This is a genomic window from Paraburkholderia sp. J94 (genome assembly GCF_905220285.1).
In the GTDB taxonomy this organism is placed as follows: domain Bacteria; phylum Pseudomonadota; class Gammaproteobacteria; order Burkholderiales; family Burkholderiaceae; genus Paraburkholderia; species Paraburkholderia tropica_A.
Genome location: NZ_CAJMZH010000004.1, coordinates 57,672 through 171,896 on the forward strand (window position 1 = coordinate 57,672; position 114,225 = coordinate 171,896).

A 114,225-nucleotide genomic window follows, 5' to 3' on the forward strand; every position below is an offset into this window, starting at 1 on the left:
ACGGACGCCCGGCCGCCCGCGTGCGTACTCGCCCCGAACCCGGCATTAGGCTAAAATTTTCAGTCATGTTAGATCCCCGCGCACAAACCCTCCTCAAGACGCTGATCGAGCGCTACATCGCCGAAGGTCAGCCGGTCGGCTCGCGCACGCTGTCGCGATTCTCCGGGCTGGAACTGAGCCCGGCGACCATCCGCAACGTGATGTCGGACCTGGAGGAGCTGGGGCTCGTCTCGAGTCCGCACACCTCGGCTGGCCGCGTGCCCACGCCGCGCGGCTACCGTTTGTTCGTCGACACCATGCTCACGGTGGAGCCCTCCGCCGACGAGGACGCCCTCACGCGCGCGGTGAAAACCACGCTGCGCCCCGGCGAGCCGCAGAAAGTGGTGGCGGCGGCGGCCAGCGTGCTCTCGAACCTCTCGCAGTTCGCGGGCGTGGTGCTGACGCCGCGCCGCAGCCACGTGTTCAAGCAGATCGAGTTCATGCGCCTGTCGGACAAGCGCATCCTGCTGATCATCGTGACGCCCGAAGGCGACGTGCAGAACCGCATCATGGCGACGCAGCGCGACTTCGCGCCTTCCGAGCTGATCGAAGCCTCCAATTACATCAACGCGCATTTCGCGGGCCTCTCGTTCGACGAGGTGCGCCGCCGGCTGCGCGAGGAAATCGACGCGCTGCGCGGCGACATGACCACGCTGATGCACGCGGCCGTGACCGCGAGCACCGAGGAATCCGACACCGGCGAGACCGTGCTCATCTCCGGCGAGCGCAACCTGCTCGAAGTGGCCGATCTGTCCTCGGACATGGCGCGGCTGCGCAAGCTGTTCGACGTGTTCGACCAGAAGACCAGCCTGCTGCAACTGCTGGACGTCTCCAGCCACGCGCAGGGCGTGCAGATCTTCATTGGCGGCGAGTCGCAACTCGTGCCGATCGAGGAAATGAGCGTGGTGACCGCGCCGTACGAAGTGAACGGCAAGATCGTGGGCACGCTCGGCGTGATCGGCCCGACGCGCATGGCCTACAACCGCGTGATTCCGATCGTGGACATCACCGCGCGGCTGCTTTCGCTCACGCTCAGCCAGAACTAGGGCAAAACCCGGCGCCTTGCAGGTCATGATCGGCGAAAGCGGGGCGGCGCGCCATTAGCCGAATGGCTAACGTTGCAGCGCGAGCGTTGCGGCGCCGCTGCGTTGCCCAGCCCACACCCGCTGCAAGTTCATCGCACCCGCACCGCCTGGCCCACCGTAAGCCGCCCGCTATAATGATCCCTTGTGCAACCGTTGCTGCGCTGCTCGCGCGGCGTCCCTGATCGCCTATGCGTTTCGACCTCGAGCGGCCCCTGCAATCCGCTGTCGCGCATCGCGTTGCGGTGCTGCTCATCAATCTCGGCACGCCCGACGCGCCCACGCCGCGCGCCGTGCGCCGCTATCTCGCGCAGTTTCTCTCCGACCCGCGCGTGGTCGAGATCCCCGCGCCGATCTGGCAGGTGATCCTGCGCGCGCTGATCCTGCCGCTGCGCGGACGCTCGTCGGCGAAAAAATACGCGGCCGTCTGGACGCCCGAAGGCTCGCCGCTGCGCGTGCACACGCAGAAGCAGACCGACGCGCTGCGTCATCTGCTGCAAATCAACGACTACACCGTGATCGTCGATTACGCGATGCGTTACGGCACGCCCGATATTCCGGCGATGCTCAATCAGCTCAAGCTCGCGGGCGCCGAACGCATCCTGCTGGTGCCGATGTATCCGCAGTATTCGGCCTCGACCACGGCCACCGCCTTCGACGCCGCGTTTGCTGCACTGCGGCGTATGCGCAATCAGCCCGAGATCCGCACGCTGCGCGGCTATCACGACCATCCGGCCTATATCGCCGCGCTGGCTGCGCAGGTACATCACTACTGGAACGCGCACGGCAGGCCCGATTTCGCGGCCGGGGATCGTCTCGTGCTCAGCTTTCACGGCGTGCCGAGCCGCACGCTCGATCTCGGCGACCCGTATCACGAGCAATGCCAGCAGACCGCGTCGCTGCTGATGCACGCGCTGGAACTCACGTCGGTCGAGTGCCGCGTCACGTTCCAGTCGCGTTTCGGGCGCGCGCAGTGGCTCCAGCCTTACACGGCGCCCACGCTCAAGGAACTGGGCGAAGCGGGCGTGCGGCGCGCGGACGTGTTCTGTCCGGGTTTCACGGCCGACTGCCTGGAAACCATCGAGGAAATCGGCATGGAAGTGCGCGACGAATTCCTGCACGGCGGCGGCAAGGAGTTCCACCGTATTCCGTGCCTGAACGACTCGCGCGCGTGGATCGCGGCGCTTGGCGAAATCGTGGCGCAGAACCTGCAAGGCTGGCCCGTGCAGGCGGCGACCGCGCACACCGGCGCGGCGGGCGCAGTGGCGTGAGGCCGCTGAACTGCGCGCGGGTCGCTTAATCAGGACGCAACGTATGAACTACAAAATCTCGACCGAACCGGGCGCGCGCCTGCGCATCGATAAGTGGCTCTGGGCCGCGCGCTTTTTCAAGACGCGCTCGCTGGCCACGGACGCGGTCGGCAAAGGGCGCGTGCGTATCGGCGGCGAGGCGGTGAAGGCGTCGAAGGACGTGCGCGTGGGCGACCGCGTCGAATTCGAGATCGATCACGTGGTCTGGGAAGTGGATGTGCTGGGCATTTGCGACGTGCGCGGCCCGGCCAGCATCGCGCAGACGCTCTATGCGGAAACCGAAGCCGCGCGCGCCCGGCGCGCCGCGGAACAGGAGCGGCGCCGGCTCTTTCGCGAACCGGCAGCCGTGTTGCAGGGCAGGCCGACCAAGCGCGACCGCCGCACTATCGACAAACTTTCGCGTGAGGATTGAAAAGCGCTTCCATCGTGGCGTGGACGCCACCGTATTCGGTGGTGTTCTCGTTCACGGCGCCGGACATGCAGATGGTCGTGGTTCCGGCAATGAGTACCAGAGCGACCACCGATATGGCAAAGGTCAGTTTCACGGTACCCCCAGGGGATCGCGCCAAAACGGCCAGGCAGACCCGGTTTCGGGTCCAATCGGTGCGGTGCGTGACTCAGGGTATACGTGTGATGAGCAGCACCTGTTCCTGAGTGTAGGTCAGGCGCGCGGCGCACTCAATTTCATTTCTTCCGCACTGCGGTAATGATTGTAACGGGTGGTTTCTGCGGTTTGACCCTTGTATAAAAAACCGCTGAAAAGCCCTTGAAACAAGCGATCCGGCACCCATGTGCTGTCGCAATGTACGAAGCATCTGTCGCGCCGGCGCAACGGCGGCGGGAGCGGCGGAAAAACGGCCCGCGCGGGCCGGTGCTTTGTGTCCCTTTTTACTATTCAACGACGTTCAGCGACATGGAAAACACGCAAGAGAACCCGACGAGCCAGAACCCCACGCCCGCGGACGAGGCGTCCCAAGCCGCGGCGCAGCCGCAGGCCGAAGCCGGCCAGGCCGAGCAAGGCGGCGTGGACGCCGCGCTTGCCGAGGCGCAAGCGAAGGTCGCCGAGCTGCAGGACGCCTTCATCCGCGCCAAGGCCGAGACGGAAAACGTCCGCCGCCGCGCGCAGGAAGACGTCACCAAGGCGCACAAGTTCGCCATCGAAAACTTCGCCGAGCACCTGCTGCCGGTGGTCGACAGCCTCGAAGCCGCGCTCGCGCACGGCTCGGACGACCTCGCGAAGGTCAACGAAGGCGTCGAGCTCACGCTCAAGCAACTGAGCGGCGCGCTCGAGAAGGGCAAGGTCCTCGCGATCAACCCGGTCGGCGAGAAGTTCGATCCGCACCGCCATCAGGCTATCTCGATGGTGCCGTCGGAGCAGGAAGCCAACACCGTCGTCAGCGTGCTGCAAAAGGGCTATGTGATCGCCGACCGCGTGCTGCGTCCGGCGCTCGTCACGGTTTCACAGCCGAAGTAAGCGGGCGAAACAAGCGGTGTAAATGGCGCGCGCCGCGCAGCGTCGGCGCTCAGACTGAAGACGCGGCGTCGCGCAGCCGTAATCCGCATTAGCGCAGTGGCGCTTTCCAGCGGCCTTGCGGTCGTTTCGTAAGGCGTTAGAAAGCGAAGGTGGCGCTTTTTCCAAAACATCGCGAAAATGCGCCGCCGATTGAAAAAAATTAACGGACGCATAGCCCAAAGCTCTTGAAAAGCGCCAACTCGGCACTTATTTGGGCAGCAGTTCTGAATTGAAGTGGACGCCAGCCGCGATCACGCGGATTGCAACCTTGTTGAAACCGCGTCGAAAACCGCGCAAGCGGCGTCCGCGCAGCGATCAAAATTGGAGATTTGACAAAAATGGGCAAAATTATTGGTATTGACCTCGGCACCACGAACTCGTGCGTGGCGCTGATGGAAGGCAATCAGGTCAAGGTGATCGAGAATTCCGAAGGCGCCCGTACGACGCCGTCGATCATCGCCTACATGGACGACAACGAAGTCCTGGTCGGCGCGCCGGCCAAGCGCCAGTCGGTCACGAACCCGCGCAACACGCTTTACGCGGTCAAGCGCCTGATCGGCCGCCGCTTCGACGAGAAGGAAGTGCAGAAGGACATCAACCTGATGCCCTACAAGATCGTCAAGCACGACAACGGCGACGCATGGGTCGAAGCGCATGGCCAGAACCTGGCGCCGTCGCAGGTTTCCGCAGAAGTCCTGCGCAAGATGAAGAAGACCGCTGAAGACTACCTCGGCGAGCCGGTCACCGAAGCCGTGATCACGGTTCCCGCGTACTTCAACGACAGCCAGCGTCAGGCGACCAAGGACGCCGGCCGCATCGCCGGTCTGGAAGTCAAGCGCATCATCAACGAACCGACGGCAGCCGCGCTCGCGTTCGGTCTGGACAAGGCCGAAAAGGGCGACCGCAAGATCGCCGTGTTCGACCTCGGCGGCGGCACGTTCGACATCTCGATCATCGAAATCGCCGACGTTGACGGCGAAATGCAGTTCGAAGTGCTCTCGACGAACGGCGACACGTTCCTCGGCGGCGAAGACTTCGACCAGCGCATCATCGATTACATCATCGGCGAGTTCAAGAAGGAGCAGGGCGTCGACCTCTCGAAGGACGTGCTCGCGCTGCAACGCCTGAAGGAAGCCGCTGAAAAGGCCAAGATCGAACTCTCGTCGGGCCAGCAGACCGAAATCAACCTGCCGTACATCACGGCGGACGCCTCGGGTCCGAAGCACTTGAACCTGAAGATCACGCGCGCCAAGCTGGAAGCGCTGGTCGAAGACCTGATCGAGCGCACCATGGAGCCGTGCCGCGTCGCGATCAAGGACGCAGGCGTGAAGGTCGGCGACATCGACGACGTGATTCTCGTCGGCGGCCAGACGCGTATGCCGAAGGTGCAGGAAAAGGTGAAGGAGTTCTTCGGCAAGGATCCGCGCCGTGACGTGAACCCGGACGAAGCCGTGGCCGTGGGCGCCGCGATTCAAGGTCAGGTTCTGTCGGGCGACCGCAAGGACGTGCTGCTGCTCGACGTCACCCCGCTCTCGCTCGGTATCGAGACGCTCGGCGGCGTGATGACGAAGATGATCAACAAGAACACCACGATCCCGACCAAGCACGCTCAGGTCTACTCGACGGCGGACGACAGCCAGTCGGCCGTGACGATCAAGGTGTTCCAGGGCGAACGCGAAATGGCAGCGGGCAACAAGCTGCTGGGCGAGTTCAACCTCGAAGGCATTCCGCCCGCACCGCGCGGCGTGCCGCAGATCGAAGTGAGCTTCGACATCGACGCGAACGGCATTCTGCACGTGGGCGCGAAGGACAAGGCGACCGGCAAGGAAAACCGCATCACCATCAAGGCGAACTCGGGCCTGTCGGAAGCCGAAATCGAAAAGATGGTGAAGGACGCCGAAGCGAACGCGGAAGAAGATCACCGTCTGCGTGAGCTGGCCGACGCGCGCAACCAGGGCGACGCGCTGGTTCACAGCACGAAGAAGGCCGTGGCCGAGTACGGCGACAAGATCGACGCTTCCGAAAAGGAAAAGATCGAAGCCGCGCTGAAGGAACTCGAAGACACGCTGAAGGATTCGTCGGCTGACAAGGCCACGATCGAGGCGAAGGTCGAGACGCTGTCGACGGCATCGCAGAAGCTCGGCGAAAAGATGTACGCCGACATGCAGGCGCAGCAAGCCGGTGCGGCAGCGGGCGCAGGCGCCGAAGCCGGTGCCGAGCAGGCCGCGAAGAACGACGCCGACGACGTGGTCGACGCCGAGTTCAAGGAAGTCAAGAAGGACTAAGCCGGTTCGAACGGGCCGCCGCCCCCGGGTGGCGGCTTGAATGAATACCGGAGCACGGCCGCATCGGTTACGATGCGCGTCAGCATTGCAGCGCCTGGCGAGCCTTCCGGCTCTCCGGGCACATTTGTTTTATGGAGGCCGTTCTGTAACAGGGGCTGCGCGGGCGCGAAAAGCGCCGGCGCGGGGCGTGAAAGGAACGGCTAACGGGTCACGAGATCCAGCATTCAAGAGGAGCCGGCGTGCGCTGCAAAGCGTCAGGCCGGCGTTGAACCGATATGGCGAAACGGGATTACTACGAGGTTCTGGGCGTCGCGAAGAACGCGAGCGACGACGAAATCAAGAAGGCGTATCGCAAGCTCGCGATGAAGTATCACCCCGACCGCAATCCGGACAACAAGGATGCGGAAGAGCATTTCAAGGAGGTCAAAGAGGCCTACGAAATGCTGTCGGACTCGCAAAAGCGCGCGGCATACGACCAGTACGGCCATGCGGGCGTCGATCCCAACATGGGCGGCGCGGGCGCGCAGGGCTTCGGCGGTTTCGCCGACGCCTTCGGCGATATTTTCGGCGACATCTTCGGCCAGGCCGCCGGTCAGCGCGGCGGCCGCAGCGGCCCGCAGGTGTATCGCGGCGCGGACCTGCGCTACAGCATGGAAATCACGCTGGAGCAGGCGGCGCACGGCTACGAGACGCAAATCCGCGTGCCGGGCTGGAGCGGCTGCGAGGTCTGCCACGGCTCGGGCGCGAAGCCGGGCACCAAGCCCGAAACCTGCCCGACCTGCCACGGCTCTGGCCAGGTGCGCATGTCGCAGGGCTTCTTCAGCATCCAGCAGACCTGCCCGAAGTGCCACGGCACAGGTTCCTACATTCCCGAACCCTGCACGGCCTGCCACGGCGCGGGCAAGGTGAAGGAAACCAAGACGCTCGAAGTGAAGATTCCGGCGGGCATCGACGACGGCATGCGCATCCGCTCGGCCGGCAACGGCGAGCCGGGCATCAACGGCGGTCCGTCGGGCGACCTGTATGTGGAAATCCACATCAAGCAGCACGCGGTGTTCGAGCGTGACGGCGACGACCTGCATTGCCAGATGCCGATTCCGTTCACCACGGCGGCGCTCGGCGGCGAGATCGAAGTCCCCACGCTGGCGGGCCGCGCGACCTTCACGGTCCCGGAAGGCACGCAGTCGGGCAAGACGTTCCGTCTGCGCGGCAAGGGCATCAAGGGTCTGCGTTCGAGCATCGCGGGCGATCTGTACGTGCACGTGCAGGTCGAAACGCCGGTCAAGCTCACCGACAATCAGCGCGATCTGCTCCAGCAGTTCGAGAAGTCGCTCGTGGAAGGCGGTTCGCGCCACAGCCCGCAGAGCAAGAGCTGGTTCGACCGCGTGAAGAGTTTCTTCGACTGATGCGCGTTCGCCCGCGCATTGCGGTGTATCGATGCAGTAGCAGGTAGCAAGTCCATGGCAGTCAATCCTGGCGGCGCGGTCTTCGCGCTGCTCGACGACGGCGACTCGACGGCCACGCGCCGTTCGAGCCGTCTCTACACGGGGTTCGTGCGCGAAGTCGCGTGCGAACGCGCGGCGGATCTCGACGCGGCCTGCGCCCAGGTGCAGGCCGACCAGCGCGCGGGGCTCCACGCGCTCGTGATCGGCGACTACGAATTCGGGCGCGCGCTCGAATTCGCGAAGCACGACGCGGCGCTGTCGCCGGCCTCGTCCGCGTCCGACGAATCCCACGTTTCAGAAACGCAGCACGGCCACGCCGCGCTGCGTTTTTTATTGTTCGCGCACTGCGAAAAGCTCTCGCGCGAGGAAGCCGACGCCTGGCTCGCCGCGCGCGAAGGCAGCGAGTCGCCCGCGCCCGCCGGTATCGCGGCGGTGACGATGGGCGTCGATCGCGAGCGCTTCGAGCACGACATCCATGCCGTGCAGGACGCCTTGCGCATCGGCGACTCGTATCAGATCAACTACACGTACCGGCTCGATTTCGAGACGTTCGGCGCGCCGGTCGCGCTGTATCGCCGTCTGCGCGAGCGTCAGCGCGTGCGTTATGGCGCGCTGATCGCGCTGCCCGGCGACCGCTGGGTGCTCTCGTGCTCGCCGGAACTGTTCGTCGAAAAGCACGGCGAGACCTTGCGTGCGAAACCGATGAAGGGCACCGCCGCGCGTGACGCCGATACGGCGCGCGATGCCGCCGCCGCGCAATTCCTCGCGAACGATCCGAAGAATCGCGCCGAAAACGTGATGATCGTCGATCTCCTGCGCAACGATCTGTCGCGCGTGGCGCAGACGGGCTCGGTGCGCGTGCCGGCGTTGTTCAGCGTCGAGCCGTATGCGTCGGTCTGGCAGATGACCTCGACGGTCGAGGCGACCGTGCGCGCGGGCACCACGTTCGCCGACGCGATGCGCGCGCTGTTCCCATGCGGCTCGATCACGGGCGCGCCCAAGCATCGCACGATGGAGCTGATCGAGGCGCTGGAGCACGGGCCGCGCCGGCTGTACACGGGCACGATCGGCTGGCTCGACGCCGCGCCGGAAGGCGAGGCATGCGGCGACTTTTGTCTCTCGGTCGTGATCCGCACGCTGACGCTCGAAGCGGCGCAAGCCGAACAAACCGGCGATATCGCGCCGATGCGCCGCGGCCAGATGGGAGTGGGCGCGGGCATCGTGCTCGACAGCGTGGCCGCCGACGAATACGAGGAGTGCCGCTTGAAAGCGCGTTTCCTGACTCAGGCCGATCCCGGCCTCGAACTGTTCGAGACGATGTACGCGACGCGCGCAGAAGGCGTGCGTCACCTCGACCGTCATCTCGCACGGCTCGCGGCGAGCGCTGCGTGGCTCGGTTTTCCGTGCGACGTCGAGGCGCTGCGTGCGCGTCTGAGCGAGACCTGCGCGGCGTTCGGCGACGAACACGCGCCGCATCGCGTGCGCGTGGCGCTCGGCAAGCACGGCGAGTTCGCGCTGACGAGCGCGCCGCTTGCGCCGTTGGCGCAGGACACCGTCGGCGTGCTGCTCGCCCCGGATCACGGCTACGCGCCGGTCGCATCCGCCGACGCGCTGTTGCTGCGCAAATCCACGCGCCGCGCCGACTTCGACCGTGCGTGGCGCGAGGCGGAGGCGCAGGGCGGCTTCGACATGCTGTTCTTCAACGAACGCGGCGAACTGACCGAAGGCGGGCGCTCGAACGTGTTCGTGAAGCTCGAAGGCCAGTGGTTCACGCCGCCGCTCGCGTCGGGGCTGCTGCCGGGCGTGATGCGCGGCGCGCTGCTCGACGACGCGGCGTTCGGCGCACAGGAGCGCGTGCTCACGCGCGACGACGTGCTCAACGCCGAAGCGCTGCTGCTCACCAACGCGCTGCGTGGCGCAGTGCCCGCGCGCTTGATCCGCTGAACCGGACGGCGCAGCACAGGCGCGCGACAGATTTCGCGCGCCTCGGTTAGCCTGCTAGCTGCCTGGCCCCGGCGGGGCCGCGGAGGACGGCGGCATGGCAGCACCTTCCCTTTTGAGCATGCAGGACGAGAGCGCCGTGCTGCGCTTCTCGATCGCCACCACGCTGCTGATCGCCACGGGCGGCGTGCTGTTCGGCCTCTTTTCCGGCTCCTTCTCGATCATCTTCGACGGCGTCTACTCGCTCGTCGACGCCAGCATGAGCGCGCTCGCGCTCGCCGTCGTCCGCCTGATCACGTCGCACGCGGTCGACGTCGATCTGCCGCGCAAATGGCGCGAGCGCTTCACGATGGGTTTCTGGCATCTCGAACCGATGGTGCTCGCGCTGAACGGCACGCTGCTCGTCGCGGTCACGGTCTATGCGCTGATCAACGCGATCACGAGCCTGCTGGGCGGTGGCCACGCGCTGCGTTTCGGTCCGGCGCTGCTCTACGCGGCGCTGACTGTGAGTGTCTGCGCCACGATGGCCGTGCTGGAGTTGCGCGCGAACCGGCGCATCCGCTCGGACTTCCTGCGGCTCGATATCAAGTCGTGGATCATGTCGGGCGGCATCACGGCCGCGCTGCTGATCGCGTTCGGCGCGGGCTACGCGATCGAGGGCACGGCGTGGGCGCGCTACGCGCCGTATATCGATCCCGCGGCGCTGGCGTTCGTCTGCGTGGTCATCATGCCGATTCCGCTCGCGGAGATCCGCCAGGCTCTGCTCGATATGCTGCTCGTGGCGCCCGCCGACCTCAAGGCGCAAGTCGATGCGATCGCCGTGAAGTTCGTCGAGCGCTACGCGTTCCAGTACCACCGCGCCTATGTGGCGAAGGTCGGGCGCTCGCGCGAAATCGAGTTGTATTTCGTGGTGTCGCCCGAGATGCCCGCGAAGCGGCTGGCCGAATGGGATGCGATCCGCGATGAGATCGGCCGGGCCATCGGCGGCGACGAGGCGCACCGCTGGCTGACGATCCTGTTCACCTGCGACCCGGAATGGGCGGAATGAAGCGGGAGGATGAAGCGGAGGAGTGAGCGCGGGCCGCGTTGGTTCGCGTCGGCCCGCGCGTGCAGCGGAATCAGAAAACGTGTTCGGGACCGGGGAACGAGCCGTCCTTCACGGCCTTCACGTAGGCGCGCACGGCCGATTCGATATCGGGCTGGCCCGCCATGAAATCCTTCACGAAACGCGGACGCTTGCCGGGGAAAATGCCCAGCATGTCGTGCAGCACCAGCACCTGACCCGAGCACTCGACGCCCGCGCCGATGCCGATCGTCGGAATGCGCAACTGCTTCGTGACTTCCGTGCCGAGCGCCGCCGGCACCGCCTCGATCACCACGAGCTGCGCGCCTGCGTCCTGCAGCGCGAGCGCGTCGCGGATCAGCTGGGTCGCGCCCGCATCGCTCTTGCCCTGTACCTTGAAGCCGCCGAACGCGTGCACCGACTGCGGCGTGAGACCGATGTGCGCGCACACCGGCACCGCGCGCTCGACCAGCATCTTGACGGTGGGCGCGAGCCATTCGCCGCCTTCGATCTTCACCATCTGCGCGCCCGCGCGCATCAGCTTGACCGAGTTTGCGAAGGCGTCTTCCGGCGTGCCGAACGTGCCGAACGGCAGATCGGCGACGATCAGCGCCTTGGGCTGCGCGCGCGCGACCGAGGCCGTGTGATAGGCGATGTCGTCGATGGTGACGGGCAGCGTGGTCGTGTGGCCCTGGAGCACGTTGCCGAGCGAGTCGCCGATCAGCACGGAATCGACGCCCGCGCGGTCGCACAGCGCCGAGAAGCTCGCGTCGTAGCAGGTCAGCATGGCGATGCGCTCGCCCGCGTCGCGCATGGCCTGGAGTTTGGGCACGGTGACCGCGCTGCGGCTCGTTTCCTGCAGGTAAGTCATGGGCAATCCGTTAGGGAAATAGAGAAAGCAGAGAGGAACACGCCGCTTACAGCGACGTGCCCTTGACGAAGGATTCCTTGCGGCCGCGCATGGTTTCGATACGTTCGGCGATCAGCGCAAGGTCCGCATCGGAGTCGAGCGGGTGCAGATTTTCGACGCCGACGGTCAGCACCGGCGCACGGTCGTAATGATAGAAAAATTCGTTGTAGCTGTCGCAAAGGCCACGCAGGAACGCATCGGAAATGTGCTGTTCCGCCGCCACGGCGCGCTTCTGGATGCGCGCGTAGAGCGCTTCCGGGCTCGCCTGCAAGTAGACGACGAGGTCGGGCGCGGGCGCCTGCGCGGGCAGCCGTTCGGCCAGCGCGCGATAGAGCGGCAGCTCGTCTTCGGTGAGCGTGAGGCGCGCGAACACGTCGTTGCGCTCGGCGAGGAAGTTGGTCACGAACGGCGCACCGGCGGCGCGGTGCGCGGCCACTTCGTGCGAGAGGCGCTCGCGCTGGAGCGCCACCGAGAGCTGCGCGGCCAGCGCGTGCTGCGAGGCGTCGCGCCAGAAGCGTTCGAGAAAGGGATTGCCGGCGTGCGACTCGAACAGGGTCTGCATCGACCAGCGTTCGGCCAGACGCGTCGCGAGCGCGGTCTTGCCCGCGCCGATCGGCCCTTCGATGGCGATGTACTGGAGCGCCGGACGGGCCGCGCGCGCGGTGACGACGGGTAAAGGTGTGCTCATCCGCAGCGGCCCGTGCGCGTGCCGTCGGCGGGCGCCGTAGCGCCGCTTGATGCACCGGTTGATCCACCGCTTGATGCACCGTTCGACGCGCTGTTCGCCGTGTCGGGCGCGGCCTGCGGCGGCACGCCGAGACACTGGCACAGCGGCTTCATCTTCTCGATACGCTGGTCGGCCACGCCCGGCAGGAAGTCGCTCACGCGGCCCTGGCCGGGGATATCGAGTTCGGGATCGACCTCGGCGAGCGGCGCGAGCACGAACGCGCGCACGGTCATGCGCGGGTGCGGCACCACGAGATCGGGTTCGTCGATGATCTCGCCGCCGTAAAGCAGGATGTCGATGTCGAGCGTGCGCGGCGCGTTGCGAAAGGGGCGTTCGCGGCCGAAATGATGCTCGACGCGATGACACAGGCCGAGCAGCTCGCGCACGGCGAGCCGCGTGTCGAGCTTCACGACGCAGTTGAAATAGTCGTCACCGCCCGCGTCGATGGGCGCGGTGCGGTACAGACTCGATTTCGCGAGCACGGTGATGGAGTGCTGTTGCGCAAGGCACACCACCGTGTCTTTGAGGGTCTGGCGCGCATCCCCCAGATTCGCGCCGATTCCCAGCCAGGCAACCGTCATGGCTTCACTTCCGACTATCGTTGCGGTTGACGATGGACCATACCGCACTTTGCCGCGCCTTGCATGGCGTCAGTCCTCGTGCGGGTTGCCGTCGTCGCCGAACGAGCCATCCGCGTCGGCGCTTTCGGCGCCCACCGCGGCTTCGCCCGTCTTGCGTTTCGCACCGCCGCGACGGCGGCGCTTGCGCGGCGAACGCTCTTTCGTGCCGCCCTGCGAGAGCAGGGTTTCGCGCGCGGTCGGGTCGCCGCTGATGAAATCGGTCCACCATTGGCCGATTTCGGCGTCGAGTTCACCCGATTCGCAGCGCAGCAGCAGGAAATCGTACCCGGCGCGGAAACGCGGATGCTCAAGCAGCTTGATCGCGCTGCGGCCGCGCTTTTCGAGGCGCAGTTGCAGACCCCAGATTTCGCGCATATCCGACGAGAAGCGGCGATGGATCGCCAGTTTCTCCGTTTGCGCGTCGATCACGTCGTCCATCGCGCGATGCAGCGCCGGCACCGGGAATTCGCCCTCGGCCGTGTATTGCTGCAGACGTTGCTGAACGTCGTGCCAGAGCAGCGTGGCGAACAGGAAGCCCGGCGACACCGGCTTGCCCGCACGCACGCGCGCGTCGGTGCTGGAGAGCGCGAGCGAGATGAAGCGCTCGCCCTGCGGCTGTTCGAGCACCACGTCAAGCAGCGGCAGCAGGCCGTGATGCAGGCCTTCCTTGCGCAGCCACTTGAGGCATTCGAGCGCGTGGCCCGAAAGCAGCAGCTTGAGCATTTCGTCGAACAGACGCGCCGCGGGCACGTTGTTGATGAGGTCGGCGAGTTCCTGGATCGGGCCGCGCGTGTCGGCTTCGATATCGAAGCCGAGCTTGGCCGCGAAACGCACCACGCGCAGCATGCGCACCGGATCTTCGCGATAACGCGTGGCCGGGTCGCCGATCATGCGCAACAGACGCGCGCGCATGTCGGCCATGCCGTTGTGGTAGTCCAGCACGGTTTGCGTGGCCGGATCGTAGTACATCGCGTTGATCGTGAAGTCGCGGCGCGTGGCGTCCTCGTGCTGCTCGCCCCAGACGTTGTCGCGCAGCACGCGGCCGCTCGCGTCGACGTGGTGGGTTTTGCGGTCGAGTTCGTCGCGGCGCATACGTTTGGCCGGCGCCGCCGATTCGACGGGCGGAGGCGGCGCATCGACGAGCGCGCGGAACGTCGAGACTTCGATGATTTCCTGGCCGAACTGCACGTGCACGATCTGGAAGCGGCGGCCGATGATGCGCGCGCGGCGGAACAGCTTCTGCACCTGGTCGGGCGTGGCGTCGGTGGCGACGTCGAAGTCCTTGGGCGCGACGCCGAGCAGCAGGTCGCGCACCGCGCCGCCGACGATGAACGCGCGAAAACCGGCTTGCTGCAGGCCTTCGGTCACACGCACGGCGTTACGGGAGATCAGCGACGGATTGATGCCATGCACGTCGGCCGAGAGGATCACGGGCGAGATCGGCTCGACCGCGCCCTTGGCGGCGCGCGGCTTCGAGAGCGTAGCGCGCGTGCCGGTCTTCGCGGCGGCCTTGCGGCGCGTGCGGGGCGCGCCTTCGTCGTCGGATGCGGAGGGGGCGGACTGATGGGCTGCGGCTTGCGCGCCTGCGTCGTCTTGTTCGGCGGCGTTGTCGTCCTGGCCGAACAGCTTGCGGATGAATTTCTTGATCACGATGCCTGGAACAAATCGAGGATGCGCCAGCCCTTTTGTTGCGCGTGAGCGCGCAGGGTGTCGTCGGGGTTGGTCGCGATCGGGTCGGTGACCTTTTCGAGCAGCGGGATGTCGTTGTGCGAGTCGCTATAGAAGTAGCTGTGCTCGAAGTCCGACCACGTTTTGCCGAGCGAGGCGAGCCACGCTTCGACGCGCACGATCTTGCCTTCACGGTAGCTCGGCGTGCCCGTCGGGCGGCCCGTGAAAACCGAGGCCGGATGGCCGTCGACGGTTTCGACCTCGCAGCCGATCAGCTTGTCCACGCCGAACGCCTCGGCGATGGGCGCCGTGATGAACTCGTTGGTGGCCGTGACCACGCAGCACAGATCGCCGGCTTCCTTGTGCTCGCGCACCAGTTCCAGCGCGGCCGGCAGGATGGCCGGATGGATGACCTCGTGCATGAACTGGTCGTGCCATTCCTTGAGCTGCGCGCGCGAGTACTTCGCGAGCGGCGTGAGCATGGCGACGAGGTAAGCGTGGATGTCGAGCTTGCCGGCCTTGTAGTCGGCGTAGAAGCGGTCGTTCTGCTCAGCGAAGCTGGTGGCGTCCACGATGCCGAGCTTCACCATGAAGCGGCCCCATTCGTGGTCGCTGTCGGTGGGGATCAGCGTGTGATCGAGATCGAAAAGTGCGAGATTAGCCATGGGCGCTCATTTTACTTGAAGCGGGTGAAGCCGTTGCCCGCGCCCGCGTTGGGCGGCGAGCCGGGGCGCTCGGGGGCTTGCGGATTGTTCGGGTCTTGCGGGTCTTGCTGGCCTTGCGGCGCTTGGGGCGCGTTCGGGTCGTGAGGCGCGGCCGCGCCGGGTTGCGCGTGGGCGGTATTCGGGCCGGAGCGTGCCGGATCGTCGGGCTGGACGGCGTGGTGCGGTTGGGCGGCGCTGGACGGAGCGCCGGGAGCGGCGGGGTTGGCCGGATCGACCGGTTCGGCAGCCGCGGCGGGCGGATCGAGGTCGCCGTTCAGCTCGCCGCTCATTTCGTCGCTGACGTCGGCTTCCACTTCGCCTTTCAGCTCCGTGCCCAGTTCGCGGTGCACCACCGCGCGGAACGGCGCGCCCAGTTCGCCTTCGACATTGTCGGTCGGCGGCTGGAACGGCGGGGCGCCGAGCGGCGCGCGCGGTTGCAGCGCGGGCGGCTTGGGCGCTTCGTAGCCCGCTTCCTGGGCCGCCTCGCCGGCTGGCTCGTTCGGGAACAGTTCGAGTTCGACGCCGCGCGGGGCGCTTTCGTCAGGCGCGTCGGGCGCGGCGGCGGCTGTTTCTGCGCGGTTGTTGCTGTCGTCGCTGTCGTCGTCGGTTGCTTGCTGGCTCGGTGCGGTGGAATCGGCAGGATCGGCGGATTCGGTGGCTTCAGCGGATTCAGCGGCTGAGTCGCCCGTTTCGCCGCCAAACAGCGCACCCGTTTCGCCGAAGCCTTCATCCTCGCCTTCGAGCGCCGTTTCGTCGCCCGCCGCGGCGTCTTCGCCGTCGCCCTTCGCCAGCATCGTGCGCAGCAGCGGCAGCGTCACCGCGCGCTTCTGTTCGAGCGAGAAGCGGTCGAGCTGGTTGAGCAGCTTCATCAGGCTCGGCATGTCGCGGCGGAAATGCGTGAGCAGATAGGCGGGCACGTCGTCGGCGAGATTGATGCCGCGTTCGCGCGCCGCGTGCTTGAGCACGGCGGCCTTGCCCGCGTCCGAGAGCGGCGCGAGATGGAACACGAGGCCCCAGCCGAGCCGCGTGCGCAGATCCTCGCGCACCGCGAGGCCCATTGGCGCCGCGTTGCCGGTGGCGACCAGCGCCGTGCCCGGATGCGAGCGCACCTCGTTGAACAGGTTGAACAGCGCGATCTGCTGCGCGCCCGAGAGCGAATCGCAGTCGTCGACGGCGTAGATCGGCACGCGCGCGTCGAAGGTGAAGGCGCCGAGGCCGCTTTTCGGGCCGAGGTAGCGCACGCGTCCCGGCGGCGTTTCGTAGGCGAGCGCGTGCAGCAGATGCGAGCGGCCGTTGCCCGGTTCGCCCCAGATGTAGAACGTGCGGTCGGCCTGCGGGTCGGCGGCGTTCGCGCTCGCGCTGAGCGCGGCGTCCAGACCGCGCAGGCGCGCGACCAGCTCCGCATTGGCGCCGGTGTGGAAGTTGTCGAAGGTCGATGGCGGCGGAGTGCCGAGATCGAGCGTTAACTGTCGCTGCACGGTTGTCTGGCGGAAGTCAGTTCTTGTAGAGCGCGCTCGCGAGATAGCTGCGCCGCAGTTCGCGCAGCGCGATCGAGAGGATCGCGCTCGCGGGCAAGGCGAGCAGCACGCCGAAGAAGCCGAATAGCTGCCCGAACGCGAGCAGGGCGAAGATCACTGCAAGCGGATGCAGGCCGATGCGCTCGCCGACGAGGCGCGGCGTGAGGAAAAAGCCCTCGAGCACCTGGCCCACGCCGTAGATCAGCGCGACCGCGCCGAAGCCGTACCAGTTGCCGAACTGCAGCAGCGCCGCGACCAGCGCGAGCACGAGCCCGGTCGCGTAGCCGAGGTACGGAATCAGCACTGCGAGGCCGGTGAACACGCCCACCGGCAGCGCGACTTCGAAGCCCGCGATCGACAGCGTGATCGCGTAATACGCGGCCAGCACGGCCATCACCAGCAACTGGCCGCGCAGATATTGCGCGAGCATGCGGTCCATTTCGCCGGCCAGCTCCATCGTGCGCGCAAACCAGCGGCGCGGGATGAAAGTCTGCACGCGCACCATCATCGCGTTCCAGTCGTAAAGCAGATAGAACAGCACGAGCGGCACCAGCACGGCGTTCGAGACCACTTCGAGCGCCACGTTGCTGCTCGTGCGGATCGACGTCCACGCATAGAGCGCGATGGTCTGCGCGCTGCCTTCGACGCGGCTCGTGATGATGTCGCGTAGGCTCTGGAAGTCGAGCATCGAGTCGCTGACGCCGAGAAACGCAAGCTTGGGCGAGAGCCAGTCGTGCAGATGCGTGATCATCGCGGGCACCTGCTGTTTCAGTTGCGGCCCTTCTTTCTGGATCACCGCGAGCAGCAGCACGACCAGCATCGTCACGAGCAGCGCGAACAGCAGCATCATGGCGAGCGCGGCGAGGCCGCGCGGCACGCGCCGGCGCACCAGCCAGGCCACGCCCGGCTGCAGGATATAGGCGAGCAGGCCGCCGAGCAGGAAGGGCGTGAGCACCGGGCGCAGCAGCCACAGCACGATGCCGAAGGCGAGCGCGAGCGCGGCCCAGATGAAGGCCTGACGCTGATACGGCGTGAAGATCGGTGTGTTCGGCGACAAATCGTGGTTTCCGGTTCTGGAGCGCGGTGCGGTTCGGCGGGCCGGCGCGGTCGGGCGCTTGCCCGGCTGGCGCGATCGTGTGCATCCGGGGTGCGTCCGAGGTGTGCCCGGCTGTCTGCGCAACGCGCCCGGACCTGCCCGGGAGCGCCGCGGCACAAGCGGCCGGCGCGTTCCTGGCGGCTTTCGGCCGCCCGTCTCCAAAATACTCGCCCCAGCCGCGGCGGCGGGGCTCCTGCAATCGGTTAAAATCGCATTTTACCGACCTTCTGGCACTTCCCCATGAATCAACCGAAATCCGGCCCCGCTAATCAGGCGCAAGGCCTCTCCTACGCCGACGCCGGCGTCGACATGGTCGCGGGCGACGCGCTCGTCGATCGCATCAAGCCGTTTGCGAAGAAGACCCTGCGCGAAGGCGTGATGGGCGGCATCGGCGGATTCGGCGCGCTCTTCGAAGTGCCGAAGCGGTACAAGGAACCCGTGCTCGTGTCGGGCACCGACGGCGTGGGCACCAAGCTGCGCCTCGCGTTTCATCTGAACAAACACGACACGGTCGGCCAGGATCTCGTCGCGATGAGCGTCAACGACATTCTCGTGCAGGGCGCCGAGCCGCTGTTCTTCCTCGACTACTTCGCCTGCGGCAAGCTGGACGTCGACACGGCGGCCACGGTCGTGCAGGGCATCGCGCAGGGCTGCGAACTGTCGGGCTGCGCGCTGATCGGCGGCGAAACGGCCGAAATGCCGGGCATGTACCCGGACGGCGAATACGACCTCGCGGGCTTCGCGGTCGGCGCCGTGGAAAAGAGCAAGATCATCGACGGCAGCACGATCGTCCCCGGCGACGTGGTGCTGGGTCTCGCGTCGAGCGGAATCCACTCGAACGGCTTCTCGCTCGTGCGCAAGATCATCGAGCGCGCGAACCCGGACCTGAACGCCGACTTCGACGGCCGCTCGCTGGGCGACGCGCTGATGGCACCCACGCGCATCTACGTGAAGCCGCTGCTCAAGCTGATGGAAACCATCGCCGTGAAGGGCATGGCGCACATCACCGGCGGCGGTCTGGTCGAGAACATTCCGCGCGTGCTGCGCGAAGGCCTCACGGCTGAGCTCGATCACGCCGCATGGCCGCTGCCGCCGCTGTTCACGTGGCTGCAGAAGGAAGGCGGTGTCGCCGACGCGGAAATGCACCGCGTGTTCAACTGCGGCATCGGCATGGCCGTGATCGTGGCGGCGGATCAGGCCGATGCGGCCGCGTCGCTGCTGGCGGCGGCGGGCGAGCAGGTCTGGAAGATCGGCGTCGTGCGCGAGAGCAAGGAAGGCGAAGCGCAGACCGTGGTGGTTTAAGGCGGCCTCGTCTATTTCCACCGCGCTTTAGCGTAAAAAAGCCCGCCAGATTGGCGGGCTTTTTTTATGGTGCGCCGGAAAGCGTCACAGCACCGTGCGCACGTGCCACAACTCCGGGAACAGCACGACGTCGAGCATCTTGCGCAGATACGGCGCGCCGTTGGTGCCGCCCGTGCCCTGCTTGAAGCCAATGATGCGCTCGACCGTGGTCACGTGCCGGAAGCGCCACTGGCGGAACGCATCTTCGAGATCGACGAGTTCCTCGGCCATCTCGTACAGATCCCAGTGCTTCGACGGATTGCGATAGATCTCCAGCCACGCGGCCTCGACGCTCTGGTCGTGTTCCGTCGCCAGCGTCCAGTCGCGCGCGAGCCGCTCGGGCGCGATCGCGAAGCCGCGCCGCGCGAGCAGGCGAATCACTTCGTCGTAGAACGAGGGCGCGTCGAGCGTCGCCTTCACCTGCTCGAAGATCTCGGGCCGATGCTCGTGCGGCTTGAGCATCTGTGCGTTCTTGTTGCCGAGCAGAAACTCGATCATCCGGTACTGATACGACTGGAAGCCCGACGACGCGCCCAGATACGGCCGCATCGACGTGTACTCCGAAGGCGTCAGCGTCGACAACACGTTCCACGCCTGCACCAGTTGTTCGAGAATGCGCGAGACGCGCGCAAGCTGCTTGAACGCGGGCGGCAACTCGTCGCGATGCACGTTCGCGAGCGCGGCGCGCAGTTCGTAGAGCGCGAGCTTCATCCACAGTTCGCTCGTCTGATGCTGGACGATGAACAGCATCTCGTTGTGATCGGGCGAGAGCGGATGCTGCGCGCCCAGCACGGCGTCGAGCGCGAGGTAGTCGCCGTAGCTCATCGACTTCGAGAAGTCGAGTTGCGCGTCGTGCCAGCCTTCGCCGCGCGGCTCGCCGCTCGCCGCGCCATGGCCGAACGGGCAGCCGCCGCGCGCGTTCTCGTTTGCGGCTTGATCGGTGTGGGTTTCGGACGTGGCGCTGACATCGGGCACGCCCGGCACCTGCATGTGGTCGTTCATGTTGCTTTCCTCAAATCACCGCGTCAGGTCACCGCGCCGCGCGCGGCGAATTCCGGCTTGCGCCATTGCTCGGTCGCGAGCACGTCGCGCAGCGTTTCGACGGCGTCCCAGACATCGGCGTAACCGATGTAGAGCGGCGTGAAGCCGAAGCGCAGCACGTGCGGCTCGCGATAGTCGCCGATCACGCCGCGCGCGATCAGCGCCTGCATCACTTCATAACCATGCGGATGCTCGAAGCTCACGTGCGAGCCGCGGCGCGCATGTTCGCGCGGCGTGACGAGCGTGAGGTCGAGACCGGCGCAGCGCGTTTCCACCAGTTCGATGAAGAGATCGGTGAGCGCGAGCGACTTTTCGCGGATCGCCGCCATGCCCGTTTGCAGGAACACGTCGAGGCCGCATTCGACGAGCGCCATCGAGATGATCGGCTGCGTGCCGCACAGATAGCGGCCGATGCCGTCGTCGGGGCGGTATTGCGGATTCATTTCGAACGGCGACTTGTGGCCCCACCAGCCCGAGAGCGGCTGCGAGAAGGTGTTCTGGTTGCGCTTGGGCACCCAGACGAAACCGGGCGAGCCGGGGCCGCCGTTCAGATACTTGTACGTGCAACCAACGGCGTAATCGGCGTTCACGCCATTCAGATCGACGGGCACCGCGCCCGCCGAATGCGCGAGGTCCCAGAGCGCGAGCGCGCCTTGCGCGTGGATGTGTTCGGTGAGCGCGCGCATGTCGTGCATCTCGCCGGTGCGGTAGTTCACGTGCGTGATCATGGCGACGGCCACGTCCTCGCGGATCGCCGCGGGCAACTCGCTCGGGTCGTCGACGAGACGCAGTTCATAGCCGCGATCGAGCTGCTCGATCAGGCCTTGCGCGATGTACAGATCGCTCGGGAAATTCGAGCGCTCCGAGACGATCACGCGGCGCTTCGGATCGCGCGCGTTCTGCACGCGCAGCGCGGCGGAGAGCGCCTTGAAGAGATTGATCGAGATGGTGTCGGTGACCACGACCTCGTCTTCGGCCGCGCCGATCAGCGGCGCGAGCTTGTTGCCGAGGCGGCGCGGCAGCGCGAACCAGCCCGCCGTGTTCCAGCTGCGGATCAGGCCTTCGCCCCATTCGCCGCCGATCACGGCCTGGGCGCGCGCGGCGCTCGCTTTCGGCGGCACGCCGAGCGAGTTGCCGTCGAGATAGATGGTGTCGGGCGCGAGCGCGAACTGGTCGCGCTGCGCCGCGAGCGGATCGGCGCGGTCGAGCGCGAGGGCTGCGTGTCGGTCGTTCATTGTCGATGCGGTTCCGGTGGGGAGGTTATTCAGGTTGCCGATTGGGTCGATGCCGCTGATGCCGCTGATGTCGCCGATGTCGGCAAGGCGCGCAGCACGGCGCGCACGGGGCTGGCGTCGAGCGTCGCGAATTTGAGCGGCAGCGCGATCAGTTCGTAGTCGCCGGGCGCGACGGCGTCGAGCACCACGCCTTCGAGGATCGCCATGCGATGCGCGCGGATGCGGTGATGCGCGTCCATCGTCTTCGATTCCTGCGGGTCGAGCGAGGGCGTATCGATGCCGATCAGCCGCACGCCATGCGCGGCGAGCAGATCGACGGTCTCGGGCGCGACCGCGCAGAACGCGCTGTCCCAGCGGTCCAGCGGCGCTTGCGCGTAAGTGCGCAGCAGCACGCGCGGCGGGATGCCGTCCAGCGCGGTTTGCACGTGTTCGGGCAGGACGAGTGGCGTGGCGTTTTTTCCGTCGATCACGCAATCAATCACCCGGCACGCGCCGATATACGTATCGAGCGCCACCGCGCCGATAGGCGCGCCGTCGGCGTCGTAATGCAGCGGGGCGTCGGTGTGCGCGCCGGTGTGCGGCGAGAGCGTGACGCGCGCCACGTTGACGGGCGAGCCCGCCTCCATGCGCCAGACGCGCTCGACGGTCACGGGCGTATCGCCCGGCCAGACGGGCGTTGCGGGGTGGATGGGCGGGGAAATGTCCCAGAGGTCGTTCATCTTCATGACAAGGTTGTCTCTTTATTTTTCGAATGATAGGCAACCCGCCGCGAAATGTGCTTGCGAAAAAAACGCCGCAAGCTACAGTTCTTGGCACATAATTTGTTACAAGACGGGAAAGGAGACCAAATATGAACGCTATCTCGCTCGACGCTACCGATTGCCGGATTCTCTCCGTGCTACAGAACGAGGGCCGCATCAGCAATCTCGATCTGGCCGAACGCATTTCGCTGTCGCCGTCCGCGTGTTTGCGGCGTCTGCGCCTGCTCGAGGAGCAAGGCGTGGTCGAGCGTTACCGCGCCTGCCTGAACCGGGAGATCCTCGGTTTCGAGATGGAAGCCTTCGTGCAGGTGTCGATGCGCAACGACCAGGAAAGCTGGCACGAGCGCTTCGTGACGGCGCTGCGCGACTGGCCGGAAGTGGTGGGGGCGTACGTCGTGACCGGGGAGACGCACTACCTGCTGCGGGTGCTCGCGCACAACCTCAAGCACTACTCGGATTTCGTGCTCAACAAGCTCTACAAGGCGCCCGGCGTGATGGACATCCGCTCGAACATCGTGCTTACGACGCTCAAGGTGGAGGCGGGCGTGCCCGTCGATCTGATCGCGCAGCGCAACGAGCAGAAGACGGCGCCGGTCTGAAGGTTTTGCACGCGCCGATGTAAAAAGGGCCGCTTCGAGCGGCCCTTGGCGTTGACGCGGCGGAGTGGTCTTGCGATCCGCTTACAGCGATTGCAGCCGATGGAAGCCGCCGCCGTGGAAGACCAGCGGCGAGGCGGCGTCGAGATCCTCGCGCACGCCGCAGCGCTCGACTTCGCCGACGAAGATCACGTGGTCGCCTTCGTCGTAGCGGCTGCGGTTGTGGCATTCGAACCAGGCGATGGCGCCGTCGAGCACGGGCATGCCGGAGTCGCCGGCCGCGTGCGAGACGCCTTCGAAGCGGTCGCCCTTCACGGTGGCGAAGCGCTTGCACAGGTCGAGCTGCGACGCCGCGAGCACATTCACCACATAATGGCTGTTGCTGCGGAACACCGGCATCGACGCCGAACGGGTGGCGAGGCTCCAGAGCACGAGCGGCGGCGTCAGCGAGACCGAGTTGAAGGAGCTCGCGGTGATGCCGATCAGCGAGCCGTCGGGCGCCTGGGTCGTGATGACCGTGACGCCGGTCGCGAACTGGCCGAGCGCGCGGCGGAACGCGGCGTCGTCGAAATTGGGCGGATTGGCGCGGCGGGTCATCGGTGCGCGCCTTCGGCGTAATGGGTGGCGATCAGCAAAGTCATGTGGATTTTCAGCGGATTGCCCCAATTTTAGCGAAAAGCGGCGCGCGGCAGGCTGTACACCCACGCGCGCGCCGGGTTACCGCGGATTGCGCGGCGTAATGGCGTGACGCGCGTGACGCGCGAGGAAGGCGCGGCGCAGCGCCGGCGTCCCATCACAGGAGAGTTCAGCATGAGTCAGACAGTCGAAACGGCCACCCTCGGCGGCGGATGTTTCTGGTGCCTCGAAGCGGTGTTTCTGCGCGTGGACGGCGTGCTCGCAGTCGAGTCGGGCTATGCGGGCGGCCACACCACGAACCCGTCTTACGAGCAGGTCTGCGACGGCGAAACCGGCCACGCGGAAGTCGTGAAGGTCGATTTCGATCCCGCGAAGATCGGCTATCGCGAGATCCTCGATATTTTCTTCGCGATCCACGATCCGACCCAGTTGAACCGTCAGGGCAACGACGTCGGCACGCAATACCGCTCGGTGGTCTTCACGCATTCGGACGCGCAGCGCGACATCGCCGAACAGGCGATCCGCGAGCTGGCGGCCGAGGGCGTCTATGACGGCAAGATCGTCACGCAGGTGCTGCCGCTCGACGGCAACTACTTCCCGGCCGAGGCGTATCACCAGAACTACTTCGCGCAGCATCCGAATCAGGGCTATTGCGCGTTCGTGGTGGCGCCGAAGGTCGCGAAATTCCGCCAGAAGTTCGCGCATCGGCTCAAGGCGGATTAACGCTTGTCGTTTCGGGTTGGATCGCCGATGAAAACGGCGGGCGCTTCGCGGCGTCCGCCGTTTTTTATTGCGCGGCGGAGTCTGCTGATTCGGAGGATTCTGCCGATTCCGCCGATTCGGCCGATTCGGCCGATTCTGCGGCTTCGGCGCGCAAGCGCTGCACTTCGTCGGCGATGGCGCGCGCGAGCTTCTGGCAGGTCAGCGGCGCGGAGCCTTCGGCCTTGTTGTTGGTCGTGATCAGCACCGGCTGGCCCGCGATCGCGTAGCGCGCCGCGAGTTCGGCGAGCGCGTCGCGCGTGTGCGGGTCCTCGTCGACGAGCTTGTCGAACGGCTCGTAACGCGCCTTCGCCTGCTCGTACTTGAAGCCGCTGTGCAGGCTCCAGCGCACGATCAGCGGACCGGCGGGTGCTTCGCCGTCCATCAGCGCGAGCGCGGCGGCCTGGCGCAGCGGGTCGGGCATGCGCGCGTGCAGGCCGACGCAGTAGCGCACGCCCGCCGCGCGCAGCATGCGCACGAAGCGCGGCGTCAGCAGGATGCCGTCGCGGATCTCGACGGCGTAGCAGGTGGCGTCGCCCGGCGCGGCATCGGCGGCGGGGGCGGGCAGGGGCGGCAGCGCGGCCAGAAATGCCGCGAGCCGCTCGACGAACACGGCCGGATCGGCGAGCAATTGATCGGGCAGCGGCGGAAACTGGAACACCAGCGCGCCCGCTTTCGCGCCGAGGCCCGCGAGGCAGGGCTCGACGAATTCGCGCGCGGCCAGTTCGGGGTTCAGAAAGCACGGATTGGTCGAGACCGGCTCGCCGCGATCGCCGCGCACGCTGGCGTCGGTGATGAGCGCGGGCGCCTTGACGATGAAGCGGAAGTGGTCCGGCACCTGCTGGGCGTAGCGCAGATAGTCGGTGACCGTGAGCGGCGCGTAGAACGAGCGGTCGATGCTCACCGAGCGCAGCAGCGGATGCGCGCCGTAGGCGGCGAGGCCGTCGCGCGCGAGCTTCGAGTTGCTGTAGTCGTCGCCGTAGACGAGGCCGCGCCAGCCCGGAAACGACCACGACGAGGTGCCGAGGCGCACGCCCGCAGGCAGCTCCGCGCCGAGATCGAGCACGTCCTGCGCGAGTTCGGCGGGCAGCACGCCGCGCGCGCGGCGCTTCGGGGCGGGGGTGTCGCCGGTTTCCGACGAAGGCGCGGGTTTGGCGGGTTTGGGTTTCTGCGCGTGTTCGCCTTCAGTGAGGTCGGTGGGCGCGTCGCTGACCTTCGCGCGTCTCGGCGGCGGCTCGGGCGGCACGAAGCCGAACAGGTCGGTTTGCGGCGCGGCGTCGGGCGTGGTGTCCGCAGTACGCGCCACGCGGCGTTCACGCGGGCGGACCGCGCGCGCGGTGTGGCTTGATCCCGCCGTCGATCCGGCGGTCAATCCAGCGGTCAATCCGGCAGTCGACCCATCAGGCGGCGCGAGGCCGGAACCGTCGTTCTCCAGGGCGCCGAAAAGGCCGTCGTCGCGTTCGTTCATGCTTGTCTAGTGAGTGGCGAAAGCCGCCGTTCGCCGGGCGGACGCGGACGGCCAGCGCTGCGCCGCCCGCGCCGCCGTGCTACAGCGGCTTCCCGTACATATACCGGCGCGACCAGGGCAGCGTCGTCGCGCTGCGACCGGCCTTGCGGCAGACGATCTGGTAGATCGATACGTCGTCGTGTTCGAACGCGTACGCGCAGCCGGCCAGATAGACGCGCCAGATGCGGAACTTCTCGTCGTCGACGAGCTGCTTCGCTTCCTGCGCGCGCGCCTCGAAATTGTCCGCCCAGAGGCCGAGCGTGTGCGCATAGTGACGGCGCAGGCTCTCCACGTCAACCGCCTCCAGTCCGCCGCGCTGCGCCGCTTCGAGCGCGAGGCCGATGTGCGGCAGCTCGCCGTCGGGGAACACGTAGCGGTCGATGAACTCGCCGCCGCCCAGCGCCGTCTCGCCGCTTTCCGCGTCGCTGGAGGTGATGCCGTGGTTCATGGCGACGCCGTCGTCGGCGAGCAGTTCGCGCACCTTCGTGAAGTAGCCGGGCAGATTCTTGCGCCCGACGTGCTCGAACATGCCCACGCTCGTGATGCGGTCGAACTGGCCGGTGACGTCGCGGTAATCCTGCATGCGGATCTCGATGCGGTCCTGCAGGCCCGCGTCCTTCACGCGCTGCGTGGCGAGATCGAACTGGTTCTGCGAAAGCGTCACGCCCACGCAGCGCGCGCCGAACTTCTGCGCGGCGCGCAGCACGAGCGCGCCCCAGCCGCAGCCGATGTCGAGCAGCGTCTGGCCCGGCTGCAACTGGATCTTGGTGAGGATGTGGTCGATCTTCTTGAGCTGCGCGGTGGCGAGATCTTCGTCGCCGTTCTCGAAGTAGGCGCAGGAATAGACCATGTTCTCGTCGAGCCACAGCTTGTAGAACTCGTTCGAGACGTCGTAGTGATACTGGATGGCCTTTTTGTCGGTCGTCTTCGAGTGCGTGAAGTAGCGGCGCACGCGCGCGAGCTTGCTGGCGCTCGTGACCGTATTGCGGGCGAGCGAATAGCTGATGTTGATGATGTCGGCGAGCTTGCCTTCGATGTCGATCTTGCCCTTCACGTAGGCCTCGCCGAGATTGTCGAGGCTCGGTTCGAGCAGCAGCGGCAGCGCCGACGCGCTATTGACCTTCAGCGTGACCTGCGGCGCGGCGAAATTCCCGAAGTCGTACTGCTGGCCGCTCCAGAGCACGAGCCGCGCGGGCAGGTTGGCCTTGTTGCGGACTTCGTCGACCCATTGCGCGAGTTTTTTCTCCCAGAACATGCGTTTTTCTCCCTGTCCGATGAACGATTGAAGCCCAAAGACCAAAGCGAATTGCGATGCCAGCGATGAAGCCAAAACGGGACGGCGCGGCGGCGTCGGTCGCCGCGCCGGGGTACGGCGGATATGGCTGATACGGCGCCGCGTGGGCGGCGCGCTTGAAGCGTTGTAAAGCGATGTAAAGCGGTAAAGCTTGTGCCGTGTTACGGCGCGAGACGCTCGATGCGCCAGGCGTCGGCCGCGCTGTCGCGCACATAGCGGATGCGGTCATGCAGCCGCGACGGGCGGCCTTGCCAGAATTCGATCGCCGTCGGCACGACGCGATAACCGCCCCAGTGCGGCGGACGCGGCGGCTGTTCGCCGTACTGCGCGCTGATCTCGCGCTCGCGCGCTTCGAGCTGCTCGCGGCTCTCGATCACCGCGCTTTGCTCCGACGCCCAGGCGCCGATGCGCGAACCGAGCGGACGCGACTGGAAATACGCCTCGCTTTCGGCGTCGCTGGTCTTCTCGACCGCGCCTTCGATGCGCACCTGGCGTTCAAGCTCGATCCAGTGAAACAGCAGCGCCGCGTGCGGATTGGCGCCCAGTTCGCGGCCCTTGCGGCTCTCGTAGTTCGTGAAGAACACGAAGCCGCGCTCGTCCACACCCTTGATCAGCAGGATGCGCGCGGCGGGACGGCCCTGCGCGTCGACGGTCGCGACGGTCATGGCGTTCGGCTCGGGCAGTTTCGCGTCGAGCGCCTGGGCGAACCAGGTCTGGAACTGGCGGATGGGATCGGGATCGACGTCGGCGGCATCGAGCGAACCGAGCGAATAGTTCTTGCGGAGGTCGGCGAGGGAGGTCATTTTTTATGCGGACGCTTCAGTGCGAATAAGTATAGCGAAGAGGCGAAACCAGGGCCGCGAACGGCGGTTCGGCGGCCTGCCCACGGCGGCGGTGAACGCGGACCGATGCGGCCGCGTCCGGCCGGGTCCGGCGCGATCAGGCAAAATACGGGTCTCGCGAGGACCGGGACAGCGCGCCCGGTCCGCTTACGATTCCTACCGCCATGTCCAGTCACCCGATTACCCCTGTCGCCGGCGCCGCCGGCCCCGTCGATCTTACCGCGAGCCCCGCCGCCGATGTTGCGGACCGGGCCCGCCGCTTCGGCGGCGTGGCGCGGCTTTACGGCGCACCCGCGCTCGATGCGTTCGAGCGCGCGCATGTTGCCGTGATCGGCATCGGCGGCGTGGGCTCGTGGGTGGCGGAGGCGCTCACGCGCAGCGCCATCGGCACGCTCACGCTGATCGACCTCGACAACGTCGCCGAAAGCAACACCAACCGTCAGATCCACGCGCTCGACGGCAACTACGGCAAGCCGAAAGTCGAGGCGATGGCCGAGCGCATCAAGCTGATCGATCCGGCCTGCGACGTGCGGCTCGTCGAGGACTTCGTCGAGCCGTCGAATTTCGATGCGCTGCTGGGCGGCGGTTTCGATTACGTGGTGGACGCGATCGACAGCGTGCGCACCAAGACCGCGCTGATCGCGTGGTGCGTGGAGCACCGCGTGCCGCTGATCACCGTGGGCGGCGCGGGCGGGCAGCTGGACCCGACGCGCATCCGCATCGACGATCTCGCGCTGACGATCCAGGACCCGCTGCTTTCGAAGGTGCGCGGGCAGTTGCGCAAGCATCACGGCTTTCCGCGCGGGCCGAAGGCGCGCTTCAAGGTGAGCGCCGTCTATTCGGACGAACCGCTGATCTATCCCGAAGCCGCTGTGTGCGATGTCGACAGCGAAGCCGAACACGTGACGACCTCGCCGGGGCATCACGGGCCGGTCGGGCTCAACTGCGCGGGGTTCGGTTCGAGCGTGTGCGTGACGGCGAGCTTTGGTTTTGCGGCCGCGGCGTATGTGCTGCGGACGCTGGCGCATCAGGCGAATGCGCGGGCGGCGGGCTGAATCCTCGTTTTAAGGACGATCATCCCTGTTTTAAGGATTCACTCGCCATAAAAAAACGCCACGGTCTCCCGTGGCGTTTCCTCTTTCAGCAGCACGCTCAATTCAACGTCGCGCTCAACTTGCGCCGCCATTCGCTCACCAGCTGCGGCTGATGCGCGGCCAGATCGAACACCGACAGCATCGTCTTGCGGCCGATGTCCTCGCGGAACGTCCGGTCGCGCTTCACGATCTCCAGCAGATGCTCCAGCGCGCCCGCGTACTTGCGCCGCGCGATCAGCGCGCTCGCGAGGTCGAAACGCGCTTCCAGATCGTCCGGGTGGCTCGCCACGCGCGCATCGAGCGCGTCGGTGGGCGGCAGGTCGGCGGCGGCGTCGAGCGCGTCGAGACGCGTCTTCAGCGCGTTGAACCGCGCATCGATGCCCTGCGTGGTCTTGGGCGAGAGCAGATCGACTTCGTTGCGGGCCTCGTCGGCGCGGTTGTCGGCGAGCAGCAGCTCGATCAGATCCATGCGCGCGTCGTCGAAGCCGGGGTCGTAGGCGAGCGCGGCCTGGAGCGCTTCATAGGCGTCCTCGCGGCGGCCTTCCTCGATGGCCTGCTGCGCGATCTGGCGCGCGGCCTGCGCCGAATCGGGAATCAGCCGGTCGATGAACTCGCGCAACTGGCCTTCAGGCAGCACGCCGATGAACTGGTCGACGGCCTGGCGGTCGGCGAACGCGACGACGTGCGGAATGCTGCGCACCTGAAAATGCGCGGCCAGCTCCTGGTTTTCGTCGACGTTCACTTTCACGAGCCGCCACTTGCCCGCGTATTCGGCTTCGAGTTTTTCGAGCATCGGGCCGAGCGACTTGCACGGGCCGCACCACGGCGCCCAGAAGTCGACCAGCACCGGCGCGAGCGCCGACGCTTCGATCACGTCTCTTTCAAAAGTGGCCAGAGTGGTATCCATTGCGTCCTCGTTGGGAATTGGCTGTCACGCGTGTAGATGGGGGCGAATCGCCGCGCTTCAACGTAGTCAGTGCGCGGCTCGATCGCGTCTCAGTGCGCGGGTTTTTTCTCGGGCAGCGGAATCCATTCGGTTTCGCCGGGCACCTGCCCCATTTCCTGACGCGTCCACGCGGCCTTCGCGGCGTCGATCTTTTCGCGCGAGCTGGCGACGAAGTTCCACTCGATGAAGCGTTCGCCTTCGAGCTTTTCGCCGCCGAGCAGCATCACGCGAGCCCCGTTCGCGCTTGCGAGCGTCACGGTTTCGCCCGGCACGAGCACGGCCATGCTGTGCTGGTCGAGCGGCGTGCCGTCGATCGAGAGGTCGCCTTCGACCAGATAGACGCCGCGCTCCTCATGCTCCGGTTCGAGCGCGATGGCGCTGCCGGGCGCGAAGTCGGCGGCCACGTAGAGCGTGCCGGAGAAGGTCTCGACCGGCGAGGTCGCGCCGAACGCCGTGCCCGCGATCACGCGCAGCGTCACGCCGTTGCGCTCGATTTCGGGCAGCGTCGCGGCTTCGTGGTGGAAGAACGAGGGTTCGACGTCCTCGTGATCGAGCGGCAGCGCGACCCACGTCTGGATGCCGTGCATCGTGAGGCCGGTGGCGCGGTTTTCGTCGGGCGTGCGCTCGGAGTGGACGATGCCGCGGCCCGCGGTCATCCAGTTGACATCGCCGGGCAGGATCTTCTGCTTCGAGCCGAGGCTGTCGCGGTGCATCAGCGCGCCGTCGTAGAGATAGGTGACGGTGGCGAGGCCGATATGCGGATGCGGACGCACGTCGACGCCCGCGCCGGGCGCGAGCGTGGCCGGGCCCATGTGGTCGAAGAAGATGAACGGGCCGACGAGCCGCGCGGCCATGGCGGGCAGCACGCGGCGCACGTACAGGTTGCCGATGTCGCGCTGATGGGGCTTGAGGACCGCTTTGATCGATGAGGACATGGACGCTTCCTTGATGAGCCGGACGGTACGAATGAATAGGGGCGATGCGGCGGCAGCGGGGCAAAGACGCGGCAAAAGCGCGGCGCTGCGCGCGCGGACTGGCGCCCATTCTAACGCCCGCTCCGGCGGTGTGTCGGCAAGCGCGAAGGCCTCTGTGGGGTGTCCGTCGGGCCCGTGACGCGTGCTCAAGCGGCATCGGCACAATTTGACCGGCTGGGCGCGCGAGCGCCGCAGCCGCTAAACTTGCAGATTCGACAGAACAATAGAGGGAGCCAGAGAGATGTCGCCGAAGGATTTGTTGCTGGCGCTGGTCGTGGTGCTCGCGTGGGGCGTGAATTTCGTCGTGATCAAGGTGGGTCTGCATGGCGTGCCGCCGTTGCTGCTCGGCGCGCTGCGCTTCATGCTGGCGGCGTTCCCGGCGATCCTGTTCGTGAAGCGTCCGAAACTGCCGCTGCGCTGGCTGCTCGCTTACGGCGCGACCATTTCGTTCGGCCAGTTCGCGTTCCTCTTCACGGCGATGTACGTGGGCATGCCCGCCGGGCTCGCCTCGGTCGTGCTGCAGGCGCAGGCGTTCTTCACGCTGGTGTTCGCGGCCATGTTCCTCGGCGAGCGCTTTCGCGCGCAGAACGTCATCGGCCTCTTGATCGCGGCGGGCGGGCTCGCGCTGATCGGCCTGCAATCGACGGCGGCGGCGGGCGTGGGCGCGCAGACCATGACGGCGGCGGGCTTCATCCTCACGCTGTGCGCGGCCTGCATGTGGGCGCTCGGCAATATCGTCACGAAGAAGGTGGGCAAGGTCGATCTGGTCGGCCTCGTGGTGTGGGCGAGCCTGATTCCGCCGCTGCCGTTCCTCGTGCTCTCGTATTTCATGGAAGGGCCGCAGCGCATCGAAATCGCGCTCGAAGGCATCGGCATGACGTCGATCGGCGCGATCGTCTATCTCGCGTTCATCGCGACGATCCTCGGCTACAGCCTCTGGAGCCGCCTGCTCTCGAAGTATCCGGCCAGCCAGGTCGCGCCGTTCTCGCTGCTCGTGCCGATCGTCGGGCTCGCGGCGGCCGCGCTGCTGCTCGGCGAGCGTCTCACGGGCGCGCAGATCGGCGGCGCCGCGCTCGTGATGGCGGGTCTCGCCGTGAACGTGTTCGGCGGCTGGGTCAGGCAGCGTCTGGTGGCGGCGCGGACGTAAGCCGGTCAGCGCGAGTCAGGCGTCACAACGAAAAACGCCGCGCCTCCGAAAGGAGGGCGCGGCGTTTTCACGTGCGTCGTTCAGATCACCGGATCATCAGGTCATGCGGTTTTTCGCGAGCGGCGGATTGGCCGCGAAATAGCGCTTGATGCCCTTCATGATCGCGTTGGCCATCTTGTCGCGATAGGCCTCGTCGTTGAGCTTCTGCTCTTCTTCGGGATTGCTGATGAACGCGGTTTCCACGAGGATCGACGGAATATCGGGCGCCTTGAGCACCGCGAAACCCGCCTGTTCGACCGAGCCCTTGTGCAGCTTGTTGATCTCGCCGACCTCGTTGAGCACGAAGCCGCCGTAGCGCAGCGAGTCGCGGATCTGCGCTGTGGTGGACATGTCGAACAGCGCGCGGTTCACGGCGGCGTCCGCCGTCTTCACGTTGATGCCGCCGATCTGGTCCGACGAGTTTTCCTTGTTCGCCATCCAGCGCGCGGCCGCGCTGGTCGCGCCGTGCTCGGAGAGCGCGAACACCGACGAGCCGCGCGCGGCGGGCGTGGTGAACGCATCGGCGTGAATCGACACGAACAGGTCGGCGCCCACGCGGCGCGCCTTCTGCACGCGCACGTTCAGCGGTACGAAGAAGTCGGCGTCGCGCGTCATCATCGCGCGCATGTTGGGCTGGGCGTCGATCTTCGCGCGCAGGCGCTTGGCGATGTCGAGCGCGATGTGCTTCTCGTAGGTGCCGCCGCCGCCGATCGCGCCGGGGTCCTCGCCGCCGTGGCCCGGGTCGATCGCGACCGTGAGCAGGCGCGTGGTGCCGCCCTTGCCGGACTTCGGCGCGGTGAAGCCGTAGTTGTCGTCGTCCTTGTCGGAATCATCGTCGGTCTGGGCGACGACGGGCGGCTTCGGCGCGGGCTTCGGCTTGACGACGACCGCCGGCGGCACCGGCGGCACGGGACGCGGCGCGGCAGGTGCGGACGGCGCGCCGCCTTCGTTCTGTGCGTAGCGCTGGAAGAAGTCTTCGCTGTTGTCGTGGCGCGGCGTGTTCGGACCGGCGAGCGTGGACGGCGCGGGCGGCGCGTTCTGGCGCATCGCCTCGTGGGCGTCGAGCTGCTGCTGCTTGTGCTCGGTCTGCGCGAGCAGATCCATGAGCGGATCGGGCGCGACGGCCGGGTAGAGGTCGAACACGAGCCGGTACTTGTACGAGCCGACCGGCTGCAGCGTGAAAACCTGCGGCTTCACCGAGCCCTTCAGGTCGAACACCATGCGCACCACGTGCGGCTGATATTGCCCGACGCGCACGGCCTGGATCTGCGGATCGTTCGGCGTGATCTTGGAGACGAGATTCTTGAGCGCGTCGTCGAGGTCGAGGCCGCTCAGGTCGACCACGAGGCGGTCGGGATTCTGCAGCAGCGTCTGCGTGGTCGTCAGCGCCTGATCGGATTCGATCGTGACGCGCGTATAGTCGCGCGCGGGCCACACGCGCACGCCCATCACCGAGGTCGCCCACGCGAGGCGCGGCGCCGCGAGGCCGAGCACCAGCGTGGACGCGCCCGCCTTCAGAATCTGCCGGCGACGCCAGTTGTGCGTGGCGGTGGCGGCGGATTCGATCGAGCGGAACGGTTTGATTAACATCTTTCTAGACATGCCTTTCCTGATGCGCTGTATGCGTACGCGGTGAGCACGCGGCCTTCGCCGTCCGGGCCGGGTTCGAGCTGGAACACCAGGTCCGGCACGCCGAGCAGGCCGCCCGCGCGTTGCGGCCATTCGACGAGACACACCGCCCCTTGCGCGAAATATTCGCGGAAGCCGGCGTCGGCCCATTCGGCCGGGTCGCTGAAACGATACAGATCGAAGTGATAAAGCTGGAGTTCCCCGCTTGCGCTCGCCACCGTGTAGGGTTCGACGAGTGTGTATGTCGGACTGCGCACGCGTCCGCTGTGGCCGAGCGCGCGCAGCGAGGCGCGCACGAGCGAAGTCTTGCCCGCGCCGAGGTCGCCGAGAAGCTGAACGTGCAGGCCGGCGAACGCGTTGACGGCGTGTGCCGGCGCGTTGATCTGTGCGTTGCTGGGTGCGTTAGCCGTATTGTCGGCAGGCGGGCGGGAAATTTGCGTGCTGGCGGCGCGCACGGCGTCGAGCGCGTGCGCGAAACGGGCGCCGAACGCATCGGTGGCGCTTTCATCCGCGAGCTCGAAACGGCGTTCGAGCAGAACGGGAGCGGCGGGCAGGCTCGCGTGGTCGTGACCGGACGTGTCGGGCATTCTCGTAAAATGGCGTGATGAACCCCTCGCATTCCCCCTCGAACCAGACATTGGCCGCCAAGGCCGCGCGCGCGCCTGACCAGGCGCAGGAGTCGGCGCAAGCAGCGGCGCAAGAGTCGGCGCAAGAGGCGGCGCAAACTGCGCCGCAGGGCGCCGGCGCGACGCTCGATGCGGCGGCGCTGGCCGCGCTCGCGACGCGCATCCGCGTATGGGGACGCGAGCTGGGGTTCGGTGCGATCGGTATCAGCGACACCGACCTATCTCATGCCGAGGCGGGCCTTGCGGCGTGGCTCGAAGCCGGCTGCCACGGCGAGATGGATTATATGGCCAAACATGGGATGAAACGCGCACGGCCCGCCGAGCTCGTTGCCGGTACGCGACGTGTCATCACCGCCCGCATGGCCTATTTGCCGGCCGCGACGCTCGATCCGTCGATGGCTGCAAGCGCCGCGAATGCATCGGAGCACGCGGCAGGTAAGCCTGCTGAAAGTGCTTCGCAAGGCGCGGAACAAGCTCACGCGCCGCACGCCGTCCACGACGACTGGCGTCTGCGCGAACACGCGCGTCTCGCCGATCCGCACGCCGCCGTCGTGTCGATCTATGCGCGCGGCCGCGACTATCACAAGGTGATGCGCGCGCGTCTGCAGCAACTCGCCGAGCGCATCGAGGCCGAGATCGGCGCATTCGGATTTCGCGTCTTTACCGATTCTGCGCCCGTGCTCGAAGTCGAACTCGCGCAGAAAGCGGGTATCGGCTGGCGCGGCAAGCACACGCTGCTGCTCCAGCACGACGCGGGCTCGCTATTTTTTCTCGGCGAAATTTACGTCGACGTGCCGCTGCCCACCGACGCCGACGATCCGTCCAGCGCGGCCCCCGAAACGCCGGGCGCGCATTGCGGCAGTTGCACGCGCTGCATCGGCGCGTGTCCGACGGGCGCGATCACTGGGCCGTATCGCGTCGATGCGCGCCGCTGCATCTCGTACCTGACGATCGAATTGAAGGGCAGCATTCCGCTGGACATGCGGCCGCTGATCGGCAATCGTGTCTACGGTTGCGACGATTGCCAGCTCGTCTGTCCCTGGAACAAGTTCGCGCAGGCCGCGCCGGTCGCCGATTTCGACGTGCGCCACGGGCTCGACCGCGCGAGTCTCGTCGAGCTGTTTAGCTGGAGCGCCCAGCAATTCGACGAGCGCATGCAGGGCAGCGCGATCCGGCGCATCGGTTACGAAAGCTGGTCGCGCAATATCGCGGTGGCGATGGGCAATGCGCTGCGTGCGGACGAAGCGCAAGCAACACGCGCGCGCCGCGAGGCCATCGTCGATGCGCTGCGCGCGCGCTTGCAGGACGAATCGGCGATCGTGCGCGAGCATGTGCAATGGGCGCTGGAAGCGGCATGATCGCGCCGACGAAGGTGACGATTCAAGGAGAGCGGCGATGACGAAAACATTGGCCGGCGCATCGGCAAGCTATTCGCTGTGGGACGACGCGGAAGACGCGGCGATGCGCGCCGCGGCCCACGTGCCTGCTGACGTGCCCGCGCGCGCGCCGAGCCCGCAGGCTTTGCGCAAGCTCGCGCCGCGCGTCTACAACGCGGTGATCGACGCGCCGTTCGGCAAGGTCGGCATCGTCACGGCTGCGGACGGCGTGCGCGAAATCCACTATCTGCCGGGTTCGACGCCGGGCTTCGCGCCCGATTCCGAACTCGCCGAACGCGCCGCCGCGCAGATCGCGCGCTATCTCGACGACGCGTCCGCGTCCTTCGATCTGCCGCTCGCATCGCCCGGCACGGCGTTCCAGCGCCGCGTCTGGGACGGCATCTGCGCGATCGGGGCGGGCAGCGTGCTGACCTACGGCGAACTGGCGCAGCGCATCGGCAGCATCAGCGCGCGCGCGGTGGGGCAGGCGTGCGGCTCGAACTATTTGCCGATCGTGATCCCGTGCCATCGCGTGGTCGCGGCGGGCGGTATCGGCGGGTTCAATCACCATGGCGGCGACGGTTTTTTCCGCGACGTCAAACGCTGGCTGCTCGCCCACGAAGGCGTAAGGATCCGATGACGAACACCCCCGCGCACGACGACGCGCACGAACCCGACGCCGATTTCGAGGACGGCGAGCAAGACCTCGCCGCGCTCGACGATGCAGACGCTGAGCACTTCGACGCCATCGACGACAATGCGCCGCTTTCCGCCGCCGCCGCCGAAACGCTCGCCACGAGCCTGCTCGCGATCGACACGTTCTGCGACGCCATGTGGCTCGAACACGGTCTCTCGCGCAACACGCTCGACGCTTACCGGCGCGATCTGCGCCTGTTCGCCGAATGGCTCGCTCGCGCGCGTCCGCACGGTCTCGACGGCGTGCACGAAGACGATATCCACGCCTACAGCGCGCGCCGCAAGGACGACAAATCGACTTCGGCGAACCGGCGTCTCTCGGTGTTCCGGCGCTACTACGGCTGGGCGCTGCGCGAGCGGCGCCTGAGCGTCGATCCCACCGTGCGCGTGCGCTCGGCCAAGCAGCCGCCGCGCTTTCCCACCACGCTGACCGAAGCCCAGGTCGAAGCGCTGCTGAACGCGCCCGACGTGACTACGCCGCTCGGCCTGCGCGATCGCACGATGCTCGAACTGATGTACGCGAGCGGCTTGCGCGTGACCGAACTCGTCACGCTCAAGACCGTGGAAGTGGGCCTGAACGAAGGCGTCGTGCGCGTGATGGGCAAGGGCTCGAAGGAGCGGCTCGTGCCGTTCGGCGAAGAGGCGTCGGCGTGGCTCACGCGTTACCTGCGCGAGTCGCGGCCCGCGCTGCTCGGCCCGCGCCCGGCCGACGCGCTGTTCGTGACCGCGCGCGCCGAAGGCATGACGCGCCAGCAGTTCTGGCACATCATCAAGCGTCACGCGCTGAATGCGGGCGTACACGCGCCGCTTTCGCCGCACACGCTGCGTCACGCGTTCGCCACGCACCTGCTCAATCACGGCGCCGATCTGCGCGTGGTGCAGATGCTGCTCGGCCACAGCGACATCTCCACCACGCAGATCTACACGCACGTCGCGCGCGAGCGTCTGCGCCTGCTGCATCAGATGCATCATCCGCGCGGCTGACCGCGAGCGCGCGGACCACCCACTGCGCGCATTACAATGCGCGCCATGAGCAAATCGAAACACGTCTCCGAAACGCCCGCCACGCAGATGCTGCGCCGCGCGGGCGTCGCGTTCGGCGAGCATCCCTACGAGTATGTCGAGCATGGCGGCACGGGCGAGTCCGCGCGCCAGCTCGGCGTGGACGAGCACCGCGTCGTCAAGACGCTCGTGATGGAGGACGAGAACGCGAAGCCGCTCATCGTCCTCATGCACGGCGACCGCAAGGTGTCGACCAAGAATCTCGCGCGGCAGATCGGCGCCAAGCGCGTCGAGCCCTGCAAGCCGGAAGTCGCGAATCGTCACTCGGGCTATCTGGTGGGCGGCACTTCGCCATTCGGCACCAAAAAGCGCATGCCGGTCTACGTCGAATCGACGATTCTCGATTTCGACGAAATCTGGCTCAACGGCGGCAAACGCGGCTATCTGGTGAGTCTCGCGCCTGCCGTGCTGACCTCGTTGCTCGATGCGAAGCCGGTGCAGTGCGCGAGCGTCGAATAAAGTCCAACGCGAAGGTCCGCCGCGTCGCGCGCGCGACGGTACGTTCCCTGATTACCCTGGTGCGCCATCAAGGCGCGCCCGCGCTTCGGTAGAATGGCGCGTTCGCCGACGCGGCGCTTCGCTTGCCGGCATTCCTGGCTGGCCGCGCGCCGCGTCGCGCTTCGTCTCACGCTTCGTTTCAATTACTTCGGGTTTCGTGCATGTACAACCTGTTCGTCGCCGTTCTGGCTTATCTGATCGGTTCGGTTTCGTTCGCGGTGATCGTGAGCGCCTTCATGGGCCTCGACGATCCGCGCTCCTACGGCTCCGGCAATCCGGGCGCGACCAATGTGCTGCGTAGCGGCAACAAAAAGGCCGCGATCCTCACGCTGATCGGCGACGCGTTCAAGGGCTGGCTCGCGGTCTGGCTCACGGTGCGTTTCGGCCCGCGTTTCGGTCTGGACGACACGGCCGTCGCGCTCGCCGCCATCGCCGTGTTCCTCGGGCATCTGTATCCCGTGTTCTTCCGCTTCAAGGGCGGCAAGGGCGTGGCGACGGCCGCGGGCGTGCTGCTCGCGATCAATCCGCTGCTCGGCGGCCTGACGCTGCTCACCTGGCTGATCGTCGCGTTCTTCACGCGGTATTCGTCGCTGGCGGCGCTCGCCGCCGCGCTGTTCGCGCCGATCTTCTACGTCTTCCTGTTCGGCCCGCACGTGATCGCGCTCGCGATTCTCGCCATGAGCGCGCTGCTGTTCTGGCGTCACCGCGCCAACATCACGAAGCTGATGAACGGCACCGAAAGCCGTATCGGCGATAAAAAGAAGAAGGCCGCCGCCGCGAGCGAATAAGCCTGTGGTGGGGCGGTATTGAAACCGTATTGAAGTTGTATTGGGCACGCGCCGCGAGGGAAGCGCGGCGTGCCGCTCGCGCAAGATGTCGGAGTTGTGAGTCACTGCGCATTTTCCTGTCGTGTCGTCTGATCAGTTACGCGCATTTGTCTGACGTTTGGCTGCATTTTATGAGCATTTGCACCATAAAAGCGCCTTAAGTCGTCTGCCGGCGGGCCGTAAACCCGTATGTCATTTTTCTATTGCCATACGTACTCGCGGTCCGAATCACCTCTTCCCCGGCGATCCCCCACATGTTCTCCACCATTCGCGCGCGCATCGTCGCGCTATGCGTTTCCATCGTCGTCGTGGCGCTCGCGGCCAACACCGCACTCGATTACACCGTCGCCAACTCGCATAACAAGGATTCGATCGACGCCACGCTTGCGGCCGTCGCGGCCAGTCACGCCGAAGGCATCGGCGAATGGGCGGCCACCCACGCGCGCATGATCGACTCGCTGCAGGACGCCGTGCTCCAGCCCGATCCGTCGGCGGCGCTCAAGCTGGTCGCGGCGGCGGGCGGCTTCACCAACGTCTACGTGGGCTATGCCGACAAGACCGCGAAGTTCTCCGATCCGACCGGCATTCCGCCCGACTACGACCCGACCGGCCGTCCCTGGTACAAGCAGGCGGTCGCGGCGGGCAAGGGCGTGCTGACGCCGCCTTACGTCGACGTGGGCACCGGCAAGCTGGTGGTGGCGTTCGCGGCGCCCGTGATCCGCGACGGCCAGGTGAAGGGCGTGATTTCCGGCGACGTCGCCATGGACGACGTGGTGTCGAACGTGCAGTCGATCCATCCGACGCCCGCGAGCTTCGGCATGCTGGTGGACAGTTCGGGCCAGATCGTCGCGCACAACGACGCGAAGCTCACGCTCAAGCCGGCCACCGACCTCGCGCCCGAACTGACGGCCGACACGCTGGCGTCGATGGCTTCGTCCGCTTCGTCTGGCAAGTCGGCGCGGCCGCTCGCCATCGACGTGGGCGGCGACGCCAAGCTGATGCGCGCACAGCCGATTCCGGGCACCGACTGGCGCCTGATCGTCGCGCTCGACCGCAGCGAAGCCACGGCGGGCATGCGCTCGCTGCTCACGGCGTCGCTGATCGCGCTGGTGGTGGTGGGCGTGGTGGCGGCGCTGGTGGTGGGCGCGGTCACGGCCGTGTCGTTCCAGCGCCTCTCGCGCATTCGCGACGCGATGGACGCGATCAGCGCGGGCGAGGGCGATCTCACGCAGCGCTTGCCCGCCACGGGCGACGACGAAGTGGCGCAGATCGCGCGCTCGTTCAACGCCTTCATGGACAAATTGCGCGAGGTGATGCGCCATATCCGCGACGCGAGCGAGTCGGTGCGCACGGCCAGCGACGAAATCGCGGCGGGCAACGTCGATCTCTCGGGCCGCACCGAATCGGCGGCGGCGAGCCTTGAAGAAACGGCCGCGTCGATGGAGGAAATCACGGCGACGGTCGGCCAGTCGGCCAACGCGGCGCAGCAGGCGGACGTGACGGCCAACTCGGCGTCGGTGGTGGCGTCGCGCGGCGGCGCGGTGATCAACGACGTCGTCGATACGATGGGCGCGATCGAGAAGGCTTCGGTGAAGATCGCCGACATCATCGGCGTGATCGACGGCATCGCATTCCAGACCAACATTCTGGCGCTCAATGCGGCGGTGGAAGCTGCGCGCGCGGGCGAGCAGGGCCGCGGTTTCGCGGTGGTCGCGGGCGAGGTGCGCAGCCTCGCGCAGCGCAGCGCGCAGGCCGCGCGCGAGATCAAGGCGCTGATCGAATCGACGGTGACGAGCGTGAATTCCGGCTCGCAACTCGTGCGCCGCGCGGGCGAAACGATGGACGAAATCGTGGCGAACGTCGCGAACGTGACGACGATCATCTCCGAGGTGACGAACGCGGCCGGCGAGCAGACGCGCGGCATTCAGGAAGTGAACCGCGCCGTGAGCCAGCTCGACGAAATGGTCCAGCAGAACGCGGCGCTGGTCGAGCAGTCGACGGCGGCGGCGTCCGCGCTGCGCAGCCAGGCGGTGCGGCTCGCGGAAGCGGTCGGGCAGTTCAGGCTCGATTGACGGTTGTGTGCGGCAGACGCGAAAGCGGCGCTCAGGCGTCGCTTTTTTTTCGTCGGTTTGCGGGTTTGTGTGCGCACGTGCTGACGCGCTTCGGCTTCGCCTGGCCATTCGGATGAGGTTTCCGGCGCGGCGCGCGTGGTTATGCTGTGTTGTCGACCGCGCCGCTGCTCAGCGTTGATCCAGTGCAAGAGAACGCACGGAATACCGGCGGTGCGGCACCCCAGAAACCCAACGTTAGGTTAATGTCGAGCCATGCCCACACTGCTTCGCGTATCCGGCGCCCGCGTCGTGATCTTTTCGAACGATCACCGGCCCGCGCATGTTCATGTCGAGAGTCCGCAAGGCTCGTGTGTGTTCAACCTCAATTGCCCGCTCGGACCGCTGGCGCTGCGCGAGCGCTTCGCGCTCGGCGAGCGTGAAGTGGCGCGCCTCGCGCAAGCGATCGAACCCGAAGTCGCACGCCTGTGCCGGGAATGGCAACGCATCGAAACGTGGAGAACGCAAACATGGCCAGCAGCAGGGAGCGTAGCAAGCGGGAGCCCGTGGGTAACGGGGCCATCGGCCGCGAGCAGTTCGACGCCGCAACGCGGGCGGCACAGGAGAGTCCGGTCGCGGTCGCCGCGCGGTACAGCCGCGCGCATCACAAGCTCGAAGTGTCGTTCGCGAACGGCGTAGATCTCGCCGTGCCCATCGCGCTCATTCAGGACCTGCGGATGCTCGAACCTGCGCCCACGCCGGCCCAGCTTGCCGAAGTCGAGATCTGGGGCGGCGGGCAGTCGATCTACTTTCCGCGTCTGGACGAGTCGGTGTGGGCGCCGGGACTGCTGAGCGGCGTCTACGGCACGAAGCTCTGGATGCGCGATCTGGCACGCCAGATGGGCTCGGTCACCTCGCCCGCCAAGGCCGCCGCTGCGCGCGAGAACGGGCGCAAGGGCGGCAGGCCGCGCAAGCTGCCCGTGGTCGCGGGCACAGAAGCGTTCGCGAGCGAGCCGGCCGGCCGCGCGGCGGCGGGCAAGGCGGCCAAGGCGGCCAAGGCGGCCACGGTGGCCCGCAAGGCCGCGCGCAAGCGCGCATGAACGTGATGAGCGCAATGAACATCGTGCGTGTCCCACTTCGGCTCGCGCCGTTTTCGCCTTGACATGCAACCGTGAGGTTGCATACTAAAACCCATGAACGACGACGCCGTATTTCGCGCGCTCGCAGATGCGAGCCGCCGGCAGTTGCTGGACCGGCTGCACGAGAAGAACGGCCAGACGCTCACGCAGCTATGCGAGGGGCTGGCGATGTCGCGCCAGGCGGTCACCAAGCATCTCGGCGTGCTCGAGGCGGCGAATCTCGTCGTCGCCCGGCGCGAAGGGCGCGAGAAGCGCCATTTCATCAATCCGGTGCCGATCGGCGACATAGCCGCGCGCTGGATCGGCAAGTTCGAGCGCACGCGGGTGGACGCGCTCGTCGAGCTCAAACGTTCGCTGGAGGAACGCGCGCCGCACAGCGCGCAGGAATCGAAGTCAGGAGGCAGTCATGAGCCATGAGGACCGCGCCGCGGCGCAGCCCGGCACGAACGCCGCGCAGGAGTCGGTGTTCGTCTACGTCACCTATATCCGCACCACGCCGCAGGCGCTCTGGACGGCGCTCACGAGCCCGGAATTCACCCAGCGCTACTGGCACGGCGTGCGCGCCGAAAGCGACTGGCAGCCGGGTTCGCCGTGGCAGCTGCGTTTCGCCGACGGGCGCATCGCCGACTCGGGCGAGATCGTCGAGTCCGAGCCGCCGTATCGTCTGGTGATCCGCTGGCGCAACCTGTTTCGCCCCGATCTGAATGCGGAAGGCGACTCGCTGTGCACGATGGAAATCGTCGCGCAGGACGACGTGGCGAAGCTCTCGGTCACGCATCGCATGGCGCGGCCGGGTTCGAAGTTCATCGAGGCGGTATCGGGCGGCTGGCCGCTGATCCTCTCGAACCTCAAGACGCTGCTGGAAACGGGCGAGGTGATGATGCCGCTGCTGTTCAAGCCCGATTGAGCGACTGATGCAGGCTGAAAAAGCGCCGCGCACGGAGAAATAACAAACGGGCGCGGCGTGAGCAATAAGCCCGCGCCGCGCCCGCCGAACGAAAGATCGCGAGGGATCAGTCGGTCAGGATCAATCGCGGAAGTTGTTGAAGTCGAGCGGCGTGTCGGTCACGTCCTTGCGCAGCATGGCGATCACGCTTTGCAGGTCGTCGCGCTTGGTGCCGTTCACGCGCACGGCGTCGCCCTGAATGCTCGCCTGCACCTTGATCTTGCTGTCCTTCACGAGGCGCACGATCTTCTTCGCCAGGTCGCCCGAGACACCCTTCTTCACGGTGATGACCTGCTTGACCTTGTCGCCGCCGATTTTCTCGATCTTGCCGTAGTCGAGAAAACGCACGTCGACATTGCGCTTGGCCATTTTCGACAGCAGCACGTCCTTGACCTGGCCGAGCTTGAAATCGTCGTCGGCGTACGCGGTCAGTTCGCGTTCCTTCTGCTCGACGCGCGAATCCGAGCCCTTGAAGTCGAAGCGCGTGGAGATCTCCTTGTTGGATTGCTCGATCGCGTTCTTCACTTCGATCATGTTGGCTTCGCTGACGACGTCAAACGATGGCATTGCTTTCTCCCAAAAGTGCGAGTGGCGCTGCGCGGGCGGGCCGCACCGGCGTTTTCCGGCGGCGTCGCGCGCACTCGCTATAATCACGGACCGACGCCATTTTACCGGCGTCACCGTGTTTGCCCAAGGTTGCGCGGCGGCCCGTGGTTTGGCCCGTGTTCCTGTCCGTGCTGTGACCTGGCCCGCGTCCTCCGTCCGTCTTTCCGTCTCCGTTCTTCCGCGATGTCCGCTTCCGCCTTGCCTGCTGATCCGTCCCCGCGCAACAGCGTGTGGTTCGCCGCCGCTTATCCGCTGCGCGCGCACAACACGTTCGGTTTCGACGTGCGCGCGCGTTACGCGTGCCGCGTCGAAAGCGAGGCCGATTTCATCGCCGCCGTGCGCGATTCGCGCGCCGAGGGCTTGCGCACGCTCGTGCTGGGCGGCGGCAGCAATATCGTGCTCACGCGCGACTTCGACGGCCTCGTGCTGCTGGTCGGGCTGGCGGGCAAGCGTGTCGTCCATGAGGACGACGAAGCCTGGTACGTCGAAGCCGCCGCCGGCGAGAACTGGCACGATTTCGTCGCGTGGACGCTCGCAGCGGGCATGCCCGGACTCGAAAATCTCGCGCTGATTCCCGGCACGGTGGGCGCCGCGCCGATCCAGAACATCGGCGCCTACGGGCTCGAAATGGGCGATCGCTGCGCGATGGTGCGCGCGATCGAAATGGAAACCGGCACGCCGTACGAATTCGACGCCGCCGCGTGCGAGTTTGGTTATCGCGACAGCTTCTTCAAGCGCGAAGGCCGCGACCGCTTCGTGATCACGGCCGTGACCTTCCGCTTGCCGAAAGCGTGGCGGCCGAACGCCGGTTACGCCGATCTCGCGCGCGAGATCGCGCAGCGCGGCCTGAGCGAAGCGCAGTGCGCGCAGGACGTGTTCGACGCCGTAGTGGCGGTGCGCCGCGCCAAGCTGCCCGATCCGCTCGTGCTCGGCAACGCGGGCAGCTTCTTCAAGAATCCCGTGATCGAGGGCGAGCAGTTCGACGCACTCGTCATGCGTGAGCCGGGCGTCGTGTCCTATGCGCAAGCCGATGGGCGCGTGAAGCTCGCGGCGGGCTGGCTGATCGACCAATGCGGCTGGAAAGGGCGCGCGCTGCGCGAGGCGGCCGTGCACGAGCGCCAGGCGCTGGTGCTCGTGAACCGTGGCGGCGCGACCGGCGCGGACATCCTCGAATTGGCCCAGGCGATCCGCCACGACGTGCTCGCGCGCTTCGGCGTGGAACTGGAGCAGGAGCCGATCAGCCTCTAGGCCCATTGTCCGACTCGGATCACGACGCATAAAAAAACGCCGCGCCTTCGCAAGAAAGCGCGGCGTTTTTCATGGCGCAACGTGTCAGGCGGCGCTGTCCTGCGCGGTGAACACCGGCCCTTGCACGAAGCGCACGTCGTACTGCTGCAACTGCTCGAACTGCGCGGCATCGACCACGCGGTTGAAGATCAGCGGAATGCGCAGGCGCGCCGCGTAGCTGACGAGCGGCTTGACCATCGAATCGCGCAAGGCCGAACTCGCATCCATCTTCACGAAATCGAGCCGCGCCATGTCGGACACCGAAAGAATCTGGCCCGCATTCGGCAGATTGCCAGCCACCTTGAAGCCATAGCGCTGATAACTCTGCGTCAGATAGCCGACGAACGTGCGGTGCGCGACCGCCGCCGCCGGCAACTCGATCACCACGCGTCCCGGATTCAGCCCGAACGACACCAGCACGTTCGAGAAATGGCGTCCGTGATCGTATTTCACGCTCTTGAGCAGGCGCTCGTGCACGCGCAGAAACAGCAGCCCATGCTGTTGCGAGCCGAGAAAGTTGATCGTGTGCAGCGCGCGCACGCAGCGGTCGAGCGCAACCAGTTCGGGATCGTCGAGCGAATCGGAAAACGGATCATAGGGCCCGACCTTGCCGTCGACCTCGCGCAGCGTCACGGCCTGATAACCGAGCTCGTCGCCGAAACGCGAGGCCTGCGCGAGATCCGCCGTGAGGCATTGCGCGCCGCCGTGCACGCTGATGTCGTAGATCGGTTCGTACGCGCTCAGCAGCTCCACGCCGCGCCGGTGGGCGACGGCGACGGCGCTGTGCGCGCCGGTCCCCATCGCCAGATGTTCGCCGAGAAAAGGGTGGTCGGCGGCGCGGGCGACAAGCGCGGGAATGGTGGGAGCAAGCATGGCGACGAAAAGAGAGGGCGTCTCGAAATGAAATGTTTACGCAGGCGGCCTCGGGGCCGCATGACTCGATGTTAGCAGTCCGGCGGCCCGCGGCATGCATGGATTGGTGATAACGATATCCACGCGGCAAGGGCTTTGCGGCGCTTTCAGCCCGTTCCCAGGGTTTACGTTGAATTTCACTAATCATAATCCGTTTTACTATTCGTAAATCGCGCGACGGGTTCTGTCGGAGAAAGCCGACGCGCCAAGCCCGATCAACCGAACGCCGGCGTGCCGGCGCGCGTCTATGCTGAAGACGCGCCCGCACGCAGAACATGGAGACAGTGATGAACGCACCCTTGCGCCACGCCGCGCCCAGCCGCGCCGCGACCGACGGCTACATGAGCGGTTTCGCCAACGAGTTCGCGACCGAGGCGCTGCCCGGCGCGTTGCCCGACGGGCAGAACTCGCCGCAGCGCTGCGCCTACGGCCTGTACGCCGAGCAGCTCTCGGGCACCGCCTTCACCGCGCCGCGCTCGCATAATCGCCGCACGTGGTTCTATCGGATCCGTCCGGGCGCGGTGCATCAGCCGTTCACGCCGCTGGCGGCGCGCGCGAGTACGAATGACAGCGTCGGCGGTGCCGCGCGCCTCGTCGCCGATTTCAACGACGTGCCGCCCACGCCGCCCAATCAGCTGCGCTGGGACCCGCTGCCGATGCCGACCGAGCCGACCGACTTCATCGACGGCTGGGTGACGATGGCGGGCAACGGCTCGGCGGCGTCGATGAGCGGCTGCGCGATCCATCTCTACGCGGCCAACCGCGCGATGACGGACCGCTTCTTCTTCAATACCGATGGCGAACTGCTGATCGTGCCGCAGGAAGGGCGCCTGTCGATCCGCACGGAAATGGGCAAGCTCGACATCGAGCCGTTCGAGATCGCCGTGATTCCGCGCGGCGTGCGCTTCACGGTCGATCTGCCGGACGGCACGGCGCGCGGTTATATCTGCGAAAACTTCGGCGCGCTGCTGCGTCTGCCGGATCTGGGCGTGATCGGCTCGAACGGCCTCGCGAATCCGCGCGATTTCCTCACGCCGCACGCGGCCTACGAAGACCGCGAAGGGCAGTTCGAACTCGTCACCAAGCTCAACGGCCAGCTCTGGCGCGCCGACATCGGCCATTCGCCGCTCGACGTGGTGGCCTGGCACGGCAACTACGCGCCGTACAAATACGATCTGCGCCACTTCAATACGATCGGCTCGATCAGCTACGACCATCCCGATCCGTCGATCTTCCTCGTGCTGCACGCGCCGACCGACACGCCGGGCGTCGATGCGATCGACTTCGTGATCTTCCCGCCGCGCTGGCTCGCGGCCGAGAACACCTTCCGTCCGCCCTGGTACCACCGCAACGTCGCGAGCGAGTTCATGGGACTCGTGCACGGCGCGTACGACGCGAAGGCCGAGGGCTTCGTGCCGGGCGGTTCGAGCCTGCACAACTGCATGTCGGGCCACGGCCCCGACGCCGAGACCTTCGAAAAAGCCTCGAACGCCGATACGACGAAACCGCACAAGGTCGGCGACACGATGGCGTTCATGTTCGAGACCCGCACGCTGATCCGGCCGACGCGCTTCGCGCTCGAAACGGCGCAGCTGCAGGCGCATTACTACGAGTGCTGGCAAGGCCTCGCGAAACATTTCAACCCGGAGCAGCAATGAGCAGCCAACCCCTTCCCGACGACCTGCGCGCCACGCTCGATCCGCGCCGCAAGAGCTGGGTCGAATCCGCCAACGACGCCGCGTGCGATTTCCCGATCCAGAACCTGCCGTTCGGCGTGTTCAGCACCGCGCAGAACGTCACGCCGCGCGCGGGCGTGGCGATCGGCGACTCGGTGATCGACCTCGCGGCGCTGTACGACGCGGGCGTGCTGCGCTTGCCGGGTACGTCGGGTTCTCCGGCTTCGGCGCAAGCGAATGTGTTCGCGCGCCGCGCGCTCAACGACTTCATCGAACTGGGCCGCGATGTATGGCGCAGCGTGCGCGTGCAGCTTTCCTCGCTGCTTGCGCGCGATACCGCCGCCTTGCGCGACGACGCGGCGTTGCGATCGCGTGCGCTCGTGAAGCTCGCGGATGCGAAGCTGCATTTGCCGGTGTCGATTCCGGGCTATACCGACTTCTATTCGTCGAAGGAGCACGCGATGAATGTGGGATCGATGTTTCGGGATCCGAAGAATGCGTTGCTGCCGAACTGGTCGGAGATGCCGATCGGGTATAACGGGCGCGCGTCGTCGGTGGTGGTGAGCGGCACGCCGGTGCGTCGGCCGAACGGGCAGTTGAAGTCGCCGGATCAGGATCGGCCGGTGTTCGGCGCGTGCCGCAAGCTCGATATCGAACTGGAGACGGGATTCGTGATCGGGCGCGGCAATGCGCTGGGCGAGCCGATCGCGTGCGAGAGCGCCGAGGCGCATATTTTCGGCATGGTGCTGCTCAACGACTGGAGCGCGCGCGATATTCAGCAGTGGGAATATGTGCCGCTCGGGCCGTTCAATTCGAAGGGTTTCGCGACGACGATTTCACCGTGGATCGTGACGCTCGATGCGCTGGAGCCGTTCCGGGTGGCGCAGCCGGTGCAGGAGCCGCAGCCGCTGGAGTATTTGCGGCATGGAGGGGAGCATGCTTTCGATATCGAGCTGGAAGTGATGTTGCGGCCTGCCGGGGCGGGCGAGGCGACGACGATTTCGCGGACGAATTTCCGGCACATGTATTGGAGCATGGCGCAGCAGCTTGCGCATCATACGGTGGGTGGGTGTAACACCCGGGTCGGTGATTTGATGGGTTCCGGGACTATCTCGGGGCCTACGGCGGATTCGTTTGGGAGCTTGCTGGAGATTACCTGGAACGCGAAGAATCCTTTGGCGTTGAAGGGGGGCGGCACGCGTGGGTTTATTGAGGATGGGGATGTGTTGACGCTGGCTGGGTGGTGTCAGGGGGAGGGATATAGGGTGGGGTTTGGGGTGTGTGTTGGGGAGGTGATCCCCGCGTTGAGTTGATTGGTTTTGCGGTGTTGTTGGCCTTTCCTTGATTTCGTGTCGGTCTGCAAGTGTTGCCCCTGTGCGGGGCGGCACCTACTTTTCTTTGCAGCGGCAAAGAAAAGTAGGCAAAAGAAAGCCGCTCAAACCGCTAGTGTGACGCCGTCCACCACTCGCCATCATCGGTAGTGGTTCCGGAGCGTCTGTCATCACGCGCCCACCAACGAAGTGACAAGGCGGTCATACATCCCGCTGCGCGCGATGCGCGCACCGGTCGGGTATGCAGGGGAAACCGAGGGTACTGATTGATTTTGCGGGGCACTCGCAAACCTTCGGTTTGCGGTTATGCCTCACGGGGCGCTTGCGCCCCCGGATGTATGACGGCTTTGTCACTAAGTGGGGTGGTGCGAGATGGCGGACGCTCCTACACCTTTCCCCCTAAACGGCGGTTTGCGGACTTCGTCACACTAGCGGTGTGAGCGGCTTTCTTTTGCCTACTTTTCTTTGCCGCTGCAAAGAAAAGTAGGTGCCGCCCCGCACAGGGGCGACGCATGCAGACCGACATGAAAACAAGGAAAGGCCAACACCGCAACAACCAGCACCAAATGAGGCGCAAGCAAAAAATCAACGAATATGCGAAGCCTTAGCGATCCCATGCACACGCTCCCACCTCAAAGCCCCAAGAAACACAATCGCAGCGCCAAACAAAACCCAAAGCATGGCATCGCGCCCAGCATGCTCCATCAGAGCCCCAGTAATCATGGGCCCACCAAAACTCGCGACACTCCACGAAGCACTCACCAGCGCGCTAGCAGAAACCAGCGCCCCGCCTTCAAACCGCTCGCCGCAGGCGACAATCGCCAACGTATAAATCGACCCCGCAGCCGCCCCTAAAACAAACAACAAAGGCCACCGCAACCACGGCGTAGCAACAGCAAACGGCAGCAAGGGCAACAACACAACCACAATCAAGCCCATCAACCCATGCACGCGCTCGCGCCCAAGCCGATCCGCGAGCCACCCAATCGGAAATTGCATCGTCGTATCGCCCAGCAACACGACAGAAGCAAACAGCAAGGCCAGCTCACTCCCAATCCCATGCCCCATCGCGAATAACGGCAGCAACGAAAGCGCCAGCGTATCGAACAACGCAAAAAAACCGGTCGCGATAATCAGCGCAGGCATCTTCGGCAACACATGCCGCCAACTGCCATGCGGCTCATGCAGATCCGTCGTATGCGGACTCGACCGAATGGCAAACAGCATCGGCAACGCGATCAAGAAAATCGCCCCGCAGATCGCAAATCGCCACGCCGCATAGCCCGCGATCTGGCTGACCAGCACGGGACCCGACATCTGAAACAAGGTAAAAGTCGTCGCGTAGATGGCGACCACGCGTCCGCGATTGGAATCGTCCGCGAGTTCGTTGACCCACGCCTCGCCGATCGTGAACAACAGCATGAGCGCCGCGCCGCACACCATCCGCAGCAGCGCCCATATCCACAGATCCGTGCAGGTCTGCATCAGCGCAGTGGCCGCCGCCACGGCCACCACCGAGCCGACGATCACCTGCCGCGAGCCGACACGCGACGCGATCCACGCCGTGAGCGGCACGACGATCAGCCCGCCGAGCGCCTGCGCGGCGGTCAGCAGGCCGACGATGGCGGTGCCATAACCGGCGTCGGTGAGTGCGAGGGCGGTGAGCGGCAGGGTCGCGCCGGAGCCCAGGCCGACTACGGCCACGCTCAGGATCAGCGCGAGGAAATCGCGGGTCAGGACGGTTTTCATCGGGCGCCATCCTACCCTGGGCGCGCGAAAAAAGCGGCAGGGCGTGCCTTGCCCAACGTCATCGATTCATCGAGTCAGCGCATCGAGACACGCGCGCACGTCAAAGCACGCCAAACGAACTCAAGCGAATTCAAACCACCGACGTCGGCCCCGAAACCGCCACGCGGCGCCGCGCGCGCCGGTCGAGCTGCGCCGAGACGAAGGTGAGCCCGAGCGCCGCGAGCGCCATCGCGAGCCCCACCCACGGCAGCGACGTCAGCGGCGCGCCCGCGCTGATCGCCACGCCGCCGATCCACGCGCCGCTCGCATTGCCGAGATTGAACGCGCCCTGGTTCAGCGTGGAAGCGAGGTTCGGCGCATGGCTCGCGCGGTTGACGATGAGGATCTGCAGCGGCGGCACGATCGCAAACGCCAGCACGCCCCACACGAAGATGGTCGCCATCGCGGCGATTTGATCGTGCATCGTGAACGCGAACACGGCGAGCAGCACGCCGATCATCGCGAGCAGGCTCAGCAGCGAGCGCATCAGCTTCCAGTCGGCGAGCTTGCCGCCGAGCGTGCTGCCCACCGTCAGCCCGAGGCCGAACAGCAGCAGCACGAAGGTCACTTCGTGCGGCGAGAATCCGCTCACGTCTTCGAGAATCGGCGTGATGTAGGTGAACACCGAGAACAGGCTCGCCGACGCCAGCACGCTCATGCCCAGCACCATCAGCACCTGCGGATTCTTGAGCACGCTGAATTCGTGCACGAGGCTCGCCTTCTGCATTTCGATGTGCTTCGGCAGGCACACCTGCAGCGCGAGCGCCGCGAACAGGCCGATCACCGTCACGGCCCAGAACGTCGTGCGCCAGCCCGCGAGCTGGCCGAGCGCGGTGCCGAGTGGCACGCCCAGCACGTTCGCGAGCGTGAGGCCCGTGAACATCAGCGCGATTGCCTGGGCGCGCCGGTTGGGCGCGACGAGCCCCGCCGCGACCACCGAGCCGATGCCGAAGAACGCGCCGTGGCAGAACGCGGTGACGATGCGTGCGGCCATCAGGATCGAATAGGTCGGTGCGAGTGCGCACAGCAGATTGCCGACGATGAATATGCCGATCAGCCGCATCAGCGCTGCTTTGCGCGGCACGTTGGCAATCGCGATCGCGACGATGGGCGCGCCGATCGTCACGCCCAGCGCGTAGGCCGAGACCAGCATGCCGGCGGCCGGAATCGACACCGCGAGATCGCGCGCGACGTCGGGCAGCAGCCCCATGATGACGAATTCGGTGGTACCGATACCAAACGCGGCGACGGCAAGGGCGAGCAGGGGCAAGGGCATGGACGTGTGAACGGCGTGGTCGTTTCGGTTCGCGAGGCCCTGGGCGCGGCTCGCGTGCTTGTTTTCGTGCGGGTGTCGTGCTGACTTTGGCCTACTGATTAAGCCAATGCCGAATTGTACTGAAATGCGCCTCGCTGCATCCGGCACGCTTTTCTTGCGTTCTTCTTACGCAACACCGTCCGCGCGGGTGATGTCTTGACGATTTCTTCAGGTTACGTCGATGGTGCGTCACACGCGCGGGCCGCACCATCGTCTAACGATCCCGTCCGCGCCAGCCGCCACGCCAGTTTTCGCGCGGATTGCCTCGTCCGCGACGCGCATCGCGGGCCGTATGGGGATGCGCGACACTTCCTGGAGCGATGACATGAACACCTTGAACACCGTACGCATCGCGGTGGCCTGCTCGGCCGCCTTGTTCGCAGGACTCGCATGGGCCGATTCGTCGACCGATACGGCGTCGACCTCGCCGTCGGCATCGCAGGACGTGGGCGGCATGCCCATGAGCAGCAGCGCTTCGGGCGGACCCGCAACGCTCACGCACGCACAGGTCTATCAGGATCTGGTGCGCTCCGAGCAGACCGGCGAACGCGCGCGTCTGAACAACGATATTTATCACGGCAACTGAGCGCCAGCCCGCAGGCGCGTTAGCAAACGCAAAGGCACACTCAAGGGCAAACTAAAAGGCAAACTCGAACACGAACACACAAGAATCATCAGGGAGACCGGCAAGATTTCATCGACGCATGACTCGCCAGGACGTCCGCCCGAATCGAACGCGGGCGGCCAATCGGCGGCGGCCCGGCGCACGGCGTTCAGCGCGGCGGGCCGCCGCCGATGTGCTTTTCGATCAGGCGCATGCGTCCGCCCGGACGATAGGGCGCGAACCACGGATTCGAACGCAGTTCGCACAGCCGCGAACTGCGTTCGGCGAGCGCGGCGTCGAGCCAGTGATACATCGGCTCGGGCTGCGCGAGCCGCGCGTAGAGTTCGGCGATCAGCAGCGGCGAGGTGTACTGGCAGCGCCGCCGCTCGAGCAGATCATCGAGATACCAGTGCAGCACCGCGTCGTAGCCGCCCGCGTCCCATTGCGCGCGGATCGCCGCCGCGCGCGCGTGCTGATCGCAGCGCACCAGCGCTTCTTCGGTCGCGTCCACGGCCTGCGCGTAGAGCTTCTTCACTTCGAACGCCGTCGCCAGCACCTGATAGACCAGCGGCGCGTGCTCGCGATGTCCCGGCGACAGATACTCGCTCGCCACTTCCGCATGCTTGCCCGCGAGCACCATGCCGAACGCGCGCGAGCCCTGGAACGCCAGCGGATCGATCTTCTCGGCACGTTCGAGCGCCGCGTCGCCTTCCGCGCGCCGGCCCGCCGCGAGCAGCAGACGCGCATAGAGCCGGTGCGCCTCCGGGTAGCTCGGATTGCGCTTGAGCGCTTCCTTGCAGCCGGCCTCGGCGCGCGTCCAGTCCCACTCGAAAAAGTAGCGCACGGCCGCGAGCGCCTGATGCGCCTCGGGCAGATCGGGGTCGAGTTCGAGCGCGCTATGTGCGAGCGCGCGCGCGAGCGGCCAGCCGTCGTCGGGGGCGTAGAGGCCGTGCACGACCGTCGATCCGTAATAGTTCGAGAGCCCCGCGTAGCCGAGCGCGTAGTTCGGATCGTGTTCGACGGCCGCTTCGAAATAGGCGCGGCTGCGCGAGAAGTCCTCGCCGTCGATGTTGTGATGCGCGCAGAACGCGGCGTCGAAATGCACGCGCCTGTACCAGAAGTAGCGGCCGCGCACGTAGGCGTCGTGCGCCGCCGGATCGACGGGCAGGCGGCGCGCGAGCAGCGAGCGCTGCTGGTCGGAGAGCGTGGAGGCGAGATCGTCGGCGAGCGCGGCGGCCACTTCCTTGGGCAGATCGAGCGCGCGCGGCGAAACCGGCTCGTGCGCGCGGCTCCAGATCTGCACTTCGTCGGCGCAACGGATCAGGCGCGCGAGGATGCGCGCGCGCTGAGCCTCGCGCGTGAGCGAGCCTTCGAGCACGTAATCGAGCTTCAATTCGCGCGCGATCTCGCCGATGCTCTTGGCCGTGTCGCGATAACGCGCCGCCGTCGTGCGCGCGATCAGGCGCAGCCGGTCGGCGCCCAGCGCGCCGAGCGTGGCCGAGATCTCGTCGGCGAGCGCGCTGCACAGACACGCCTCGCGGCCGTCGCCGGTGAGGTTGGCAAACGGCAGCACCAGCACGCGCACAGCCGCGCGCGCGGCGGGCTCGCCGGACTCGCTGGGCGGCACGCCCGCGAAGCGCGCGCCGTCGAGCCGGTAGCCCTTGCCCTTCACGGTCACGAGATGGCGCGGCTTGAGCGGATCGTCGGCGAGCGCGATGCGGATCTTGCGGATCGCCGTGTTGATGCCGTTCTCGGTGTCGCGATAGGGATTGCCTTGCCACAGACGCTCGACGATATCGGCGCGCGAGATCAGCTCGCCGTGGCGCGACGCGAGCAGGATCAGCAGGTCCATCGGCAGACGTTCGAGCCGCACGGCCTCGCCGTCGCGTCGAAGCTGATAACGCTCGACGTCGAGTTCGAAATCCGCGAACCGGATGACGCGATCCGACGACATGGGATCACTCCCTGATGCGCGTTCGGGGTTGTTGTTCGCGTCGGCGTCTCGTCTGAGGATTGCCCGCGGGGCAGCGGGCTGATGCAGTGGGGCGGGCGGCGCGGGCGGTGCATCGTGGCCACTGACAGATTCAATTTAGCGCCTTGAACCAGGGCCTTCAAGAATCCTGTGAAGCGCAGTTCAGCGCGCGACGTTGCGCGCCGCGCGCTCAGAGCGGTTCGCCGTGCCGTCCCGCGCCCGCCGCGAAACGCGCGGCCATCGGCAGTCCTTCGTCGAGCGCCGCGCGATAACCGCCCGCGCCTTCGCGGCGCAGCGCTTCGGCGAGATCGTCGAGCACGCTGTTTTCGTAGGCCGAGCGCCGGTCCGCGAGCAGCGCGCCTTGAGGAAACGCGGCGAGTGTGGCCGCGAGCGCTTCGGCTTCGGCGCGCGCGCGGCCTGTGGCGACGACGCGATTCGCGAGACCGAAGTCGAGCGCCTCATGCGCATCGACGGCACGGCCGGTGAGGATCAGATCGAGCGCGCGCGACAGGCCGATCAGGCGCGGCAGACGCACCGTGCCGCCGTCGATCAGCGGCACGCCCACGCGGCGGCAGAACACGCCGAGCACGGCGTCCTCTTCGACGATGCGCAGATCGCAAAGCAGCGCGAGTTCGAGCCCGCCCGCGACCGCGTAGCCCGTCACGGCGGCGATGAACGGCTTGGCGAGCGCCATGCGCGTCGGCCCGAGCGGACCGGGGCCGCCGCCGTCCTCGCGCAGCGCGTTGCGGCGCGTGTCGTCGTTGAGCGCGCCGAGGTCGGCGCCCGCGCAGAAGGTGCCGCCCGCGCCGAACAGCACGCCCGCGCGCCAGCGCGGATGCGACTCGACGCGCGCGAACGCGGCGGCGAGCGCATCGGCGGTCGGGCGGTCGATGGCGTTGCGCTGCGCGGGTCGATCGAGCACGATCGTCGCGACCTGCGCGCGCGCTTCGATGCGCACGGCGTCGCCAAACGTTTCTGTTATGACGACGCCTGGTGCGTCTTCGCGAAGGCCTTCGTCATCGCGCTTGTCACCGTTGCTCATCGGTTTTTCCTCGCGCGCACGCGGCGTGCGCATCCATGCTGCATAGGTCACGAAACCGTCACGATACCCTCGTAGCGTAGGCCGCTTTTCCTCCCCGCGAGAGGCGCCTCACCCGCATGTCCCCGATGTCCCTGCCTACGCCCGACGGGCATTCTCCGAATCCGCCGGCACCGCTGCAATCCGCGTGCGGACAGCACTGGATCGTGTCCTTGCCCGATCATCAGGCTTACGACCACGTGCGCTTCAAGCGCGTCTTCACGACCGATGGCACGCGCCACGAAGTGGTGATCGTCGATCTGCACAAGCTGCTGCTCTGCGCCGACCGCGACGACACCGACTACGTGCTCAAGCCCGTCGACGACTGGCATGTCGGCAAGGTGCGCGGCATCCGCGAATTTCTCGATCCTGAAAACGAACGCGTGCCGCAGATGCCTTATGTGACGATCTCGAAGCGTCGCGCGGGGGGCGTTGCAGGCTGGCTCGGGCTCGCGCACGTGGGCGTGGTGGCGTTCCGCAACGGCCAGCATCGCGCGCGCTATCTGGCGTGGGCGGGCGCGCAGTGGATGCCGGTCGAGGTGCACGAGCGCGAGGTCGCGCTGCTGCGCGAACTGTGCGGGGCCGCCGGTCTCGAAGGCGAGCCGGCGGAATACGGCGCGCCGGGCTGAGCGCTATCAGCGCGTGCGTCGATGTATCGATGCATCGACGCACCGGTGAAATCAGCGCTCGTTCCTCGCCTGCAACACGGCGCTGGTGCCGGGCGCGCCGCTCATCGGCCGCCATGCCGATCCGCCTGACGCCGCTGCGTTCGGCATGTTCGGCAGGTTGGCGGCGGCCATGCCGCCGTGCGCGTGCTCGAAATGCTCGACCGCGTGATCGACGAAGCGCCGTGTCTTGGCGGACAAATACTGGCGGCTCGGATAGACGATCGACATGCGCGCCTCGGGCGCGTCGATCTCGTAGTCGGGCAAGAGACGCTTGAGCGTGCCGGCCGAGAAATCGTCGGCGACCAGCGGCGCGGGCACGATCGCCACGCCCATCCCCGCGAGCGCGGCGAGCCGCACCATCAGCATGTTGTTGACCGCGTAGGCCGGTTGCAGCGTGACCGGCTGCGCGTGCTCGCCGGCCTTCGCGAAGCGCCACGTCGCGCTGCGCTCCTCGGGCGGCAGCGTGACGGCCGCGTGCTCCGCGAGCGCGTCGGGCGTGTCCGGCTCGCCGTGCTCCGCGAGCCACGCGGGCGAGGCGCAGGGCACGAACGAAGTGGTGCCGAGGGAGCGCTCGACCAGATCGCCGTTGCTTTCGGCGCGTTCCGGCGACGCCGCCACGATGCCCACGTCGAACCCGTCCTCGGCCAGATCGACGGGCCGCTCGGCGAGCGTGAGGCGCACGTGCACGCGCGGATAACGGCGCCGGTAGCCGTCGATCAGCGGCGTGAGCGTGGCGAGCGAGAGCGCGCCCGCGGCCACCACGCGCAGCGTGCCGCTCGGCTCGCGTTCGGTGTGCGCGAGCGTGTGTTCGAGATGATCGAGTTCTTCCAGCACGCTGCGGCAGCCGTCGAGGTAACGCTGACCTGCTTCGGTGAGCGAAAGATTGCGCGTGGTGCGGTTGATGAGCCGCGTGTGCAGATGCGCTTCGAGCATCGCGACCGAACGCGTGACGAGCGCGTTCGACACGTCGAGTTGCTGCGCGGCGCGGCGAAAGCTCTGTGATTCCGCAACCCTGACGAAGACGCGCATGGCGTGTATCTGGTTCATGGAAATTCGCCTCGCATGCTGAATGCATTTACCGGTTAAGGGGCGCGGCCCTCGAACGGAGCGGCCGGATGGGATTGAAATGCGCTTGCGGGTACTGCGGGACTGCGATGTTGAATGAAAATCATATTGACAGTCCTTCGAAATTACAATATCTATCGTAAAAAGCGGCATCGTTTCATCGTTGTAAAAGATTCAATATCGATGCTGGCATGGGTATTGAATGAGGCGGGAAAATGAGACGTGCTGCGTCAGCCGTTTGAGCATTTGAATTACACTCAGGCGGCACTCATCCAGCGGATAGCGGTTTTCCGGGTCTTGTACAAGCTTGCGAGGAATCGATGTCTGTCATGTCTGCGGGGATTTCCCGGCGAAAAACGTTTGTTGTCAATGTATTGCGGACAATGATGTTATGCCGGTTTACGGCCTTTACATAAATAGCGAATAAAAGCGGTTTTCCGGTTTTATTGCGTATCGAGCAAATATCCGATACGGCCGGAAATAAAGGCGCACAGGCAAATGTGTACATGCCGTGTGCATGTTTTTTATGCGCTTTTGAGCAAAAAGAACGTAAATCGGCAGACCAGACATGATCGTCGAATTGCTGAAGTCGCAACCCGAGATTGCGCTGTTTATCAGCCTTGCGCTCGGTTATCTGATTGGCTCGGTGCGGTTTGGGCCGATATCGCTCGGCGGCGTCTGCGGCACACTGATTGTCGCGCTCGTGCTCGGCCAGACCGGCGCGCGCATCGCGCCGGACCTCAAGAACATCGCGTTCGCGCTGTTCATCTTCGCGCTCGGCTTCACGGGCGGTCCGCAGTTCTTCGCCAACATCGGCAAGGGCTGGCGTTACGGGTTGCTGTCGATCGTCGAAATCGTCTCGGTGATGTCGCTCATCATGATTGCAGTCGTCCTGATGAAGCTCGACGCGGGCACGGCCGCGGGCCTGCTGGCGGGCGCGGCGACGGAGTCGGCGGTGATCGGCACGGCTTCCGAGGCGATCGCGCGGCTCGGCCTCAGCGCGGACCAGGTCAGCACGCTGCAGGCGCACGTGGTGACCGCCTATAGCGTGAGCTACCTGTTCGGGCTGATCACCATCGTGCTGTTCACGAGCCAGGTCGCGCCGCTGATCCTGCGCGTGAATCTGCGCGACGAGGCCGCGCGGCTCTTTCGCAAGCTCGGCGGCGACGGCGTGCTCGACGAAGGCCAGCGTCTCGCGCTGCCGCCGCTGGTGGGCCGCGCGTTCATGGCCGGTCCGGCCGCCGGTCTTCAGGTTGCGCAGTTCGAGGCGCGCTACGGCAACAACATCACGGTCGAGCGCGTGCTGCGCGAGCAGCGCGAAATCGAGGCGGACGGCCAGCTCGTGCTGCAGACCGGCGACGTGATCTTCATCGCGGGCCGCCGCGAAAGCATGGTCGATGCGTCCGTCCACCTCGGCCACGAAGTCTCGGGCGAGGGCTTCACGAAGCTGCTCGCGCAGCGCGTGGACGTGATGCTCACGCGCCGCGACGCCGACGGCCTCACGCTCGCGCAGATGCGCGAACGCGTCTCGCCGGAAGCGGGGCGCGGCATCTACGTGGGCGCGATCACGCGGCTGGACACCACGGTGCCCGCGCTGCCCGGCACGGTGGTGCGGCGCGGCGACGTGCTCACGCTGCTCGGCGCGCCCAGCGACGTCAAACGCGGCGCGCAGCGCCTCGGCTACGTGATCCAGCAGACCACCAAAACCGACTTCGTCTATCTCGGGCTCGGCGTGCTCGTGGGCATGCTGATCGGCCGCTTCGGGCTGAAGGTGGGCGGCGTCTCGCTGGTGCTCGGTACGGGCGGCGGCTGTCTGCTTTCGGGTCTGCTGTTCGGCTGGGCGCGCTCGCATTTTCCCGTGGTCGGTTCGCTGCCCTCGGCGGCGGCGCAGGTGCTCAAGGACTTCGGCCTCGCGACCTTTATCGCCGCCGTGGGTTTGTCCGCCGGACCCGACGCCATCAAGCTCGTGCGCGAGTACGGTCTCGCGCTGCCGCTCGCCGGCATCCTGATGGTGCTGATTCCGGGCCTCCTCTCACTCTGGATCGGGCGCATGTTTCTCAAGCTCGATGCGCCGATGCTGCTCGGCGCGATTGCAGGGCAGCAGTGCAGCACGCCGGCGATCAGTGCGCTCGTGGGCGTCACCGGCAATTCCACTCCCGTGATCGGCTACACGATCACCTATGCGTTGTCGAACATCCTGTTGCCGCTGATGGGGCCCGTGGTGGTCGGGCTCGCGGCGAAATTCGGCTGACCCGCGCGGCGTTTCGCCGAAGGGACCGCGGCGCGGTTTCAGCCGCGGCTTCGTCGGCGGCGCGTTACGTCGGGTCGTACCGTACCGGCTTCAGGCTGTCACTTCTATCCAAGCGAGGGCACGATGGAATGGCTACATGACATCTTTCACAAATCTCCTGAAATCGCCTTGTTTCTCTCGCTGGCCGTCGGTTACTGGATCGGCCAGATCAATTTCGGCAAGTTCCAGTTAGGCGGCGTGGGCGGGTCGCTGCTGGCGGCCGTGGTCATCAGCCAGGCGGGCGTGACCATCGACAACGGCGTGAAGTCGGTGATGTTCGCGGTGTTCATCTACGCCGTGGGCTACGACTCCGGGCCGGGCTTCTTCAACTCGCTCAACCGCAAGACGCTGCGCGAGATCGCCATGGCCGTGTTCATGGCCGTCGCGGGCCTTGTCACGGTGGTGATCTGCGCCAAGCTCTTTCACCTCAACAAGGGTCTCGCGGCCGGTCTCGCGGCGGGCGGCATGACGCAGTCGGCGATCATCGGCACGGCCGGCGACGCCATCGCGCGTCTGGGTCTGCCCGCCGATCAGGTCAAGGCGATGCAGGCCGACGTGGCGATCGGCTATGCCGTGACCTACGTGTTCGGTTCGCTCGGCGCGATCATCGTCTGCGTGAACATCCTGCCGAAGTTCATGGGCCGCAGCCTCAAGGACGCGTCGATGGACGCCGAGCGCGAAATGGCGGGCGGCTCGGCGGCGAGCGGGCCGGGCCAGATCACGGCGCTGCCCGAACTGTTCGGCCGCGTGTTCCGCGTGGAAGCGGGCGCGGGTCAGACCGTCAGGCAGCTCGAAGCGGCGGAGAAGGATTTCGTCGCGATCGAGAAGATCCGGCGCGCGGGCAAGGTGCTCGATTCGACGCCCGACTTCGTGCTGAGCCGCGACGACATCGTGCTGGTGGTCGGGCGCCGCGAGCAGATGGTCGAAGTGGGCGTGCTGATCGGGCCGGAAGTGCCGGACTCGGGCGGCATGAGCCTCGTGATGCAGACGCGCCAGCTCGTCTTCACGAAGAAGGGCATGAATCACACGACGATCGCCGACGTGCGCAAGAACGTCGATCGCGACATGCGCCACGGCGTCTATATCGAGAAGATCGAACGCGCGGGCCAGCCGCTGCCGGTGCTGCCGCAGACCAAGCTCGAACACGGCGACGTCATCACGATCTACGGCACGGCCACGGACACGAAGCGCGCGGTGAAGGAAGCCGGTTATGAGCTTGCGTATAGCAACAAGACCGACTTCATCTATATGGGCGTCGGCCTCGTGCTCGGTCTGCTGATCGGCCTGATCGTCGTGAACGTGGCGGGTATTCCGCTCACGCTCGGCTCGGGCGGCGGCTGCCTGCTCGCGGGTCTGCTGTTCGGCTGGATGCGCGGCAAGCATCCGATGTACGGCGTGATGCCGCCCGCGGCGTCGCAACTGCTCAAGGACTTCGGGCTCGCGGCGTTCGTCGCGGTGGTCGGCCTGAATTCCGGCTTGCAGGCCGTGGTGACGGTCAAGCAGAGCGGCATCACGATCTTCCTGCTCGGCGTGGTGGTGACCATCGTGCCGCTGATCCTCACCATGCTGTTTGGCCGCTACGTCCTGAAGTACAACAACGCGGCGATTCTCGCGGGCGCGCTGTCCGGCTCGCGCAGTGCGAACCCGGCGTTCGGCGGCATTCTCGACAAGGCCGAGAGCGCGGTGCCGACGGTGCCGTTCGCCATCACCTACGCGATCGCCAACGTGCTGCTCACGCTGCTCGGGCCGCTCGTGGTCGGTCTCGCATGACATGAAGCCAAAACGGGCCGCGCGAGGAGCGCAGGCCCGTCCTTAACGATCTGTCGCAACGCGGGCCGCTTGCGGCGCCCACCGCGCACGGTGAGCACAACGAACGAAGCGGCGCGCACCACGTCTTCCAATGGAGAGCACCATGGCAAAAGGTAAAGGCAACGGCAACGAAGCGAAGGAAAAGTCGGCCCTCGACGCGCTGAGCCCGTTCGAGCTCAAGGACGAGCTGATCAAGGCGGCCGGTGGCGGCGCAGCCGAGCGTCCGGCCAACTTCTCGATGCTCAACGCGGGGCGCGGCAATCCGAACTTCCTCGCCACCATTCCGCGCCACGGCTTCTGGCAACTGGGCCTCTTCGCGATGCGCGAATCGGAGCGCTCGTTCGCCTATCTGCCCGAGGGCGTGGGCGGCTTCCCGCAGCGCGCGGGCATCGTCGAGCGCTTCGATCTGTTCGTGCGCGAGAACAAGGGCGAGCCGGGCATCGACTTCCTTTCGGGCGCCGTGTCGTATGTGCGCGATCAGCTCGGCCTCTCGGCCGGCGACTTCCTCTACGAGATGTGCGAAGGCATCCTCGCCTGCAACTATCCCGTGCCGGACCGCATGCTGAAGCTTTCGGAGATCATCGTCGGGCAATATCTGCGCCGCGAGATGATCGGCAAGCATCCGTTCGTCGGCGAGTTCGACGTGTTCGCGGTGGAAGGCGGCACCGCGGCCATGACGTACATCTTCAACACGATGCGCGAGAATTTCCTGATCAAGGCGGGCGACACCATCGCGCTCGGCATGCCGATCTTCACGCCGTACATCGAGATTCCCGAACTCAACGATTACCAGCTCAACGTCGTGCATCTCGATGCCAACGTGGAGAGCAACTGGCAATACTCGAAGAAGGAACTCGACAAGCTGCGCGATCCGAAGGTCAAGGCGTTTTTCCTCGTGAATCCGAGCAATCCGCCTTCGGTGAAGATCGACGACGCGAGCCTCGAATACATCGCCGATATCGTCAAGGAGCGCCCGGATCTCATCATCCTGACCGACGACGTGTACGGCACCTTCGCCGACAACTTCGTCTCGCTGTTCGCGCTCGCGCCGAAGAACACGATTCTCGTGTACTCCTATTCGAAGTATTTCGGCGCGACGGGCTGGCGTCTGGGCGCGATCGCGACGCATCGCGACAACGTGCTCGACGCCACGCTCGCGAAGCTGCCGAAGGACGAGAAGAAGATTCTGCACAAGCGCTACGAGTCGATCACGACCGAGCCGGACAAGCTCAAGTTCATCGACCGTCTGGTGGCCGACAGCCGCACCGTCGCGCTCAATCACACGGCCGGCCTGTCGACGCCGCAGCAGGTGCAGATGGTGCTGTTCTCGCTGTTCTCGCTGATGGACACGCCCGACGCGTACAAGAACGCGCTCAAGCGCCTGATCCGCAACCGCAAGCGTGCGCTGTTCGAGGAGATGGGCATCGCCTACGACGAGAGCGATCCGAACCAGGTCGACTACTACACGATTCTCGACATGGAGTATCTGGGCGAGAAACTGTACGGGCGCGACTTCGTCGACTGGCTGCTCAAGCAGACGCAGCCCAACGAGCTGCTGTTCCGTCTGGCGAGCGAGGCGCGCGTGGTGCTGCTGCCGGGCAAGGGCTTCGGCACGCCGCATCCGTCGGGCCGCGTGTCGCTCGCGAACCTCAACGAGTCCGATTACCGCAAGATCGGGCGCGCGGTGCGCAAGCTGACCGAGGAGTACGTCCACCGCTACAACGAGGCCACGGGCAAGAAGCTCGCGCTCGATACGGTGCAGAAGAAGTAAGCTGTCGGCGCGGATGAAAAAAAACCGCCCGCGGCGCGAAGCGCGCTGCGGGCGGTTTTTTGTCTGGGCGCGAAACAGCGGGGCGCCTTGTGTGGTTGAGGCTGCGGTTCAGTCCGCGCTCAGTCCGCGCGTTGTGCGGCGCTGGCCGTGGCCTTCGCTTCGGCCGCCGCTTTCACGCTCTTGCGATGCAGCGAGACCGACAGCGCCACGGCCGCCGCCGACGCGATCGCCGCGAACAGATACACCGAGCCATAGCCGAACAGATTCGCCACGTAGCCCGCGAGCGGGCCGGTGATGCCGAGCGACAGATCGAGGAACACCGAGTACGCCGAGAGCGCCGCGCCGCGGCTGGCCGCCGGCACGAGACCGACCGCTTCGACGCCGAGCGCCGGGAACACCAGCGCGAAGCCGAAGCCCGTGAGCGCCGCGCCCGCGAGCGCGAAATGCGGCGTCGGCGCGAGCCACAGCAGCAAGAGGCCCGCGCATTCGCACGAGAACGAAGCGATGGCGACGCGGAAGCCGCCGAAGGTCTTGATCGTGTTCGCGAACAGCAGGCGCGCGCCGATGAACATCAGGCCGAACAGCGTCAGCGAGAACGCCGCGTTGTCCCAGTGGCGCGCCGCGTAGAACAGCGTGATGAAGGTGGCGATCGAGCCGAAGCCCGCCGAGCCGAGCGCGAGGCCGAGGCCGTGCGGCAGCACGCGCGTGAACACGCTGCGGTACGACATGCGCTCGCCGTGCACGACCGGCACCGGCGCGATCGGGCGCGCGAGCCAGAAGCCGAGCGCGGCCAGCGCGATCACCGACACGCCGAGCGTCCAGTAGCCGACGAAATGCACCATCTCCACGCCGAGCGGCGCGCCCAGCGCGAGCGCGCCGTAGGTCGCGATGCCGTTCCACGAAATCACCTTGGCGTTGTGCGCCGTGCCCACACGGCCGATGCCCCAGAGGATCGCGCCCGTGCCGCAGAGGCTTTCGCCGCAGCCGAGCAGCAGGCGGCCCATCACGAGCAGCGTCAGCGAGAGGCCCGGCCAGTGATCGACCAGCGTGCCGAGCAGCAGCAGCACGCCGCTCGCGCCGCAGATCGTCAGGCCGATCGAGACGGTTTTCTTCGGGCCGAGCGTGTCCGCCGAGCGGCCGGCGAGGGCGCGCGAGCAGAGCGTCGCGATGTACTGCACGCTGATCGCCGCGCCCGCCACCACGGTGCTGAAGCCGAGGTCGTTGTGCACGTAGCCCGGCAGCACGGCGAGCGGAATGCCGATCGTCAGGTAGCAGAGGAAGGTGAAAAAGACGACCGGAATGATCTGCAGGGTCGTCGATGCGGCGGAGCGCGGGGGCGCCAAATCAGCGGACATGGGGAAAACGCGGATGGATAACGGCGGGAAAGGCGTGATTGTACGTTGGAACCGGTTCTTATGCAGATGTTGAAAAAGCGTTTCGGTGAGCGGAACAACACGTTTTTCGCGTGTTTCGCCGCTTAAACGTCTTGTCATCTGCGTGCGCGGAAATGGGCGAGGTTGCGCGACGTTGGTGCTATTTGGCGTCTGCGGGCACGCGCGCGGCAAGGAGGGAGTTAGAAAGCGGGGCGCGAGCATCAGGATGAGGCATCGTTAGGCGCGTCGCGATGTCCGGTTCGCGGGAATCACAAAGGAAATCACGCGATCAGGACGCGCCGACATACGCACGGCGTGCGCGGATTCCATCGATTTATCGCCGCAACGATATATCCCCCATGCACCTGCGCCTATGGGATCTCAATATTGGTGGTGATAGCTTTGAAACTGTCCACGGATGCGTGGCGAGCCGGAGACGCTTGCCGCGCACTCTGCATTCAACGACGAGCCAGAAACCATGAATCAGCCGATCCGCTTCTATCACCGCAACGCGATCCGCGAAGTCAGCGACGCGGGCGTGACCCGCACCGTCCTCCAATACCTGCGCGAAGACGCGCGCTGCACCGGCACGAAGGAAGGCTGCGCCGAGGGCGACTGCGGCGCGTGCACGGTCGTCGTGGGCGAGCGCACCGCCGAGGGCGGCGTGAGCTTCAAGGCCGTCAACGCCTGCATCCAGTTTCTGCCGACGCTCGACGGCAAGGCGCTGTTCACCGTCGAGGACCTGCGCCAGCCCGACGGCTCGCTGCATCCGGTCCAGCAGGCGATGGTCGACTGTCACGGCTCGCAGTGCGGCTTCTGCACGCCCGGTTTCGTCATGTCGATGTGGTCGCTCTACGAGAAGCACGGCCACGAGCACGCGCCGCAAGGCTGCGCGGGCAAGGCGCAATGCAGCGTGCCGTCGCGCGACGAGATCGCCAATGCGCTCACGGGCAATCTGTGCCGCTGCACCGGCTATCGGCCGATCCTCGACGCGGCGGAGCAGATGTTCAAGCTCGACGCGCCCAAGGCGCCTGTCGACGTGAAGGCGCTCGCGGCCTCGCTCGCGACGATCGAGCGCGGTGAGACCTTCCACTACGAGCACAAGGGCCAGCAGTTCGACGCGCCGCGCACCGTCGAGGCGCTCGCCGCGATCAAGGCCGCGCGCCCGAACACGCGCATTCTCGCGGGCAGCACCGACATCGGCCTGTGGGTCACGAAGCAGATGCGCGATCTCGGCGACATCGTCTACGTGGGCCAGGTCGAGGCGATGCGTGAGATCGACGTCAGCGACGAATGGATTCGCATCGGCGCGGGCGTGACGGTCGAGCGCGGCTATGCCGAACTCGTGAAGCACTATCCCGAACTCGAAGAGATGTGGCTGCGCTTCGCGTCGCTGCCGATCCGCAATGCGGGCACGCTCGGCGGCAACATCGCGAACGGCTCGCCGATCGGCGACTCGATGCCGGGCCTGATCGCGCTGGGCGCGCGCGTGGTGCTGCGCGGCGGCGATGTCGAGCGCGAGCTGCCGCTCGAAGACCTCTATCTCGCGTACCAGAAGAAGGACATGGCCGAGCACGAGTTCGTGCTGGCGCTCAAGGTGCCGACGCGCAGCGGCGCGCGCGCGAATCTGAAGTTCCGCACCTACAAGATCTCGAAGCGTTTCGACTCCGATATTTCGGCCGTGTGCGCCGCGTTTTCGTATATCGCCGACGGTGAACATGGCGAGACGATTCGCGAGCCGCGCATCGCGTTCGGCGGTATGGCGGCCACGCCGAAGCGCGCGAGCCACGCCGAAGCCGTACTCGCCGATGCGCAATGGCACGAAGCCACCGCGCAGGCCGCGATGATCGCGCTCGGCAAGGACTACGCGCCGCTCTCGGACATGCGCGCGACGAGCGAGTATCGCCTCGAATCGGCGAAGAACACCTTGTATCGCTTCTGGCTCGAAACGCGCGCGCACAATCCGCTCTTGCCGCAGGCGCTGAACGTGCGCGCGGTGGCAGCGGAAAGTGCTGAAAGCAGCGCGGTCTGATCGAACAGGAAACGGAACAAGATACGGAGAACGAAACCATGAACCAGCAAGCTGAACCGTTCCTGGACGAAGTGAAAGCGCGCGAACCCTTCGCGCAGGTGCACGTCTCGCGGCCGCACGAATCGGCGCATCTGCACGTGAGCGGGCGCGCCACCTACACCGACGACATTCCGGTCGTGGCGGGCACGCTGCACGCGGCGCTCGGTCTTTCGCAGAAGGCGCACGCGCGCATCGTCGCGATGAATCTCGCCAAGGTGCGCGCGACGCCGGGCGTCGTGGCCGTGCTGACCGCCGAGGACATTCCGGGCGTGAACGACTGCGGCCCGATCATCCACGACGATCCGGTGCTCGCGGACGGCGTCGTGCAATACGTGGGCCAGCCGATGTTCGTCGTCGTGGCGACGTCGCACGATACGGCGCGCCTCGCCGCGCGCCGCGCCGAAATCGAATACGAGGAATTGCCGCCGATCCTCACGGCGCAACAGGCGCGCGCCGCGCAGCAATACGTGTTGCCGCCGATGAAGCTCGCGCGCGGCGACGCCTCCACGCGCGCCGCGCGGGCCGCGCATCGTCACGAAGGCGAGATGCTGCTCGGCGGGCAGGAACAGTTCTATCTGGAAGGCCAGATCGCCTACGCCGTGCCGAAGGACGACGACGGCATGCACGTCTGGTGCTCGACGCAGCACCCGAGCGAAATGCAGCACCTCGTCGCGCACGTGCTGGGCGTGCAGTCGCATAACGTGCTCGTGGAATGCCGGCGCATGGGCGGCGGCTTCGGCGGCAAGGAATCGCAATCGGGTCTGTTCGCGTGCTGCGCGGCGCTCGCGGCGTGGAAGCTGCTGTGCCCCGTGAAGCTGCGCCCCGACCGCGACGACGACATGATGGTGACCGGCAAGCGTCACGACTTCCACTACACCTACGAAGTGGGCTACGACGATCAGGGCACCCTCGAAGGCGTGAGCGTCGACATGACCTCGCGCTGCGGCTTCTCGGCGGACCTCTCCGGCCCGGTGATGACGCGCGCCGTCTGCCACTTCGACAACGCCTACTGGCTGCCCGACGTGTCGATCGCGGGCTTCTGCGGCAAGACCAACACGCAGTCGAACACCGCGTTTCGCGGCTTCGGCGGCCCGCAGGGCGCGTTCGCGATCGAGTACATCATGGACGACGTCGCGCGCTCGCTCGGCCTCGATCCGCTCGACGTGCGCAAGCGTAATCTCTACGGCAAGACGGAGAACAACGAAACGCCGTACGGTCAGACGATCGAAGACAACGTGATTCACGAGTTGATCGACGAGCTGGCGCAAACGAGCGGTTATCGCGCGCGCCGCGCCGCGGTCCGCGAGTTCAATGCGAACAACGAAGTGCTGAAGAAGGGCATCGCGATCACGCCGGTCAAGTTCGGCATCGCGTTCAACGTCACGCACTTCAACCAGGCGGGCGCGCTGGTCCACATCTACACCGACGGCTCGGTGCTCGTGAACCACGGCGGCACCGAAATGGGCCAGGGGCTGAACACCAAGGTCGCGCAGGTCGTGGCGCACGAACTCGGCATCGAGTTCGGCCGCGTGCGCGTCACGGCGACCGATACGAGCAAGGTCGCGAACACCTCGGCCACGGCCGCTTCGACGGGCAGCGACCTGAACGGCAAGGCCGCGCAGGACGCCGCGCGCCAGTTGCGCGAACGGCTCGCGGCGCTCGCGGCCACCACGTGGGGCAAGGGCGAGGTGAACGCGGCGGACGTGCGTTTCGCGAACGACTGCGCGATCGTCGGCGACGAAGTGGTGCCGTTCGGCACGCTGGTGCAGAAGGCTTATCTCGCGCGCGTGCAGTTGTGGTCCGATGGTTTTTACGCCACGCCCAAGCTCTACTGGGATCAGGCGGCGCTGCGCGGCCGGCCGTTCTATTACTACTCGTATGGCGCGGCGGTGTCCGAAGTCGTGATCGATACGCTCACGGGCGAAATGCGCGTGCTGCGCGCCGATGCGCTGCACGATGTGGGCGATTCGCTGAATCCGGCGCTCGACGTGGGGCAGGTGGAAGGCGGCTTCATTCAGGGCATGGGCTGGCTCACGACCGAGGAACTCTGGTGGAAGCCGGACGGCAAGCTCATGACGCACGCGCCGTCCACCTACAAGATCCCGACCGTGAACGACACGCCGCCTGAGTTCAGCGTGAAGCTGTTCAAGAACCGCAACGCCGAGGACAGCATTCATCGTTCGAAGGCCGTGGGCGAGCCGCCGCTGCTGCTGCCGTTCTCGGTGTTCTTCGCGATCCGCGACGCGGTGGCGAGCGTGGCCGATTACCGCTTCAATCCGCCGATGAACGCGCCCGCGACCGCCGAGGAAATCCTCAAGGGCGTGCGTGCGGTGCGCGCGATGGCGCGGGCTTGAATCCACGGAATCGATCGGTCATCGAAGGGGAATCGCAATATGATCAGTCATCCGAATCATTGTGTGCGCGTCGATGCGGCGGGCCGCGTTGTGATCGGCCGCCGGAGCACGCCGGTGCCGCAGTATGGGCCGATGCATGTCGTGCTGTTCGGCGCGGGCCACGTAGGGCACGCGCTGGTGACGCTGCTCGGCATGCTGCCGTGCGTGGTGCAATGGGTGGACGAGCGCGACGAGCTGTTCCCCGACGAAGTGCCCGCGAACGTGCAGATCGAGGCCACCGACACGCCCGCCGCGATCGTCGATACTGCGCCGCCGGGCGCGTACTTCATCGTCATGACGCACAATCACGCGCTCGATTTCGAGCTGTCGCTGCGCATCATGAAGCGGCGCGACTTCGCGTGGTTCGGGCTGATCGGCTCGAAGACCAAGCGCGTGAAGTTCGAGCGGCGTCTGGTTGAGCGCGGCGTCGCGCGCGAACGCATGGACGAGATCACGTGCCCGATCGGCGTGACGGGCATCGTCGACAAGGCGCCTTCGTCGATTGCGGTGGCGGTGGCTGCGCAGTTGATGCAGATGCGGGTGGAGATGGCGGCGAATGTCGAGCGTCACGCGGATGAGGGCGTGTTCGCACGGGCGTAGCGTCAACGCGCGTCCAGAAACAAAAAGGCCGGACAATGCTGTCCGGCCTTTTTCTTTTCGCGACCTCATGCCATCTCAGGCGGCTTCTTTCGGCGCTTCGAGCGGCTTTGCGCGGCGCTTGCGCGCGGGCACCGTCAACGACACCGACACCGCGTCGATCAACTCGCGCAGCCAGCCCACGTCGCTCGGCCGGTCGGGGTGCGGATGCCACATCTGATAGCAGCGGATGCGCGGAAACGCGAACGGCGGCTCCACCACCGCGAGCGGCAGCATGCCCGCGTAGTGCAGCGCGAAGCGGCGCGTGGTCGTGAAGATCAGATCCGATTGCAGCAGCACTTGCGGCACGAGCCCGAAATACGGCAGCGTCGCGACGATATGACGATGCGCGCGCGCCTTCGCGAAACCGAGATCGATGGGGCTCGCGTTCGCGCCGGTGTAGGGCGTGGGCGCGAGATGTCCCGCCGCCAGATAGTCCTCGCGTGAAAGCGGCGCGCGCGCGAGCGGATGGTCGGCGCGCATCAGGCAGACGATCTTGTCGGTGAACAGGTCGCTGCGCGCGAAACGCGCGTCGGGCTTCGGCCAGTTGCCGATCACGATATCGAGTTCGCCCGCGTCGAGCGCGGCGTGATGATCGAGCGTCGGCGACAGCGAGAGAATCTCCAGCCGCGCGGCGGGCGCCGCCTCGCGAAAACGCGCGATCAGCGTCGGCATGAAGAAGTCGTTGAGATAGTCGGGCGCGGCGACGCGAAACGTCCGCTTCGAGCGCGCCGGATCGAATTCGCCATGCGGCGTGGCGACGAAATCGACGTCGCGCAGCACGCGCTGCGCGTATTGGAGCAGCGATTCGCCGTATTCGGTCGGCACCATGCCGGCCTTGCCGCGCACGAGGATCGGGTCGCCGAGCACTTCGCGCAGCCGCCGCAGCGCGGTGCTGATGGCCGGCTGCGTTTGATTCAGCCGCAGTGCGGCCTGGGTGACGCTGCGCTCGACCAGCAGCGTGCGCAGTACGCGCACGAGCCAGATGTCGAGGGAAAGGGCAGAGTCGTCCATGGCGATGAAGGCGGGAACGCGGGGGTGTTCGGTGATAGCGCGCGCGCCGCGCTCCGTGCGCACGGCGTCAGCCATAACCTTAAGCCGCCGCGCGCGTGCTTGCCATAGGGCGCGCGGTATGACGGGGATCAGCGCGGGCGCGGCACGCCGGTTGCCCGGCGCTCGCCCGCCTGTTTCACACGCCTTTTAGGCTATTTTCAGACGTTTTCCGTTTTCGCGAGACCCGAAGACAGCGAGCTGATGCGCTTCACCTCGCGCGAGTCGAGCCAGTTCGGCGTGCGCGCGCAGTAGAGCACCATCGGCAGCGCGTCCTCGCCCCAGAACAGTTGCTGGTTCATCCAGAACGTGGGCACGCCGAACACGCCCATCGAGATCGCGTCGTTGGTGTTGCGGCGCAGTTGCGCGCGCACCGCTTCTTCCTCGATCAGCGCCTCGCCGTGCGCGATGCCCACGCGCTCGCACAACTGCTCGAAGCCTTCTTCGCTCGACGGGTCGCGGCCCTCGCGCCAGATGAAGCGGAAGATCTCGCGCACGCAGGCGAAGTCGCCGCCCGCCGCGATGGCGAGCAGCATCGGCTTGACCGAATCGAACGGATGCGCGGGCGGCATCTTGAACGGAATGCCCAGTTGCTCGGCGCGGAACAGCGCGTGGCGGTACGTGAAGATGCGCTTGGCCGGAATCGTGCCGAGCGGCTGGCCCCAATGGCGGTACAGGTCGCTGAGCAGGACCGGCGTCGGCACGAAGTCGAAGCCCGGCCACTTGTCGTACTGCTCCAGCAGCAGATACGAAAACGGCGACACGAAGTCGTAGAACCAGGCTGGCTGGCTGGCGTCGATGCCGCTGATCATGCTGTTCCTCCGCTATGGGCTTTCATGCGGGCCGCAGCGGCGACCCGTCGTTTGAGTATCGATGGTATTCGGTGCTGCGTGCTGCAATTTTTTCGCGTCGGCCGATGTCAGGCGCCGCGTGTCTCGTCCCGGGTCCCGGCGCGGGCTTCTGGTCCGGCTTCTGCGTGTGTCTCTGCGTCGGCTTTTGCGTGTGCCTCTGCTTGTGTCTCTGCTTGTGTCTCTGTGTCTGCGTGCGTCTCTACGTTCGCTTCATCCGCGGCGGGGGCTTCGTCGGCGACGCGTTCGTCCATCGCGTCGCCCGTATCGAGTTCGGCGTTCGCGGGCGCGCCACCCATGCCGCCACTACCCAAACCGCCCGCGCCGTTCGCCTCGCGCTGTTCGCCGCCGTCACGCGCGGGCGACAACCGCGAGCGCACGAAACCGATATGTTCGCGCAGCACATAGAACTGATCCGCATACGCGAGCGGCATCTTCATGCCGTTGACCGATTCCTCGATGGTGTCGAGCTGGCGCAGCAGCGTGCGCCGCTCGGCCGCCGAGTTCTCGGCGAGCGCGGCGCGCTCCAGCGCGATCAGCGAACCATACCAGCGGTAGATGCGCGATTTTACCCGCCAGGCGTAGAGGCCGGGCACGAGCCGCAGCCCCGGAATCAGCACGACGATGATCGGCACCAGCACCACCAGCAGGCGGTCGGCGAGGCTCGCGAGCCAGAACGGCAGCACGCGGTAGAGGAAGCCCTTGCCCGATTTGTAGTAGCGCGCGGCGTCGTCGCTGATCGGGAAGTCCTGGGCGCGCGGCGCCGGGAATTCGCCCGCGCGCTGCAACAGCGTCGAGCGTCCGTGCACTTCCTTGGCGGCATCGACGAGCAGGTCGGACAGCGCCGGATGCAGCGAGTCGCGCGCGACCAGTTCGGCCGTCGGCGCGATGAATTGCAGCGGATGCGGCGGCAGGTTGCGGCCGAAATCGAACGCGCCCATCGGGATCGTGATCGCCGTGAGGTAGGGGAAGCGGCGCGCGTAGGCGTCGGCCTGGGTGAAGTCGAAGAAGCGCACGCCCGGCATGCGCATCAGGCGGCCCATGACGGGCGGCTGCGCGGAATCGCCGGTGAGGAAAGCGGCGTCGATCTTGCCCTCGGTCAGCGCGCGCGCGGCGTCGTCGCCGGACAGCGGCAGCAGTTGCGTCTTGCCGCCGGGCTCGATGCCGTTGGCCTTGAGCAGCGTCAGCGCGAGCTCGCGCGTGCCGCTGCCTTCCGCGCCGATGGCAAGGCGCTCGCCTGCGAACTGCGACAGCCGCGTGACGGGCGGCCCGTGATAGAACACCGCGAGCGGCACGTAGGCGACGCTGCCGAGCGAGACGAGCCGCTCCGGCACCTTGCTGGCGAGGCCGTCCTGCACGAAGGCGACGTCGACGTGCGAGGCCGGATCGGCGAGGCGCTGGAGGTTCTGCGCGGAGCCTTCGGACTCCAGCACGTTCAGCGTGATGCGGTTGCGCGCGAGGATCGCCTTGTACTTCTGCGCGGCGTTCCAGTAGGTGCTGCCCTTGGGGCCGGCGCTCAGGGTGAGCGTGCTGGGCGGCGCGGGCTGGATCAGGCGCACGGCGAGCCAGATGGCGGCCACGCTCACGAGCAGGATGGGACCGAAGGAGACGGCCAGGTCGCGCCACGAAATCGCCACGAAACGCGCGACGAGACGGGGAGGAGGTTTGCGGCCGGTGGGGGACTTCATCGGGGAAAGGCGGGCCTCGGAGGTTCGTGGGGCGGTGGTTCGTGTGCGGTTCGTGTGATACGTGCGGTCTTTGCCGGGCGGATGCGGCGCCATGCGGGGCGCAGGCGCCATGCGCGGCGCCGAAGAATCGCACGAGCGGTCGGCATCGGCTATCGGCATCGGCGCGCGCGGCCGGTCCGCCGATGGTACATGAGATTCGCCGTTGCGGCGGCTAGCGGGCGGCCGTGGCGCGCAAGCCGCGCCGAGGCGCTAAATCCTTTGCGCTCGCGCTGCGCCCAGGCTAAATTGTGGAGCGCCGTGGCCGGCCTTGCCGCCCGCGCGCGACCCTCGCCCGGCACGCGCGCAATCGAGCGCGCGTCAGGCGGCGGTACGCGACAAAACAAACAACAAGACAACACCGTGGCACGGCGCCCGGGCGAACCAGGGCGGATTCACGGATCACGCCGCCGCCCGCCGCAATGTGCCGATTTCAGCCTCTCGCAATCTCTCGCAGCAGCGTGGCCAGACCACGGCTGTGCCGTCGCGCGCCTTCGAAGGCGTGGGCGGCGGCTGCCCGCGGGTGTCGTAACGAAGCCGCCGCAGCGCGCCGGCGGACGGCGCAAGAGCCGTCCGGCGGTGCGCCAGGCGATTTATCCTCGCTACGGAGCTAAGCATTGGGCGAAGCAACGGGCGAAGCAACGAGAGAAGTACTTACGCGATAGCAACAAGGAGAGAACATGAAATCGGTCGCTATTCTGAAGACCCTGGCCGCAGTCGCCTGTGTGACGGTGGCGTGCAGCGTGTATGCGCAGGACAATTCGGCGGCGAGCGGCGCAGCTGCCGCCCCGGCCGCGAAGGCCGCTCCGACCTCGGGCAAGAAGGCCGACCGCAAGCTGGGCTACACGGTTCGCAAGGCGCTCTCGAAGGCGCAGGGCATCGACGTGTCGAACATCACGGTGCGCTCGCACGGCGGCGCGGTCACGCTGACCGGCTCGGTGCCGTCGCAGGACCAGATCGATCAGGCTGGCCAGGTCGCGCAAGGCGTGGCGGGCGTGAAGTCGGTGTCGAACAAGCTGACGGTCATGCAGCAGTAAGCCGCGTGTCCGCGCGCCCGGCAGCACCGCCGGGCGCGAGGGCGGCACGAACGGGCTCCGGCATTGCGCCGGGGCCCGTTTTTTTTGGTTCATCGCGGATTACCGCGGAATGCGGCGCGCATTTATCGGGCTCGCATTCATCGGACTATTTCCAGCGTTTATGGAAATCGGCGCGCGCTAGTGCGGCCTGACACACTGCGGTCCTGCAATTGGGGGTATATGTTGAGAGTGTGCAGGTCCCGATCATGCTATTCGTGGATCGTGCGCGGACTCATTGCAGGTAACTGTCATGACTATCCATACCTATACCGACTTGCCTCTCGTGGACCGGGCCGCTTTCGAGCTGGCCTGCGCGCGGCACGGCTTTGCGCCGATCCACTTCGACGTGCGCGGCGAAACCGATCCCGACGATCCCGAGCACGGCGAACTCCTCGTCGTGCGGCGCGGCGCATGGGCCCAGGCGTATCGCATCGATGCGCGCGGGCAATGGCTGCGTCAATTCGAGGTCGATCTGAACGGGCGGTTTTTCCGGCAGGCGCCGTATCTCTGACGGCGCTTGAAGCCGCCCGCATCGGCTTGAATCTGCTTCAACCGGGGATCGCACCGGCGCGCGCCTGAGCGCGCGCCGTCGCGGCGTGGTGCGCTCAGGCCAGCACGAGCCGCACGCCGACCAGCGTCAGCGTGGCCGCGAGCAGCACGCGCAGCAGCTTTTCGGGCGCGCGCGACGACAGCATGCTGCCGATCGCGATGCCCGGCAGCGAGCCGCACAGCAGCGAGATCAGCATCGACCAGTCGATCGAGCCGAGCAGCCAGTGCCCCGCGCCCGCGAGCAGCGTCAGCGGCACGGCATGCGCGACGTCGGAACCGACGATGCGCACCGTCGGCAGCGTGGGATAGAGCAGCAGCAGCACCGTCACGCCGATCGCGCCGGCGCCCACCGAGGTCAGCGACACCAATACGCCGAGCACCGCGCCCGTGAGCACGGTGAAGAACAGCGTGCGCGCCTCGCCCGGCGCATGGCGATGCCGCGAGGCGAAGGCCGCGAGCTGCGGCCGGAAGATCAGCGCGACCGCCGTGATGAGCAGCGCCGCCCCGAGCACCGACTGGATCAGATGCCCGGCGCGCGGCGTATCCATGCCGAAGCGGTGCAGCAGGATCAGCGTGATGGTCGCGGCGGGCACGCTGCCGGCCGCGAGCCGCAGGGTCACGCGCCAGTCGACCGATCCCTTGAGCCCGTGCACGAGCGTGCCCGCCGACTTGGTCGCCGCCGCGTAGAGCAGGTCGGTGCCGACGGCGGTCGCCGGGTGCACGTTGAACAGCAGGACGAGGATCGGCGTCATCAGCGAGCCGCCGCCCACGCCGGTCAGGCCGACCAGAAAGCCAACCGCGAGGCCGGAGACGGAATACAGCAGATCGATATGGGGTAGGGTCATCGCGGACGGCGCGGACTATCGCGGACTAAAGTGGCCTGACTGCCTGGGGCTATGACGCTTCGCACCGTGTCGCGACTGCGTCTGGACTGGCGCGGCGGCGTCGATCGCGTGGGGATCGTAAGCGCGTCGTCAGGCTGGACAGCGGCAAGGGCTGGCGGCGAAAATCCGCTATTGTCGCAAAACCGGCGGTTCGGCGCAGGGTTGGCCGAAATTTTGCTCGCTTCGGGCCTCGCGTGTCAGCCTTTCGTCAGCACGCGCGCGGCCTTGAAACGCCCGCGAGCCAGTTCGATATCGGTCGTCACCGGCCGCCACCGGCCCTCCCGCAGCGCGGTCGATCCGTCGTCAATTCGTCGGCAGAACGTCGTCCGAGCGCAGTCAGACACAAGAACGAACCATGAATCCCGGCATCGCGTACGCATTCTCCGCCTTCACCCTCTGGGGGCTGTTCCCGGTCTACTTCAAGACGCTGCATCAGATTCCCGCGCTCGAAATGCTCGCGCACCGCATGGCGTGGTCGCTCGTGTTCGTGCTGGCCGTGCTGCTGGTGCGCCATCACTGGGCGTGGCTGCGGCCCGCGCTGCGCGACCGTCGCCTGCTCGCGCGTTTCGTCGCCAGCGCCGCGCTGCTGTCGGCCAACTGGGGTCTTTATATCTGGGCGGTGAACGCGGGGCATATCGTCGAGGCGAGTCTCGGCTACTTCATCAATCCGCTCATCAACGTGGTGTTCGGCTATCTGTTTCTGCGCGAGCGGCTGCGGCCGCTGCAATGGTGCGCCGTGGCGATCGCGACGCTCGCCGTCGCCTGGCTCACCTGGCAGAACGGCACGCCGCCGTGGATCAGTCTCGCGCTGGCCGTGACCTTCGGCGGCTATGGCTTGCTGCGCAAGACCGCGCAGCTCGGCGCGCTCGAAGGGCTCGCGCTCGAAACCGTGCTGCTGTTTCCCGTTGCGCTCGTCTATCTGACGATCATCGGCCTCGCGGGCGCGAGCCATTTCGCGCGTGCGCCGCTCGGGCTGCAATTGCTGCTGGTCGCGGCCGGGCCGATCACGGCTGTGCCGCTGCTGCTGTTCGCGGCGGCCGCGCGGCGCATTCCGCTCTCGATGCTCGGCCTGATCCAGTACGTCACGCCGACGCTGCAGCTGCTCACCGGCGTGCTGATCTACAACGAGCCGTTCGGCTCGGTGCGCGCGCTCGGCTACGGCGCGATCTGGGTCGCGCTCGTGATCTATTCGTTCGAAGGGCTGCGCGCCACGCTGCTGAGCGCGCGGCGCATGCGCGAGGTGGATTAAGCGTGGATTGAATGCGGTGTTGTTGATCAGCCGCAAATCTGACGCCATCCCTGACGACGATTGGCTGCTGCGCTGACCTCGCGGTAGGATGCTTCGGCAAGCTGCGAACACACGAAGGACAGGTCCCGCACCAGGCGGCATCCGCAGTTCGCCGAACAGGGGAGACAAGCGCGCATGAGCAACGAAGCCGTCCATCGCTTCGAGGAAGAATTCGCGCCGCGCATCGCCGCGCGGCTCGCGACGCAGTTCGGGCCGGACGTGCACGTGGAGGTTGTGCCGAACGCGGGACGCGGCCATCCCACGCGCGTGCGGCTATCGGGTGTGTCGAGCGAGAGCCGCCATCCGTATGCGTATCCGCTGAACGTGTTCCTGACGTGGGACGTCGACGAGATCGAGCGCCTCATGGAGCCGGGCGGCGAGGCGCGCTTCGCGCACTACCTCGACGCGACGACGCGCAAGATGGCGTCGTGGGAAACGGCGCGTCCGGTGAACTTTTCGACGCGCACGCAAGGCGAGCGGGAAGTGCTGATCGGCGGGCTCGACTTCGAGGGCTGAATTTAGCGGACTTTCGGTGACTTTCGCTGATCGGGTTGCCCGACAGCGCGCGTTACACCACGCCCGCCGCCATCATCGCGTGGACGGCCTTCACGGCCATGCCCACGGCCACGCATCCCGCGAACGCCGCGAACGACTGCTGCAGGCGCGCGCCGCTCACATGGCGCGCGAACACGCGGCCGATGAGCATGCCCGCGAGCGCGCCCGCCGCGAACGGCACGGCGTTGATCCAGAGCATGTGGCCGCTCGCCGCCGACGCGGCGACGCCAGCCGCCGAGACCAGCGCGATCACGGCCAGCGAAGTCGCGACGATGCCCTGCATCGGAATGTCCGACGCGCGCTTGAGCGCGGGCACGATCACGAAGCCGCCGCCCACGCCGAGCAGTCCCGAGAGGAAGCCCGCCATCGCGCCCGAGAGCGCGAGCGCCCGCGCGCAGGGCGCGGTCCAGTCGAGCTTGCCGCGATCGGCGTTCAGACGGCAGGGCAGATCGGACGGACAGAGTTCGGCGCCGCCTTGCAGATCGAGCGCGTCATCCGCCGGATGAGCCTCAGCCTGCGCCCCCGCCATCGCGCGCTGCTGATGAAACATGCGCCACGCCACGCGCGCCAGCACGAGCGCGAACACCAACATGAGCGGCGCATCGGGCAAGCGATGCGCGACCCAGAGACCGGCGGGCGAGATCACCGCGCCCGCGACCGCCATCAGCGCGGCGGCCTTGTAGCGCACCTTGCCCTCGCGCAGCGCCAGCAGCGCGCCGATGCCCGCCGCGAGCGCCACCGCGAACAGGCCGATCGGCGCGGCCTGCGCCACGTCGAGCCCGAGCCCGAACACCAGCAGCGGCACCGCGACGATCGCGCCGCCCGCGCCCGTCAGCGCCAGGATGAGGCCGACGACCGAACCGAGCGCGGCGCTGACCAGCGTGACCATCTCCATGTGCGCCATGTGCGCGTTCTCCGAAGTGACGTCAGATTCAGCAGGCCGCGAGACGCTTACTCATGCGTCGCGCCGGTGAACCACTCGCGGCCCTTGAGAATGCCGCTCCAGTAGAAGCGCGGCAGCACGCTGGCCTTGAGGAACCACATCAGGCGGCGCGGACGCGTGGGATCGAGCGGGAAGGTCGGCAGCAGCTTGCCGCCGTAACCGAACTCCGCGAGCACGACCTTGCCCTTTTCGACCGTCAGCGGACACGAGCCGTAGCCGTCGTAGCGATAGCGCAGCGGCTGGCTGGCACGCGCGGCCAGCAGGTTTTCGGCGACGATCACGGCCTGCTTGCGCGCCGCCGCGCCGGTCTTCGCGTTCGGCGCCGAGCAGACATCGCCGAGCGAGAACACGTTGGGCCAGCGCGGATGCTGCAAGGTCGCGTGATCGACTTCGCACCAGCCCGCGGCGTCGGCGAGTTCGCTGTCGCGGATGAAGTCGGGCGGCACCTGCGGCGGCACCACATGGATCATGTCGAAGCGCTTTTCCACGCGCGTCACGTTGCCGTCGGCGTCCTTCACCTCGAAGGTGGCCTTGCGCGCCGGGCCGTCGATCGCGACCAGATTCGAGTTGAATTCGAGCCTGGCGTCGTAGCGCTTCACGTATTCCATCAGCGGCGGCACGAAGGTCGCCACGCCGAATAGCGCCGCGCCCGCGAGATCGAATTCGACCTTGATCTTCGACAGCAGGCCGCGCTTGAGCCAGTGATCGCAGGCCAGATACATCGCCTTTTGCGGCGCGCCCGCGCACTTGATCGGCATGCCCGGCTGCGTGAACAGCGCGGTGCCGCCCTGCATGCGCTGCACGAGTTCCCACGTGTACGGCGCGAGGTCGTAGCGATAGTTCGAGGTGACGTTGTTCTTGCCGAGCGTTTCCTGCAAACCGGCGATGCGCTCCCACGCGAGCCGCAGACCCGGCGCGACGATCAGCTGGCGGTACGCCACGGATTCGCCGTTGGCGAGGCGCACAAGATTCGCGTGCGGCTCGACGCGCTCGGCGGCGGCGCGAATCCACGTCACGCCGCGCGGCATCACGCTCGCCATCGGGCGGCGCGTTTTCTTCACGTCGTAGGCGCCGCCGCCGACGAGCGTCCACGCCGGCTGATAGTCGTGGTGATCGTTCGGCTCGACGATGGCGATCTTCAGGCCGGGCTGGCGGCGCAGCAGGCTCGACGTCACGGTGATGCCCGCGAGGCCGCCGCCGATCACGACGACGTCCCAGGCCTGGTCGCCGCCGTTCGTGGTCCAGTCGCAGGCGGGCGTGGCCGTGACGGCGGGCGCGACGGGTTCGGCGACCGGCTGCGCGGCGGCGCTGGCCTGCGCGAACTGCCACAGGTTGGTCGCGCGGTTGCCGGTGCGGCAGTAGGCGAGCACGGGCGCGGGCAGATCGGCGAGCAGTTGCGCGAATTGCGCGACTTCAGCGGGGCCGATCTTGCCGGGCGTGACGGGCAGATACGCGAATTGCAGACCGAGCTGCTGCGCGGCTTCGCGGATCTCGGCCGACGCGGGCTGCGTCGGGCCGCCTTCGCCGTCGGGCCGGTTGCAGATGACCGAGCGAAAGCCCGCCGCGGCGATCTCGGCGAGGTCGGCGGGCGAGATCTGATCGGCGCTCGCGAAGCGCGCGTCGTGTTGCACGATTTGCATGGACTCGAAAACTCCTGACTTGGGGCAGATTAAGAACGGCGGGCGCGCCGCTCGAGCACGGCGAAGATCGCCATGCCCGCGAGCATCGCGGCCACGAAAAGCCATGCGCGCGGCTGACCGCTCGCGGCGCTCACGAGCGCGGGGCCGGGGCAGAAGCCCGCGAGACCCCAGCCCGCGCCGAACAGCAGCGCGCCGAGGGCGAGGCGCAGGTCGATGCGCGAGGCGGTGGGCAGCTGCATGGGCGCGCCGAGCAGGCTCGCGGTGCGCGTGCGCGCGAAACGAAAAGCGGGCGCGGCGATGAGGATCGCGCCCGCCATCACGAAGGCCAGCGATGGGTCCCAGCGGCCCGCGAGGTCGAGGAAGGCTAGCACCTTGGCCGGGTTCGCCATACCCGAGAGGATCAAGCCGAGGCCGAACAGCAGGCCGCAGGCGAAGGCGGAAAACGTGCGGATCGTGCGGATGTTGCGGTTCGTGCGGAAATGGCCCATGTTTTCAGGCTCCCGCGAGGTGGCGCGCCACGTACACGGTGACGAAACCGGCGGCCATGAAAAGCCCGGTTGCGGCGAAAGAGCGCAGCGAGCCGCGCGCGATGCCGCAGACGCCGTGACCGCTCGTGCAACCCGACGCGTAACGCGTGCCGACGCCCACGAGCAGTCCCGCGACGATCAGCGTGAGCGGCGACGCGGTGATGGCTGAGGCGATGGCTGAAGCGGGCAGGGCGGCGGTGCCCGGCGTTGCGTTCGAAGTCGCGCTTGAACTCGCGTTCGACATCAACCGCGCAAGCCACCAGAGCCACGGCGCGGCACACAGGCCCGCGACGAACGCGAGCCGCCACGCGCGCTCGCCGGACGCATCGCGCCCGCGCAGCAAGCCGCCGACGATTCCGCTGATGCCCGCCACGCGCCCGTTGCCGAGCACAAGCCACGCGGTGGCCGCACCGATCATGAGACCGCCCGCGAGCGAGGCGAACGGCGTGAAATGGGCGAGATCGACGTTCATGGGCGTCGCCGGTTCAAGCGGGACGCGCCTTGAGGCGGCCGCAGTAGAGGCTCGACAGCGTCTGCATCACCTGGATGACTTCGTGGCTCGCGAGCCGGTAATAGATGTACTTGCCCTCGCGGCGCGTCTCGACCAGACCTTCCTCGCGCAGCACGCCCAGATGCTGCGACAGACTCGGCTGATGCACGCCGACCAGCGCTTCAAGCTCGCCCACGTTGCGCTCGCCCTCGGTGAGCTGACAGAGCAGCAGCAGACGGTCTTCGTGCGCGAGCGCCTTGAGCAGCGCGCAGCATTTTTCGGCGGATTCGCGCAGGGCGCCGAGCGCTTCGGGAGTGATCGGTGAGTTCATGGTCGTGCGGCGAATGGGCGCCGTGGAGCGCCGGGTGAAGGTTCTGTCAGCGCGGGGCGTTCCGCTGTAGCGTCAAACACCCGCTGACAGTTTGTTGACAAACATTATATCGATTCATAATATGTGTTTCAATAAAGCATCGCGCTGATTGCCGCTGATTGCCGCTGATCGTCGCAGATCGCCACTCACGGTCGCTGATCACGCGTTGCCGCGTTCGCGCGATGCCCGACTGCGCCGCGCTGTGCGCCGCCGCGCAGTCAAACGCGAATTTTTGCCGCACTTTTCGAAAAGTCATGCCACGCAGCGCGTCCCCGGTGCGTTTGCGCGTCGCTGTCCGAAGTTGTTGTCTGGAGCCCCCATGTCCGAGTCCCCCCTCCGTTCCGCCGAAGTCGCGGACCCCGCCCGCGCGGCGCTCGTCGAGCCGTTCTTCGATCCCGCCACGTCCACGGTCACCTACGTCGTGCACACGGGGCGCGGCTCGGTGTGCGCGATCGTCGACCCCGTGCTCGACTACGATCCGAAATCGGGGCGCACGTCTACCGCGTCCGCCGACCGCGTGATCGCCTTCGTGCGCGAGTACGGGCTGACCGTGCAGTGGCTGCTCGAAACCCACGCGCACGCCGACCATCTCTCGGCCGCGCCGTATCTGAAGCAGCAACTGGGCGGCAAGATCGCCATCGGCGAGCACATCCGCACGGTGCAGGGCGTGTTCCGCGCGGTCTTCAATCTCGGCGACACCGTGGCCGCCGACGGCAGCGAGTTCGATCATCTGTTCAAGGACGACGAGACCTTCCACGTCGGTCCGCTCATGGCGCGCGCCATGCACGTGCCTGGCCACACGCCCGCCGATCTCGCCTACCGGATCGGCGACGCGGTGTTTGTCGGCGACACCATGTTCATGCCCGACGTCGGTTCGGCGCGCTGCGACTTCCCGGGCGGCGACGCGCACACGCTCTATCGCTCGGTGCGCCGTCTGCTCGATCTGCCCGGCGAAACGCGCCTGTTCATGTGCCACGACTATCCGCCCGAGTCGCGCGGGCCGAGCTTCGAAACCACGGTCAACGCGCAGCGCCGCGGCAACATCCATCTGAACGACAGCGTGACCGAGGACGCCTTCGTGCAGATGCGCACCGCGCGCGACCGCACGCTGTCGATGCCGAATCTGATCCTGCCGTCGATCCAGGTGAATATCCGCGCGGGCCGCATGCCCGAGCCCGAAGCGAACGGCGTGCGCTATCTGAAGATTCCGTTGAACGCGCTTTGATTGGCGCTGATCGATCGTGAGAAACGGCCCGCTTTCACGCGGGCCGATTTTCATTGCGTGTCCGATTCGTCGATGTCCCGCGCGCCGCGCCTTGTCCGAAATTCGAAAGCATCTGTCCACACCACGGCATCCCGGCAATCTAGACTCCTTCTCACGCTAGAACGCACTCACGGAGTCACGCCATGAAAGCCATCCAGTTCTCGGCCTTCGGCACGCCCGACGTCCTCGAATTCGTCGATCTGCCGACGCCGCAGCCCGCCGCCGGCCAGGCGCTCGTGCAGGTGAAAAGCGCCTCGGTCAATCCGAGCGACGTGAAGAACGTCTCGGGCCATTTCGATCACACCGTGCCGCCGCGCGTGCCGGGCCGCGACTTCAGCGGCGTGGTGGTCGCCGGTCCCGACGAGTGGATCGGCGCCGAAGTCTGGGGCACGGGCGGCGACATCGGCTTCACGCGCGACGGCACGCACGCCGAATTCATCGAGATTCCGGTGGCCGCGCTCGCGAAAAAACCCGCCTCGCTCACGCATGCGCAGGCTGCCTCGATCGGCGTGAATTTCGTGGTGGGCTGGCTCGGCACGGTGGATTACGCGCAACTGGCGGCGGGCGAAACGATCGCCGTGATCGGCGTGTCGGGTGGCGTGGGCGGCGCGGTCACGCAGATCGCCAAGGCGCGCGGCGCGCGCGTGATCGGCATCGGGCGCGAAGCGCCGGACGCGGATTCGCCGGCCGCACGTCTGATCGACGCCTTCGTGCCGATGGACGCCGGAACCGCCCAACGCGTGCGCGAACTCACGGGCGGCGCGGGCGCGGACGTGGTCTACGACGCCGTCGGCGGCGTGGCCTTCGAACTGGCGCTGTCGCTCGTCAAGCGGCGCGGCCGCGTGGTGGAGATCAGCGCGACGGGCAAGCGCCGCGTGGAGTTCGACCTGATCGACTTCTATCACAACGAAACGCAGCTTTTGGGCGCCGACAGCGCCAAGCTCGGCGTCGCCGACGCCGCGCCGATCATGCGCGCGCTGGCCGAAGCGTTCGACGCGGGCCGTTTCGCCGCGCCCGTGGTGGCCGCGCACTATCCGCTCGCACGCGCGAAGGACGCCTACGCGGCGGTGGCCGCGGGCACGCGCGGGCGCGTCGTGATCGACATGGCCTGATGGACCGGACGCAAAGGCGGGGAGCGCAACGATGAAGGCTTATCTGGTTTCGCTCGCGGTGGGCGCGCTCGCGGGCCTGCTCTACAGCGTGCTCGACGTGAAGTCGCCGGCGCCGCCCACGATCGCGCTCGTCGGCCTGCTGGGGATGCTGGCCGGCGAGCACGCGATCGGCTTCGTGCGCAGCTGTCTCGCGCACCTCGCGGGTTAGGCGGGGATTGCTGCTGACGCTGCGCGGATCTTGCGCGAAGTTGTACGCGGATGGGTTAGGTTTCGGCGCGCACGAGCCGCTCGGGCAGATGCGTGCGCAGCGTGCGCGGATCGAGCAGGGCGAGATCCTTGTCGAGTTCGAGCGTGACCAGATTGCGCGTCTGCGCGTCGAGCGCCTTGCGCAGCGCGCCCAGAAACGCGGGCGGCGCGATCAGCGCGAGCGTGCCGTAACGCGCGTCGTTGCGTGCCTTCGCGAGCGTGGTTGCGACCTGCGCCGCGAACAGCGTGGTCTCGCGCTCGTGATGCTGCGTGTCGGGGTCGCTCGACTGGCGGCCGGAACCGCCCGAGCGCTCGGTGCGGCCCGAGCGGTCCGTGACGAGGCTCTGCTCCGGCACGCGGCTTTCGGGATGCAGCAGCGTTTCGACTTCCTCGATGGCGCCGAGCGGATTTTCCGTCGCGAAAATGCGTGCGGTGACGCGGTTGGCGACGACGACCCAGATCGTTTTCGACATGCTTTCCTCCCGGCCTGAAACAGGCGAAGCGCTGCGGCCGATGGGGCAAACGCCCCGGCCGAAGCGATGAGTGGACTCGCGCGGCGCAGCGCGAGCTACAAGGGTAGCGCTTCGTGAAGCGCAAGGGAGCCACAATGCACGCGGGATATTTTCCGCGTCGGCTATCCTCCCGAAAAACAAGAGGATCATTCCCGCACTGGCGGGATTCTCTTTCATGCCGGTAGGGCCTATCTTGATGTCTCCAGGGCGCGCTGCCGCGCAGCCACAAGGAAAAAGGAGCCAGGATGGCCTCGACCGTTCACCGTTATTCGAGCGACGTCGCTTTCACGCCGACCGTGAAGGCCATGCAGTCGCGTCTCGGGTCGCGCGAAATCTATGCCCGCGTGGAAGCGCAGCGCGGTTTCGGCACCGATCTCACGCCCGACGTGCAGGCGTTCATCGAGGCGCAGCGCAGTGTGTTTCTCGCCACCGCGAACGCCGAGGGCCAGCCGTATATCCAGCATCGCGGCGGCCCGCAGGGCTTTCTGCGCGTGCTCGACGCGCGCACGATCGCGTTCGCGGATTTCATCGGCAATCAGCAATACATCACGCTCGGCAATCTGACCGACAACGCGAAGGCGTATCTGTTCCTGATCGATTACGCGCACAGGCGGCGCGTCAAGGTCTGGGGCGAGGCGCGCGTCGTCGACGACGACGCGGCGCTGGTCGAGCGGCTGATGCCGCCAGGCTACAAGGCGCGCGCCGAACGCGCGATCGTGTTCACGGTGACGGCGTGGGACATGAACTGTCCGCAGCATATTCCGCAGCGCTTCGAGGCGGCGGACGTGAAGGCGGCGCTGGAGGAGCGCGACGCGCGCATCCGCGAGCTGGAGGCCGAGGTGGCGAAGCTGCGCGCGCAGCATTGAGCACGCAGGGCGTTCGCGTCAGGCGCTTGCGAACGGGGCGGTGGCAGTGTGCGCGAAGGCCCGCGCAAAAAAGAAACGGCCCCGCGCGAAGGCGGGGCCGAGGGCAGGCATCAATCGTGTTACTTGGCCTTGTCCGCTGAATTGGTGATGGCGTTGCCGCCCTTCGAGATGTCTTCGCCCGCTCCGGCAATGGTGTTGCAGGCGGCGAGGGTGACGGCGAACAGCGCAAGGGCAAAGGCAAGGTAACGGCTCATGTCGGCTCTCCTTGTGATGGATTCCCTGATCGCGGTGCAAGGCGCGCGGTCCGATCCGGCGTGCGGCGCGGCGATGGCCGGCACCGGAGGCCATCCGGTAAATTGTACGCGCGCCGCGCCAAGCCATGCGCACAGCGTGCGCGTCCGATGCGCGACAGATGCGCGCTCCGCCGTGCGCCTTTCAGGCGCGCGCCGTCTGTCCCGGCGATATCAGGAGCGGCGCTGGTGCTTGCGCACCACGAGCCACTTCGGCGAGCGGAACCGCACGATGCTCACGTAGAGCCACACATAGGTGCAGGCGAACACGACCACGAAGCAGAACAGATGCAGCGTGTGGCGCCAGAACAGCGTGGCCGGAATCACGGCGATCAGGCACAGCAGCCACAGATACGGCGAGGTCAGCGAATTGCGGCGCGTCAGCTCGCGCGCGGTGTGCGCGCCGACGGCCCAGCGCATCAGACGCTTGTAGACCAGCATGTGCAGATGCACGCCGTCGGGAATGCCGGGCGACATGCCGCGTACGAACTTCTTCCGGTAAATCGAGAAACAGGTCTCGAAGATCGGGTACATGAACAGCAGCACCGGATACCACGCCGACACGTCGCGGTTGCGCATGACGAGCAGGATCGCCAGTTCGGCGAGCATGAAGCCGATGAAGTACGCGCCGCCGTCGCCGAGAAAGATCAGGCCCGCCGGGAAGTTCCAGATGAAGAAGCCCATCACCGCGCCCATCATGATCAGCGAGGCCGAGAGCACGACCGGGTCGTGCACCTGGAAAGCCACGTAGGCGAGCGAGGCGAACATCATGAAGGCGACCATCGAGGCGAGGCCGTTGAAGCCGTCGATGATGTTGACGGCGTTCGCGAGCGCCGCGACGGCCAGCACCGTGATCGCGCACGATATGGCCGCGTAGGAAAGCAGGAAGTCGAGCGGCGGCACGCTGATGCGCGTGACCGCGATGCCGAGCAGGAAATACGCGAGCGCGGCGGCGGCCATCGTGCAGACGAGGCGCGCGAGCGGCGAGACCTTCTTGGTCAGATCCTCGACGAGCCCCGAGCCGAACGCGGGCAACCCGCAGGCGACGATGCCGAGAATGCCGCCCGAAACCGTCGGCCACGCGTGATGCAGCTGCGCGGCCGCCACCACGAGGCCCGCCAGAATGCCGGTTCCGCCGATGCGCGGCACGGGCCGCACGTGGAATTTCTGCACGCCCGCGAGATCGGAGTCGACCGAAAACCTTTCATGCAGATGCGCGTATCGCACGATCAGCAGCGTGACCAGCAGTGAAACGATAAAGCCGAGGGCGAAACTGAGCATGAAAGGTGAACGCCGGTCAAAAAGGTTGAATGCGAGATCGAGCGCGGACGGAAAGCGGGCCGAATCCGCGATTATACAAAGGCGCCGAGGCGGCTCCGCGGGCGCCGGGAGGCCGGCGCACTGACAGACGCACTATTGGAGCGAGGTCAATACGCAGGCGTGCCGCACTGCCGATAATTTCGCCGATCATGCGCGAAACCAAACTGCTCACTCCTTCTTCGCCGTCACCGCTTGCGAGCGCCGATGTGCAAACAAACGCACAGCCCGCCGCGCCGTTGACGCCGCCGCTCGCTTCGTCTGCGCCGCCTGCCGCAGTTTCCGGGTTCTCCTCGTTCTCCACGCTGTCGCCGACGCCGCTGCGCGCCGCGCCGGGCGGCGCTTCGCGCGCCGACCGCGTCTACGAGAATCTGCGAGAGGACATCTTCGAACTGCGCTTGCTGCCGGGCGTCTGGCTGACCGAAGCGGCCGTGGCCGCGCGCTTCGCGGTTTCGCGCACGCCCGCGCGCGAAGCGCTGCAACGGCTGCAAGGCGACGGCCTGATGCGCGGCTACGTGCGCGGCGGGTGGGAAGTCGCGCCCATCGACTTCAGCCGTTTCGACGATCTCTACGAAATGCGCGAGCTGATCGAGACCTTCGCGATCCGCCGCCTCTGCGAGCGCCACGCGCGCGGCGAGCGCGCGGCCATGCAGGCGCTCGACGCGCTGGGCGCGATCTGGCTCGTGCCAGAGGCGGCGCGTCTGACCGATGCGCGGCGTGTGGCGGCGCTAGACGAGGCGTTCCATCTCGCGCTCGTCGACGCCGTGGGCAACGCCGAACTGTCGGCGGCGCTGCGCCGCGTGACCGACCGCATCCACGTGGTGCACCGGCTGGGCTTTGTGTACGGCGAGCGCGTCGGCGAAACCTATGCGGAGCACGCCGAGCTGCTCGACGCGATCCGCGCGGGGCGCGCCAGTGCCGCCGTCGATCTGGCCGAGCGCCACGTGCGGCGCTGCCGTGCCGAGATCTGCCGCCTCGGCGCGCAGCGTCTCGAACTCGCGCGCGACGCGCTGGCTTACCCGGAAGGGGAAACCGCGCAGGGGTGAGGGTGCGATGCGTGTCAAACGTATCAAAGCCCACGCATCGCGTCAGCGAGTTTCAATTTAGTTGGTCATCCGAACTAATGAATTCGGCTGACGAATTGAACGCATTCAGGTTCCCGGCCGATCGGCGGGCGTGATCTCCAGCAGGATCACGTGGTCGGGCACATTCACCGTGAGTTGCCGCTGATCGCGATGCGTGGTCAGCGGTTCCGCCGACACCATCGGATCGTACACATCCACGCGGCGCGCATTCGCTCCGAAATCCAGTTTCACCGGCGCGGGCGGACTCTCCAGCGGCGTGCCATTCGCGCGGTCCCAGATCAGCGTTTCATTCCAGAGGGCGAGCACGAAGCGGCCGTCCTTTTTCTTCAGCAGAAAGCTGTTCGCCGAAACCGGCATATCGCTGAGCGTATAGGTCAGCGTATCGCGCGCGGCCGCGCTCGCGCGATGCGGTGTAGTCGTGTTGAGAATCGTCGTGAGATTGCGGATTGAATGCGCGACCAGCTTCGGGCTGTTGTCGTTGCGGAACATGCCGTAATGCATTTCGGCATTCTTGTTTTGCGGATCGGGTTTCTGGTCGAGCAATTCGTAGACGAAAAGCCGCTTCACGCCGGCCGCCGCCGCATCCATATAGCCGTTGAGCACGCCTTTGGCCTGCGTCGGTTCGTCCACGCCCAGCATGTACCAGCCCGATTGCGGCATCGAAAAATAACCGAACTCGGTGACGACGACCGGCAATTCGAACTTCTTGACCGAGCCGAGCGCGGCGGGCAGCCAGCGATCGCCGTTCGCGTTGTAGCTCGGCTGTTCGCCGTTTTGCGGATAGAAGTGGGTATTCGAATAATCGGCGGAACTCGCGCGCGTGTCGACCAGCTTCGGGTCATAACCGGTCAGGTCGTAGACCGGTACGCCCGCGAGCGCGGACGCGTTGCGCACGCGTGAGTAGATCTCGCGCTGCAAGGCGAGTCCGGCGGCAGCGCCCTTCAGGCCGTTGTAAGTCACGGGAAAGTTATCGACCTCGTTGAAGCCCTCGATCGACACGACGCTGCCCGGCACGGCCGTATTCAAGGCCACCGCCTGGTCGATCGCCTGGTCGATGTTCGTGCGCATGAGGAAATTGAATTTGACGCCGCGGCGCGCGAGATACACATAGTTGTCGAACGGCGGTGTGCCGGTCGGCATCATGTCGCGGACGTGGCGAATGCCGAGCCAGGCGAGATCGTCGGCGACGTTGTGCACGTTCACGTACGCGCCGTCGGTGTAATTGACGTGCGTGTTGACCGCGAGCGTGTCGATGAAATCCTGCGCGGGCATGGCGCGCACCGCGTCGGCGTGCGCGGCCGATCCGCCGAGGCTCGCGGCAAGGCCGGCAACGAGACTGAAGGCGGCAAGCGGCGGGCGGGCGGCGGCCAGAGAGAGCTTCACGGCGGATTCCTCGCAGGATGCGGTTTGCCGACATTCTGCTGCGCAATGGCCGCCTGAGTGTGTGCGTCGGCGAACGGATCGGCATTCCGCAGAGGATTGAATCGCGCGCGTCGTCGAATTGTCGTCGGGTTGTCGTTCGATGCGTCCTCAAGCGAACGGCGCGCGGAAATAATTGCGTCACGAATAATACGGATTCCTATTAAATGGAATGAACCGGACTGAACGATGGCAGCGCGGCGCGAAAACACGCGGCGATATGTGCGAGACCGTACATATCGCATTGGCTGCGCGTGGCGTGCTACAGGGCATGGGCGCGTCGCGATGACGAGGCCGCCACGATCACAAATCGTTGGTGGGATTGCGCACGGTTTGGCGGTTGTACACACCTTAATGTGTTGTCGTGGCCAGGCGGGGTGGGCGAGGTACGCGCCTGCAATACCCGGGGCACAGAGAGAGCGTGCGTTCGCTCTCCGAGGACGACCACGTCAGACCCAAAACGTCTGATGAACACGACACGCACTGGGGTAGGACATGTCAGATCTAACGCAAGGGCCTCAGCTGACACAAGGATCACAGCTGACGCAACGGTCGCAACTGACGCAACGCACGGTCGACGTGGTGCTGATCGTGCTGGGCGCCGTTTGCGCCGTACACCTGAACCTGAATTTCACGCAGATCGGCGCGGCGCATCATCCCGATCCGACGCTGGTGGCGTTCTGCGCGGCGCTTGCGCTTTCGGTGTTTCCGGCTTGCGGCACGTATGGATCGCGTGGCAGCCGCTCGATTTTCAGCGTCGCGGGACGCACGGCGCTCGCGTGGCTCGCCGTGCAGCTCTGCGGCCTCGTGCTGCTTTACGCGATTCATCACGATCATCTGCTGCAATTGCCGTGGTTTATTTACTGGACGCTGACGACCGGCATTTCGCTGATGGCGTCGCACACGCTGTTCTTTTCGGAGTTCAGCGTGCTGCGTCTCACGCGCGCCTGGTGGCATCGCGAACCGATCGAACTGGAAATGGGCTCGGTGCGCGCCGCCGTGGTCGGCCATGCCCTCAAGCGCATGTTCGACATCGTGGCCGCGCTGAGCGCGCTGATTCTGCTGTCGCCGCTGCTGCTCGGCGTGGCGCTGCTGGTCAAGCGCGATGGCGGCAAGGCGCTCTATGGCCATATGCGCGTGGGGCGTCATGGCAAGAAGTTCCGATGCCTGAAATTCCGCTCGATGGTGATGAATTCCGAGCAGGTGCTCAAGGATCTGCTCGAACGCGATCCCGAAGCGCGCGCCGAATGGGAACGCGAATTCAAACTCAAGAACGATATTCGCGTGACGCGCATCGGCCGCTTTCTGCGCCATTCGAGTCTCGACGAATTGCCGCAACTCTGGAACGTACTGCGCGGCGAAATGAGTTTCGTCGGTCCGCGCCCGATCATCGATCAGGAACTCGAACGCTACGGCGACGCGCGCAAGTATTACCTGATGGCGACGCCGGGCATCACAGGACTCTGGCAGGTGAGCGGCCGCAACGATATCGATTACGCGACGCGCGTCTCGCTCGATGTCTTTTACGTCATGAACTGGACCTTCCGCCGCGATATCGGAATTCTGTTTAAAACGTTTTTCGTCGTGATTCGCGGCAGTGGCGCGTATTGAGCCTGGTATCGAGATTGATATCGAGCGGGATTGAAGCGCATATCGACATTGGGAACACCGGCTTCGGGAAACGGCTTCAGCAGGGGAAATGAGTGGCGCGCTTGCGCCAGGCGGACCAGGTATCCGCGTCACACGGAATGACGCGGAACATGGGCAACGGATGGGGGTAGGTCAATGGAAACGAACGCGAAGAAATCGATCGCCGCGGGCGCGTTGCGTCGCGCGGGCTTATGGGTTGCCTGCCTGACGATGGCCGGGCTGGGCGGCTGCGCGCTTGCGCCGGGCATGACGTACGCGCCCGCGGCCGGCGCGTCGACTGTGGCGGACACGGGCGCCGCGCACACCGGCGCAGCGCCGGGCTCGGGCGTGCCCGACAGCGTGGTGGCCAAGGGCATCGCGGGCGCGCCGTCCGGCACGCTCGTCGAGATCACGCGCGACCTGGTGACGAAGGAAGCGGCGGCGCGTCCCACGGGCATTCCCGACGACGTGCACAAGCTGTTCTCCAAAGCCACGCCGTACCAGATCGGCCCAGGCGACATTCTCAGCATCGTGGTCTGGGACCACCCCGAACTCAATCTGCCCATGTCGGGCGGCGGCGGCGACGGTAGCGGTACCGGCGCGAGTTCGGTGTCGTCGGGTTATACCGTCGATACCGATGGCTTCATTCAGTACGCGTACATCGGGCCGCTGAAAGTCGAGGGCCTGTCCGAAATGGGCGTGCGCGATGCGCTCGCGGACAAGCTCACGAAATACGTGCGCAAGCCGCAGGTCACGGTGCGGATCCAGACCTATCGCAGCAAGCGCGTCTATCTGGACGGCGAGGTGAAAACGCCGGGCGTGGAAGTGCTCAACGACCGGCCGATGACGCTGCCCGAAGCGATCAATCGCGCGGGCGGCTTCACGAGTAATGCCGATCGCTCGCAGGTCGCGGTCACGCGCGGCGATTCGACGGTGGTCGTCGACATGCCGGAAATGATCCGCAAGGGCTTCAATCCCGACCGCATCATTCTGCGCGACGGCGATCTCGTGCGCGTCTTCGGGCAGGCCGACAGCAAGGTATTCGTGGTGGGCGAAGTCGAGCGCCCCGGCGGCGTGATGTTCAATAACGGCCACATGTCGCTCAACGAAGCGCTCGGCAACGCAGGGGGGATCAACCAGTCGTCGGGCGACGCGTCGCAGGTCTATGTCGTGCGCGGGCGCGACACGAGCCAGCCGACGGTGTTCCATCTCGACGCGAGCAGTGCGTCGGCGATGGCGACGGCCGACTCGTTCCAGCTCAAGCCGAACGATGTGGTGTTCGTCGATACGTCTTCACTCGTGAAGTGGAGCCGTGTCATCAGCCTGATATTGCCGACGACGCAGGCCGCGGCGGCAACCCGCGCGGTCGGCTACTGATCCCCGCATGAATGCGAAGCGTGCCATTGGGCGCCTTCGTCACGGAGAGGATAAAAATGAATCAGCGTGACTATTTGCTTGACGGGCCGGCCGACGCGATGATGCCGATCGCGCCCGAAAGCGGGCATATGGGCAATCTGCTCGATACGCTCTATGCGGGCCGCAAAACGATCCTCGCTGCCACGATCGTGTGCACGCTCGTCGGTTGCGTGTATGCGTTGCTGGCGGCACCGGTCTATGAATCGGACATGCTGATCCAGGTGGAGCAAAATCCGAACGCCGCGAAGTCGGCGCTGGCCGATTTGTCTTCGCAATTCGCGGTCAAGACCGAGGCGTCGGCGGAAATGGAGGTGTTGCGTTCGCGGATGGTCGTGTCGGCCGCCGTCGACGCGACCAGGCTGTATATTCATGCGTCGCCGCGCTATTTCCCGGTCGTGGGCCGCTGGGCCGCGCAGCATCTGAATCTGTCGGGCTGGTCCGGCTGGGGCGGCTACGCATGGGGCGACGAAGCGATCGACGTGCCCCGTTTCGACGTGCCGGCGCGCCTGCAAGGCCGGCCTTTCGTGCTGACCTACCAGGGCGAAGGCGCGTACACGCTGACCTTCGGCGGCAACACGCTCGAAGGCAAGGTGGGCCAGCCGCTGCACGCGGAGGTGGTGGGCGGCACGATCGATCTGCTCGTGAACCGCATCGAAGGTCAGACCGGCACGGTTTTCAGCCTCTCGCGCAGTTCCGAGCTGAGCGCGATCCAGCAACTCCAGACGTCGCTGGCCATTTCGGAAAAAGGTAAGGAATCCGACGTGATCGGCGTGGCGCTCGATGGCGACGATCCGGTACTGACGAGCACGATTCTCAATGCGATCGGCAACGAGTACATCCGGCAGAATGCGCAGCGCACCCAGGAAGAAGCGCAAAAGTCGATCGCCTTTCTCGACAAGCAATTGCCGCAACTGAAAGACCAGCTCGAAAAAGCCGAGAACGAATACAACACGTTCCGCTCCGAGCATGGCGCCGTGAATCTGGGCGCCGAAGCGACGTCGCTGCTGCAGAGTTCGGCTCTGGCACAGAGCCGCCTCGCCGATCTGCGCCAGCAGCGCGCGCAATTGCTGGCCCGCTTTACCGACGACAACCCCGCCGTGGTCGCCATCAACGGGCAAATCTCGGAAGCCGAAAAGGCGATGGTCGAACTCGCGGGACAGACGCGCGCCTTGCCGCCGCTCGAACAGCATCTCGTGCGGCTGCAACGCGAAGTGACCGTCGACACCAACATCTACACGAACCTGCTGAACAATCGCGAGCAGATGCGTCTGCTCAAGGCGGGCCGCGTGTCGAACGTGCGCATGATTGACGCGGCGGTGCCGTCGGAAGGCCCGATTCGTCCGAAGCGTGCGGTGCTGGTGATCGCGGCGTTCTTCACGGGGCTGTTCGTGGGCGCGGCGATCGTGCTGGTGCGTCATCGCCTCAAGCGCGGCGTGTCGATGGTCGACGAGATCGAAGTGGGCACGGGTCTCGCGGTGTTCGCGGCGGTGCCGCGCAGCCGACTGCAACACACGCTCACGCGCCGCGTGCCGAACGGCGCGCCCGGCGCGAACACCGTGCTCGCGCATACGGCGGCCTTCGACGCCGCGGTCGAAAGCCTGCGCAGTTTCCGCAGCGCGCTCGAATATTCGCTCGCGAATGCGTCGAATCATGTCGTGCTGCTCGCGGGACCGACGCCGATGGTCGGCAAGTCGTTCGTCTCGGTGAATCTCGCGGCGGTGTTCGGCGCCTCGGGCAAGCGCGTGCTGCTGATCGACGCCGACTTGCGGCGCGGCTCGCTGAATCTGCACACGGGCGTGCCGAGCAGCCCCGGCCTGACCGATGTCGTCGACTACCTGCAGGACTACGATCAGGTCGTGCATCGCCAGGTGATGCCGGGCGTCGACTTCGTGGCGACGGGCGGCTATGTGACCAACGCCAGCGAATTGCTGCGCCAGGACAGCTTCAAGGATTTCGTGGACTGGGCCAACGAGGCCTACGACCTCGTGCTGATCGACGCGCCGCCGGTATTGCCGGTCGCGGACGCGGGCATCATCGGCCAGCTCGCGGGCACGGTGTTCGTGATCGCGCGCCAGGGCACCACGAGCGTGGCGGAATTGCGCGAGTCCGTGCGCCGTTTCGAACAGGTCGGCGTGCCGATTCGCGGCGTGATCTTCAACGACATGACGGCGCGTCCGGGCCGCTACGGCGATGCGTATGCGTCATACGGTTATTCGAGCCACGGCTTCGCGAAGGATGCGGGGATGACGCAGCGTTGAGAGGGGATTCAAGGCCGGCGTGATGCGCCGGTCGTGAATGGTTGAACGAACAAGCCCACCACGGTTAGCCGGGTGGGCTTTTTCAATTGGGTGAATGCGGTGGTGAGTTTGAAAGCGCAGAACGCATCGTCACGGCGTGTGTCACGCCGTGTGCTTCCGACTTTCGCCTGGCGCGCGCTTATCGATATGAAGAATCGCTTCGCGAACTGATGCAGCGTTGACCGCACGATTCAACGACTGACGCGTTGTATTGCGATGTGCAGCACCTCGACTCGTCCGCACAAAGCGTCGCTCGACAATTCGTGTCGATCGCTTCTGAACATCGCACGCGAACGTAAAAAAGCCCGGCGTACAACACGTCGGGCTTTTCAATACGGACCTATCGTCCGATTAAATTGTGGCTTTCCGCTACGCCAATACGCTGTGCGAAAAGCTTCAGCTCAGTGCCGTTCCGCGCATCTGCGAACGCTTGCCTTCGAGTTTCGAAAGCAGCGGTTTCTCCAGATACCAGTGAACGCCCAGCGCGAATATCACAGCGAACATCGCGACAAAAGCACCGGCCAGATAAAGGCTCAATGTCGTATGAAACGCACCGGCCTTGATCGCCTTGGCAAATACGTTCATCCAGAACAGGTGCGTGAGATAAAGCACATACGAGGCATTGCCCAGCGTCGTCAGCGCGCGCCCGATGAAGCTGCGATCGTCCTGCACGTGCAGGAACAGCGCAACGAGCAACATGGACGGCAGGCCCCACGCCCACCATCTGAACGAGGACGGCAGGCCGAAGGTCGCGCTATCGGGCGAAGCCGCGGACGCCCACCAGAACAGCGCGACGCAGGCCACCAGCAGCGCTTGCCACGTACGCCGGCCCGGCGCAGGCAGATGCGTACTGATCGCGCCCAATGCAATGCCAAAAAGAAACTCGACGACAAGCGGGCTGCCGTAGTACTGCGCCTGCGCCGTCGCGCCGGCTTTTTCAAGCACGAATGGCACAGCGGCCAGCAGCGCGACGATCGACAACGCGCGCAAGCGCTGCCACGGCAGACATAAAACCGCGGTGCAGACGAGATAAAAATAAAGCTCGTAAATCAGCGTCCACGCCACGCCGAGAATCAAACCCGACGATGTCGTGGGCGGCAGCAGGAATATCGACTCGATCATGCCCACGGCGTCCAGCTCGACGTGTTTAAACGCGAGCCCGCTGCCGGCCAGCGTCACCAGGATCGCGAGGCAAGCCCAATAAGACGGAAAAATGCGCGTGAGACGCCGCGAGAGGAATCGGCGCGCCGACGTTCGCGCGGAAAAGCCGCCCGTCGTGTGCCACATCACCAATCCGCTAATGACGAAAAAGATATCGACGCCGCACGCGCCGACGCGCGTCGCCGAAGCGGAAGCGATGGCCAGTGGACTGCCCATGGCCTCTTCGAGAATGTGATGGGCCAACACAGCGAAAGCGGCGTAGAAACGCAGATGCTGGAGGCCTTGAAGTCGGGTATGACGTCCCATGAATGTCGTCGGTGAGTTCAGCCGGGAATGGAAGGCGCCGCCCGGAATGGAAGGGGACGCTTTTACGCATTCGTCCAACTCGGAAACCGGCGGCGTAACGGAAATCTGCAGAGCAATTATAGAAATGTCGATATTTAAACAATCGAATTAACTGTTCCGCTACGTGGTGCGCGTCACATTGCGCAAACAATGTAAACCGTGCTTCGCGAAATAGCACGACATGAGCGTAGCCGAACATTCGACGATGGGAAGATCGTCCACACTCGCACTCATACCAATTGCATGGTGTGGCTTGTCGAATCCGGTCGTGTTGCGGTGGCTGCGTGCACGGATGATGCCGGGACATGAGCGATGCCCTGGACCGATCCAATGAAAGACCTGCTTGTTCCCAATCTGCTGATCAACGGCCGTTTTCTCGGGCGGCGCGCAACCGGTGTCGATCGCTTTGCGTTCGAAACCATTCGCGCGCTCGATCAGATGATCGAGTCGCGCGACCCGCGTGTGGCCGGATTGCGCACCGAGATTATCGTGCCCGAGGCGCTGGCAGAAATGGCGAATCCATTCAGGCACGTCGGATTGCGTGCGAGCGGCAAAGGCGGCGGTTTGCGCTGGGAACAGATTGCGTTGCCCCACGCCGCGCGTGGCCGGTTGCTGCTCAACCTCTGCAATTCCGGGCCGCTGCTGTATCGCCGCCAGGTCACGGTGCTGCACGACGCTGCGCCTGCGCGTGTGCCCGAGAGTTACAGCCGTTCGTTCGTCGCCTGGTATCGGCTGATGGCGCCGCGGATCGGTCAGGTCTCGCAGCGCGTGATTACGGTGTCCGAATTCTCGCGGCGCGAATTGTCCGATGCGTACCGGATTCCGGCGGGCAAGATCGGCGTGGTGTACGAAAGCGGCGAGCACATGCTGCGCGTGCAACAGGACGAAAGCACGGTGACGTCCGCGCTCGGCGCGCGGCCTTTCGTGCTCGCGGTGGGCAGCCTCAATCGTCACAAGAATTTTCAGCTCGTGGCCGACGCCGCGCGTCTGATTCGCGACGCGCAATTCGACATCGTGGTGGTGGGCGGCGGCGATGCCAAGGTTTATGGAAGCGGTCAGGACGCGTTGCCCGAGTTCGTCAAGCATCTCGGCTATGTGAGCGACGGCGAACTGGCGGCCTTGTATCGGCGCGCGGCGTGTTTCGTGTATCCATCGCGTTACGAGGGCTTTGGGCTGCCGCCGGTCGAGGCGCTGGCGCTCGGCTGCCCGGTGATCGCCTCGCGTTTGCCCGCCGTGCAGGAAGCGTGCGGCGATGCCGTGCTGTACACGTCGCCGGACGATCCGGCGGAACTCGCGCGCCTGCTCGAACGCATCACAGCCGATGCCGCGCTGCGCGCGAACCTGCGCGAACGAGGCCGCGCACGCACGGCGGAGCTGACGTGGCACGCCACCGCCGTCAAGCTGATCGAGGAGATTTCGCCGTGGCTAATGTAACGCTTGCCTCCACTCTCGCGAACGACCCGCGCCGCTTTGGCCGCGTCGCGCTCGTGCATGAATGGCTGGTCACCTATGCGGGCTCGGAGAAAGTCGTCGAGCAGATTCTTCAGTTGTTTCCGCAAGCCGATCTGTTCAGCGTGGTCGACTTCTTTCCCGAAGCGCAACGCAGCGTGCTAGGCGGACGTCATGCGAAGACCTCGTTTATTCAACATCTGCCGCGCGCGCGTTCGTCGTTTCGCAGCTATTTGCCGCTGATGCCGCTCGCGATCGAGCAATTCGATCTGTCTTCGTACGATCTCGTGATTTCGTCGAGCCATGCCGTGGCCAAAGGCATTTTGACGGGACCGAATCAGGTGCACGTGAGCTACGTGCATTCGCCGATTCGCTATGCGTGGGATCTACAGCATCAATATCTTTCCGAAGCCGGTTTGCAACGCGGCATGAAAAGCTGGGTCGTGCGCATGCTGCTGCATTACATGCGCATCTGGGATCAGCGCACGGCGCATGGCGTCGATGCCTTCGTCGCCAATTCGGCCTTCGTCGGGCGGCGCATTCGCAAAGCCTATGGCACCGAAGCGACCGTGGTGTATCCGCCCGTCGACGTGGAGCGTTTCGAATTGTGCGAGCAGCACGAGGACTTTTATCTGATCGCCTCGCGCATGGTGCCGTATAAGCGCATTCCGCTGATCGTCGAGGCGTTTGCGGCGATGCCGTCGAAGCGGCTCGTGGTGATCGGCGACGGCGCGGATTTCGACCGTGTCAAAGCCTGCGCCGCGCCGAACGTGACCTTGCTCGGCTATCAACCCGATTCGGTACTCGTCGATCACATGCAGCGCGCGCGCGCGTTCGTCGTGGCGGCGGAAGAGGACTTCGGCATTTCGGTGGTCGAAGCGCAGGCGTGCGGCACGCCGGTTATCGCATTCGGACGCGGCGGCTCGCGCGAAATCGTGGTGGATTCGGCGGACCCGGATCGCGGCACGGGGCTGTTCTTCGGTGAGCAGAGCGTCGAAGCGATCGTCGATGCGGTCGAGCGTTTCGAACGCCAGCCCGCGCTCAAGCCGGAAGTGTGCCGCCGCAATGCCCTGCGTTTTACGGAGGAGCGATTCAAGCAGGAGTTTCTCAGCGTGGTCGAGCGCGCGATGGATGCGGGCAAGGGCTTCACGGATACGCCTCAAGTCGTGCGGCGTTGGCAGTCGGCTTGACAACGTGTCGACGCGCGCAACGCAGGTGAATTCGGGCAGATGCGATAACGACATCGCGCGCGGGCGACCGGCGAGCGAACGCATTTTGGGGGCAGGGAAGTGGAACTGTCGATATACGGTTTGATCGTGTTCGTCACGGGACTGGTGGCGCTTTATGTGTCGCATCGTTGCGCCATTTACGCGATGGCGGTGTTTGCGCTGTTCGGCAGCACGCTCGCGCTCGGTCTGGGCGGCGTCGGGATTTTGCCTGCGCAACTGTTCCTGGCGTTCTTCGCGATCCGGGCGTTCAATCTCGCCGGCGGCAAGACGCTCGCCGATGCGGTCTCGCTCGACAAGCCCGGCTTCTGGCTGCTGTGTACCTGCCTGTGGGGCGTCGTCGGCGCGATCCTGCTGCCGCGTCTGCTGCTCGGCTCGACGCTCGTGTATCCCGTCGACCGCAGCAGCCAGGAAGTGCTGCTTCGGCCGCTCGCGCCCGTGTCCGGCAATCTGTCCCAGTCGGTCTATTGCGTCAGCGACGTCATCGTGTATTGCGCGACCTACGCGTTCCTGAAATATCGCGGCGTGTATCGGACGCTGGCGAGCGCGATCTTCGTGCTGGCGTTTCTCGACGTGATTGCCGGATGCCTCGACATCGTCTTTCATACGGCCGGTATCGATGCGATGTCCGTGATCAAAACCGCGCAATTCGCCGATCTGACCGGCGAGGAAATGGGCGGTCTCGTGCGCATCAGCGGCACCTTCAGCGAGACGTCCGCCTATTCGGGCTTTACGCTGCCGCTGTTTATCTTTTGCCTGAATCTCTGGCTCGTGGGTTACCGCACGAAAATCTCGGGCGCGCTCTCGCTGGCCACGGGCATCCTGCTGCTGCTGTCGACGTCGGGCACGGCCTATGTCGGGCTGGCCGCCTACTCGGGCGTGCTCGTGTTCAGCCGTCCCGGCGTAATCTCGCGCGCGGCCATCGTGCGCAAACAGCGGCTCTGGGTCATCGGGGCCTGCGCGGGACTGCTTGTCGTGCTCTACGTGATTTTGTTCCTGCCGAGCGTCGCCAATGCGATCACCGATTTCTTCGACACGGCGGTGTTCAGCAAAGCGGGCAGTTCCTCGGGTGTGGAGCGGATGGGCTGGAACGCGCAGGGCATCACCAACTTCCTCGACACCTATGGCCTGGGCGTCGGGCTCGGCAGCATTCGCACTTCCAGCTTTCTGATCGTCGTGCTGGCGAATCTCGGCGTTGTGGGCGTGGTGTGCTACGGCATGTTTCTGGGCACGTCCCTGCTGACGCCGATTCCCACCGCGTATGGCTTCACCGAACGCGCGGTCTGCTACGCGGCGCGTCACGGCATGATCGCAACCTTGATCGTGGCCTCGGCGTCCGCGGGCGTATTCGAACTGGGCGCGCCTTTCTATATTTTCGCGGCGGCGGCGGGCGCGCTTTCGCCACGTATGACGCGTCGCGCGATCGCACGCGGACGATGGGTCTCTCAGGGGGGATCATGAAAAAGCTCGACACATCGCTGTCGAAACTCGATCTGTTCGCCGTCTATCTGTCCTATGCGTTCCGCTATCTTTATCCGCTCGTCCTGATTCCTTATTACGGGCGCGTGCTGGGCGCGAACGGCTACGGCGCGGTGCTGGCCGGCATGTCGCTGTCCAATTCGCTCTGGCTGCTCGTCAACTTCGGCCTGGCGACCGTTGGCGGACGCGAGCTGGTGCAATCCGATCACCCCGGCAAAAACGACCGGATTTTTCGCGAGCATTTCACGGCGCGCCTGTTGATCGGCGTGCCTGCGGCCGTGATCGGATTGATTGCGGCCTTTCGCTCCGAAGTGATTTCCAGCGTGCCCGGTGCGCCGTATTTTATTGTCGTCGGCGGGATTCTCGCGGCGTTCAATCTCGGCTGGTATTTCGCCAGCACGGGCCGCGTGCGCACGAGCATGATGATCGAAGTGATGGGCCTCGTGATGTCGCTCACGCTGCTGATCGTGTTTATTCGCAAGCCCGCGGATCTCTCGCTGGTGTTTCCGCTGACCTTCGCGTCCGGCGTCGTTCAAAACGGAGTGGCTTACTGGCTGGTGCGCAGGGAGTCGACAGGATTTCTCGCGCCGGTGCGCGCGGCTTTCGCGGTGATCAAAAGCTCGACCACGATCTTTCTCTATAACGGCACGGCGGTGCTGATACTCGCCGCGTCGACCTATATTTTGTCGCTGATGGCCTCGCCCGCGGAGGTCAGCGCGTTCGGCATATCGGAGCGTTTGATCGCTGCCGCCATGGGCATCATGGTGCCCGCCGCGCAGGTGCTCACGCCGAAAGTCATGTTTCTGGTCGCGCACGACGAGGCCAGGGCCAACTGGCTCGCGCGGCGCATTCTGGCCGTTTTCCTGTTCGGCGCGATTGTCGGCGTGATCGTCACGCGGACCCTGTCGGAATGGATCGTGCCGCTCGCATTCGGCCATGAATTCCGCCCCGCCGTGCCGATTCTCAACGTGTTGGTATTCGTGCTGCCGATCAGCGTGTGCACGCGCGTATTGGGCCTCTATTTCATTCTGCCGCGCAAGCTCGAAAGACTGCTGTTGTGGACGGGCTTCGCGAGCGCGCTCCTGAATCTGGTCGTGGCAATTCCGCTGGCGAATTATCGCGGTGCGGAAGGCATGGCCGAAGCGCGCTTGATCGGCGAAACGGCTTTGCTGGCGATGCTGATATTCGGGGTCTGGCGTGCGGGGCTGCTCGGCGGATTTTTCGGCAACGGCAATGCGGTGTCATTGGATGCGCGATTGGCGCGCTCGCGCGATTAAGCTCTCAACGGGAAAATAATGAATTCGGTACCCTTCGACAAGAAGCCAAAAGTCTGCGTGATCTTCCCGACGCTCGGGCGTGCGGAAATTCTGCCGCAAGTCGTCGGTTTCGTGAGCCTGCAAACGGTGAAGCCCGACCTGGTTATCGTGTCCTGCGTCTCGGATGCGGACATCGGCGATTTGCAGGCGCAGCCGGGCTTACTTGTCATCAAGGGGCGCGCCGGCAGTTCGGTGCAACGCAATCACGCGTTGAATCACGTGCCGGCCGATTTCGACGTGGTGATTATTCTCGACGACGATTTCCTCATGCACGAGCGCTGGATTGCCGAGACGCTGAAAGCGCTCGAAACCGACGCGTCGATTGCCTGCGTGACCGGCACGGTGCTCGCGGACGGCATACACGGTCCGGGCTACTCGTATGACGAAGCGCGCGCGATTGTCGCGACGACCGACGATCTGCCCGCAGCGATGCGTATCACGCCGACGGGCGGCCCCTATGGCTGCAACATGGCGTTCCGTTGCAGCAGCATCGCGGGCCTGCGTTTCGACGAACGTCTCGTGCTTTACGGCTGGCAGGAGGATCGCGATTTCGGCGGCCAGATCTGGAATCGCGGCGGGCGCGTCGTGCGGATCAATACGGCCGTGGGCGTGCATATGGGCGTGAAGCGCGGACGCGTGTCCGGGCGCAAATTCGGCTATTCGCAGGTGATCAATCCGCTTTATCTGGTGAAAAAGAAAACCATGCCGTTGCGCGACGCGCTGCGTCACGTGCTGCGCAATGTGGTGAGCAACGTCCTGCGCAGTTTCGTGCCGGAGCCGTGGGTCGACCGGCGCGGCCGTTTGCGCGGCAACTGGATCGGCGTCTGCGATTTCGTGCGTGGCCGCCTGACGCCGGAGCGTGCGGAAAAACTATGAAGACGATTGCATTCAACGGCAAATTCTTCGGCGCGGCGCCCACGGGCGTGCATCGGGTCGCCGAGCAGCTCGTGGCGGCCACGGACGCCTTGATCGCCGCGCATGCAGGCGGCGATGTCGATTACGCGCTCGTGGTGAGAGATCATGTCGACGTTCCGCGCTACCGCAATATCGCGTGCATTCGCGAAAGCCGCTGGGCGCGCAAAATGCATCGCATCGCGTGGGAGCAGTGCTATTTCCCGTTGGCGCGCCGACGCGATTTCATTCTCAATCTGTGCAATCTCGGCCCGCTGCTGCATCGCGATTCAGCGACGATGATTCACGACGCGCAGGTGTATTCGTCGCCGGATTCCTATTCGCTGCCTTTCCGGCTTTGGTACAAATTTCAGTATTTCTTTATCGGCAAGCGTCACAAGATTATTTTTACGGTTTCGGAATTTTCGAAACAGGAACTCGTGCGTTACGGCATTGCCAGCGCGGACAAGATCGTCGTGGTGCATAACGGTTGCGATCACGTTTTTCAGGTGCGTCCCGACGATACGCAGATCGCAGCGCTGAAACTCACGCCCCGGCGTTACGTGCTCGCGCTCGCGAATACGCAGCCGCACAAGAATATCGGCGTGTTGTTGAAGGCGTTTGCCGATCCGGCATTGAGCGATTTCGAACTCGTCCTGTTCGGCGTCGCGACGCGCGCCGATTTCGAAGCGCTCGGGCATCGGGTGCCGTCTAACGTGCGATTCGCGGGCCGCGTGAGCGATGCGCAACTCGTCGCGCTCATGATGCAGGCGGGCGCGCTGGCGTTTCCTTCGCTCACCGAAGGATTCGGCTTGCCGCCGCTGGAGGCGATGGCGCTCGGTTGTCCGGTGATCGCTGCGCCGCTGGGCGCGCTGCCAGAAGTGTGCGGCGACGCGGCGAGCTATGCCAATCCCTTCAGCGCACCGGCATGGCGCACGCAGATTCTCACGGCGCTCGACGACGAATCGGCGCGGCAAGCGATGATCGCGGCCGGTTACCGGCAGGCGGAGAGCTTCACCTGGCAGGCGGCGGCGCGCCATCTCGTGGACTCGCTGAAAGCCGTGACCGGCGCGACGCGTTGAAGCCATGCGTGTGGCGTGAGTCCGGTCGGTCGATGGCGGATTTAAGCCAGCGCTGAACGGGCGCACCGGCAAAGATCCGGGATCAGGGATTCGTCGCGGAGGAGAGCGGCGGCGCCGAACCGGGCTGGCCGCCCGTCGTGTTGAGCGCGGCCGCGCGCGTTGTCGTCGTGTCCGCGAAACCCGGCTGCAAAAAGCCGATGACCTGCGCATCCGTGATCGGCTCGATATGCAGCCCGAACGAGGCGTTCAGCGCCCCGACCAGGTGTTGCGCCCACAGCGCATTCCAGACCACGCCCGCGTGGCCGTCGGCCAGCACGGCATTGTGCGGATCGTCGCCGTCGGTATTCGTGATGGCCCAGCCCGGCGCGAGCCGCACGGTCTTGTACACCGGGCGCCCCTGGTCGTCGCGCTCGCCCCATAGACTCCTGAACCAGGCGCGGTCGTCGAGGAAGACGACGTTGTCGTTCGCTGCGGCCAGCTTGCGCAAGCCGTTGTCGTAGCGATCGAGGCCGGCGTCGATGTTGGCGATCTCCGCGGCCGATTGCCAGTGATCGAATTCCACCGACCAGTCCGCATTGCTGAGCACGCCCACGAGGACGATGCGCGTTTGTGGATGATGGCTGCGGATGAGCCCGACCGCCTCGCCGACCGCGCTAATGCACGCGTCGGTCACCGCCGCCGGACGCGCGGCGTTGCGATCGTGCGCCCATGCATCGAGGATGTCATGCTGACCGATATCGTTCACGCCGATGCGGATCAGCACGACGGCATGGCTCCACGCCTGCGGGTCCGTGTCCATCAAGGCGACGAGACGGCGCGCCTGACGCTGCGAACGGCCCATCAATTGTTCGCACGACGCGCCGCTCACGGCGAAGTTGTACTGATAGTCGGTCTTGCGCGGCGAGCGGGCGCCAAGGCCGAGTTTGTCCGCGACGTACGCCTCGTACTTGTTGCTGCCCCATACGCCCCATTTGCCGAAGTCGATCTGGTCGCCGCGCAGCCGCGCGAGCACCTCGGTCCATTGCCACGTGGTCGCGCGCCATGCACCGCCGCGCTGGCCGTCGTAATAGGACTGGCTGTCCGAGTCGCCGAGCACCGCGATATTCACGCGGCCGGCGGACGCGGGCGAGCCGCTGACGGCGTCGGCGGATTGCTGCGCCGTCACGGTGGCTTTCGCGAACAGGATGCCGCCGAGCGCCAGCGCGCCGCACGCGGCGGCTACCAGGATCGTTCGCAAGGAAGCATGGGTCATTTCATCTCGCCGGGGCCGGTTTGAATCCTGAACAGGAATCCTGAATAACGGCCTATGCAGGTTTCAGGAATGCAGCGCCGCGCCGTCCGATGCCTGCGCAGCGGCTTCGACGCCGTTCGCTCCGATATCCGCAAGCCGCTCGCGCAACTGTTTGCCGATCACCGCCGTGCCCGCCGCCCGGAAGATCTGGTCGTGCATGCCCGGCACTTCGGTCACGATCGCCTTGCCCTTCAGCGCGGACTGCCAGCCGAGGTCCCACGCGAACAGACGTCCCTTGAGCACCTGCGCGCTGCGGAAAATCTGCACTTCGCCGTCGTAAGGCGCAGGACGGTAACGCGCTTGCTGGGCCAGCAGATACTCGATGTACCAGCGGTTCTCGGTCACCTTGTGCTCGGAAGCGTCACCCTTGATCAAGCCGAGTTTGAGCGCGAAACGTGCAATGCCGAGCGTGCGTACGATCCGATATTGTTCGAGAAACGACACCATCGAGATTTCGCCGCGCATCGCCTTGCGGAAGTCGCGCGGAATGTTGTCGGCGCGCACCTGCATTTTGCGGATCTGGCGATCGAGCCAGCCCATGCCTTCGCGATAGCCGGGGCACCACGAGTCGTTGAGCACGACCAGCTCCACGGTTTCGCCTTCGCGCCGGAGCTGATGCGCCGCTTCGAGCGACAGCGCGCCCAGCACGCAGTGGCCCATCAGGATGTACGGGCCGTGGGGCCGCGCGAGGCGGATCAGTCGCACGGCATCCGCCGCGAGATCCTGGAAGGCGCGCGGCGGAAACTCGCGCGGCGGGCCTTCCGGCACCATCGGAATGTCGAAAAACGGCCGGTCCGTGCCGATCTGCTGCGCGAGGCCGTACAGCACGGCGGTGTTGTTCAGCGCGATCACGGGCGTGCCCGCCGCGTCTTCGTTGAAGCGGACGATGTTACGCGCCTTCGCTTCCATCTCCGCCTGGCTCATGAAGCCGCTGTTGCCGACGCCCGCCGCGAGCGGCGCGTGCGCCTGAACGGCAGCGGTTTTCGAAACCGGCACCGGCGCCGAGATCTGCACGCGCTCCAGCATCTCGCGCCATGTCGCGAGATGCGCGTCGATGGTCTCGACATCGTAGAGATCGAGATCGCCTTCGCACGAGATGCGCCAGCCTTCGGGCCGCCGCACCATGAAGAAGTTGAGGTCGTAGAGCGCGCCCGCGTTGAACGACGGCGAGGTGGTCGCGGCGAACGCATCGCGGCGCACTTCGTCGCCCATGCCGACGAAGCTCTGCTGCAACGCGAAGTTCACCGAGCACAGCGGCGGGCGGTCGGTGTCGGACGCTTCGCCCGCCATCTCGCGCATTTCCTCGAACGGCACGTGCAGATGCTCGATGGCGTCGCTGAGCTTCGCGCCGCATTGCGCGATCACCGAAGCGAGCGTGCTGCCCGGCGCGATGTCGAGGCGCAGGATCACCGTATTGATCAGCGGCCCGATCACGCCTTCGAGTTCCTGCTGATCGCGCACGGACATTTGCGTGCCGATAGCAATTTTTGCCACGCTCGCAACGCCCGCACCATCGGCCGCTTTTTGCAGCGCCATCGCGAGACTCGCCGCCGCGACGCTGAATAGCGTCACGCCTTGCGCCTTGGCCGCCGCGATCAGATGTTCGCTCAGGTCGAGTGGCAGCAGGATCGAGCGGATCACGCCCTGGAAGCGCCGTTCGCGCGGACGCGCGCGGTCGCCCGGCACATCGAAGCGGCTGAAGCCGTGCAACTCGCTGCGCCAGTGCGCGCGCGCCCGATCGAGCGCGCCGCTCGCGAGGAACTCCTCTTTCCACAGCGCGTAGTCGCCGTGATGGAGTTCGACGTCGGGATAATCGGCGTCCTTGCCCGCGTGCAGCGCGGCGAGTCCTTCGACGAGTTCGCGCACGAGAATCGCAAACGACCAGCCGTCCATCACGAGCGAATGGAAGGTCAGTTGCAGCTCGCCTTGCGTGGCCGAGCGCGGCAGCCACACGGCGCGAAAGTAGGAGCGCGACGCGAGGTCGAACGGCGTGCGCGCCTGCTCGCCGCCGACGCGCTGCGCTTCGGCCTGCGCGGCCTGATCGTCGAAGGCGGTCAGGTCGATCACGTCGAGGCGGAAGGGCGCGTCGCTCCACACCTGCTGGCGCAGCCCCGCGCCCGTCATCAGAAAGCCCGTGCGCAGGATTTCGTGGCGCGCGACCAGGTCCGCGAGCACCTGTTCGAGACTCGCGGCGCTCAGCGGCCCCGACAGTTGCAGACGGAACGCGATGTTCAGCGCGGACGCCTGCGGCGAGGCCTTCTGCTCATGCCAGAAGCGCGTCTGGCAAGCGGTCGCCGGGAACAGCGCGTAGCCGCTATCCAACGCTTCCGCCTCATCGGCTGCTTGCGCCGGGGCGATCTTCAACGCTATCCCGTTCATCGCTTACATGCCTCCTGCGTTGCGACGCTTGAAGTTGAGGATCGAGGGGCGCGCGACCGCGGCCGCTTCGGCCACTTCCTCGACTTGCGCGCCATCGAGACTCGCCGCCAGTTGCGCGATCGAGACGTTCTTCATCAACTGACGCGCATCCACGCCCAGACCGCGCTCGTTCATGCGGGCGACGATGCGGAACAATTGCAGGCTGTCCGCGCCGAGGCTGAAGAACGGCTGATCGATGCCGATCTGCTGCACGCCGAGCACGTCCGACCAGATCGAGACGAGCGTGGCTTGCGTGGGCGTCAGCGCGGCGGGTTCGCTCGCGGCGGGCGCTTCGGCGGGCGCAGCGTTTTCAGCTTCGACGGGCGCGGCGGTCTGCGGCACGGCCTTCAGCGTCGCATGAGCCGCATGCGGCTGGCGTGCGGGGGCGGCCACCATGTCGGCAGTCGGCACCGGCAGCGCCTTGCGGTCGAGCTTGCCGTTCTGCGTCTGCGGCAGCGCGGCGAGCGTCATCCACAGCGTCGGGACCATGTAGGTCGGCAATTCGAGCGCCACGTAAGCGGCGATTTCGCCGAGATCCGCCTTGCCGTCCTGCGTCTCGACGACGTAGCCCACGAGACGCGGATGACCGTTGACCTCATGCAGCGCGACCGCCGCCGCCGCCACGCCCGGCGCTTTGCGCAGCGCCGCTTCGATGTCCTCGATCTCGATGCGGAAGCCGCGCAGCTTGATCTGCTGATCGCGGCGGCCCAGATGCTGGAGCGAGCCGTCGGCGAGGCGCTTCGCGAGATCGCCGGTGCGATAGAGACGCGCGGGCGCGCCGCCTTCGATCGCGACCGTGCGGAACGCGGCATCGGTGAGGTCGGGGCGGTTGAAGTAACCCGTTGCGAGCCCGTCGCCGCCAATCCACAGTTCGCCGGTGACGCCTTCGGGCGCGAGACGCAGATCTTCGGTCAGCACGTGCAACTGCGTGTTCGCGAGCGGCGCGCCGAGGATCACGGGGCCGTTGGCGTCGACGCGCGCGGCGGCGGACCAGATCGTCGTTTCAGTCGGGCCGTAGAGGTTCCAGACTTCGGCGCCCGTGGCGAGCAGCGCGTCGGCGAGATCGCGCGGCAGCGGTTCGCCGCCGCACAGGATCTTGAAGCCTTGCGGCGCCTTGAAGCCCGCTTCGAGCAGCATGCGCCAGAGCGACGGCGTGGCTTGCAGCATCGTGGACGCCTGCGCCTTCATCCGCGAAACCAGCTCGTAACCGGTGCGCACTTCCGCGTGTCCGGCGACGAACACCTGGCCGCCGGTCACGAGCGGCAGGAACAGTTCGAGACCCGAAATATCGAACGAGAACGTGGTCACGGCGACGATGCGGTCCTGCGCCGTGAAGCCCGGCTCCTGCGCCATCGAGAGCAGGAAGTTGCTGAGCGCGCGATGCGGAATTTCCACGCCCTTCGGCTGGCCCGTGGAACCCGACGTGAAGATCACGTAGGCCGCATCGGCGTCGTGCACGCGGGGCAGGGCCACGCTCTTGTCGTCGTGTTGCGCGAGCAGCGCTTCGAGTTCGAGCACGCGATGGTCGCCCGGCTCCAGCACGGCGCGGCTGCCTTCGTCGCTGAGCACGGCGGCGATGCCCGCACCGTCGAGAATCTGACGCAGGCGCGCGGCCGGCATCGTCATGTCGAGCGGCACGTAGGCGCAGCCCGCGCGCCACACGCCGATCATCGCGGCCACGGTCATGGCCGTGCGTTCCATCGCGATGGCGACGCGTCCGTGCGCCGCGATGCCCGATGCCGCGAGGCCGCGTGCGATCTGATCGGCGCGCGCGTCGAGTTCGCTGTAGCTGAGGCTCGCGACTTCGTCGGCGACCGCGGCGGCTTCCGGCGTCTTGTGCGCTTGCGCGGCGATCAGCGCGGGCGTGGTCTGCGTGAGATCGTAGTCGCGCTGCGAGGCGTTCAACTCGTCGCGCAGATGGCGGATCTCGACGTCGCCGAGCAGCGGCAGCGCGGCGACCGGCGTGTCGGCGTTGGCGGCGATCGCGCCCAGCAGCGTCTCGTAGTAACCGAGCCAGCGCTGGATCGTCGATTCGTCGTAGACGTCGGTGTTGAAGTCGCAATCGAGCCGCAGACCTTGCGCCGATTCGATCACGTTCAGGAACAGATCGAAGTTGCTATAGGCCTTCGCGTTCGGCGCGAAGCGCGTGCTCACGCCCGCCATGTCGAGCTGCGAATCGACCTTCTCCAGGTTGAATTGCAGATCGGTCAGCGGCAGGCGGCTGAAGTCGCGCTTGATGCCGAGGTCGCGCACCAGCGCACCGTACGTGTAGTTCTGGCGATCGCCCGCATCGTAGAGATGATCGCGCACGGCCTTCATGTGCGTGGCGAACGACTGCGCGCCGTCGAACTTCACGCGCAGCGGCAGGAAGTTCACGCAGTGACCGGCCAGCAGCGCTTCACCGGCTTGCGACTGGCCCGCCATCGGCGCGGCGATCACCACGTCGTCGCGGCCCGCGAGGCGGCCGAACAGCACTTGCGCGCCGCCGAACAGCGCGGCGAACAGCGAGCAGCCTTGCTTCGACGCGGTGGTCTTGAGTTGCTTGAGCAGGTCGGCGTTCAGGAGACGCGTGGTCGACGCGCCGTTGAAGCTTTTTACTTCAGGACGCACGCGGTCGCCGGGCAGGTCGAGCTGCGGCGCGCCCTCGCGATGCAGGTTCATCCAGAAGTCGCGCGTGTCCTTGTCGACGCCCGCTTCGTCCTGCGCTTTCGCGAAGGCGAGGAAGCTCTGCACCTCGTCGAGTTCGGCGGGCGTGCCCGAGACATCGGCGGCGTAGAGCGCCTGCAGATCGCGCAGGATGATGTTGATCGACCAGCCGTCGCAGATGATGTGATGCGCGGTGAACACGAAGGCCCACTTGTTCGCTTCGAGACGCACGAGCGCGGCGCGGGCCAGCGGCGCACGCGTGAGGTCGAACACTTCGCGCGCTTCGGCGTCGACGAGCGCGGCGAGTTGCGCGTGCGCGTCGGCTTGCGTCGAGAGATCGATGTGTTCGAGTGGCACGCGGGCGGCCGGGTCGGCGAACATCGTGTCGCCGACGCGCGAGAAGTGCGCGCGCAAGGCGTCGTGACGCGCGACCGTCGCCGCGAAGGCGCGTTCGAAGGCGGCTTCGTTCAGATCGCCATTCAGTTCCAGCGTGAACGATTCGTTGAAGGCGAGCGAAGCCTCATGGCTTTGCTGCGCCGACATCCAGATTTCCTTTTGCGGCTCGGTCAGCGGCGCTTGCGTCGGTGCAGGCGCTGCCGTTGCCGCTGCGGGAATCGCAGCGGGCGTGTCGACCGGCTGCGCCGTGCCGCCGAGAATGCCCGCCGATTGCAGCGCGGCGATCGCTTCGACAAAGGCGTCGCCAATCTTGCGGATGTCTTCGTCGGAATGGCTCGTGGTCAGGAAGCAGGGGAAGCCTTCCATGATGTGCACGCCGAGGAAGCGCATGTACGCGTAGAACAGGCTGCCCAGGCGATCCTCGCTCGCGAAGCTGATGTAGAACCAGCTCGAGAACGTCTCCGCGCGCGATGCGATGCCCACTTTCTCCAGATGCGTGTTGATGCGCTGCACGAGGCCGTCCATGCGCGTGCCGAGCGTTTCTTGCAGCGCCGGACCGGCGTCTTTCAGATGCAGCAGCACGGCCTTCATCGCGGCCAGCACGACCGGATGGCGCACGAAGGTGCCCGCGAAGAAAGTCGGCGGAACTTCGGGCACCGAAGCATCGCCGAATTGCCATTGGCCGCCGTCGAGCGCGTCCATGTATTGCGCGGTGCCCGCGAGCACGCCCACCGGCAGACCGCCGCCCACGACCTTGCCGTAGGTCGCCATGTCGCCCTTGATGCCCCAGTAGCCTTGCATGCCCGCCGGATGCACGCGGAAACCCGTCACCACTTCGTCGACGATCAGCGCCGATTCGTTCGCGGCGGTCACGTCGCGCAGCTGCTGCACGAACTCCTTCGGACGCAGATTCGGATGGCGCGACTGCACCGGTTCGATCAGCACGGCGGCGATATCGTCGATATTGGCCTTGATCCATTCCAGGCTTTCGCTGCGCGCGTAGGGCAGCACCACCATGTTGCCGACCGAGCTGTTCGGGATGCCGGGGGCGAGCGGGAACGCGCGCGGCACGCCCGCTTCGCTGCCGGGTTTCACCAGCACTTCGTCGAACTGGCCGTGATAGTCGCCGTCGAAGCAGACCACCTTGTCCTTGCCCGTCACGGTGCGCGCGAGGCGCATCGCGGCCATCACGGCTTCCGAGCCGGTGTTGCAGAACGTGACGCGCTCGTGGCCCGTCATGTCGGCGAACATCTGCGCGACTTCGCCCGCGAGCGGCGATTGCGGCCCGATCGCGAAGCCTTCGGCCATCTGCGCGTTCACGGCGTCCACGACGAAGTCGGGCGTGTGGCCGAACGCGGTCTGGCCGTAGCCGTTCACGAGGTCGATGTATTCGTTGCCGTCGACGTCCCAGATCTTCGAGCCCTTCGAGCGTTGCGCGACGATCGGATAGACGAGTTCCTTCCATTCTTCGCGGAAGCCGCTGGCCGTGCGCGGGTCGGCGAGCACGGCGCGGTACGACTGCGTGCGCGACTTCGACGTGGCCGTTTTGGCCGAGTAGCGCGTGGCGAGATCGGCGATGAAGGCGCTTTGCACGTCGGTCATCTGCGCCGAGGTCGTCGCGCCGGGCTTGTAGGCCGTGAAGCGCGTCGGGCGGTTTTCCTCGAACTTGATTTCGGGGCCGGCGTGCGCGGCGGCGGCGGGTGCTGCTGCGGGCGCGGCGATCGGTGCGGATGCTGCAACCGGCGCAGGCGCTGCGATCGCCGCAACGGTCGCGACGGTCGCGACAGGTTGCGCAGCCACGACGGGCACGCCTTGGAGCACTTCGAGCTGACGCGTCATCAGCGATTGCATGGCGGCGAGCTGGTCGCGGATCACCGATTGCACGTCGCCCGTGACGGGCAGCGCGGTGACGGCGGTCACGGCGGTGACGCCAGGCGCGGCGCTTACCGGCGCAGCAACCGGTGTAGCGACAGGCGCAACAGCAACCGGCGCGGCAACCGCAACCGCTTCAACCGGCGCAGGCGCGGCCACCGGTTCCGGGTCGGGCGGCAGCGCGCCGTCGAGGAACTGCGCGAGCGCGGGCAGCGTCGGATAGTCGCTCATGATCTGGCGGAAGCTGATCGTCACGTCGTAGCGGCGGCGCAGTTGGCGCGAGACCTGACCCATGAACAGCGAGTCGTAGCCGAGATCCCAGAACGTCACATTCGGATCGGAGGTGTCCGGCGCCTCGCCCGACATTTCGGTGAGAAGCGACGCCAGTTCGGCGACGAGACGCGGCTTGCGGTCGATTTGAGCGGTTTGGGCCATGGCGGTCTGAGGATGGTCGGTAATCGCGTTGGTGGAAGCGGGCGCGGCAATCGCCGCGGCTTGCGTCGCTGTTTGCGTAGTTGTTTGTGTAGTTGTCTGTGTTGTTGTTTCTGTCGCGGCTTGTGTCTGAATCGGACGGGAGGCTGCCGATGCGGGCGCGTCGACCCAGTGCCGTTCGGGTTCGAACGGATAGGTCGGCAGCGCGATGCGGCGGGCGTCGGCGCTGTGCAGTGCGCGCCAGTCCGGCGTCACGCCGTTGAGCCAGAGCCGTCCGGTCGCTTCGGCGAGCACGCTCAGTTCGCGCTCGCGCTGCGCGAAATCGGGCAGCGAAGCGATCGCCGCCTGATAGCGGTCTTTCGTCAGCCCTTGCGTGGCGAAGGTCGCGAGCGTGCGGCCCGGGCCGATTTCGAGCAGCAGCGGCTTGCCCTGTGCGGTGACCGTCGCGAGCGCATCGGCGAAACGCACCACGTCGCGGCAATGGCTGGCCCAGTAGCGGCCCGACACCGGACGGTCGGACGCTGCCCACTGGCCCGTCACCGAGGACACGTACGGAATCTTCGGCGGCGAGAACGTGAGGCGGTCCGCGACCTTGGCGAGTTCTTCCACCACGCCGGACATCATGCGCGAGTGGAACGCGTGCGACGTATGCAGCCGGCGATGCTCGATATCGCGCGCCTTCAGCGTCGCTTCGAACGCCTCGATGGCGGCGAACGGACCGGCCACGACGCTCAGCGTCGGCGCGTTGATGGCGGCGAGATCGACGTCCTCGGGCAGCGTCGCGCGCAGGTCGGCTTCGGGCAGGCGCACGACCAGCATCGCGCCCGGTTCGGCCGACTGCATCAGCGCGCCGCGTTGCGCGATCAGGCGCAGCGCGTCCTCGAATTCGATCGCTTCGGCCACGCAGGCCGCGACGAGTTCGCCGACGCTATGGCCGATCATCGCCGCCGGCACGATGCCGCGCGAGATCCACAATTGCGCGAGCGCGTACTCGGTGAGGAACAGCGCGGGCTGTGCGTAGATCGTCGAGCGGATCGGATGCGGGGTGTCGTCGCCTTCGGGCACATCGCTGAGCAGCATCGTGCGGATGTCGAGCCCGAGATGCGGCGCCAACGCTTCCGCGCCCTTGTCGATCCATTCGCGATACACCGGCTCGCTACGATAGAGCGCCGCGCCCATGCCCGGATACTGCGCGCCCTG

At 66.2% G+C, this 114,225-nt stretch carries 93 protein-coding genes and 2 pseudogenes (2 of these 95 running past the window's edge); 52 read left to right on the forward strand and 43 right to left on the reverse strand.

Annotation, left to right across the window (positions count from 1 at the left end; translation table 11 throughout):
- The 8 genes from hrcA to U4Y88_RS09060 form a co-directional block, all read left to right on the forward strand.
- Positions 1-1,085, forward strand: partial view of a heat-inducible transcriptional repressor HrcA gene (gene hrcA, locus U4Y88_RS09025; protein ID WP_415774414.1) — the 3' portion only. It extends 271 nt beyond the left edge of the window; only the last 1,085 of its 1,356 coding nucleotides appear in the window; its start codon lies off the left edge, out of view; the stop codon is at positions 1,083-1,085.
- A 227-nt stretch (positions 1,086-1,312) separates the two neighbouring features.
- A complete protein-coding gene (gene hemH, locus U4Y88_RS09030) occupies positions 1,313-2,392 on the forward strand; it encodes a ferrochelatase (RefSeq protein ID WP_321783474.1) in 1,080 nt (359 codons plus the stop codon).
- Positions 2,393-2,435: 43 nt separating this feature from the next.
- Complete coding sequence (locus tag U4Y88_RS09035; RefSeq protein ID WP_321783476.1) at positions 2,436-2,843, forward strand: RNA-binding S4 domain-containing protein; 408 nt, start codon at positions 2,436-2,438, stop codon at positions 2,841-2,843.
- A 501-nt stretch (positions 2,844-3,344) separates the two neighbouring features.
- On the forward strand, positions 3,345-3,905 hold the full coding sequence (grpE, locus tag U4Y88_RS09040) for a nucleotide exchange factor GrpE (RefSeq protein WP_224005197.1): 561 nt from the start codon (positions 3,345-3,347) through the stop codon (positions 3,903-3,905).
- 377 nt (positions 3,906-4,282) lie between these two features.
- Positions 4,283-6,229 carry a molecular chaperone DnaK gene (dnaK, locus tag U4Y88_RS09045; RefSeq protein WP_224005009.1) on the forward strand — a complete coding sequence of 649 codons (1,947 nt, stop codon included), beginning with the start codon at positions 4,283-4,285 and terminating at the stop codon, positions 6,227-6,229.
- Between the two features lie 275 nt (positions 6,230-6,504).
- Positions 6,505-7,635 (forward strand): molecular chaperone DnaJ, encoded by a 1,131-nt coding sequence (dnaJ, locus tag U4Y88_RS09050; protein ID WP_224005012.1) that lies wholly within the window; start codon positions 6,505-6,507, stop codon positions 7,633-7,635.
- A gap of 54 nt (positions 7,636-7,689) precedes the next feature.
- Positions 7,690-9,618 (forward strand): aminodeoxychorismate synthase component I, encoded by a 1,929-nt coding sequence (gene pabB, locus U4Y88_RS09055; protein ID WP_321783478.1) that lies wholly within the window; start codon positions 7,690-7,692, stop codon positions 9,616-9,618.
- 94 nt (positions 9,619-9,712) lie between these two features.
- Positions 9,713-10,663 carry a cation diffusion facilitator family transporter gene (locus U4Y88_RS09060; protein WP_224005018.1) on the forward strand — a complete coding sequence of 317 codons (951 nt, stop codon included), beginning with the start codon at positions 9,713-9,715 and terminating at the stop codon, positions 10,661-10,663.
- 70 nt (positions 10,664-10,733) lie between these two features.
- On the opposite strand, the gene panB is transcribed toward U4Y88_RS09060, so the two are convergent.
- From panB to U4Y88_RS09095, 7 genes and pseudogenes are all read right to left on the reverse strand, one after another.
- Positions 10,734-11,549: a 3-methyl-2-oxobutanoate hydroxymethyltransferase gene (gene panB / locus U4Y88_RS09065; RefSeq protein ID WP_224005021.1), complete on the reverse strand. Its 816-nt coding sequence runs from the start codon at positions 11,547-11,549 to the stop codon at positions 10,734-10,736.
- Between the two features lie 46 nt (positions 11,550-11,595).
- On the reverse strand, positions 11,596-12,276 hold the full coding sequence (locus tag U4Y88_RS09070) for a deoxynucleoside kinase (RefSeq protein WP_321783480.1): 681 nt from the start codon (positions 12,274-12,276) through the stop codon (positions 11,596-11,598).
- Positions 12,273-12,896, reverse strand: a complete 624-nt coding sequence (gene folK / locus U4Y88_RS09075; RefSeq protein ID WP_224005028.1) for a 2-amino-4-hydroxy-6-hydroxymethyldihydropteridine diphosphokinase — start codon at positions 12,894-12,896, stop codon at positions 12,273-12,275. The genes U4Y88_RS09070 and folK overlap by 4 nt, the downstream gene beginning before the upstream one ends.
- A gap of 69 nt (positions 12,897-12,965) precedes the next feature.
- On the reverse strand, positions 12,966-14,585 hold the full coding sequence (gene pcnB / locus U4Y88_RS09080) for a polynucleotide adenylyltransferase PcnB (protein WP_321783482.1): 1,620 nt from the start codon (positions 14,583-14,585) through the stop codon (positions 12,966-12,968).
- Positions 14,582-15,268, reverse strand: a complete 687-nt coding sequence (locus U4Y88_RS09085; RefSeq protein ID WP_224005035.1) for an HAD family hydrolase — start codon at positions 15,266-15,268, stop codon at positions 14,582-14,584. Before U4Y88_RS09085 ends, pcnB begins: the two co-directional genes overlap by 4 nt.
- Positions 15,269-16,062: 794 nt before the next feature.
- Positions 16,063-16,785: pseudogene (gene hda, locus U4Y88_RS09090) on the reverse strand (DnaA regulatory inactivator Hda); the annotation flags it as partial.
- A gap of 16 nt (positions 16,786-16,801) precedes the next feature.
- The gene (locus tag U4Y88_RS09095) at positions 16,802-17,881 is read right to left on the reverse strand and encodes an AI-2E family transporter (RefSeq protein WP_224005039.1); all 1,080 of its coding nucleotides are present in this window, start codon (positions 17,879-17,881) and stop codon (positions 16,802-16,804) included.
- A 279-nt stretch (positions 17,882-18,160) separates the two neighbouring features.
- Here U4Y88_RS09095 and purM point away from each other — a divergent pair, with 279 nt between their 5' ends.
- Positions 18,161-19,222, forward strand: a complete 1,062-nt coding sequence (gene purM / locus U4Y88_RS09100) for a phosphoribosylformylglycinamidine cyclo-ligase (protein ID WP_224005043.1) — start codon at positions 18,161-18,163, stop codon at positions 19,220-19,222.
- 84 nt (positions 19,223-19,306) lie between these two features.
- Here the strand turns inward: purM and kynA are convergent, their stop codons facing one another.
- Genes kynA through kynB form a run of 3 tightly spaced genes read right to left on the reverse strand, consistent with a single transcriptional unit; the run spans position 19,307 to position 22,256 of the window.
- Entirely contained in the window at positions 19,307-20,263 is a 957-nt protein-coding gene (gene kynA, locus U4Y88_RS09105; RefSeq protein ID WP_321783484.1) for a tryptophan 2,3-dioxygenase, read from the reverse strand.
- Between the two features lie 23 nt (positions 20,264-20,286).
- Positions 20,287-21,537 carry a kynureninase gene (gene kynU / locus U4Y88_RS09110; protein WP_224005050.1) on the reverse strand — a complete coding sequence of 417 codons (1,251 nt, stop codon included), beginning with the start codon at positions 21,535-21,537 and terminating at the stop codon, positions 20,287-20,289.
- A gap of 29 nt (positions 21,538-21,566) precedes the next feature.
- A complete protein-coding gene (gene kynB, locus U4Y88_RS09115; RefSeq protein WP_321783883.1) occupies positions 21,567-22,256 on the reverse strand; it encodes an arylformamidase in 690 nt (229 codons plus the stop codon).
- 131 nt (positions 22,257-22,387) lie between these two features.
- Here kynB and U4Y88_RS09120 point away from each other — a divergent pair, with 131 nt between their 5' ends.
- Positions 22,388-22,897: an Lrp/AsnC family transcriptional regulator gene (locus U4Y88_RS09120; RefSeq protein ID WP_224005056.1), complete on the forward strand. Its 510-nt coding sequence runs from the start codon at positions 22,388-22,390 to the stop codon at positions 22,895-22,897.
- Between the two features lie 81 nt (positions 22,898-22,978).
- Here U4Y88_RS09120 and U4Y88_RS09125 read toward each other — a convergent pair whose 3' ends face one another.
- Positions 22,979-23,491 (reverse strand): flavin reductase family protein, encoded by a 513-nt coding sequence (locus tag U4Y88_RS09125; RefSeq protein ID WP_224005059.1) that lies wholly within the window; start codon positions 23,489-23,491, stop codon positions 22,979-22,981.
- A 213-nt stretch (positions 23,492-23,704) separates the two neighbouring features.
- Between U4Y88_RS09125 and msrA the strand changes: the two genes are divergently transcribed.
- Positions 23,705-24,253: a peptide-methionine (S)-S-oxide reductase MsrA gene (gene msrA / locus U4Y88_RS09130; RefSeq protein ID WP_224005062.1), complete on the forward strand. Its 549-nt coding sequence runs from the start codon at positions 23,705-23,707 to the stop codon at positions 24,251-24,253.
- A gap of 64 nt (positions 24,254-24,317) precedes the next feature.
- Here msrA and U4Y88_RS09135 read toward each other — a convergent pair whose 3' ends face one another.
- The 3 genes from U4Y88_RS09135 to pdxH form a co-directional block, all read right to left on the reverse strand.
- Positions 24,318-25,757 carry a DUF72 domain-containing protein gene (locus U4Y88_RS09135; protein WP_415774415.1) on the reverse strand — a complete coding sequence of 480 codons (1,440 nt, stop codon included), beginning with the start codon at positions 25,755-25,757 and terminating at the stop codon, positions 24,318-24,320.
- A gap of 79 nt (positions 25,758-25,836) precedes the next feature.
- The gene (locus tag U4Y88_RS09140; RefSeq protein ID WP_224005068.1) at positions 25,837-27,051 is read right to left on the reverse strand and encodes an SAM-dependent methyltransferase; all 1,215 of its coding nucleotides are present in this window, start codon (positions 27,049-27,051) and stop codon (positions 25,837-25,839) included.
- Positions 27,052-27,251: 200 nt separating this feature from the next.
- The gene (gene pdxH, locus U4Y88_RS09145) at positions 27,252-27,893 is read right to left on the reverse strand and encodes a pyridoxamine 5'-phosphate oxidase (protein ID WP_224005071.1); all 642 of its coding nucleotides are present in this window, start codon (positions 27,891-27,893) and stop codon (positions 27,252-27,254) included.
- Between the two features lie 203 nt (positions 27,894-28,096).
- On the opposite strand from pdxH, the gene U4Y88_RS09150 reads away from it, so the two are divergent.
- Positions 28,097-28,987 (forward strand): tRNA threonylcarbamoyladenosine dehydratase, encoded by an 891-nt coding sequence (locus tag U4Y88_RS09150; protein ID WP_321783488.1) that lies wholly within the window; start codon positions 28,097-28,099, stop codon positions 28,985-28,987.
- Between the two features lie 97 nt (positions 28,988-29,084).
- Here the strand turns inward: U4Y88_RS09150 and trxA are convergent, their stop codons facing one another.
- Complete coding sequence (gene trxA, locus U4Y88_RS09155) at positions 29,085-29,933, reverse strand: thioredoxin (RefSeq protein WP_224005082.1); 849 nt, start codon at positions 29,931-29,933, stop codon at positions 29,085-29,087.
- An 89-nt stretch (positions 29,934-30,022) separates the two neighbouring features.
- Positions 30,023-30,907: a pirin family protein gene (locus tag U4Y88_RS09160; protein WP_224005085.1), complete on the reverse strand. Its 885-nt coding sequence runs from the start codon at positions 30,905-30,907 to the stop codon at positions 30,023-30,025.
- A gap of 280 nt (positions 30,908-31,187) precedes the next feature.
- Between U4Y88_RS09160 and U4Y88_RS09165 the strand changes: the two genes are divergently transcribed.
- Entirely contained in the window at positions 31,188-32,093 is a 906-nt protein-coding gene (locus tag U4Y88_RS09165; protein ID WP_321783490.1) for an EamA family transporter, read from the forward strand.
- Positions 32,094-32,189: 96 nt separating this feature from the next.
- On the opposite strand, the gene U4Y88_RS09170 is transcribed toward U4Y88_RS09165, so the two are convergent.
- Both U4Y88_RS09170 and tsaE read right to left on the reverse strand, forming a co-directional pair.
- Positions 32,190-33,734, reverse strand: a complete 1,545-nt coding sequence (locus U4Y88_RS09170) for an N-acetylmuramoyl-L-alanine amidase (RefSeq protein ID WP_321783492.1) — start codon at positions 33,732-33,734, stop codon at positions 32,190-32,192.
- Complete coding sequence (gene tsaE, locus U4Y88_RS09175) at positions 33,716-34,348, reverse strand: tRNA (adenosine(37)-N6)-threonylcarbamoyltransferase complex ATPase subunit type 1 TsaE (protein ID WP_321783493.1); 633 nt, start codon at positions 34,346-34,348, stop codon at positions 33,716-33,718. Before tsaE ends, U4Y88_RS09170 begins: the two co-directional genes overlap by 19 nt.
- Before the next feature lie 17 nt (positions 34,349-34,365).
- On the opposite strand from tsaE, the gene queG reads away from it, so the two are divergent.
- The 10 genes and pseudogenes from queG to U4Y88_RS09225 all read left to right on the forward strand — a co-directional run bounded on the left by queG (position 34,366) and on the right by U4Y88_RS09225 (position 42,940).
- On the forward strand, positions 34,366-35,745 hold the full coding sequence (queG, locus tag U4Y88_RS09180) for a tRNA epoxyqueuosine(34) reductase QueG (RefSeq protein WP_321783495.1): 1,380 nt from the start codon (positions 34,366-34,368) through the stop codon (positions 35,743-35,745).
- A gap of 103 nt (positions 35,746-35,848) precedes the next feature.
- Positions 35,849-36,403: a methylated-DNA--[protein]-cysteine S-methyltransferase gene (locus U4Y88_RS09185; RefSeq protein ID WP_415774421.1), complete on the forward strand. Its 555-nt coding sequence runs from the start codon at positions 35,849-35,851 to the stop codon at positions 36,401-36,403.
- Positions 36,400-37,443: a site-specific tyrosine recombinase XerD gene (gene xerD / locus U4Y88_RS09190; protein ID WP_321783497.1), complete on the forward strand. Its 1,044-nt coding sequence runs from the start codon at positions 36,400-36,402 to the stop codon at positions 37,441-37,443. The genes U4Y88_RS09185 and xerD overlap by 4 nt, the downstream gene beginning before the upstream one ends.
- Before the next feature lie 45 nt (positions 37,444-37,488).
- On the forward strand, positions 37,489-37,980 hold the full coding sequence (gene ybaK / locus U4Y88_RS09195) for a Cys-tRNA(Pro) deacylase (RefSeq protein ID WP_224005115.1): 492 nt from the start codon (positions 37,489-37,491) through the stop codon (positions 37,978-37,980).
- Positions 37,981-38,180: 200 nt separating this feature from the next.
- Positions 38,181-38,807: a glycerol-3-phosphate 1-O-acyltransferase PlsY gene (gene plsY, locus U4Y88_RS09200; protein ID WP_224005118.1), complete on the forward strand. Its 627-nt coding sequence runs from the start codon at positions 38,181-38,183 to the stop codon at positions 38,805-38,807.
- Positions 38,808-39,100: 293 nt separating this feature from the next.
- Positions 39,101-40,918, forward strand: a complete 1,818-nt coding sequence (locus U4Y88_RS09205; RefSeq protein WP_321783498.1) for a methyl-accepting chemotaxis protein — start codon at positions 39,101-39,103, stop codon at positions 40,916-40,918.
- A 252-nt stretch (positions 40,919-41,170) separates the two neighbouring features.
- A pseudogene (locus U4Y88_RS37745) lies at positions 41,171-41,338 on the forward strand (DUF4160 domain-containing protein); the annotation flags it as partial.
- Between the two features lie 86 nt (positions 41,339-41,424).
- Positions 41,425-41,994 carry a DUF2442 domain-containing protein gene (locus U4Y88_RS09215; protein ID WP_321783502.1) on the forward strand — a complete coding sequence of 190 codons (570 nt, stop codon included), beginning with the start codon at positions 41,425-41,427 and terminating at the stop codon, positions 41,992-41,994.
- Between the two features lie 93 nt (positions 41,995-42,087).
- Positions 42,088-42,450, forward strand: a complete 363-nt coding sequence (locus tag U4Y88_RS09220) for a metalloregulator ArsR/SmtB family transcription factor (RefSeq protein ID WP_321783504.1) — start codon at positions 42,088-42,090, stop codon at positions 42,448-42,450.
- Positions 42,440-42,940, forward strand: coding sequence for an SRPBCC family protein (locus tag U4Y88_RS09225; RefSeq protein WP_321783506.1), 501 nt, complete (start codon positions 42,440-42,442; stop codon positions 42,938-42,940). Before U4Y88_RS09220 ends, U4Y88_RS09225 begins: the two co-directional genes overlap by 11 nt.
- Positions 42,941-43,060: 120 nt before the next feature.
- On the opposite strand, the gene U4Y88_RS09230 is transcribed toward U4Y88_RS09225, so the two are convergent.
- Positions 43,061-43,546 (reverse strand): YajQ family cyclic di-GMP-binding protein, encoded by a 486-nt coding sequence (locus U4Y88_RS09230; protein WP_224005133.1) that lies wholly within the window; start codon positions 43,544-43,546, stop codon positions 43,061-43,063.
- A 222-nt stretch (positions 43,547-43,768) separates the two neighbouring features.
- On the opposite strand from U4Y88_RS09230, the gene murB reads away from it, so the two are divergent.
- Positions 43,769-44,833 carry a UDP-N-acetylmuramate dehydrogenase gene (gene murB / locus U4Y88_RS09235; RefSeq protein WP_224005136.1) on the forward strand — a complete coding sequence of 355 codons (1,065 nt, stop codon included), beginning with the start codon at positions 43,769-43,771 and terminating at the stop codon, positions 44,831-44,833.
- Positions 44,834-44,917: 84 nt separating this feature from the next.
- Here the strand turns inward: murB and U4Y88_RS09240 are convergent, their stop codons facing one another.
- A complete protein-coding gene (locus tag U4Y88_RS09240; protein WP_224005139.1) occupies positions 44,918-45,745 on the reverse strand; it encodes an EAL domain-containing protein in 828 nt (275 codons plus the stop codon).
- Positions 45,746-46,071: 326 nt separating this feature from the next.
- On the opposite strand from U4Y88_RS09240, the gene hmgA reads away from it, so the two are divergent.
- Positions 46,072-47,442, forward strand: a complete 1,371-nt coding sequence (gene hmgA, locus U4Y88_RS09245) for a homogentisate 1,2-dioxygenase (protein ID WP_321783508.1) — start codon at positions 46,072-46,074, stop codon at positions 47,440-47,442.
- On the forward strand, positions 47,439-48,773 hold the full coding sequence (gene fahA, locus U4Y88_RS09250; RefSeq protein WP_321783510.1) for a fumarylacetoacetase: 1,335 nt from the start codon (positions 47,439-47,441) through the stop codon (positions 48,771-48,773). Before hmgA ends, fahA begins: the two co-directional genes overlap by 4 nt.
- 603 nt (positions 48,774-49,376) lie before the next feature.
- Here the strand turns inward: fahA and U4Y88_RS09255 are convergent.
- Positions 49,377-50,540, reverse strand: coding sequence for an MFS transporter (locus tag U4Y88_RS09255; protein ID WP_321783512.1), 1,164 nt, complete (start codon positions 50,538-50,540; stop codon positions 49,377-49,379).
- Positions 50,541-50,670: 130 nt separating this feature from the next.
- The gene (locus U4Y88_RS09260) at positions 50,671-51,855 is read right to left on the reverse strand and encodes an MFS transporter (RefSeq protein WP_224013077.1); all 1,185 of its coding nucleotides are present in this window, start codon (positions 51,853-51,855) and stop codon (positions 50,671-50,673) included.
- Positions 51,856-52,219: 364 nt separating this feature from the next.
- On the opposite strand from U4Y88_RS09260, the gene U4Y88_RS09265 reads away from it, so the two are divergent.
- Positions 52,220-52,480 carry a hypothetical protein gene (locus U4Y88_RS09265; RefSeq protein WP_224013078.1) on the forward strand — a complete coding sequence of 87 codons (261 nt, stop codon included), beginning with the start codon at positions 52,220-52,222 and terminating at the stop codon, positions 52,478-52,480.
- A gap of 187 nt (positions 52,481-52,667) precedes the next feature.
- Here U4Y88_RS09265 and U4Y88_RS09270 read toward each other — a convergent pair whose 3' ends face one another.
- Both U4Y88_RS09270 and U4Y88_RS09275 read right to left on the reverse strand, forming a co-directional pair.
- Positions 52,668-54,452 carry a winged helix-turn-helix domain-containing protein gene (locus tag U4Y88_RS09270; protein ID WP_224013079.1) on the reverse strand — a complete coding sequence of 595 codons (1,785 nt, stop codon included), beginning with the start codon at positions 54,450-54,452 and terminating at the stop codon, positions 52,668-52,670.
- Between the two features lie 208 nt (positions 54,453-54,660).
- Complete coding sequence (locus tag U4Y88_RS09275; RefSeq protein WP_321783514.1) at positions 54,661-55,512, reverse strand: crotonase/enoyl-CoA hydratase family protein; 852 nt, start codon at positions 55,510-55,512, stop codon at positions 54,661-54,663.
- Positions 55,513-55,628: 116 nt separating this feature from the next.
- Between U4Y88_RS09275 and U4Y88_RS09280 the strand changes: the two genes are divergently transcribed.
- A complete protein-coding gene (locus tag U4Y88_RS09280) occupies positions 55,629-56,177 on the forward strand; it encodes a plasmid fertility inhibition factor family protein (RefSeq protein WP_405044940.1) in 549 nt (182 codons plus the stop codon).
- 51 nt (positions 56,178-56,228) lie between these two features.
- On the opposite strand, the gene U4Y88_RS09285 is transcribed toward U4Y88_RS09280, so the two are convergent.
- Positions 56,229-57,263 (reverse strand): LysR family transcriptional regulator, encoded by a 1,035-nt coding sequence (locus U4Y88_RS09285; protein ID WP_321783515.1) that lies wholly within the window; start codon positions 57,261-57,263, stop codon positions 56,229-56,231.
- 586 nt (positions 57,264-57,849) lie between these two features.
- On the opposite strand from U4Y88_RS09285, the gene aspT (U4Y88_RS09290) reads away from it, so the two are divergent.
- From aspT (U4Y88_RS09290) to U4Y88_RS09300, 3 genes are all read left to right on the forward strand, one after another.
- Entirely contained in the window at positions 57,850-59,532 is a 1,683-nt protein-coding gene (aspT, locus tag U4Y88_RS09290) for an aspartate-alanine antiporter (RefSeq protein WP_321783516.1), read from the forward strand.
- Positions 59,533-59,655: 123 nt separating this feature from the next.
- Positions 59,656-61,341, forward strand: a complete 1,686-nt coding sequence (gene aspT / locus U4Y88_RS09295; protein WP_321783528.1) for an aspartate-alanine antiporter — start codon at positions 59,656-59,658, stop codon at positions 61,339-61,341.
- 142 nt (positions 61,342-61,483) lie between these two features.
- A complete protein-coding gene (locus U4Y88_RS09300; RefSeq protein WP_224013084.1) occupies positions 61,484-63,151 on the forward strand; it encodes a bifunctional aspartate transaminase/aspartate 4-decarboxylase in 1,668 nt (555 codons plus the stop codon).
- Between the two features lie 119 nt (positions 63,152-63,270).
- Here U4Y88_RS09300 and U4Y88_RS09305 read toward each other — a convergent pair whose 3' ends face one another.
- Positions 63,271-64,506 (reverse strand): MFS transporter, encoded by a 1,236-nt coding sequence (locus U4Y88_RS09305; RefSeq protein WP_224013085.1) that lies wholly within the window; start codon positions 64,504-64,506, stop codon positions 63,271-63,273.
- A gap of 496 nt (positions 64,507-65,002) precedes the next feature.
- On the opposite strand from U4Y88_RS09305, the gene xdhA reads away from it, so the two are divergent.
- From xdhA to xdhC, 3 genes are read left to right on the forward strand one after another with little or no spacing between them, the layout of a single operon-like run.
- Positions 65,003-66,556, forward strand: coding sequence for a xanthine dehydrogenase small subunit (gene xdhA, locus U4Y88_RS09310; RefSeq protein ID WP_321783529.1), 1,554 nt, complete (start codon positions 65,003-65,005; stop codon positions 66,554-66,556).
- A 38-nt stretch (positions 66,557-66,594) separates the two neighbouring features.
- Positions 66,595-68,949 carry a xanthine dehydrogenase molybdopterin binding subunit gene (xdhB, locus tag U4Y88_RS09315; RefSeq protein WP_310630096.1) on the forward strand — a complete coding sequence of 785 codons (2,355 nt, stop codon included), beginning with the start codon at positions 66,595-66,597 and terminating at the stop codon, positions 68,947-68,949.
- Positions 68,950-68,988: 39 nt separating this feature from the next.
- Positions 68,989-69,588, forward strand: coding sequence for a xanthine dehydrogenase accessory protein XdhC (xdhC, locus tag U4Y88_RS09320; RefSeq protein WP_321783531.1), 600 nt, complete (start codon positions 68,989-68,991; stop codon positions 69,586-69,588).
- Between the two features lie 75 nt (positions 69,589-69,663).
- Here the strand turns inward: xdhC and U4Y88_RS09325 are convergent, their stop codons facing one another.
- From U4Y88_RS09325 to U4Y88_RS09335, 3 genes are all read right to left on the reverse strand, one after another.
- Positions 69,664-70,638, reverse strand: a complete 975-nt coding sequence (locus U4Y88_RS09325) for a LysR family transcriptional regulator (RefSeq protein WP_321783534.1) — start codon at positions 70,636-70,638, stop codon at positions 69,664-69,666.
- A 197-nt stretch (positions 70,639-70,835) separates the two neighbouring features.
- Complete coding sequence (locus U4Y88_RS09330) at positions 70,836-71,486, reverse strand: 2-hydroxychromene-2-carboxylate isomerase (RefSeq protein WP_224013090.1); 651 nt, start codon at positions 71,484-71,486, stop codon at positions 70,836-70,838.
- A 107-nt stretch (positions 71,487-71,593) separates the two neighbouring features.
- On the reverse strand, positions 71,594-73,210 hold the full coding sequence (locus U4Y88_RS09335; RefSeq protein ID WP_321783536.1) for a TAXI family TRAP transporter solute-binding subunit: 1,617 nt from the start codon (positions 73,208-73,210) through the stop codon (positions 71,594-71,596).
- A 716-nt stretch (positions 73,211-73,926) separates the two neighbouring features.
- Between U4Y88_RS09335 and U4Y88_RS09340 the strand changes: the two genes are divergently transcribed.
- Together U4Y88_RS09340 and U4Y88_RS09345 are read left to right on the forward strand one after the other, a co-directional pair.
- Positions 73,927-74,283 (forward strand): BON domain-containing protein, encoded by a 357-nt coding sequence (locus U4Y88_RS09340; protein WP_224013092.1) that lies wholly within the window; start codon positions 73,927-73,929, stop codon positions 74,281-74,283.
- A gap of 289 nt (positions 74,284-74,572) precedes the next feature.
- Complete coding sequence (locus tag U4Y88_RS09345) at positions 74,573-74,833, forward strand: hypothetical protein (RefSeq protein WP_224013093.1); 261 nt, start codon at positions 74,573-74,575, stop codon at positions 74,831-74,833.
- 94 nt (positions 74,834-74,927) lie between these two features.
- Here the strand turns inward: U4Y88_RS09345 and U4Y88_RS09350 are convergent, their stop codons facing one another.
- The gene (locus tag U4Y88_RS09350) at positions 74,928-75,716 is read right to left on the reverse strand and encodes a sulfite exporter TauE/SafE family protein (protein ID WP_224013094.1); all 789 of its coding nucleotides are present in this window, start codon (positions 75,714-75,716) and stop codon (positions 74,928-74,930) included.
- A 394-nt stretch (positions 75,717-76,110) separates the two neighbouring features.
- Here U4Y88_RS09350 and rarD point away from each other — a divergent pair, with 394 nt between their 5' ends.
- Both rarD and U4Y88_RS09360 read left to right on the forward strand, forming a co-directional pair.
- Complete coding sequence (gene rarD, locus U4Y88_RS09355; RefSeq protein ID WP_224013095.1) at positions 76,111-77,004, forward strand: EamA family transporter RarD; 894 nt, start codon at positions 76,111-76,113, stop codon at positions 77,002-77,004.
- Positions 77,005-77,178: 174 nt separating this feature from the next.
- The gene (locus tag U4Y88_RS09360; RefSeq protein ID WP_224013096.1) at positions 77,179-77,559 is read left to right on the forward strand and encodes a DUF5594 family protein; all 381 of its coding nucleotides are present in this window, start codon (positions 77,179-77,181) and stop codon (positions 77,557-77,559) included.
- 52 nt (positions 77,560-77,611) lie between these two features.
- Here U4Y88_RS09360 and U4Y88_RS09365 read toward each other — a convergent pair whose 3' ends face one another.
- Genes U4Y88_RS09365 through U4Y88_RS09385 form a run of 5 tightly spaced genes read right to left on the reverse strand, consistent with a single transcriptional unit; the run spans position 77,612 to position 81,529 of the window.
- Complete coding sequence (locus U4Y88_RS09365; protein WP_224013097.1) at positions 77,612-78,502, reverse strand: sulfite exporter TauE/SafE family protein; 891 nt, start codon at positions 78,500-78,502, stop codon at positions 77,612-77,614.
- Between the two features lie 47 nt (positions 78,503-78,549).
- Positions 78,550-80,181, reverse strand: a complete 1,632-nt coding sequence (locus U4Y88_RS09370; protein ID WP_321783538.1) for a TIGR01244 family sulfur transferase — start codon at positions 80,179-80,181, stop codon at positions 78,550-78,552.
- A gap of 29 nt (positions 80,182-80,210) precedes the next feature.
- Entirely contained in the window at positions 80,211-80,669 is a 459-nt protein-coding gene (locus U4Y88_RS09375; RefSeq protein WP_321783540.1) for a YeeE/YedE family protein, read from the reverse strand.
- A gap of 4 nt (positions 80,670-80,673) precedes the next feature.
- Positions 80,674-81,180 (reverse strand): YeeE/YedE thiosulfate transporter family protein, encoded by a 507-nt coding sequence (locus tag U4Y88_RS09380; protein WP_321783542.1) that lies wholly within the window; start codon positions 81,178-81,180, stop codon positions 80,674-80,676.
- Positions 81,181-81,193: 13 nt separating this feature from the next.
- A complete protein-coding gene (locus U4Y88_RS09385) occupies positions 81,194-81,529 on the reverse strand; it encodes an ArsR/SmtB family transcription factor (RefSeq protein WP_065057220.1) in 336 nt (111 codons plus the stop codon).
- Positions 81,530-81,887: 358 nt separating this feature from the next.
- On the opposite strand from U4Y88_RS09385, the gene U4Y88_RS09390 reads away from it, so the two are divergent.
- The 3 genes from U4Y88_RS09390 to U4Y88_RS09400 all read left to right on the forward strand — a co-directional run bounded on the left by U4Y88_RS09390 (position 81,888) and on the right by U4Y88_RS09400 (position 84,152).
- The gene (locus tag U4Y88_RS09390; protein WP_310631633.1) at positions 81,888-82,793 is read left to right on the forward strand and encodes an MBL fold metallo-hydrolase; all 906 of its coding nucleotides are present in this window, start codon (positions 81,888-81,890) and stop codon (positions 82,791-82,793) included.
- A 182-nt stretch (positions 82,794-82,975) separates the two neighbouring features.
- On the forward strand, positions 82,976-83,944 hold the full coding sequence (locus U4Y88_RS09395) for a zinc-binding alcohol dehydrogenase family protein (protein WP_321783544.1): 969 nt from the start codon (positions 82,976-82,978) through the stop codon (positions 83,942-83,944).
- Between the two features lie 31 nt (positions 83,945-83,975).
- The gene (locus tag U4Y88_RS09400) at positions 83,976-84,152 is read left to right on the forward strand and encodes a DUF1427 family protein (protein WP_224013103.1); all 177 of its coding nucleotides are present in this window, start codon (positions 83,976-83,978) and stop codon (positions 84,150-84,152) included.
- Positions 84,153-84,207: 55 nt separating this feature from the next.
- Here U4Y88_RS09400 and U4Y88_RS09405 read toward each other — a convergent pair whose 3' ends face one another.
- On the reverse strand, positions 84,208-84,663 hold the full coding sequence (locus U4Y88_RS09405) for a host attachment protein (RefSeq protein ID WP_224013104.1): 456 nt from the start codon (positions 84,661-84,663) through the stop codon (positions 84,208-84,210).
- 284 nt (positions 84,664-84,947) lie between these two features.
- Between U4Y88_RS09405 and U4Y88_RS09410 the strand changes: the two genes are divergently transcribed.
- Entirely contained in the window at positions 84,948-85,568 is a 621-nt protein-coding gene (locus U4Y88_RS09410; protein WP_321783546.1) for a pyridoxamine 5'-phosphate oxidase family protein, read from the forward strand.
- Positions 85,569-85,687: 119 nt separating this feature from the next.
- On the opposite strand, the gene U4Y88_RS09415 is transcribed toward U4Y88_RS09410, so the two are convergent.
- Together U4Y88_RS09415 and U4Y88_RS09420 are read right to left on the reverse strand one after the other, a co-directional pair.
- Positions 85,688-85,822: an entericidin A/B family lipoprotein gene (locus U4Y88_RS09415; RefSeq protein WP_065057226.1), complete on the reverse strand. Its 135-nt coding sequence runs from the start codon at positions 85,820-85,822 to the stop codon at positions 85,688-85,690.
- Between the two features lie 210 nt (positions 85,823-86,032).
- Positions 86,033-87,139: a glycosyltransferase gene (locus U4Y88_RS09420; RefSeq protein ID WP_310631630.1), complete on the reverse strand. Its 1,107-nt coding sequence runs from the start codon at positions 87,137-87,139 to the stop codon at positions 86,033-86,035.
- 341 nt (positions 87,140-87,480) lie between these two features.
- Between U4Y88_RS09420 and U4Y88_RS09425 the strand changes: the two genes are divergently transcribed.
- Positions 87,481-88,221, forward strand: coding sequence for a GntR family transcriptional regulator (locus tag U4Y88_RS09425; protein ID WP_321783885.1), 741 nt, complete (start codon positions 87,481-87,483; stop codon positions 88,219-88,221).
- A 105-nt stretch (positions 88,222-88,326) separates the two neighbouring features.
- Here the strand turns inward: U4Y88_RS09425 and U4Y88_RS09430 are convergent, their stop codons facing one another.
- Positions 88,327-89,643, reverse strand: coding sequence for a calcium-binding protein (locus U4Y88_RS09430; RefSeq protein WP_321783548.1), 1,317 nt, complete (start codon positions 89,641-89,643; stop codon positions 88,327-88,329).
- A 531-nt stretch (positions 89,644-90,174) separates the two neighbouring features.
- On the opposite strand from U4Y88_RS09430, the gene U4Y88_RS09435 reads away from it, so the two are divergent.
- From U4Y88_RS09435 to U4Y88_RS09445, 3 genes are all read left to right on the forward strand, one after another.
- The gene (locus tag U4Y88_RS09435) at positions 90,175-91,290 is read left to right on the forward strand and encodes a sugar transferase (protein ID WP_224013108.1); all 1,116 of its coding nucleotides are present in this window, start codon (positions 90,175-90,177) and stop codon (positions 91,288-91,290) included.
- Positions 91,291-91,464: 174 nt separating this feature from the next.
- The gene (locus tag U4Y88_RS09440) at positions 91,465-92,685 is read left to right on the forward strand and encodes a polysaccharide biosynthesis/export family protein (protein WP_224013109.1); all 1,221 of its coding nucleotides are present in this window, start codon (positions 91,465-91,467) and stop codon (positions 92,683-92,685) included.
- A 56-nt stretch (positions 92,686-92,741) separates the two neighbouring features.
- Positions 92,742-94,982, forward strand: coding sequence for a polysaccharide biosynthesis tyrosine autokinase (locus U4Y88_RS09445; protein ID WP_321783550.1), 2,241 nt, complete (start codon positions 92,742-92,744; stop codon positions 94,980-94,982).
- A gap of 435 nt (positions 94,983-95,417) precedes the next feature.
- Here the strand turns inward: U4Y88_RS09445 and U4Y88_RS09450 are convergent, their stop codons facing one another.
- A complete protein-coding gene (locus U4Y88_RS09450) occupies positions 95,418-96,488 on the reverse strand; it encodes an acyltransferase (protein ID WP_321783552.1) in 1,071 nt (356 codons plus the stop codon).
- 369 nt (positions 96,489-96,857) lie between these two features.
- On the opposite strand from U4Y88_RS09450, the gene U4Y88_RS09455 reads away from it, so the two are divergent.
- From U4Y88_RS09455 to U4Y88_RS09480, 6 genes are all read left to right on the forward strand, one after another.
- Complete coding sequence (locus U4Y88_RS09455; protein WP_321783554.1) at positions 96,858-97,961, forward strand: glycosyltransferase family 1 protein; 1,104 nt, start codon at positions 96,858-96,860, stop codon at positions 97,959-97,961.
- Entirely contained in the window at positions 97,949-99,166 is a 1,218-nt protein-coding gene (locus tag U4Y88_RS09460; RefSeq protein ID WP_321783556.1) for a glycosyltransferase family 4 protein, read from the forward strand. Before U4Y88_RS09455 ends, U4Y88_RS09460 begins: the two co-directional genes overlap by 13 nt.
- A 99-nt stretch (positions 99,167-99,265) precedes the next feature.
- A complete protein-coding gene (locus tag U4Y88_RS09465) occupies positions 99,266-100,663 on the forward strand; it encodes a hypothetical protein (protein ID WP_321783558.1) in 1,398 nt (465 codons plus the stop codon).
- The gene (locus tag U4Y88_RS09470) at positions 100,660-101,958 is read left to right on the forward strand and encodes a polysaccharide biosynthesis protein (RefSeq protein WP_224013115.1); all 1,299 of its coding nucleotides are present in this window, start codon (positions 100,660-100,662) and stop codon (positions 101,956-101,958) included. The genes U4Y88_RS09465 and U4Y88_RS09470 overlap by 4 nt, the downstream gene beginning before the upstream one ends.
- A gap of 18 nt (positions 101,959-101,976) precedes the next feature.
- Positions 101,977-102,873 carry a glycosyltransferase family 2 protein gene (locus tag U4Y88_RS09475; RefSeq protein WP_321783560.1) on the forward strand — a complete coding sequence of 299 codons (897 nt, stop codon included), beginning with the start codon at positions 101,977-101,979 and terminating at the stop codon, positions 102,871-102,873.
- Positions 102,870-103,970 carry a glycosyltransferase family 1 protein gene (locus U4Y88_RS09480; RefSeq protein ID WP_321783562.1) on the forward strand — a complete coding sequence of 367 codons (1,101 nt, stop codon included), beginning with the start codon at positions 102,870-102,872 and terminating at the stop codon, positions 103,968-103,970. Before U4Y88_RS09475 ends, U4Y88_RS09480 begins: the two co-directional genes overlap by 4 nt.
- Positions 103,971-104,052: 82 nt before the next feature.
- Here U4Y88_RS09480 and U4Y88_RS09485 read toward each other — a convergent pair whose 3' ends face one another.
- The 3 genes from U4Y88_RS09485 to U4Y88_RS09495 all read right to left on the reverse strand — a co-directional run.
- Complete coding sequence (locus U4Y88_RS09485) at positions 104,053-105,222, reverse strand: SGNH/GDSL hydrolase family protein (RefSeq protein ID WP_321783564.1); 1,170 nt, start codon at positions 105,220-105,222, stop codon at positions 104,053-104,055.
- Between the two features lie 63 nt (positions 105,223-105,285).
- Entirely contained in the window at positions 105,286-107,640 is a 2,355-nt protein-coding gene (locus tag U4Y88_RS09490; RefSeq protein WP_321783566.1) for a condensation domain-containing protein, read from the reverse strand.
- Between the two features lie 3 nt (positions 107,641-107,643).
- Positions 107,644-114,225 carry the 3' portion of a non-ribosomal peptide synthetase/type I polyketide synthase gene (locus U4Y88_RS09495; protein WP_321783568.1) on the reverse strand. Its footprint extends 3,423 nt past the window's final position, so the window shows 6,582 of its 10,005 coding nt (coding positions 3,424-10,005); its start codon lies beyond the right edge, outside the window; its stop codon occupies positions 107,644-107,646.

What these genes read in the sequence shown, in the direction of transcription:
- hemH (WP_321783474.1), top strand. Translation starts at nt 1,313, where the DNA reads ATGCGTTTCGACCTCGAGCGGCCCCTGCAATCCGCTGTCGCGCATCGC.
- U4Y88_RS09035 (WP_321783476.1), top strand. Translation starts at nt 2,436, where the DNA reads ATGAACTACAAAATCTCGACCGAACCGGGCGCGCGCCTGCGCATCGAT.
- grpE (WP_224005197.1), top strand. Translation starts at nt 3,345, where the DNA reads ATGGAAAACACGCAAGAGAACCCGACGAGCCAGAACCCCACGCCCGCG.
- dnaK (WP_224005009.1), top strand. Translation starts at nt 4,283, where the DNA reads ATGGGCAAAATTATTGGTATTGACCTCGGCACCACGAACTCGTGCGTG.
- dnaJ (WP_224005012.1), top strand. Translation starts at nt 6,505, where the DNA reads ATGGCGAAACGGGATTACTACGAGGTTCTGGGCGTCGCGAAGAACGCG.
- pabB (WP_321783478.1), top strand. Translation starts at nt 7,690, where the DNA reads ATGGCAGTCAATCCTGGCGGCGCGGTCTTCGCGCTGCTCGACGACGGC.
- U4Y88_RS09060 (WP_224005018.1), top strand. Translation starts at nt 9,713, where the DNA reads ATGGCAGCACCTTCCCTTTTGAGCATGCAGGACGAGAGCGCCGTGCTG.
- panB (WP_224005021.1), bottom strand. Translation starts at nt 11,549, where the DNA reads ATGACTTACCTGCAGGAAACGAGCCGCAGCGCGGTCACCGTGCCCAAA.
- U4Y88_RS09070 (WP_321783480.1), bottom strand. Translation starts at nt 12,276, where the DNA reads ATGAGCACACCTTTACCCGTCGTCACCGCGCGCGCGGCCCGTCCGGCG.
- folK (WP_224005028.1), bottom strand. Translation starts at nt 12,896, where the DNA reads ATGACGGTTGCCTGGCTGGGAATCGGCGCGAATCTGGGGGATGCGCGC.
- U4Y88_RS09085 (WP_224005035.1), bottom strand. Translation starts at nt 15,268, where the DNA reads ATGGCTAATCTCGCACTTTTCGATCTCGATCACACGCTGATCCCCACC.
- purM (WP_224005043.1), top strand. Translation starts at nt 18,161, where the DNA reads ATGAATCAACCGAAATCCGGCCCCGCTAATCAGGCGCAAGGCCTCTCC.
- kynA (WP_321783484.1), bottom strand. Translation starts at nt 20,263, where the DNA reads ATGAACGACCACATGCAGGTGCCGGGCGTGCCCGATGTCAGCGCCACG.
- kynU (WP_224005050.1), bottom strand. Translation starts at nt 21,537, where the DNA reads ATGAACGACCGACACGCAGCCCTCGCGCTCGACCGCGCCGATCCGCTC.
- kynB (WP_321783883.1), bottom strand. Translation starts at nt 22,256, where the DNA reads ATGAACGACCTCTGGGACATTTCCCCGCCCATCCACCCCGCAACGCCC.
- U4Y88_RS09120 (WP_224005056.1), top strand. Translation starts at nt 22,388, where the DNA reads ATGAACGCTATCTCGCTCGACGCTACCGATTGCCGGATTCTCTCCGTG.
- U4Y88_RS09125 (WP_224005059.1), bottom strand. Translation starts at nt 23,491, where the DNA reads ATGACCCGCCGCGCCAATCCGCCCAATTTCGACGACGCCGCGTTCCGC.
- msrA (WP_224005062.1), top strand. Translation starts at nt 23,705, where the DNA reads ATGAGTCAGACAGTCGAAACGGCCACCCTCGGCGGCGGATGTTTCTGG.
- U4Y88_RS09135 (WP_415774415.1), bottom strand. Translation starts at nt 25,757, where the DNA reads ATGAACGAACGCGACGACGGCCTTTTCGGCGCCCTGGAGAACGACGGT.
- U4Y88_RS09140 (WP_224005068.1), bottom strand. Translation starts at nt 27,051, where the DNA reads ATGTTCTGGGAGAAAAAACTCGCGCAATGGGTCGACGAAGTCCGCAAC.
- pdxH (WP_224005071.1), bottom strand. Translation starts at nt 27,893, where the DNA reads ATGACCTCCCTCGCCGACCTCCGCAAGAACTATTCGCTCGGTTCGCTC.
- U4Y88_RS09150 (WP_321783488.1), top strand. Translation starts at nt 28,097, where the DNA reads ATGTCCAGTCACCCGATTACCCCTGTCGCCGGCGCCGCCGGCCCCGTC.
- trxA (WP_224005082.1), bottom strand. Translation starts at nt 29,933, where the DNA reads ATGGATACCACTCTGGCCACTTTTGAAAGAGACGTGATCGAAGCGTCG.
- U4Y88_RS09160 (WP_224005085.1), bottom strand. Translation starts at nt 30,907, where the DNA reads ATGTCCTCATCGATCAAAGCGGTCCTCAAGCCCCATCAGCGCGACATC.
- U4Y88_RS09165 (WP_321783490.1), top strand. Translation starts at nt 31,188, where the DNA reads ATGTCGCCGAAGGATTTGTTGCTGGCGCTGGTCGTGGTGCTCGCGTGG.
- U4Y88_RS09170 (WP_321783492.1), bottom strand. Translation starts at nt 33,734, where the DNA reads ATGTCTAGAAAGATGTTAATCAAACCGTTCCGCTCGATCGAATCCGCC.
- tsaE (WP_321783493.1), bottom strand. Translation starts at nt 34,348, where the DNA reads ATGCCCGACACGTCCGGTCACGACCACGCGAGCCTGCCCGCCGCTCCC.
- queG (WP_321783495.1), top strand. Translation starts at nt 34,366, where the DNA reads ATGAACCCCTCGCATTCCCCCTCGAACCAGACATTGGCCGCCAAGGCC.
- U4Y88_RS09185 (WP_415774421.1), top strand. Translation starts at nt 35,849, where the DNA reads ATGCGCGCCGCGGCCCACGTGCCTGCTGACGTGCCCGCGCGCGCGCCG.
- xerD (WP_321783497.1), top strand. Translation starts at nt 36,400, where the DNA reads ATGACGAACACCCCCGCGCACGACGACGCGCACGAACCCGACGCCGAT.
- ybaK (WP_224005115.1), top strand. Translation starts at nt 37,489, where the DNA reads ATGAGCAAATCGAAACACGTCTCCGAAACGCCCGCCACGCAGATGCTG.
- plsY (WP_224005118.1), top strand. Translation starts at nt 38,181, where the DNA reads ATGTACAACCTGTTCGTCGCCGTTCTGGCTTATCTGATCGGTTCGGTT.
- U4Y88_RS09205 (WP_321783498.1), top strand. Translation starts at nt 39,101, where the DNA reads ATGTTCTCCACCATTCGCGCGCGCATCGTCGCGCTATGCGTTTCCATC.
- U4Y88_RS09215 (WP_321783502.1), top strand. Translation starts at nt 41,425, where the DNA reads ATGGCCAGCAGCAGGGAGCGTAGCAAGCGGGAGCCCGTGGGTAACGGG.
- U4Y88_RS09220 (WP_321783504.1), top strand. Translation starts at nt 42,088, where the DNA reads ATGAACGACGACGCCGTATTTCGCGCGCTCGCAGATGCGAGCCGCCGG.
- U4Y88_RS09225 (WP_321783506.1), top strand. Translation starts at nt 42,440, where the DNA reads ATGAGCCATGAGGACCGCGCCGCGGCGCAGCCCGGCACGAACGCCGCG.
- U4Y88_RS09230 (WP_224005133.1), bottom strand. Translation starts at nt 43,546, where the DNA reads ATGCCATCGTTTGACGTCGTCAGCGAAGCCAACATGATCGAAGTGAAG.
- murB (WP_224005136.1), top strand. Translation starts at nt 43,769, where the DNA reads ATGTCCGCTTCCGCCTTGCCTGCTGATCCGTCCCCGCGCAACAGCGTG.
- U4Y88_RS09240 (WP_224005139.1), bottom strand. Translation starts at nt 45,745, where the DNA reads ATGCTTGCTCCCACCATTCCCGCGCTTGTCGCCCGCGCCGCCGACCAC.
- hmgA (WP_321783508.1), top strand. Translation starts at nt 46,072, where the DNA reads ATGAACGCACCCTTGCGCCACGCCGCGCCCAGCCGCGCCGCGACCGAC.
- fahA (WP_321783510.1), top strand. Translation starts at nt 47,439, where the DNA reads ATGAGCAGCCAACCCCTTCCCGACGACCTGCGCGCCACGCTCGATCCG.
- U4Y88_RS09255 (WP_321783512.1), bottom strand. Translation starts at nt 50,540, where the DNA reads ATGAAAACCGTCCTGACCCGCGATTTCCTCGCGCTGATCCTGAGCGTG.
- U4Y88_RS09260 (WP_224013077.1), bottom strand. Translation starts at nt 51,855, where the DNA reads ATGCCCTTGCCCCTGCTCGCCCTTGCCGTCGCCGCGTTTGGTATCGGT.
- U4Y88_RS09265 (WP_224013078.1), top strand. Translation starts at nt 52,220, where the DNA reads ATGAACACCTTGAACACCGTACGCATCGCGGTGGCCTGCTCGGCCGCC.
- U4Y88_RS09270 (WP_224013079.1), bottom strand. Translation starts at nt 54,452, where the DNA reads ATGTCGTCGGATCGCGTCATCCGGTTCGCGGATTTCGAACTCGACGTC.
- U4Y88_RS09275 (WP_321783514.1), bottom strand. Translation starts at nt 55,512, where the DNA reads ATGAGCAACGGTGACAAGCGCGATGACGAAGGCCTTCGCGAAGACGCA.
- U4Y88_RS09280 (WP_405044940.1), top strand. Translation starts at nt 55,629, where the DNA reads ATGTCCCCGATGTCCCTGCCTACGCCCGACGGGCATTCTCCGAATCCG.
- U4Y88_RS09285 (WP_321783515.1), bottom strand. Translation starts at nt 57,263, where the DNA reads ATGAACCAGATACACGCCATGCGCGTCTTCGTCAGGGTTGCGGAATCA.
- aspT (WP_321783516.1), top strand. Translation starts at nt 57,850, where the DNA reads ATGATCGTCGAATTGCTGAAGTCGCAACCCGAGATTGCGCTGTTTATC.
- aspT (WP_321783528.1), top strand. Translation starts at nt 59,656, where the DNA reads ATGGAATGGCTACATGACATCTTTCACAAATCTCCTGAAATCGCCTTG.
- U4Y88_RS09300 (WP_224013084.1), top strand. Translation starts at nt 61,484, where the DNA reads ATGGCAAAAGGTAAAGGCAACGGCAACGAAGCGAAGGAAAAGTCGGCC.
- U4Y88_RS09305 (WP_224013085.1), bottom strand. Translation starts at nt 64,506, where the DNA reads ATGTCCGCTGATTTGGCGCCCCCGCGCTCCGCCGCATCGACGACCCTG.
- xdhA (WP_321783529.1), top strand. Translation starts at nt 65,003, where the DNA reads ATGAATCAGCCGATCCGCTTCTATCACCGCAACGCGATCCGCGAAGTC.
- xdhB (WP_310630096.1), top strand. Translation starts at nt 66,595, where the DNA reads ATGAACCAGCAAGCTGAACCGTTCCTGGACGAAGTGAAAGCGCGCGAA.
- xdhC (WP_321783531.1), top strand. Translation starts at nt 68,989, where the DNA reads ATGATCAGTCATCCGAATCATTGTGTGCGCGTCGATGCGGCGGGCCGC.
- U4Y88_RS09325 (WP_321783534.1), bottom strand. Translation starts at nt 70,638, where the DNA reads ATGGACGACTCTGCCCTTTCCCTCGACATCTGGCTCGTGCGCGTACTG.
- U4Y88_RS09330 (WP_224013090.1), bottom strand. Translation starts at nt 71,486, where the DNA reads ATGATCAGCGGCATCGACGCCAGCCAGCCAGCCTGGTTCTACGACTTC.
- U4Y88_RS09335 (WP_321783536.1), bottom strand. Translation starts at nt 73,210, where the DNA reads ATGAAGTCCCCCACCGGCCGCAAACCTCCTCCCCGTCTCGTCGCGCGT.
- U4Y88_RS09340 (WP_224013092.1), top strand. Translation starts at nt 73,927, where the DNA reads ATGAAATCGGTCGCTATTCTGAAGACCCTGGCCGCAGTCGCCTGTGTG.
- U4Y88_RS09345 (WP_224013093.1), top strand. Translation starts at nt 74,573, where the DNA reads ATGACTATCCATACCTATACCGACTTGCCTCTCGTGGACCGGGCCGCT.
- U4Y88_RS09350 (WP_224013094.1), bottom strand. Translation starts at nt 75,716, where the DNA reads ATGACCCTACCCCATATCGATCTGCTGTATTCCGTCTCCGGCCTCGCG.
- rarD (WP_224013095.1), top strand. Translation starts at nt 76,111, where the DNA reads ATGAATCCCGGCATCGCGTACGCATTCTCCGCCTTCACCCTCTGGGGG.
- U4Y88_RS09360 (WP_224013096.1), top strand. Translation starts at nt 77,179, where the DNA reads ATGAGCAACGAAGCCGTCCATCGCTTCGAGGAAGAATTCGCGCCGCGC.
- U4Y88_RS09365 (WP_224013097.1), bottom strand. Translation starts at nt 78,502, where the DNA reads ATGGCGCACATGGAGATGGTCACGCTGGTCAGCGCCGCGCTCGGTTCG.
- U4Y88_RS09370 (WP_321783538.1), bottom strand. Translation starts at nt 80,181, where the DNA reads ATGCAAATCGTGCAACACGACGCGCGCTTCGCGAGCGCCGATCAGATC.
- U4Y88_RS09375 (WP_321783540.1), bottom strand. Translation starts at nt 80,669, where the DNA reads ATGGGCCATTTCCGCACGAACCGCAACATCCGCACGATCCGCACGTTT.
- U4Y88_RS09380 (WP_321783542.1), bottom strand. Translation starts at nt 81,180, where the DNA reads ATGAACGTCGATCTCGCCCATTTCACGCCGTTCGCCTCGCTCGCGGGC.
- U4Y88_RS09385 (WP_065057220.1), bottom strand. Translation starts at nt 81,529, where the DNA reads ATGAACTCACCGATCACTCCCGAAGCGCTCGGCGCCCTGCGCGAATCC.
- U4Y88_RS09390 (WP_310631633.1), top strand. Translation starts at nt 81,888, where the DNA reads ATGTCCGAGTCCCCCCTCCGTTCCGCCGAAGTCGCGGACCCCGCCCGC.
- U4Y88_RS09395 (WP_321783544.1), top strand. Translation starts at nt 82,976, where the DNA reads ATGAAAGCCATCCAGTTCTCGGCCTTCGGCACGCCCGACGTCCTCGAA.
- U4Y88_RS09400 (WP_224013103.1), top strand. Translation starts at nt 83,976, where the DNA reads ATGAAGGCTTATCTGGTTTCGCTCGCGGTGGGCGCGCTCGCGGGCCTG.
- U4Y88_RS09405 (WP_224013104.1), bottom strand. Translation starts at nt 84,663, where the DNA reads ATGTCGAAAACGATCTGGGTCGTCGTCGCCAACCGCGTCACCGCACGC.
- U4Y88_RS09410 (WP_321783546.1), top strand. Translation starts at nt 84,948, where the DNA reads ATGGCCTCGACCGTTCACCGTTATTCGAGCGACGTCGCTTTCACGCCG.
- U4Y88_RS09415 (WP_065057226.1), bottom strand. Translation starts at nt 85,822, where the DNA reads ATGAGCCGTTACCTTGCCTTTGCCCTTGCGCTGTTCGCCGTCACCCTC.
- U4Y88_RS09420 (WP_310631630.1), bottom strand. Translation starts at nt 87,139, where the DNA reads ATGCTCAGTTTCGCCCTCGGCTTTATCGTTTCACTGCTGGTCACGCTG.
- U4Y88_RS09435 (WP_224013108.1), top strand. Translation starts at nt 90,175, where the DNA reads ATGTCAGATCTAACGCAAGGGCCTCAGCTGACACAAGGATCACAGCTG.
- U4Y88_RS09440 (WP_224013109.1), top strand. Translation starts at nt 91,465, where the DNA reads ATGGAAACGAACGCGAAGAAATCGATCGCCGCGGGCGCGTTGCGTCGC.
- U4Y88_RS09445 (WP_321783550.1), top strand. Translation starts at nt 92,742, where the DNA reads ATGAATCAGCGTGACTATTTGCTTGACGGGCCGGCCGACGCGATGATG.
- U4Y88_RS09450 (WP_321783552.1), bottom strand. Translation starts at nt 96,488, where the DNA reads ATGGGACGTCATACCCGACTTCAAGGCCTCCAGCATCTGCGTTTCTAC.
- U4Y88_RS09455 (WP_321783554.1), top strand. Translation starts at nt 96,858, where the DNA reads ATGAAAGACCTGCTTGTTCCCAATCTGCTGATCAACGGCCGTTTTCTC.
- U4Y88_RS09470 (WP_224013115.1), top strand. Translation starts at nt 100,660, where the DNA reads ATGAAAAAGCTCGACACATCGCTGTCGAAACTCGATCTGTTCGCCGTC.
- U4Y88_RS09475 (WP_321783560.1), top strand. Translation starts at nt 101,977, where the DNA reads ATGAATTCGGTACCCTTCGACAAGAAGCCAAAAGTCTGCGTGATCTTC.
- U4Y88_RS09480 (WP_321783562.1), top strand. Translation starts at nt 102,870, where the DNA reads ATGAAGACGATTGCATTCAACGGCAAATTCTTCGGCGCGGCGCCCACG.
- U4Y88_RS09485 (WP_321783564.1), bottom strand. Translation starts at nt 105,222, where the DNA reads ATGACCCATGCTTCCTTGCGAACGATCCTGGTAGCCGCCGCGTGCGGC.
- U4Y88_RS09490 (WP_321783566.1), bottom strand. Translation starts at nt 107,640, where the DNA reads ATGAACGGGATAGCGTTGAAGATCGCCCCGGCGCAAGCAGCCGATGAG.